This window comes from Pseudomonas sp. GW456-12-10-14-LB2, from assembly GCF_002884345.1.
Lineage (GTDB): Bacteria > Pseudomonadota > Gammaproteobacteria > Pseudomonadales > Pseudomonadaceae > Aquipseudomonas > Aquipseudomonas paraglycinae.
Genome location: NZ_POHV01000010.1, coordinates 1 through 115343 on the forward strand (window position 1 = coordinate 1; position 115343 = coordinate 115343).

91 protein-coding genes and 1 tRNA gene (1 of these 92 running past the window's edge) are annotated in these 115343 nt (G+C 60.4%); 47 read left to right on the forward strand and 45 right to left on the reverse strand.

Features of this window, described 5'->3' with window-relative positions:
* Nucleotides 1-76: 76 nt before the first annotated feature.
* The 6 genes from C1X29_RS08660 to C1X29_RS08680 all read right to left on the reverse strand — a co-directional run bounded on the left by C1X29_RS08660 (nucleotide 77) and on the right by C1X29_RS08680 (nucleotide 12297).
* Nucleotides 77-1405, reverse strand: a complete 1329-nt coding sequence (locus C1X29_RS08660; RefSeq protein WP_102717243.1) for a sigma-54 dependent transcriptional regulator — start codon at nucleotides 1403-1405, stop codon at nucleotides 77-79.
* Nucleotides 1405-3165 (reverse strand): ATP-binding protein, encoded by a 1761-nt coding sequence (locus tag C1X29_RS08665; RefSeq protein WP_102717244.1) that lies wholly within the window; start codon nucleotides 3163-3165, stop codon nucleotides 1405-1407. The genes C1X29_RS08660 and C1X29_RS08665 overlap by 1 nt, the downstream gene beginning before the upstream one ends.
* Nucleotides 3166-3408: 243 nt before the next feature.
* Entirely contained in the window at nucleotides 3409-6159 is a 2751-nt protein-coding gene (locus tag C1X29_RS08670) for an RHS repeat-associated core domain-containing protein (RefSeq protein ID WP_102717245.1), read from the reverse strand.
* Nucleotides 6156-7580, reverse strand: a complete 1425-nt coding sequence (locus tag C1X29_RS29780) for a hypothetical protein (protein WP_306461038.1) — start codon at nucleotides 7578-7580, stop codon at nucleotides 6156-6158. Before C1X29_RS29780 ends, C1X29_RS08670 begins: the two co-directional genes overlap by 4 nt.
* A gap of 17 nt (nucleotides 7581-7597) precedes the next feature.
* The gene (locus tag C1X29_RS08675) at nucleotides 7598-10609 is read right to left on the reverse strand and encodes a SpvB/TcaC N-terminal domain-containing protein (RefSeq protein WP_306461039.1); all 3012 of its coding nucleotides are present in this window, start codon (nucleotides 10607-10609) and stop codon (nucleotides 7598-7600) included.
* Between the two features lie 164 nt (nucleotides 10610-10773).
* The gene (locus C1X29_RS08680; protein ID WP_007960181.1) at nucleotides 10774-12297 is read right to left on the reverse strand and encodes a fumarate hydratase; all 1524 of its coding nucleotides are present in this window, start codon (nucleotides 12295-12297) and stop codon (nucleotides 10774-10776) included.
* 311 nt (nucleotides 12298-12608) lie between these two features.
* Between C1X29_RS08680 and C1X29_RS08685 the strand changes: the two genes are divergently transcribed.
* The 3 genes from C1X29_RS08685 to C1X29_RS08695 are packed head-to-tail and all read left to right on the forward strand — an operon-like array spanning nucleotide 12609 to nucleotide 15422.
* Nucleotides 12609-13715, forward strand: coding sequence for a diguanylate cyclase (locus C1X29_RS08685; RefSeq protein ID WP_085745233.1), 1107 nt, complete (start codon nucleotides 12609-12611; stop codon nucleotides 13713-13715).
* Entirely contained in the window at nucleotides 13708-14643 is a 936-nt protein-coding gene (locus tag C1X29_RS08690) for an iron-sulfur-binding ferredoxin reductase (protein ID WP_102717246.1), read from the forward strand. Before C1X29_RS08685 ends, C1X29_RS08690 begins: the two co-directional genes overlap by 8 nt.
* Nucleotides 14644-14672: 29 nt before the next feature.
* Nucleotides 14673-15422, forward strand: coding sequence for an enoyl-CoA hydratase-related protein (locus tag C1X29_RS08695; RefSeq protein ID WP_102717247.1), 750 nt, complete (start codon nucleotides 14673-14675; stop codon nucleotides 15420-15422).
* A 209-nt stretch (nucleotides 15423-15631) separates the two neighbouring features.
* Here C1X29_RS08695 and pyk read toward each other — a convergent pair whose 3' ends face one another.
* Nucleotides 15632-17083, reverse strand: coding sequence for a pyruvate kinase (gene pyk, locus C1X29_RS08700; RefSeq protein ID WP_007951250.1), 1452 nt, complete (start codon nucleotides 17081-17083; stop codon nucleotides 15632-15634).
* Between the two features lie 175 nt (nucleotides 17084-17258).
* Here pyk and C1X29_RS08705 point away from each other — a divergent pair, with 175 nt between their 5' ends.
* Entirely contained in the window at nucleotides 17259-17645 is a 387-nt protein-coding gene (locus C1X29_RS08705; RefSeq protein ID WP_011335675.1) for a tol-pal system YbgF family protein, read from the forward strand.
* 218 nt (nucleotides 17646-17863) lie between these two features.
* Complete coding sequence (locus C1X29_RS08710; RefSeq protein ID WP_102717248.1) at nucleotides 17864-18223, forward strand: PilZ domain-containing protein; 360 nt, start codon at nucleotides 17864-17866, stop codon at nucleotides 18221-18223.
* Nucleotides 18224-18268: 45 nt separating this feature from the next.
* Here the strand turns inward: C1X29_RS08710 and C1X29_RS08715 are convergent, their stop codons facing one another.
* The gene (locus C1X29_RS08715) at nucleotides 18269-18673 is read right to left on the reverse strand and encodes a DUF6124 family protein (protein WP_085745230.1); all 405 of its coding nucleotides are present in this window, start codon (nucleotides 18671-18673) and stop codon (nucleotides 18269-18271) included.
* 470 nt (nucleotides 18674-19143) lie between these two features.
* On the opposite strand from C1X29_RS08715, the gene C1X29_RS08720 reads away from it, so the two are divergent.
* The 4 genes from C1X29_RS08720 to C1X29_RS08735 all read left to right on the forward strand — a co-directional run bounded on the left by C1X29_RS08720 (nucleotide 19144) and on the right by C1X29_RS08735 (nucleotide 34550).
* Nucleotides 19144-22338, forward strand: a complete 3195-nt coding sequence (locus C1X29_RS08720; protein WP_102717249.1) for a hypothetical protein — start codon at nucleotides 19144-19146, stop codon at nucleotides 22336-22338.
* 135 nt (nucleotides 22339-22473) lie between these two features.
* Nucleotides 22474-26097: a Tc toxin subunit A gene (locus tag C1X29_RS08725; protein ID WP_158247899.1), complete on the forward strand. Its 3624-nt coding sequence runs from the start codon at nucleotides 22474-22476 to the stop codon at nucleotides 26095-26097.
* Nucleotides 26098-26109: 12 nt separating this feature from the next.
* A complete protein-coding gene (locus tag C1X29_RS08730; RefSeq protein ID WP_102717251.1) occupies nucleotides 26110-30216 on the forward strand; it encodes a neuraminidase-like domain-containing protein in 4107 nt (1368 codons plus the stop codon).
* Nucleotides 30213-34550: a hypothetical protein gene (locus tag C1X29_RS08735; RefSeq protein WP_102717252.1), complete on the forward strand. Its 4338-nt coding sequence runs from the start codon at nucleotides 30213-30215 to the stop codon at nucleotides 34548-34550. Before C1X29_RS08730 ends, C1X29_RS08735 begins: the two co-directional genes overlap by 4 nt.
* 8 nt (nucleotides 34551-34558) lie before the next feature.
* Here the strand turns inward: C1X29_RS08735 and C1X29_RS08740 are convergent, their stop codons facing one another.
* Genes C1X29_RS08740 through C1X29_RS08765 form a run of 6 tightly spaced genes read right to left on the reverse strand, consistent with a single transcriptional unit; the run spans nucleotide 34559 to nucleotide 41278 of the window.
* Nucleotides 34559-35890: a DUF58 domain-containing protein gene (locus tag C1X29_RS08740; protein ID WP_102717253.1), complete on the reverse strand. Its 1332-nt coding sequence runs from the start codon at nucleotides 35888-35890 to the stop codon at nucleotides 34559-34561.
* Nucleotides 35887-36888 (reverse strand): MoxR family ATPase, encoded by a 1002-nt coding sequence (locus C1X29_RS08745; protein ID WP_102717254.1) that lies wholly within the window; start codon nucleotides 36886-36888, stop codon nucleotides 35887-35889. The genes C1X29_RS08740 and C1X29_RS08745 overlap by 4 nt, the downstream gene beginning before the upstream one ends.
* Nucleotides 36885-38051: a DUF4350 domain-containing protein gene (locus C1X29_RS08750; RefSeq protein WP_102687240.1), complete on the reverse strand. Its 1167-nt coding sequence runs from the start codon at nucleotides 38049-38051 to the stop codon at nucleotides 36885-36887. The genes C1X29_RS08745 and C1X29_RS08750 overlap by 4 nt, the downstream gene beginning before the upstream one ends.
* Nucleotides 38048-39592, reverse strand: coding sequence for a DUF4129 domain-containing protein (locus C1X29_RS08755; RefSeq protein ID WP_102717255.1), 1545 nt, complete (start codon nucleotides 39590-39592; stop codon nucleotides 38048-38050). Before C1X29_RS08755 ends, C1X29_RS08750 begins: the two co-directional genes overlap by 4 nt.
* Complete coding sequence (locus C1X29_RS08760) at nucleotides 39579-40556, reverse strand: stage II sporulation protein M (protein ID WP_102717256.1); 978 nt, start codon at nucleotides 40554-40556, stop codon at nucleotides 39579-39581. The genes C1X29_RS08755 and C1X29_RS08760 overlap by 14 nt, the downstream gene beginning before the upstream one ends.
* Nucleotides 40553-41278: an RDD family protein gene (locus tag C1X29_RS08765; protein WP_102717257.1), complete on the reverse strand. Its 726-nt coding sequence runs from the start codon at nucleotides 41276-41278 to the stop codon at nucleotides 40553-40555. The genes C1X29_RS08760 and C1X29_RS08765 overlap by 4 nt, the downstream gene beginning before the upstream one ends.
* Nucleotides 41279-41458: 180 nt before the next feature.
* Between C1X29_RS08765 and sbcB the strand changes: the two genes are divergently transcribed.
* A complete protein-coding gene (gene sbcB / locus C1X29_RS08770) occupies nucleotides 41459-42889 on the forward strand; it encodes an exodeoxyribonuclease I (RefSeq protein WP_102687244.1) in 1431 nt (476 codons plus the stop codon).
* A 101-nt stretch (nucleotides 42890-42990) separates the two neighbouring features.
* Here sbcB and mvaT read toward each other — a convergent pair whose 3' ends face one another.
* Nucleotides 42991-43368 carry a histone-like nucleoid-structuring protein MvaT gene (mvaT, locus tag C1X29_RS08775; protein WP_007951234.1) on the reverse strand — a complete coding sequence of 126 codons (378 nt, stop codon included), beginning with the start codon at nucleotides 43366-43368 and terminating at the stop codon, nucleotides 42991-42993.
* Nucleotides 43369-43707: 339 nt separating this feature from the next.
* Here mvaT and purU point away from each other — a divergent pair, with 339 nt between their 5' ends.
* Both purU and C1X29_RS29395 read left to right on the forward strand, forming a co-directional pair.
* Nucleotides 43708-44556: a formyltetrahydrofolate deformylase gene (gene purU / locus C1X29_RS08785; RefSeq protein WP_102717259.1), complete on the forward strand. Its 849-nt coding sequence runs from the start codon at nucleotides 43708-43710 to the stop codon at nucleotides 44554-44556.
* Between the two features lie 133 nt (nucleotides 44557-44689).
* The gene (locus C1X29_RS29395; protein WP_164872161.1) at nucleotides 44690-44866 is read left to right on the forward strand and encodes a hypothetical protein; all 177 of its coding nucleotides are present in this window, start codon (nucleotides 44690-44692) and stop codon (nucleotides 44864-44866) included.
* On the opposite strand, the gene C1X29_RS08790 is transcribed toward C1X29_RS29395, so the two are convergent.
* The 4 genes from C1X29_RS08790 to C1X29_RS08805 all read right to left on the reverse strand — a co-directional run bounded on the left by C1X29_RS08790 (nucleotide 44850) and on the right by C1X29_RS08805 (nucleotide 49774).
* Entirely contained in the window at nucleotides 44850-45848 is a 999-nt protein-coding gene (locus C1X29_RS08790; protein WP_102717260.1) for a lysylphosphatidylglycerol synthase transmembrane domain-containing protein, read from the reverse strand. The genes C1X29_RS29395 and C1X29_RS08790 overlap by 17 nt on opposite strands.
* Nucleotides 45845-46621, reverse strand: a complete 777-nt coding sequence (locus C1X29_RS08795; protein ID WP_102717261.1) for a DUF2334 domain-containing protein — start codon at nucleotides 46619-46621, stop codon at nucleotides 45845-45847. The genes C1X29_RS08790 and C1X29_RS08795 overlap by 4 nt, the downstream gene beginning before the upstream one ends.
* A complete protein-coding gene (locus tag C1X29_RS08800) occupies nucleotides 46614-47726 on the reverse strand; it encodes a glycosyltransferase family 1 protein (RefSeq protein WP_085745215.1) in 1113 nt (370 codons plus the stop codon). The genes C1X29_RS08795 and C1X29_RS08800 overlap by 8 nt, the downstream gene beginning before the upstream one ends.
* A gap of 158 nt (nucleotides 47727-47884) precedes the next feature.
* A complete protein-coding gene (locus tag C1X29_RS08805) occupies nucleotides 47885-49774 on the reverse strand; it encodes a methyl-accepting chemotaxis protein (protein ID WP_102687245.1) in 1890 nt (629 codons plus the stop codon).
* A 188-nt stretch (nucleotides 49775-49962) separates the two neighbouring features.
* Here C1X29_RS08805 and C1X29_RS08810 point away from each other — a divergent pair, with 188 nt between their 5' ends.
* Nucleotides 49963-51450, forward strand: coding sequence for a helicase HerA-like domain-containing protein (locus tag C1X29_RS08810; RefSeq protein WP_102717299.1), 1488 nt, complete (start codon nucleotides 49963-49965; stop codon nucleotides 51448-51450).
* A gap of 10 nt (nucleotides 51451-51460) precedes the next feature.
* Here the strand turns inward: C1X29_RS08810 and C1X29_RS08815 are convergent, their stop codons facing one another.
* Complete coding sequence (locus C1X29_RS08815) at nucleotides 51461-51916, reverse strand: DUF721 domain-containing protein (RefSeq protein ID WP_007951226.1); 456 nt, start codon at nucleotides 51914-51916, stop codon at nucleotides 51461-51463.
* A gap of 307 nt (nucleotides 51917-52223) precedes the next feature.
* On the opposite strand from C1X29_RS08815, the gene secA reads away from it, so the two are divergent.
* From secA to C1X29_RS08835, 4 genes are all read left to right on the forward strand, one after another.
* Complete coding sequence (gene secA, locus C1X29_RS08820) at nucleotides 52224-54962, forward strand: preprotein translocase subunit SecA (protein ID WP_085745213.1); 2739 nt, start codon at nucleotides 52224-52226, stop codon at nucleotides 54960-54962.
* A gap of 122 nt (nucleotides 54963-55084) precedes the next feature.
* The gene (argJ, locus tag C1X29_RS08825; RefSeq protein ID WP_102687246.1) at nucleotides 55085-56302 is read left to right on the forward strand and encodes a bifunctional glutamate N-acetyltransferase/amino-acid acetyltransferase ArgJ; all 1218 of its coding nucleotides are present in this window, start codon (nucleotides 55085-55087) and stop codon (nucleotides 56300-56302) included.
* A 62-nt stretch (nucleotides 56303-56364) separates the two neighbouring features.
* On the forward strand, nucleotides 56365-56997 hold the full coding sequence (locus C1X29_RS08830; protein WP_102687247.1) for a glutathione S-transferase family protein: 633 nt from the start codon (nucleotides 56365-56367) through the stop codon (nucleotides 56995-56997).
* Nucleotides 56994-57938, forward strand: a complete 945-nt coding sequence (locus C1X29_RS08835) for a Nudix family hydrolase (protein ID WP_085745211.1) — start codon at nucleotides 56994-56996, stop codon at nucleotides 57936-57938. The genes C1X29_RS08830 and C1X29_RS08835 overlap by 4 nt, the downstream gene beginning before the upstream one ends.
* A 137-nt stretch (nucleotides 57939-58075) precedes the next feature.
* Here C1X29_RS08835 and C1X29_RS08840 read toward each other — a convergent pair whose 3' ends face one another.
* Genes C1X29_RS08840 through C1X29_RS08850 form a run of 3 tightly spaced genes read right to left on the reverse strand, consistent with a single transcriptional unit; the run spans nucleotide 58076 to nucleotide 61663 of the window.
* Nucleotides 58076-58660, reverse strand: coding sequence for a cob(I)yrinic acid a,c-diamide adenosyltransferase (locus tag C1X29_RS08840; RefSeq protein WP_102717262.1), 585 nt, complete (start codon nucleotides 58658-58660; stop codon nucleotides 58076-58078).
* Between the two features lie 3 nt (nucleotides 58661-58663).
* Nucleotides 58664-60700, reverse strand: a complete 2037-nt coding sequence (locus tag C1X29_RS08845; RefSeq protein ID WP_085745209.1) for a HAMP domain-containing sensor histidine kinase — start codon at nucleotides 60698-60700, stop codon at nucleotides 58664-58666.
* 45 nt (nucleotides 60701-60745) lie between these two features.
* A complete protein-coding gene (locus tag C1X29_RS08850) occupies nucleotides 60746-61663 on the reverse strand; it encodes a putative 2-dehydropantoate 2-reductase (RefSeq protein ID WP_102687250.1) in 918 nt (305 codons plus the stop codon).
* Between the two features lie 140 nt (nucleotides 61664-61803).
* On the opposite strand from C1X29_RS08850, the gene C1X29_RS08855 reads away from it, so the two are divergent.
* On the forward strand, nucleotides 61804-62289 hold the full coding sequence (locus C1X29_RS08855) for a YajQ family cyclic di-GMP-binding protein (RefSeq protein ID WP_007951218.1): 486 nt from the start codon (nucleotides 61804-61806) through the stop codon (nucleotides 62287-62289).
* Nucleotides 62290-62427: 138 nt separating this feature from the next.
* The gene (locus C1X29_RS08860) at nucleotides 62428-63267 is read left to right on the forward strand and encodes a mechanosensitive ion channel family protein (protein ID WP_007951217.1); all 840 of its coding nucleotides are present in this window, start codon (nucleotides 62428-62430) and stop codon (nucleotides 63265-63267) included.
* Between the two features lie 123 nt (nucleotides 63268-63390).
* Here the strand turns inward: C1X29_RS08860 and C1X29_RS08865 are convergent, their stop codons facing one another.
* Nucleotides 63391-64749: an OprD family porin gene (locus C1X29_RS08865; RefSeq protein WP_102717263.1), complete on the reverse strand. Its 1359-nt coding sequence runs from the start codon at nucleotides 64747-64749 to the stop codon at nucleotides 63391-63393.
* 75 nt (nucleotides 64750-64824) lie between these two features.
* Here C1X29_RS08865 and C1X29_RS29165 point away from each other — a divergent pair, with 75 nt between their 5' ends.
* From C1X29_RS29165 to C1X29_RS08875, 3 genes are all read left to right on the forward strand, one after another.
* Nucleotides 64825-65178, forward strand: a complete 354-nt coding sequence (locus C1X29_RS29165; RefSeq protein WP_134020340.1) for a hypothetical protein — start codon at nucleotides 64825-64827, stop codon at nucleotides 65176-65178.
* Between the two features lie 470 nt (nucleotides 65179-65648).
* Complete coding sequence (locus C1X29_RS08870; RefSeq protein WP_039766001.1) at nucleotides 65649-66074, forward strand: HIT domain-containing protein; 426 nt, start codon at nucleotides 65649-65651, stop codon at nucleotides 66072-66074.
* A gap of 3 nt (nucleotides 66075-66077) precedes the next feature.
* The gene (locus C1X29_RS08875; RefSeq protein WP_007951214.1) at nucleotides 66078-66284 is read left to right on the forward strand and encodes a SlyX family protein; all 207 of its coding nucleotides are present in this window, start codon (nucleotides 66078-66080) and stop codon (nucleotides 66282-66284) included.
* A 94-nt stretch (nucleotides 66285-66378) separates the two neighbouring features.
* On the opposite strand, the gene C1X29_RS29765 is transcribed toward C1X29_RS08875, so the two are convergent.
* On the reverse strand, nucleotides 66379-66981 hold the full coding sequence (locus C1X29_RS29765) for a cold-shock protein (protein ID WP_007951213.1): 603 nt from the start codon (nucleotides 66979-66981) through the stop codon (nucleotides 66379-66381).
* A 309-nt stretch (nucleotides 66982-67290) separates the two neighbouring features.
* Between C1X29_RS29765 and C1X29_RS08885 the strand changes: the two genes are divergently transcribed.
* From C1X29_RS08885 to nadA, 19 genes are all read left to right on the forward strand, one after another.
* On the forward strand, nucleotides 67291-67761 hold the full coding sequence (locus C1X29_RS08885) for a Dps family protein (protein ID WP_039766007.1): 471 nt from the start codon (nucleotides 67291-67293) through the stop codon (nucleotides 67759-67761).
* 245 nt (nucleotides 67762-68006) lie between these two features.
* Nucleotides 68007-68354, forward strand: coding sequence for a ribbon-helix-helix domain-containing protein (locus C1X29_RS08890; RefSeq protein ID WP_085745205.1), 348 nt, complete (start codon nucleotides 68007-68009; stop codon nucleotides 68352-68354).
* Between the two features lie 113 nt (nucleotides 68355-68467).
* On the forward strand, nucleotides 68468-68689 hold the full coding sequence (locus C1X29_RS08895) for an FmdB family zinc ribbon protein (RefSeq protein WP_007951210.1): 222 nt from the start codon (nucleotides 68468-68470) through the stop codon (nucleotides 68687-68689).
* Nucleotides 68690-68797: 108 nt separating this feature from the next.
* Complete coding sequence (gene aspS, locus C1X29_RS08900) at nucleotides 68798-70573, forward strand: aspartate--tRNA ligase (RefSeq protein ID WP_102717264.1); 1776 nt, start codon at nucleotides 68798-68800, stop codon at nucleotides 70571-70573.
* A gap of 124 nt (nucleotides 70574-70697) precedes the next feature.
* Nucleotides 70698-71444 (forward strand): YebC/PmpR family DNA-binding transcriptional regulator, encoded by a 747-nt coding sequence (locus C1X29_RS08905; RefSeq protein WP_085745204.1) that lies wholly within the window; start codon nucleotides 70698-70700, stop codon nucleotides 71442-71444.
* Nucleotides 71445-71544: 100 nt separating this feature from the next.
* On the forward strand, nucleotides 71545-72072 hold the full coding sequence (gene ruvC, locus C1X29_RS08910; protein ID WP_007951206.1) for a crossover junction endodeoxyribonuclease RuvC: 528 nt from the start codon (nucleotides 71545-71547) through the stop codon (nucleotides 72070-72072).
* A gap of 114 nt (nucleotides 72073-72186) precedes the next feature.
* A complete protein-coding gene (ruvA, locus tag C1X29_RS08915) occupies nucleotides 72187-72795 on the forward strand; it encodes a Holliday junction branch migration protein RuvA (protein WP_007951205.1) in 609 nt (202 codons plus the stop codon).
* Nucleotides 72796-73857 (forward strand): Holliday junction branch migration DNA helicase RuvB, encoded by a 1062-nt coding sequence (gene ruvB, locus C1X29_RS08920; protein ID WP_085745203.1) that lies wholly within the window; start codon nucleotides 72796-72798, stop codon nucleotides 73855-73857. It begins immediately after the preceding gene.
* A gap of 127 nt (nucleotides 73858-73984) precedes the next feature.
* The gene (gene ybgC / locus C1X29_RS08925; RefSeq protein WP_007951203.1) at nucleotides 73985-74452 is read left to right on the forward strand and encodes a tol-pal system-associated acyl-CoA thioesterase; all 468 of its coding nucleotides are present in this window, start codon (nucleotides 73985-73987) and stop codon (nucleotides 74450-74452) included.
* Complete coding sequence (gene tolQ / locus C1X29_RS08930; RefSeq protein WP_007912733.1) at nucleotides 74442-75137, forward strand: protein TolQ; 696 nt, start codon at nucleotides 74442-74444, stop codon at nucleotides 75135-75137. The genes ybgC and tolQ overlap by 11 nt, the downstream gene beginning before the upstream one ends.
* A gap of 23 nt (nucleotides 75138-75160) precedes the next feature.
* Nucleotides 75161-75613: a protein TolR gene (gene tolR / locus C1X29_RS08935; RefSeq protein WP_162130475.1), complete on the forward strand. Its 453-nt coding sequence runs from the start codon at nucleotides 75161-75163 to the stop codon at nucleotides 75611-75613.
* Nucleotides 75613-76692, forward strand: coding sequence for a cell envelope integrity protein TolA (gene tolA / locus C1X29_RS08940; RefSeq protein ID WP_011335641.1), 1080 nt, complete (start codon nucleotides 75613-75615; stop codon nucleotides 76690-76692). Before tolR ends, tolA begins: the two co-directional genes overlap by 1 nt.
* A 17-nt stretch (nucleotides 76693-76709) precedes the next feature.
* A complete protein-coding gene (gene tolB, locus C1X29_RS08945) occupies nucleotides 76710-77990 on the forward strand; it encodes a Tol-Pal system beta propeller repeat protein TolB (protein WP_162831782.1) in 1281 nt (426 codons plus the stop codon).
* A 52-nt stretch (nucleotides 77991-78042) separates the two neighbouring features.
* Entirely contained in the window at nucleotides 78043-78540 is a 498-nt protein-coding gene (gene pal / locus C1X29_RS08950; RefSeq protein WP_003178634.1) for a peptidoglycan-associated lipoprotein Pal, read from the forward strand.
* 6 nt (nucleotides 78541-78546) lie between these two features.
* The gene (ybgF, locus tag C1X29_RS08955) at nucleotides 78547-79386 is read left to right on the forward strand and encodes a tol-pal system protein YbgF (RefSeq protein WP_102717265.1); all 840 of its coding nucleotides are present in this window, start codon (nucleotides 78547-78549) and stop codon (nucleotides 79384-79386) included.
* A gap of 164 nt (nucleotides 79387-79550) precedes the next feature.
* Nucleotides 79551-80198: a 7-carboxy-7-deazaguanine synthase QueE gene (gene queE, locus C1X29_RS08960; RefSeq protein WP_007951198.1), complete on the forward strand. Its 648-nt coding sequence runs from the start codon at nucleotides 79551-79553 to the stop codon at nucleotides 80196-80198.
* Between the two features lies 1 nt (nucleotide 80199).
* Nucleotides 80200-80892 carry a 7-cyano-7-deazaguanine synthase QueC gene (queC, locus tag C1X29_RS08965; protein ID WP_102687254.1) on the forward strand — a complete coding sequence of 231 codons (693 nt, stop codon included), beginning with the start codon at nucleotides 80200-80202 and terminating at the stop codon, nucleotides 80890-80892.
* A gap of 63 nt (nucleotides 80893-80955) precedes the next feature.
* Nucleotides 80956-81031: transfer RNA gene (locus tag C1X29_RS08970), tRNA-Lys, on the forward strand.
* A gap of 270 nt (nucleotides 81032-81301) precedes the next feature.
* The gene (gene nadA / locus C1X29_RS08975) at nucleotides 81302-82360 is read left to right on the forward strand and encodes a quinolinate synthase NadA (RefSeq protein WP_039766022.1); all 1059 of its coding nucleotides are present in this window, start codon (nucleotides 81302-81304) and stop codon (nucleotides 82358-82360) included.
* Between the two features lie 58 nt (nucleotides 82361-82418).
* Here the strand turns inward: nadA and C1X29_RS08980 are convergent, their stop codons facing one another.
* The 12 genes from C1X29_RS08980 to arcD (C1X29_RS09035) all read right to left on the reverse strand — a co-directional run bounded on the left by C1X29_RS08980 (nucleotide 82419) and on the right by arcD (C1X29_RS09035) (nucleotide 96909).
* Nucleotides 82419-82907: an RDD family protein gene (locus tag C1X29_RS08980; RefSeq protein WP_102717266.1), complete on the reverse strand. Its 489-nt coding sequence runs from the start codon at nucleotides 82905-82907 to the stop codon at nucleotides 82419-82421.
* A 97-nt stretch (nucleotides 82908-83004) separates the two neighbouring features.
* Nucleotides 83005-83217: a cold-shock protein gene (locus C1X29_RS08985; RefSeq protein WP_007951194.1), complete on the reverse strand. Its 213-nt coding sequence runs from the start codon at nucleotides 83215-83217 to the stop codon at nucleotides 83005-83007.
* Between the two features lie 404 nt (nucleotides 83218-83621).
* On the reverse strand, nucleotides 83622-84746 hold the full coding sequence (gcvT, locus tag C1X29_RS08990) for a glycine cleavage system aminomethyltransferase GcvT (RefSeq protein WP_102717267.1): 1125 nt from the start codon (nucleotides 84744-84746) through the stop codon (nucleotides 83622-83624).
* A gap of 93 nt (nucleotides 84747-84839) precedes the next feature.
* The gene (locus tag C1X29_RS08995; protein ID WP_085606607.1) at nucleotides 84840-86216 is read right to left on the reverse strand and encodes an L-serine ammonia-lyase; all 1377 of its coding nucleotides are present in this window, start codon (nucleotides 86214-86216) and stop codon (nucleotides 84840-84842) included.
* A 75-nt stretch (nucleotides 86217-86291) separates the two neighbouring features.
* Complete coding sequence (gene gcvP / locus C1X29_RS09000) at nucleotides 86292-89144, reverse strand: aminomethyl-transferring glycine dehydrogenase (protein ID WP_102717268.1); 2853 nt, start codon at nucleotides 89142-89144, stop codon at nucleotides 86292-86294.
* 10 nt (nucleotides 89145-89154) lie between these two features.
* Nucleotides 89155-89538: a glycine cleavage system protein GcvH gene (gcvH, locus tag C1X29_RS09005; protein WP_074688335.1), complete on the reverse strand. Its 384-nt coding sequence runs from the start codon at nucleotides 89536-89538 to the stop codon at nucleotides 89155-89157.
* 306 nt (nucleotides 89539-89844) lie between these two features.
* On the reverse strand, nucleotides 89845-91353 hold the full coding sequence (locus tag C1X29_RS09010) for a sigma-54-dependent transcriptional regulator (protein WP_085745196.1): 1509 nt from the start codon (nucleotides 91351-91353) through the stop codon (nucleotides 89845-89847).
* Nucleotides 91354-91613: 260 nt separating this feature from the next.
* Nucleotides 91614-91976, reverse strand: coding sequence for a DUF5064 family protein (locus tag C1X29_RS09015; RefSeq protein WP_011335628.1), 363 nt, complete (start codon nucleotides 91974-91976; stop codon nucleotides 91614-91616).
* 62 nt (nucleotides 91977-92038) lie between these two features.
* Complete coding sequence (gene arcC / locus C1X29_RS09020; protein ID WP_007951187.1) at nucleotides 92039-92968, reverse strand: carbamate kinase; 930 nt, start codon at nucleotides 92966-92968, stop codon at nucleotides 92039-92041.
* A 142-nt stretch (nucleotides 92969-93110) separates the two neighbouring features.
* On the reverse strand, nucleotides 93111-94121 hold the full coding sequence (locus C1X29_RS09025) for an ornithine carbamoyltransferase (RefSeq protein ID WP_011335626.1): 1011 nt from the start codon (nucleotides 94119-94121) through the stop codon (nucleotides 93111-93113).
* Nucleotides 94122-94190: 69 nt separating this feature from the next.
* Nucleotides 94191-95447, reverse strand: a complete 1257-nt coding sequence (arcA, locus tag C1X29_RS09030; RefSeq protein ID WP_102717269.1) for an arginine deiminase — start codon at nucleotides 95445-95447, stop codon at nucleotides 94191-94193.
* Nucleotides 95448-95481: 34 nt separating this feature from the next.
* A complete protein-coding gene (gene arcD / locus C1X29_RS09035) occupies nucleotides 95482-96909 on the reverse strand; it encodes an arginine-ornithine antiporter (protein WP_085745194.1) in 1428 nt (475 codons plus the stop codon).
* A gap of 450 nt (nucleotides 96910-97359) precedes the next feature.
* Between arcD (C1X29_RS09035) and arcD (C1X29_RS09040) the strand changes: the two genes are divergently transcribed.
* Together arcD (C1X29_RS09040) and C1X29_RS09045 are read left to right on the forward strand one after the other, a co-directional pair.
* The gene (arcD, locus tag C1X29_RS09040; RefSeq protein ID WP_007951183.1) at nucleotides 97360-98787 is read left to right on the forward strand and encodes an arginine-ornithine antiporter; all 1428 of its coding nucleotides are present in this window, start codon (nucleotides 97360-97362) and stop codon (nucleotides 98785-98787) included.
* Complete coding sequence (locus C1X29_RS09045; RefSeq protein WP_102717270.1) at nucleotides 98784-99635, forward strand: DNA-3-methyladenine glycosylase; 852 nt, start codon at nucleotides 98784-98786, stop codon at nucleotides 99633-99635. Before arcD (C1X29_RS09040) ends, C1X29_RS09045 begins: the two co-directional genes overlap by 4 nt.
* Nucleotides 99636-99864: 229 nt before the next feature.
* Here C1X29_RS09045 and C1X29_RS09050 read toward each other — a convergent pair whose 3' ends face one another.
* From C1X29_RS09050 to gap, 8 genes are all read right to left on the reverse strand, one after another.
* The gene (locus C1X29_RS09050; protein ID WP_102717271.1) at nucleotides 99865-101214 is read right to left on the reverse strand and encodes a CoA transferase; all 1350 of its coding nucleotides are present in this window, start codon (nucleotides 101212-101214) and stop codon (nucleotides 99865-99867) included.
* 38 nt (nucleotides 101215-101252) lie between these two features.
* Nucleotides 101253-103391 carry a methyl-accepting chemotaxis protein gene (locus tag C1X29_RS09055; RefSeq protein ID WP_085745425.1) on the reverse strand — a complete coding sequence of 713 codons (2139 nt, stop codon included), beginning with the start codon at nucleotides 103389-103391 and terminating at the stop codon, nucleotides 101253-101255.
* 180 nt (nucleotides 103392-103571) lie between these two features.
* On the reverse strand, nucleotides 103572-103967 hold the full coding sequence (locus C1X29_RS09060) for a YbaN family protein (protein WP_085745191.1): 396 nt from the start codon (nucleotides 103965-103967) through the stop codon (nucleotides 103572-103574).
* Between the two features lie 169 nt (nucleotides 103968-104136).
* The gene (locus tag C1X29_RS09065; protein WP_085647314.1) at nucleotides 104137-104733 is read right to left on the reverse strand and encodes a biliverdin-producing heme oxygenase; all 597 of its coding nucleotides are present in this window, start codon (nucleotides 104731-104733) and stop codon (nucleotides 104137-104139) included.
* A gap of 111 nt (nucleotides 104734-104844) precedes the next feature.
* The gene (locus C1X29_RS09070; protein ID WP_102717272.1) at nucleotides 104845-107430 is read right to left on the reverse strand and encodes a TonB-dependent receptor; all 2586 of its coding nucleotides are present in this window, start codon (nucleotides 107428-107430) and stop codon (nucleotides 104845-104847) included.
* Between the two features lie 122 nt (nucleotides 107431-107552).
* Nucleotides 107553-108518 carry a FecR domain-containing protein gene (locus C1X29_RS09075; RefSeq protein WP_102717273.1) on the reverse strand — a complete coding sequence of 322 codons (966 nt, stop codon included), beginning with the start codon at nucleotides 108516-108518 and terminating at the stop codon, nucleotides 107553-107555.
* 123 nt (nucleotides 108519-108641) lie between these two features.
* Nucleotides 108642-109160: an RNA polymerase sigma factor gene (locus tag C1X29_RS09080; protein WP_007951175.1), complete on the reverse strand. Its 519-nt coding sequence runs from the start codon at nucleotides 109158-109160 to the stop codon at nucleotides 108642-108644.
* A gap of 119 nt (nucleotides 109161-109279) precedes the next feature.
* Nucleotides 109280-110281, reverse strand: coding sequence for a type I glyceraldehyde-3-phosphate dehydrogenase (gene gap, locus C1X29_RS09085; protein ID WP_085689348.1), 1002 nt, complete (start codon nucleotides 110279-110281; stop codon nucleotides 109280-109282).
* A 220-nt stretch (nucleotides 110282-110501) separates the two neighbouring features.
* Here gap and edd point away from each other — a divergent pair, with 220 nt between their 5' ends.
* From edd to C1X29_RS09105, 4 genes are all read left to right on the forward strand, one after another.
* Nucleotides 110502-112328: a phosphogluconate dehydratase gene (gene edd / locus C1X29_RS09090; RefSeq protein ID WP_085606582.1), complete on the forward strand. Its 1827-nt coding sequence runs from the start codon at nucleotides 110502-110504 to the stop codon at nucleotides 112326-112328.
* On the forward strand, nucleotides 112325-113281 hold the full coding sequence (locus C1X29_RS09095) for a glucokinase (RefSeq protein WP_102717274.1): 957 nt from the start codon (nucleotides 112325-112327) through the stop codon (nucleotides 113279-113281). Before edd ends, C1X29_RS09095 begins: the two co-directional genes overlap by 4 nt.
* Before the next feature lie 79 nt (nucleotides 113282-113360).
* The gene (locus C1X29_RS09100; RefSeq protein ID WP_085697149.1) at nucleotides 113361-114092 is read left to right on the forward strand and encodes a response regulator; all 732 of its coding nucleotides are present in this window, start codon (nucleotides 113361-113363) and stop codon (nucleotides 114090-114092) included.
* Nucleotides 114093-114123: 31 nt separating this feature from the next.
* Nucleotides 114124-115343, forward strand: the 5' portion of a protein-coding gene (locus tag C1X29_RS09105; protein ID WP_162803872.1) for an ATP-binding protein. Its footprint extends 208 nt past the window's final position; only the first 1220 of its 1428 coding nucleotides appear in the window; it begins with the start codon at nucleotides 114124-114126; its stop codon lies off the right edge, out of view.

The window sequence follows — 115343 nt, forward strand, 5'->3', positions numbered from 1 at the left end:
CCCTCGCCCCCCCCTGGGGGAGAGGGCTGGGGTGAGGGGGATGGATTTCAGCCACGCGAAAAATATCCAGCCGAACTCAATCAACCAAAAACATTTCCCGACTCAACCCATGCCGCTGCATCTTTTCATTGAAGGTGCGACGCGGCAGTTGCAGCTCCTCAAGCACCGCTTTCACATCCCCCTTGTGCCGGGTCAAAGCAGCCCGCAAACACTGCGCCTCAAACGCTTCCTGCTGCGCCGCCAGCGACTGCCCCGGATCAATCCCCTGCACCGGTTCATCCAGCCCCAGCACCTGACGCTCGGCAACGTTCGCCAACTCCCGCACATTGCCCGGCCAGTCATGACTCAGCAGATGGCTTAACTGCGCGCCACTGAGCGGCGGGAACGTGCGGCCCAAGCGCTGGGCGGCGCTCTGGGCGAAGGATTCGAACAACAGCGGAATGTCTTCCCGACGATCACGCAACGGCGGCAGTCGCAGCTCGGCGACGTTCAGGCGATACGCCAGGTCTTCACGAAAACGCCCGGCCCGCGCTTCATCCAGCAAATCGGGTTTGGTCGCCGCGACAATCCGCAGGTCCACCCGAATGCTCTGGTTCGACCCCAGCCGCTCCAGCTTCTGCTCTTGCAACACCCGCAGCAGTTTCACCTGCTGAGCCAAGGGCATGCTTTCGATTTCATCGAGAAACAGCGTGCCGCCGTCGGCGTATTCCAGCTTGCCGATGCGCTTGCCGGAGGCCCCGGTGAACGCGCCGCTCTCATGCCCGAACAACTCGGCTTCGAACAACTGCTCGGGGATCGCCGCGCAGTTCAGCGCAACGAACGGCTTGTCGGCGCGCGGGCCGAAGTCGTGCAGGCAACGGGCGACCAGTTCCTTGCCGCTGCCGGTCTCGCCACGGATCAGCACGTTGACCGGCAATGTTGCGAGGTCCAGCACCTGCCGGCGCAAGGTCTGCAAGCCACGGGACACACCGAGCAACGTCGCATCGAGTCTGGCGCGGTTGTCGGCCTGTTCGTGCAGGGCGCGGTTTTCCAGCACCAAGCGACGCTTGTCCAGCGCCCGGCGCAGGCTGCCGAGCAGGGTCTCGGGGCTGAAGGGTTTTTCCAGAAAATCGTAGGCGCCGTCGCGCATGGCTTCGACCGCCATCGGCACATCGCCGTGGCCGGTCAGCAGAATCACCGGCAGGTCGGCATCCCGGCGCTGCACTTCGGCCAGCAGTTCAAGACCGCTGAGGCCGGGCATGCGCACGTCGCTGACAATCACCCCGGCAAAATGCGCGGGCAGCGCCGCCAGGCATTCCTCGGCGCGGCTGAACAGCTGCACCTCGAACCCGGACAGGCTCAGCCACTGTTCGACGGCACTGCGAATACTGCTTTCGTCATCGACCACCATCACCGAGTTGAGCATCAGATATGCGCCTCCAGATCGATCGGCAAGGTCAGGCTGAACACTGCGCCATTGTCACCATTTTCGACGCACAGGCGCCCGCCGGATTCATGGACGATGGCGAAGGATACCGCCAGCCCCAGACCCAGCCCGTCACCCACCGGTTTGGTGGTGAAGAACGGATCGAACACCTGACCCAGATGTTCTTCGGCGATGCCGCCGCCGTTGTCGATGACGCTCAGGCGCCACAGTTGCTCGTCGGCTTCCAGGCGGATTTCCAGACGCTTGCAGGGTTTGCCCTGCATGGCATCGAGGGCATTGCGCAGCAGGTTGATCAGCACCTGCTCCAGACGGATCGCATCGCCACGCACCCAGGCCGGACGGGTCAGGTGCAGCACCAGACTGACCTGTTCATCGCGCAGACGCGTATCGAGCAATTGCAGGGCCTGATCGACCACCGTCGCCAGATCCAGCCGTTCGCGCAAACCGCTGGGGCTCTTGCGGGCGAAGGTTTTCAGGTGGCCGGTGAGGGCGGCCATGCGCGTGAGCATGTCATCCACCGGTTTGAGCGCCTTGTAGGCGTCATCGACCCGGCCATGATCTAGCAGCAGACGCAGGGTCGCCAGTTGCATGCGCTGGGCGGTCAACGGCTGATTGATTTCGTGGGCCAGCGCGGCGGACATCTGCCCCAGTGCCGCCAGTTTTGCCGACTGCACCAGACCGTCCTGGGCGGTGCGCAAATCCCGGGTGCGTTCCTCGACCAGTTGCTCAAGCTCTTCGCGGCTACGCTGGCGCATCTTCGCCAGGCGCCAGCGCTGATTGAGGAACAGCAGCAGGAACACCAGCGCCAGCCATACTCCGGCGGCGGCGAGCCCGGCATTGCGCTGATCCTCGAAAGATATTTGCGGGCGGCGCAGCAGATGCAGGGTCCAGCCTTCGGCGCTCAACGGCAGCGATTCCCACAGGTAATCCGCCGTGCCTTGCGGGCCTTCGACGCGGCGCAGATCACTGTTGTCATCGAAGCTGCGCAGCGCCAGATGCGTCAGCGGCACCAGCGACTGTTTGTCGTATTGGCGGGTGGACTTGATCTCGCGGTAATCGGCCGGGCTCAGCGGGTGCAGCAGGCGATAGCGCCAGCCGGGCTGGTTGGCGATGAAGATGATCCCGCGCGCATCGCTGACCAGCAGGGTGTCGCTGCCCTGGCTCCATTCGCGTTCGAGTTCGGGGAATTCGAGCTTGACCACCATCGCCCCGAGGAACTCGCCGTTGTCGCCGAGCACCGCGCTGGACAGGAAGTAACCGGGAATCCCGCTGGTCACGCCAACCGCGTAGAAACGCCCGGTGCCCTGGGTACGGGTCTGACTGAAATAGGGGCGAAAGCCGTAGTTGTGACCGACGTAACTGCTGGGCAGACGCCAGTTGCTGGCTGCCACCGCAAGGCCCGTGTGGTCGAGCAGTTCCAGCGTCGAGGACTGCGCCGCGCCGTTGATCTTTTCCAGTTTCAGGTTGAGCGCCGCTTGCTGTTCGGCGTCGACCGGGCCGGCCAGCGCCGCACGCAATTGCGGGTCCAGCGCCAGCACGGCTGGAAGGGCGCGATAGCGGTCGATCAGGGTATGCAGCGAGTTGGCGTACAGCGCCAGCTGTTGATTGGCCCGCGCGGCGTCTTCTTCCAGCGCCTGGCGCTCGGCGTGGCGGATCGCAAGCGTTGCAGCAAGGGCGGCACCGGCGATGATCAGCAGGGTATACAACGACAGACGCAGGGTACGGGAAGTCGGCAGCATGCTGGGGCAAACGGATGGCAGGACGGGCGGGCACGATAGCATGTCGCCGGGTGCTGGCAGTGTTATCACACTATAAAATCCGTGTGTTCACGGGCTGCCCTCTGTCTGGCCCGGTGGTGTCGAAGCGTGTTTGCCAGACTGCGGAGCATGTCAGTGATTTTCCCCTGATGACCCTGGGTGTCCATCATTGCCACTTGACCAGATTTTCACCTTTGCGTGCCCGGTTTGATCACCTGTCGGTTGTTAGTTGTTCTTCTGTTTGTGCGCGTTCCGCCTGCCATAGGTCTTGAGCATTTGCTTTCTGTCATCGACAACGTACAAGGCTTTTTCAGTGAGTGCGTGCAGATTATCGAGTCTGACTGATCTGGCTTGTTGAGTGCCGACTCTCCCTTGCCCCAGATCGAGTAGATGATCGACATCCGAGTTGTAGAACTCGTTGACCCCAAGCTCGCTGAAGGCTATTTGGCCGGCATTGGATACTCTGACAACTTTCTCACGCAATGCGTCGAGCGCATTCAGATGCGCGTCGATCTCTTGTGAAAACATGCCTTCTTCGGCCCTGCTTCCCTGTTCTGCCACTTTCGCGAGTTCTATTAATTCTCCGACGCCGTAGAGTTGTGATCCCCCGGTGGCGGAGATGGCATTGACCGAGGCTTCGATGGCGTCCTTTGGCTCAAAAGATCTGATGTGCATGAAAGCATCGAGGGGGCCACTTTCCACACCCCTCGCCTGTTGCGAGAGTGATTCAGCCGATATATCGGCTTTGCGGGGTATCAGAGGGTTGGAAACGTCCTGAAAGTTTGAAAAGGCCATATCGACCAGTTCAGCGGAACGATCAGCGGTGAAGTTGCCGATGGTCAGCCCCTTGAGTTCACCCACCATTGATGAATAAGGATCTCCTCCGGCTAATGTTTCCACCGCACTGAAGAGATCGTTTGTGGAGAACCAACTGGCAAGAACCTTCGAGACTTGTACGACAAATTTTGCAGTGGTGACGGTACGGAACCGACTCCGACTCGAAAGGTTGTCAATCTGTCGTTCGAGAACGTCCATTTGCCTGTTGGCTGCACTCAGGAAGTTCATCGAGTAGTCAGCCTGCCTTTTCAGCTCTGCAGGTGTCCTGGTCTGCCCGTTAGTGTCGACGTATGTCATCGGGTTGTTCCCGACAAATGCGTACCGGTTCAGCCCGTCCTCATCCCCGGCCGGGTCGCTGCTGACCCAGCGACACAACCACGGCGCGTAATACCGCGCGCCGTAGTAATAAAGCCCGGTGGCGTCTGCTTCCTCGCCTGAGTAGCGGATGAACTTGTAGTCCGCTTCGATCTGCGAGCGGGCTGCCATCGACGCGGTGCCGCCGAAGGCGTAGTAGCTTTCGCGGCTGATTATCTGCGCCCGTTGATCAATCTCCGTCACGCTCGATCCCAGGTGGTCGGAATGGGAATAACGCACCTGATCAACATCGATGCCCGGCGGCTTTCCGGCTACCCAGTGCAGGCAAGTCACCTCACCGATACCGGTTGCGACAGTGATCCGGTGCAATTCCTCACCGCTGCTTTTGGTGCGGATTTCCAGACTTCCCACGTAATGCACTTCATCCACGTGGCTGACTTTGCCGGTGTGGGTTTCGTGACGTTTGTAGACCCTGGTGCCCTGGCTGTATTGGTACAGCTCCTGATCCGATGGCCCGCTGTCATGTTCGACGAGGGTCAGCGATTGCAGTTGGTTGCGGCTGTTCCAGTCGAGCGGCTGGTCGGCCTGCAGATGCCTGAGATTGCCGGCAGGGTCGAACAGAGCGCCGAAATCAGGGACCGGGTCCCCCGTTTTCCAGCGCACACCGCGATTGCTCGCAGGGTCAATGAACATCTCGCGGGTGTAGGTGTTGCCGTCGCGAACGTGGGTCAATTTCTTCAGGTTGTTGCCATCGTCGTATTCGAAAGACTCGACGTAGTTGAGTCGGTCATTGGGATCGGTGGGTTGCGGCCGCCCGGGGTTGTCTGCGGGCGGGGCGTCGCTGTAACCAGTGGCGTGCTTCAGCCGGTACATCGAGTCATAGACAAATGCACGTTCACCGTCGACCCGCTGGTTGCGGAAAAACGTCGTTTTGTAGGTGGGAGCGACAATCCGGATGACGTTTCCTGCTGCGTCGTACTCATACTCGAAATCCTGAACCGCCGGTTCTGATGCCTTTTGCGCATATTGGCGAAGCAGGCATCCGTCGGCCTGCCGGTAGTGCCAGTGGCTGGTCACGCCGTTGCCGAGCCGTTGCTCGGTGATCTGGCCGGCAGCGTTGTAAGTCGCGCCGTTCAAAATATTCTGGAGGTTTTGTCCTCTGAGTTGCAGCTGCACTTGAATAAGCTGCCCGGCGATGTCGTAGGTCGATTGCTGTACATGCCCGCCGGCGTCGATGATTTGCAGCCGCGCACCGACGGCGCTGAAGCGCTGGCGGCTGGTGCAGATCTTGCCGTCCTTGAAGGTGCGGGTTTCTTCCAGTGACGGGCCGCTCATGGCGAAACTGTTGATTTGTAACGTGCCCGATGGATCGCTTAGCGCCGTCATCTGACCGCGCAGGTTGTGCGTCGGGTCGGCCAGGGCGTCGTCGTAGTTGAAGTTTTCGATGCCGGTTACCCCGTTTTCCGTGACGCTCCGCAGCCGCAGTTGCGGGTCGTAGCCCATCTCCCGGTGATTGTCGTTTGCATCCCAGCTTTGCAGTAGCTCGCTGCCGAGGCCCGGCAGGACAGTGTGTTCTCCGCCGTCGACGTTGTGGGTTCTGACCGCCATGCCATCGAGTCTGTGCACCGTTGTTGTATTGGGTGTGGACAGGCGCGGATCTCGCTGTGCAACCAGGTGGCCGGCCACGTCATATTGCAGTCGGTTGATGAGCGCTCGCACCTCTCCGCCGGCCACCGTGCGCAGATAGTCAACGTGCCTGACAGCCTCGCCACGGGGGCCGATTACCGACATCTTCGGTGTGAGATGGTGCACGCCGGTGTTCATGACTTGACCCGTTTTGCAGGTTTTGCCGGCGTGGTTTTCTTCGCCGGCCCGGCGGGCGCTGGTTCGTGGGTATCGTTGAAGTCGTAACTGAGTTTGAACCACGGATGCAGAAGCTCGAACGCCAGATCGCCCAAGGCATTGAGTGTCCGGACCGGACGCCCCAACGCGTCGTAGAACATTTGGTCGTGATAGCCGTGCTCACGCATGGCGCTGTCATTGATGCAGCGATGGGTGTTGAGGAAATAAGGGCGATAGGTCCGAATCGGTTCGCCCTTGTGGTTGTATTCGATGCGTCCCATGACCCGCCAGCGACGCGCGGCGGGCATTTCAATCGGCTTGCCGTCGGCGCCGGTCTCGAGGCCGTTATCGGACGTGGCCACAAAGGCATCGCCCGGCGGCACTAGCTGTTTGTTTTGCAGTTCCCGGCCGAATCCGTCGACGTAGCGAAGGGTCATCTGAATCTGTTGCAACGGGTCGGTGTGGTAGCGGTCGGCAACCAGGCTGAGGCTGTGAACCGGCTGCCTGAGGGCGGTCTGGATGATATTGAGCAGGGTCTGTTCGCTGGCAGTGCGTTTTTTCAGCCTGGTCAACCCGCGCAGGGCCGATGCGCGTATGTGCCCGTCGGGCAGGATCAGGCCGTTGGCGATCCATTGCTTTCTTTTGAGCCGCGCCGTTTTGATTGGGAGCAATGGCATCCAGCTGAACAGATCGGTGCGCACCACGCCGGCAGCGGACGCCAGCACGGTTTTCGGATTGGCGAGGGCAAACTCGACGCTCAGATCAGACTGAGGTGGATAAACGGACAGAGGTTCGAAACCGGCGCGCACGCCCCCTTCGGTTCCATGAGAACTGTGCGCGATGGGATGCCCCCCCGCTTCGTACAGCACTTCGTGAATATTCTCGTTGGGGTCGGTGACACTCCACGGCAGCAGTGTGTGCATGTCGTAGGTCACTGTCGTGACGCAGCCGTCCGGCGGTCTTATGGCAATGGTCAGCAGATGGTCTGCGTCCCGGGTGATGTGGGTTGCGCCATGGCTGGCGGTCGGTTGCACATCGGTGACGTGATAAAAACCGTTGGCATTGTCGTAAGTAAAGAAGCCGCTCCGTGCCGACCACAGGTTTTGCAGCAGATCCTGTGCCGGGTCTTCCGGGAAGAACAGCTTCATCGGGGCGTAGCCGATTTTTGCCAACTCGTCCCGAATGACAATTGGGACGTCGTCGTAGGCTGCCAGTGCTTTTTTGTCGAACACCGCCTGCTCGGTTGGTCCCGCCAATGGCGGATACAGAATCTCGCCGGCCGCCTCCAGATAGGTTTGTTGCGAGAGCGAGGTCAGCTCGCGGGCCGCTGTCCATTGCGCACTGTCTTTGTGTAGGACGACGTTTTCGAAACTGATTGCGTCCGCAGTCAATCCACCCGGCAATGCCCCCTTGGGCAACATCAGCGCATTGCCGCGCTGCGCAAGGGCAGATTGAGCAGCCAGTGGCCGTCAGTGATCAGGTGCGTGTGCTCGGCAAGGGTTTCCGCCAGATAGAAGTGCCGCTGTTGCTCATCGTGACTGTCCACCCAGGCGCGCCGCTGATCCTCTTGATCGAAGGGCGGTTCGTCTGTTTCGGTTCGACGGCGTGCGCAGGCAACCGTCAGGCTGTGAGTCAGTTGGCCGTATTCGTTCCACGCCAGATTGACCACGTGCTGACAGTTAGGGTCGTCCATGAAACGTTCGTATTGTTGGCTGCGGCTTTCCAGTTCCAGCACCAGCAGGCTGGATGGGCTTTCGTTGACGACCCGCACCCGATAGCGGGACTCGTTCAGAAAGAACAGGCGCGCAGGGGCAGGGTCGTCTGCCTGGCAGACTTCGGTGCGAAGCAGGCGACCCGCCAGGGCGTAGGCAATTTCGGGGTCGTCGGCCTTGCGGCGCTTGCGAATGCGCTCTTTGCGAAGTTTTGTGTCGTAGGCTGAAATGACAGTGGGGCACAGTGGCTGTATCTCATCGTCGAGGTCGCCAATATTGTTCAAAGTCAGATCGATACTTTTGCCGGTATGAAACCAGTGCGTCATCCGCATCGGCGCCGTATGGCCGCTCTCGGCCTTGCCCGATTCCAGTTCGCTGTCGATCTGACAGACCCGGCCGAAGCCGCGAAATTCGCGCTCGAGCCCGTCGTAGTAACCCTCGAAATACTCGTGGAACTGCATCAGGTAATTACCGGTAACTTCATCATCCTGACGCAACCATTCGAGCACCATCTGCGGGAACGGCAGATGGCAGACCGGGCGCCTGCGTGCGATCAGCTCCTGGCGTTTTTCATCCAGCCAGAACTGTGCGCTGCTGCGATAACTCAGGGTGGCGCTGTAGCCCATGTTGTTATTGCAGCCGGTAAGCAGGTACGGCCGCTCACTGACAAAGTGATACACCCAGTGCCGCGGTTTCATGTGTGGCACGGTCAGCAGCAGGCTGGCGCAGCCAATGCCTTGCAGATCGGCGAAGGTCACCTGGCAGAGGTTGTCATAGCGCACGCCTCTGGGCCATGGGACGCGTACCGGCGTCGCGGCCAGGCCATTGCCGCCCTGGTTGAGCCAGATTTCGAAATAATCCGAAGACAGGTAAATGAAGGCCGGGGCACCGGAGCCGTCCAGATCGGCGATACGCACCCGGTCGGCATCGAACTCGCCATAGTTGAACGGCAAGTCGCTCAACTTGAAACCTTCTGCGAACCGACCATGGCCGAGGCTGATCCAGCAACGGATTTCATCGTGGCGAATCCGGCATAGCTCCATTCCACTGGCGCCCATGTTGCTGAAGGTCACCAGTGCGCTTTTGTCATCGCTGAACAGCGGCAATCTGTCCGGGGCATGGGGTACATCCTGGCCGGGAGCGAAGCCCTTTTCCCTCAGGTTCGCATACACCCGCACGCTGTTCGGGCCGATGAGGGCCATCGAGTCCAGCCCGTCACCGCTAAAGTCGCCCATTCGCGCTGAATAATGGAAAAATTCCACAGGGAACTGGCTGAAAGGTTTGAACAATGACCAGTTTCGATCCGGGTTGAGCGTGTAATAACCGCTGCCACCGAGCTGCGCGACCACCCAGTCCAGACGTCCGTTGCCGGTAAGATCGGTGAGGATCTGCAGCACTGATTTACTGCTGTCGGCATTGGGGATCAATGGCAGCAAAGACCATGGGTCGTAGTTGATCTCGTCCGTCCCGGGTGTGCCGCGCAAGGGTTCGCGGTAGTACCAGGCGTTGTTGTACTGGCAAAGGAAACCGGGCAAACCTTCACCATAGAGATCGACGCAATGATAGGGCTGGCCGTTGTCGAGGCCGGGCATGCGATCAAGTGCAAGGAACGCCTGGGGCAGGGTGTTGAGCACAAGAGACTGATTGAAATACTCGATAGGAGGCGTGTGTTTGACCTGGCCGGCGGCGTCATAACTCATGTGATGCGCGGCTTTCAGCTGGCTGTATTGCTGCGGCGTGGTTTCGTATTCCAGCAACAGGCGATTGACCAGGGCAGGAGCGGGGCCGGTGTGGTTGAACAGCAGAAACTGCCGACACAGGCGCCGTGTGCCGACCTCGAAGCCGAATCGATGCATGCGAAATGGGTCGGAGCGTACTGTCCAGGCGTTTTCGTTGGCAGCCGTGTACGGTGGGATGTCGTCATAGCCAGCGACCCGTTCGCCGTAGTCGACGACCAGCCGGAACAGCCAGTCCAGCAGTTCTGGCTGCTCATTACCAAGGCAATACAGATCAGTGCTGGCGCTCTTGTTGCAGTAACAGACCTGACGCAAATAACGTTGGGCCTGGTAATCAAAACGAGCGTCGGCGACTTTGTCATCGGCCTTGTATTCGTAAAAGATGTTTTCTCCCACCGCGTTCCGGGTTTCCACCAGCAACCACGTGGCGATATTGCCTGGGTCTGCCGGGTCGTAGATGCGTGAGCCCGGGTTATTGCCATAGCAATCTTGCGAGCCGTCAGCGCGGAACACGATCCAGAAGGTATTGCCGTCGGCAGAGGTCCAGCGTTCGTAGCGGTCGAACGTACTTTCCAGGCGAGGGATGTAGCGCACCACGGAAAACTTGCGGGCGTTCTTGCCCTTGCCACGGGTGCGCCGGGTTGCCTTGATCTTGCCGCGGGTTGTCAGTTCGGGTCGCAGATCGGTGCCGTCCGCCTGCATGACGTCGTCGGGTGCGTATTTCGGTACGCCCTTGCTGGTCTTGCGGGAGATGACTGGCAGCGGCAAGTCCCAGCCGAGGCCGCACTTGCCGTTACCCGCGTTGCCGTCATAGACCAGTTGCAGGTCAGGATTGAGCGAGCGCGCAGCGATGATCGGCAACGTCAGTGAGTAAGACCGTTGCCCGGTCGCACCGATCTCCCCCCAACTGCGTCCATTGGTGGCAATGGACGCAGTTTTGGCAATGGAGGGCGGGGTGACGAGCGCATCTGCATCAGGAACCATAGCAACGCAACCAGTGAATGCCGAGATTGCACGCTAACAGAGCATTTTTCCTTCGACACCTGTCAGATCTGACAGGTGTCTTTGTCTGCACTTTATGGCAGGCGAAAAAAAAGGCCGGGCGGTCATTGCTGACCGCCCGGCCTTTTCACTGACGGATGAAGCGCTTACTGCACTTCAACCGCCAGGCTTTCGCTGATCTTCTGTTGCCAGATCGCAGGACCGGTGATGTGCACCGATTCACCTTTGCTGTCCACCGCGACGGTGACCGGCATGTCCTTGACCTCGAACTCGTAGATCGCTTCCATGCCCAGCTCGGCGAACGCCAGGACCTTGGACTTCTTGATCGCTTGCGCCACCAGGTAAGCGGCACCGCCGACGGCCATCAGGTACACGGCCTTGTTGTCCTTGATCGCGTCGATGGCGGTCGGGCCACGCTCGGACTTGCCGATCATGCCCAACAGGCCGGTCTGCTCGAGGATCTGACGGGTGAACTTGTCCATCCGCGTGGCGGTGGTCGGGCCAGCCGGGCCAACCACTTCGTCACCGACCGGATCAACCGGGCCGACGTAGTAGATGAAGCGACCTTTGAGGTCCACCGGCAGGGTTTCGCCCTTGTTCAACATCTCGACCATGCGCTTGTGCGCGGCGTCGCGACCGGTGAGCATCTTGCCGTTGAGCAGGACGGTTTCGCCCGGCTTCCAGCTCTGCACGTCTTCCGGGGTCAGGGTGTCGAGGTTGACGCGACGGGCCGACGGGCCGGCTTCCCAGACGATTTCCGGGTAGGCGTCCAGCGGTGGCGCTTCCAGCGAAGCAGGGCCGGAACCGTCGAGCACGAAGTGCGCGTGACGGGTGGCGGCGCAGTTCGGGATCATGCACACCGGCAAAGAGGCGGCGTGGGTCGGGTAATCCATGATCTTCACGTCGAGCACGGTGGTCAGGCCACCGAGGCCTTGGGCGCCGATGCCCAGCTGGTTGACCTTCTCGAACAGCTCCAGACGCATTTCTTCGATGCGGTTCTGTGGGCCACGGGCTTTGAGCTCGTGAATGTCGATGGATTCCATCAACACTTCTTTTGCCATGACGGCGGCTTTCTCGGCGGTGCCGCCGATGCCGATGCCCAGCATGCCCGGTGGGCACCAGCCGGCGCCCATGGTCGGAACGGTCTTCAGTACCCAGTCAACGATCGAGTCGGACGGGTTGAGCATGGCCATTTTCGACTTGTTCTCGGAACCGCCGCCCTTGGCCGCTACGTCCACTTCCACGGTGTTACCCGGAACGATGGAGTAGTGGATGACCGCCGGGGTGTTGTCCTTGGTGTTCTTACGCGCACCGGCCGGGTCGGCCAGGATCGAAGCACGCAGGACGTTTTCCGGCAGGTTGTAGGCGCGGCGCACGCCTTCGTTGATCATGTCGTCCAGGCTCATGGTCGCGCCATCCCAACGCACGTCCATGCCCACACGCACGAACACGGTCACGATGCCGGTGTCCTGGCAGATCGGCCGGTGGCCGGTGGCGCACATGCGCGAGTTGATCAGGATCTGCGCCATCGAGTCACGGGCCGCTGGCGATTCTTCGCGCAGGTAGGCTTCGTGCATCGCCTGGATGAAGTCCACGGGGTGGTAGTAGGAAATGAACTGCAGGGCGTCGGCAACGCTCTGAATCAGGTCGTCTTGCTTGATCACGGTCATGAGTCGCGCTCCTCTAAAAGACGGGAACATTCAATAAGGTGCCTGCGGCTTGGGTGCATCGGTCGGTCGCAGACACCTTTCAAGGCACGCCGGGGCTGCTGGCGCGACGCTAAAAAGGCGCGGCAGTATACCGCGCCTCGGTGGCGGGCACATCTGCCGGGAGTCATTCGTTGGTCGCATGGCTGCAGGTTTTTGACGCCAAATACCCGGCCCGAAAATCAATGGTCATTTATCGACTGGGCCACTAAAGTGGCAGCCGGTCTGTAGAGTAGGACACTCGGTCAGCCTCTTATCGCACGGTGAGTCAACGATTGACCCATAACGCCATTCAACGTCTTTTGCTCAAACGCTTCGCCCTCGCTGCAGCCACCTATGGATTGGCTTTGCTGCTGCTGTGGCTGGCGTATTTCACTGGTCATTACAATGACTCACTGGCCGGCGTCGCCGTCGGCAGCGCACTGGTGGTAATCAGTCAGGCGACCCTATTTGCCCTATTCTTTTCTGGCTGCAACCTGCGTTTTTCCGACCCGAGCCTGACGGAAGCACAAGTGCTGCTTGGCCTCGGCTGGCAGACGTGGCTGATTGCACATCTGGAGGAGGCTCGGGGCGAGTTTCTGGTCTTTTATGTGCTGATCCTGCTGTTCGGCCTGTTCCATCTTTCACAACGGGCGTTCGTGCGCTGCGCGATGCTGGTGTTCTTCAGCTTCTGCGCCATCACGCTGTGGGACGGTTATCACATGCGTCTTCACGATCCGGCGCTGTCCGCGTTGCAGGCGTGCATTCTGCTGATCGTGCTGGCGTGGCTGGTGATTTACGCGCGTTTCGTCCAGACGTCGCGCCAACGCATGCGTCAGCGCCGGTTCGCCTTGCAGGCGCATCAGGACACCCTGCGCGGGATGATGCGCCAGCTCGAAGACCTGGTGGCCACCGACGAATTGACCGGGCTGTTCAATCGCCGGCATTTCCTGCGCCTGGCCACCCGCGAGCTGAATGCGATGGAGGCCGACGTGGTGCATGGCCTGGCGCTGATCGACCTCGACCACTTCAAGCGCATCAACGATATTCACGGCCATGCCGCCGGCGATCAGGTGTTGCAAGCCTTCGCCGGGGTGGCCGGGGCCTGTCTGCGCGACGGCGATGTGCTGGCGCGTTATGGTGGTGAAGAATTCGTGGTGCTGCTGCCCGATTGCAACGCCGAGCGCCTGACCGCCTGTTGCGAACGGCTGCGCATCGCCTTCACCGACGTTGAACTGGTGGGCCTGAATGTGAAAAACCTGAGCCTGTCCGCCGGCATGACCCTGCTGGAACTGGGCGATGATCTGGACGATGCCTTGCAGCGTGCCGATCAGGCGCTCTACCGGGCCAAGCGTGACGGGCGCAACCGTTGCGCAGCCGCGTGGGAGAACGTCGATGCCTGAACTGCGGGTCGGTGAACGACAGTGGTCGGTGGCAGCGGGCAGCAACCTGCTCGATGCCCTCCTTCAGAACGGTGTGGCGGTGCCTTACAGCTGTCGCGCCGGCAGTTGCCATGCGTGTCTGGTGCAATGCGTGCAGGGCTTGCCCGCCGACAGTCGCCCCGATGCCTTGAGCGCCGAGCAGCGTGATCAGGGCTGGCGGCTGGCCTGTCAGTGCCAGGTGATCGAAGACTTGCAGGTGCATACTTTCGACCCCGTCACCGATGGTCGCTCGGCCACGGTCGAAGCGCTGGACTGGCTCGGCGACAGCGTGCTGCGATTGCGCCTGACACCCCAGCGGCCGTTGCGCTACAGCGCCGGCCAGCATCTGGTGCTATGGGCCGGCCACATTGCGCGTCCTTATTCGCTGGCGAGCCTGCCGGAAGAAGACCGCTTTCTCGAGTTCCACCTCGATTGCCGCCAGCCCGGCGAATTCAGCGATGCCGCGCGCCGCCTACAGATCGGCGACCCGATCCGCCTCGGCGAACTGCGCGGCGGTGCGTTGCATTACGACCCGGACTGGCATGACCGGCCGCTGTGGCTGCTTGCCGCCGGCACCGGCCTCGGCCCGTTGTTCGGTGTCTTGCGCGAAGCCTTGCGTCACGATCATCGGGGCGCCATCCGCGTCATTCATCTGGCCCATGATGCCGACGGGCATTACCTGGCCAAACCCCTTGAAGCACTGGCTGCGCAGCGGGAAAACCTCAGCGTCGAAGGGTGGACGGCGGCCGAGTTGCCGGGCGCTTTGGCGCAACTGCGCCTTGTTTCCCGACAAACCCTGGCCTTAGTCTGCGGCTCGACTGCCAGCGTCGACGCGTTTGCCAAGCGTCTGTTCCTGGCCGGACTGCCGCGCAATCAACTGCTGGCCGATGTCTTCCTGAGCCGTGGTTGAGCGCTGAATTCTCAGACGCGAGACCTGCCATGCCCGAAGCCATCCTGCTGCACCGCGAACGCGGTTTGCTGACCCTGCGCCTCAACCGCCCCGACAAGAAAAACGCCCTGACCCGCGCCATGTACAGCCAGTTGGGCGACGCGCTGAAACAGGCTGACAGCGATCCTGAAATCAACGCCGTGCTGATCACCGGCAGCGCCGAGTGCTTCACCGCCGGCAACGACATCGCCGACTTCATCCAGCAACCGCCGAGCGACCTCGACAGCCCGGTGTTTCACTTCATGCTCGAACTGCTCGAATGCCGCAAACCGGTAATTGCCGCCGTGGCCGGGGCGGCGGTGGGGATTGGCACGACGCTGTTGCTGCATTGCGATCTGGTGTACGTGGCGCGGGATGCGCGGTTGCGCATGCCGTTCGTCAACCTCGGTTTGTGCCCGGAGTTCGGTTCCAGCCTGATCCTGCCGCGCTTGCTCGGGCAGGCCAAGGCATCGGAGCTGTTGTTGCTGGGTGAAGGCTTCACCGGTGAGCAGGCGGCGCAATGGGGCATCGCAACCGAGGCGCTGGGCAGTGGCGAAGCCGCGTTGGCCAAGGCGCGGGAGATGGCGTTGCGGTTTGATGAGCTGCCGGCCGAGGCGGTGCGGATCAGCAAACAGTTGATGCGCGCGCCGGATCGCGAGTTGATTCGCAAGGTGATCGAGGAGGAGGGCGCGCTGTTCACCCAGCGGCTGAGGTCGCCGGAGGCGTTGGCGGTGTTGACCGGGTTCATCAAACGCCATTGAGATATCCGCCGACCGCCGCCGCACTCCGTGCACCGATCGTTCCCACGCTCTGCGTGGGAATGCAGCCCGGGACGCTCCGCGTCCCATGCCGAAGCGGACGCGGAGCGCCCATTGAGGCATTCCCACGCGGAGCGTGGGAACGATCAATCTGAAATGAAAAAGCCCCGCCATTCACATGGCGGGGCTTTTCGTTTTCAGCAACCGGTCACTCAGACCTGCGGGTCGCCCACGTGCAGGATCTTCATGCCGTTGGTGCCGCCGGTGGTGTGGTAGCTGTCGCCCTTGGTCAGGATGACCCAGTCGCCTTTCTCGACCACGCCGCGCTTGACCAGCTCGTCGATGGCTTTCTGGCTGACTTCGTTCGGGGCCAGCGAAGCCGGGTCGAACGGTACGGTGTACACGCCACGGAACATCGCAGCGCGGGCCTGGGCTTCGCGGTGCGGGGTGAAGCAGTAGATCGGCACCGACGAACGAATACGCGACATGATCAGCGGGGTGTAGCCGCTTTCGGTCAGCGCGATGATCGCCTTGACGCCCGGGAAGTGGTTGGCGGTGTACATGGTCGCCAGCGCGATGCTCTCGTCGCAGCGCTCGAATTCCTTGCCGATGCGGTGGCTGGAGGTCTTGCTGGTCGGGTGCTTTTCAGCGCCGACGCAGATGCGCGCCATCGCCTGCACGGCTTCCAGCGGATAAGCGCCGGCAGCGGATTCGGCAGACAGCATCACGGCGTCGGTGTAGTCGAGCACGGCGTTGGCCACGTCGGACACTTCGGCGCGGGTCGGCATCGGGTTCTGGATCATCGACTCCATCATCTGGGTCGCCACGATCACCGCTTTGTTGTGGCGGCGTGCGTGCAGAATGATTTTCTTCTGGATGCCCACCAGTTCGGCGTCGCCGATTTCCACACCCAGGTCGCCACGGGCAACCATCACGGCGTCGGAAGCCTTGATCAGGCCGTCGAGGGTTTCGTCGTCGGCCACGGCTTCGGCGCGTTCGATCTTCGCCACCAGCCAGGCGGTGCCGCCGGCTTCGTCGCGCAGTTGACGGGCGTAGTTCATGTCGGCAGCGTCACGCGGGAAGGACACGGCGAGGTAGTCGACTTCCATTTCAGCGGCGAGCTTGATGTCGGCCTTGTCTTTTTCAGTCAGGGCCGGAGCGGTCAGGCCACCACCGCGACGGTTGATGCCTTTGTGGTCAGACAGCGGGCCGCCGATGGTCACGACGCAGTTCAGCTCGGTCGCGGTGGCGGTTTCAACGCGCATGACCACGCGGCCGTCGTCGAGCAGCAGCTCGTCGCCCACGCCGCAGTCCTTGACCAGGTCCGGGTAGTCGATGCCGACCACCTGCTGGTTGCCTTCGGTCAGCGGATGGCTGGTGGAGAAGGTGAACTGGTCACCGATCTTCAGCTCGATGCGCTTGTTGGCGAATTTGGCGATACGGATTTTCGGGCCTTGCAGGTCACCCAGCAGGGCGACGAAGCGGCCGTGCTTGGCAGCGAGGTCACGCACCAGCTTCGCGCGAGCCTTGTGCTCGTCGGGGGTGCCGTGGGAGAAGTTCAGACGGGCGACGTCCAGGCCAGCCAGAATCAGCTGTTCGAGAACTTCCGGCGAGTTACTGGCCGGGCCAAGGGTAGCGACGATTTTGGTACGACGGACGGACATGCAAAGACTCCTCAAGTTCAAGCGCCAGCGAAGGCTACTATGCTCTTGGGGTGTAGTCATTGTTCGTTTGCACTACTTAATAGTTTCTTTATTGAACACGGCAACTTTGGGACAAACGCGCCTGAAGATTTCCGACCAGGGGTCGATACAGAGCACAAGACAGGAGAACCCCCCCATGCGATTCGTGCCCATTGCCGCCCTTGCCCTCAGCGTCCTCGCCGCTTCGGGCTGCACCCGTTGGTCGATGAACCATCATTTGAACAACGCCTACAGCGCCTACGACCGGGGCAACTGTGAGCAAGTGATGCTCGAACTGTCCAAGGTCGAACGCGCCAGCCGTGCCCGCCCTTACGTGTGGCCGGAAGTGTCGATGATGCGCGGCCAGTGCCTCGAGCGGCAGAAAATGTTCGTCGATGCGGCGCAGACCTATCAGTTCATCATCGCCTCGTACCCCAACAGCGAATACGCCTACCGCGCCCGCGCGCGTCTGGAAACCCTGCAGAGCCTGGGTCACTACCCGACTCGCAGCGCTGCCGCCGTGGTCCGTCCAACCCGGTTCTGATGGCGGTTGTCATACAAAAGCTGGCTGCTTGTATAGGGTGAGCTATAGTCGAATGAAACCGGTGCAGATCGAATTCTGTACCGGCGCAACACCTGCGACTGGCATGAGATGCACGTGGCGAGCGCCACACCGGGAGCGGGGAGAGCGAACCTGACGCACAGGTCCGTTCCGAAGCGAGAGTGCGGCTCTGTGATGGAGCCTTGCATGGCGAACTGAGTATGTTTACCGACCGTCGAATCGAACGGCATCAGCTGCCGTATTTTCTGCGAGTGTTCAACAGCGTCACCGACAAACCCATCGGCTTTCTGGGCAACGTGTCCGAAGACGGTTTGATGCTCATCAGCCAGTTGCCGATGATGATCGGTGCCGAGTTCAACCTGCGCCTGAAAATCCCCTTGGGCGAGGGTTGTCAGCAGGTTATCGACCTGACGACTTGTTGCCTGTGGTGCCACGAAGACGCGACCCCCCGACACTACGACGCCGGCTTCAGCCTGTACCGGACACCGCCCGAGTATGGGCAACTGGTCGAGGCGTTGAAGCAGTATTTCAGTTTTCAGCCGTTGCCGGCCTCGGCCTGAAAACAAAAAAGGGCCACAACCTGACGAAGGTTGTGGCCTTTTTTCTTATGCGGTTATCGCAATCGCCCGCTCGTTATCCAGCGTCTTCTCCACCAGCAACAACCCCAACTCACTCAACTGATAGATCGCCATCGCCAGATGCCGCGGCTTGTCGTCCAGGCTGTCGGCCAGGTCGAGCAGCAGGATGCTGACTGACGAAAAGGTTTCGTAGGTCTGGATGGCGATGGCTTCGGGGTTGATCTCGGGATCGACCTTGAACATCTGCATGCCGCGATCCACGGAATTGCGCGGTTTTTCGGGCGAGGGATTGAGGTAGAAATCCAGAGCCCGGTGAGCGGCGTCGTGGAGTTTCTTTGAATCGACGGAGGCGTAGGGGGAGACCGGATCGGGTTGATCGGACGGTTCTGTTGGGTCGGTGTCCAGTGGTGGATTTGGAGTTGCTTTGAACATAAACGTAAATCCTCTAGTGGGCCTGCCACCACCTCGCGACTAAACGAGGGGTGGCGGCTGAACGCAGGTTAGTCGACCGGGAGGAATTACGAAAAACCGGCGCGCCCGAGGGCGCCCTGCGTACAGCCACCATCGAGTGCGGGGATAGGGAGTACCCGACTTGATGACGCTTATACACCTTTCGTAATACCTGCCCGAGCGACTAAACCCGGCCGCTGATTGGCAGCGACACGGATCAAGTTACGGGGCAACGCCAAGGCGCACAAGCCGGCGGATTCTGAGTGATTTGTAGGCAATGGCACAAGCCGTCGTAGCCCGTTGTTACGACTTGCAGGACGCTGCCGAAGCGGGCTGTGGGAAGAGTTACCGTTTGTCGGGACTGTCAGATTTTACAGGTGTCGGCCATAACCGAATTGGCATTAATGAGAACGGTCAGCTCGTGTCCTATACATCCCGTCGAGGAGCAGGTTATGGAAGATCATGAAGAAGGCACCATTGAAAATGATGTTCCAGACACGAGCATTTCGACGTTGCCATCATTCATCCAGTCAGATGAAGTTTTGGAGGAACGACAAGAGATCAGAGCGTACAAAACCGTTGCAGGCACTGCCTATTGGTGCAGTTTGGAATTTTTCAGTGAATTTACTGCGGACGGTAGTCAATTCAAGTGCAGAACATCACGTTATAACGCCAAGGCTAATGGAGGGACAAAGGGCAACTTATATGTCAGAGCCAGCAGTCAGAACACATGGGATTTCACCTGGAATGATATAGGTAACCAAAACGGCCAGTGGAATACGCTGGAAGCTACCGGGTGGATTAATTCACCGAGCGGGAGCGCCACTGTTTACTTCAAATACATTTATGACAGATCTGGTGCCAGTGACGTAGAAATGGATGTGGACATCGTCCTCACCTTCAAGCCCGCCACGCCCGTCATTACAAGCCCCTCAGGGAATGTGGCAACGACTCCATTCACGGTTACCGGCACGCGAGGCATTCCTAACGCTGGAACTATCACCCTGCATAATGCCAATGGCGGTGCTCAACTCGCTACTGCGGTTATTGCGACCGATGGAGGGTGGACTGCCTCTGTCGCCTTTCCCCCCGGCCTTAAGACGCTGACTTTCTACGCCAAACAGACTATCCGGAATTCTGTTTCAGACGAGTCCAACCGTGTCACTGTGAATCTGGTGGTGGCTGCTGTCACCATTGACTCTCCAAAATCCGGTGACTCGCTGCGAGAGCGTCAACCGGTGATCAATGGCAAGGGCCATTCGGGAGCGACAATCAAGGTCTACGAGGCTGATAGTGGGGTGATTCTCTATGGATCTGGAACGGCCCAAGGCGGACAGTGGAGCATACGGCTGACCACACCGCTCCCCATCGGGCGGTTCACTTTTCATGTAAGCCAGGACTATGCCGGGGAAACGACATGGTCCGACAAGGTGCCTGTTTTCGTTTTGCCCGGATTGCCTGTCATTACCCAACCCGCCGCCCAATCAGAACAGAACCGTTCATTCACCGTCAGCGGCACCGGGGGCGAGGTCGGGGCCATCATGAGGATCCATCTCGATCTGAATGATGCGGTGGTTGGCACTCTTCAATCGGTAGCAGGGAATGACTGGAGTGTACCGGTCGTTATCCCGGCCAGTATCGCTCCCGGCGAAGTCCGCCTTACTGCCCAGCAGACTTTGGGAGTGCCTTCCGATCGAAGCGATTATCGGCCATTTAAAATAAAACCCCCGCAACCGAGCAAACTGACGGTACAGGTCGATGCCCAAGGCAAGGTGACCCTCGGAGGTGTCGGACATATCAGTGCGACGTTCTATCTCCACGTCGTGAACAACGGGACGCCTCTCCACTCCTTTACCGTGACAACGTCTCCCTGGTCGGTGTTCTTTCCCGATTGGTTGCCGGGTACTTCGCTGATCGGTGGCCGACAAAGTGTGCCCGACGGTGTAGGGCAGCCGATCTATTCGGACTGGATATCGGAGGGCACCGAGGTCGTGGTGCCTGTTCCTCGTCCAACATTGAGTGTGCGCGTCAGCCCGGACGGCATTCCTACGTTCTCCGGTACGGGCAGGAACTGGTCCGGTCAACCGGCCTCCAGAATCGAGGTCCGACTGGAAGGCGCCAGCTCCGCGATCGTGCCGATCGTCGACGTTCCCGAAGATACGACCTGGACCAGCACGGCAACAGCACGCTGGGCTCCTGGTACGTATCAGGTTACGGCCATTCAGTGGTTCACAACGCTGCAATCGGAAAGGGTTCAACCGCCTGTTTCGGTGGTCATCTCCGCCCCCCCTGCCTTTATCGAAAAAGTGACCCCGAACGGCTTGTTTGCAACGGTTGCTGGCCAATGCTGGCCGGGAGCGGTGCTGACGATCAAGTTCAGCGACGATACTACCCCCTATCCGGTTACGGATACGGACAAGAACGGGCAATGGGACTTCCAGCGCCCCACGGCGTTTCGCCCCGGCAGGCACACGGTCACGGTCACGCAGACTTTCGGCGGGCAAACCTCTAATCCGGTGTCCATGTCGTTCGATATAGCGGTGAGCGTACCGGTGATCACCCCACCACCCGGTGGGCAAACGGATCATTTGCCGGTATTGCACGGCACCGGCGGGATCGACGGCTTCACGATCAGCGTTTTCGATTTCGTGACCCTCGACCGGTTGGGAGAGACGCTCGCAACAGGGAATGCCTGGTCGGTACAGCTCACGGAACTCGACTACCTGACCCAAACCGTTTTCGCCATACAGGTGCTGGGTGACTTGCAATCGCTGCCCAGCACTTCGGTCGCTTTCAAAGTGGTTTTGTATGCGCCAAGGATCGACTTTCCAACAACAAGAACATCGGTCCCCCGTACATTCACGGTCGAAGGTTATGCCAGAGCAGGGAAAGGATTCGTCCGGACTGAGGTCGATGTGTATCTCGACGGCGTTCCCTTTCGTATTTATCCGCATTTTGGCGATGGATATTTCAAACAGAATTTCACACGGCCAGTGGGGCCATGCGTACTGAAAGCCAGGCAGTATTTCAAGGATCAGGAGTCGCCACTTAGCGAGGATGTGCAGGTCACGATCGTTCCCGACAAGGCATACATTGAAACGCCAGGTAGTGGTGAGGCTGTCGGACGTACTGCGGTGATCTGCGGGTTCGGATACGCAAGAGATACCGTCGTGGTTGCTTTGCCGGGTGGTGCGGAGCTGGGGCAGGCCAAGGTCCAGGAAAACGGGACATGGTTTTGCCGGATCGAAATCCCAGGGACCGGCACCGACCTTTCACTCGTCACCGAGCAGCGCAAGGGGGAGTTCCACTCCGGTTGGTCCGAGGCAAGACCCCTGCAGCGCCTTGCGCCCCCACCCTCATTCAACGAACCGTCGGAGGGCAAGTGGGAGGGAGCAACGCCCAGATTCGCAGGCGGTGCTCTGGCGGGTCCGAAGGTTGATGTGGTCGCCTGGTATGACTCCGAGGATAAACATGCCAAGTCTCTTGTGACCAACGGCGGACGTTGGGCCGGAATATCGGAGCGAAATCTGCCTGCTGGCCCGCAATGGGCCTGTGCCGTACAGGTCGTGGGTGGAAAACATTCCATGCCAGCGGACAGCAAGCGATTCGATGTCGCGCCGCCTGACGAACCGCCAAGTCAGGCTTAATCCGACCAAAGGTCAAGTCTACTGTCAGTTCTGACAGTAGACGCCACCCGCTCGATGACGCCAAATCCTTTGCAGGCACCATGCGAAAGGCGCCGTTCCTTTATTGGAAGTCGTTTCAGACCCAGGAGCATCCACATGTACCGCTCTCCCGCTCAGATCGCTCAGAAGATGTTCACTCAAGCGGTCGGTAAACCCAAGCGCTCGTCCACGACGGCTCTGACACGTTTTTTCAAGGCGGGGGGATCGGTTGCCGTACTGGCGCAGAAAGGCGTCGACGGGTTGATGCACGATTTTGGCCTGAACCGGCAGCAGGCCGGGGAGTTCCAGCAGCGCCTCAATGTGCTGTCGACCGTGGTATTGCGGCAGTTCATCGAACACCAGTTGACTGCCAGAGATGCCAGAGCTGTTGCGCGTTCGGGGCTCAATAACGGTCCGACTTACGCCTTGTTGTTCAAGCCGAACTTCGACGCGTTATGCCCGCCTGATGCGATCGAAGCCATTCACTCGCCTGCGGCGTATCTGACAGCCCTGTTGCATTGGGCATTGCATCGGCTGGGGGAAACCGATGGCAAGGACCTTCCGCTGGTTGGCCGGCGTACGGATCTCGAAAAACTGCTGATCGATGTCAAGGCCGTCCATGGTGCAGTGCCGTCGGTGGAAGTGATCAGCCACATCATGGAGCACTTCATCACCGCCACGCAGGGGCCCATTCAAAACCTCGATGAGGCGTTGAACCAGAAGGCCTTTCCTCGGGAACTGCCCTTTCACTGGCCTTGGGTTACGCTCGATCATGTACTGAAGGGACATGGCGAATCGGTGGGCAGCGTGGTGCGTCTGTGCGATTTGCAGTATCCGTGCTTTCTTCGTTCGGCACCATGGAGCGACAAGTCGGATGACGCCCTCGTTCAAGCTTCACGGTTGAGTCCATCACAGCGGACAATCCTGACCGAGGCGAGTCATTTTCCAGACGGGGGCGACGAGTTCTACCAGAAATACCTCGGTCTCAAGGGAATTTCGATTGGTAATCTGAGGCTCGTCCACGTTTTCAATGAAAGAACGAAGCTGGATACGCCGGCGCTTGAGGCATTGCTTTCGATTGAAGGTTTCACTCCCTTCCTGTCCGAAAATGCGCCGGGTGTCGTCACTGGCCCTGTTACAGGCAAGGACCATGGGTCTGTCTTTGTTCATGAGGCAAAGACCCCGTCCATTACCATTGTCAAAACGGACTCGGGCCTTCTCAATCGTTTCGAGAATATGGGGAGGCCCGACGAGCCCGACGAGCCCGACCATTCCGAGCGGGTTGATCGTGCCAATCGTATATTGCGACTGACTGACTGGTTGCGGTTGGCCAGTTACGAAACCGATCGACTGATCGTTGCGGCAATGCTCGCTGAAGTGCCCCCGCCGACCCCTTCTCGCTACTGGATCACAAGCAATACTCTGCGAGCTCTCGGGCTGTTCCAGGCACTGCGGGAGGTCTTTGGATGCACCGCAGAAGACTTCGCCGCCTTTATCGGGCCGCTTTGCGTTTTCGGGCGCGGCACGGAGCGTGCCCAATACGATCGAGTTTTCAACAGTGGTGCCACCGGTTCTCGTCCTTTGGTACTTGATGACCGATCCTTCCCGGTGATTCCCGTGACCGCTGCCGACCTGATTACGGTCAAGCAATTGTGCGCAGGCCTGGGTATTGATCTGGAAACCTATTTTTACCTCGCCAACCTGATTGCCGCCGCTCACGGCCTGGCTGAGCTCAAGTGCAGCTTGCCGATCGTGTCCGGTTTTTATCGCATGGTCAGGCTGCCCCGGTTACTGGGGATTACTCCGATCGAGGCGGTCCTGTTGTTGAATCTGACGGGAGGTCAGGTCTGGGTGAACGCACTGGCCGGCGTGCCGCAGATCAACAACCAACAATCAGCGGGTAAGCCGGACGTACTGAGTGTGATGCATGCCTTGATGGATGGCGTGCAATGGGCCCGGACCGCGCAGTTGCCGGTGCACTGGGTGGTGCAACAAGCAACAGCCTGGCCACCGAGCCGGCCCGATGAAAGACAACTCTCGTTGTTTGATCAATGGCGTCGGCAGGTCCCGGTGGCTCGGGTGACGGAAGATGTACTGAAAATGGCCGGTATCGAGCCCTTGTCGAACAATCGCCAGTGGCTGCGGGCGTTGAGGGCGTTGGTTGACGAACAGGGACTGATTCGTGATTTTGTTGAGTCAGCGGATCAGACCTACGAAGCCCACGCCCGGGAAATGACGGAGCGGGCCGTGTTGTTGGAGACGGGGAGCCTCGATACAGGTCTGGTGGCGCTGATTCTGGCGGTGGTGCTGCGTTGCCGCGCCAGTCAGAACAGTATGGTTCAGGAGGGGTTGGCTGCTTATAGCGGTCTGAAGCCGGATCTGGTTCTGCAGGTGCTTGGCTGGTCCGGCGCAAATGTGCATTTCGTATTGGCTCAGGTGCTCGGATTGCCGGAAGCCTCCAAGGACAGCGCTACTGTGCCGCGGCGGGAAGACCCGTCGAGCGATCCTGTTCTGCAGGTGTTGGCCGAGTTCTCGAGACGCAGCGCCGTGGTCGCGAGGCTGGAACTCAGCGGTGAATTTCTCACTCACTTCATCGCGACCGGGTATCGCGAATGGTTCGGTCTGCACTCGGTCGACGCATTCGACCTTTCAGCGTTGTATTACCTGACAGTCTACAAACGTGCCCTGGGCATGAGTGATCAGCCGGAAACGAGGCTGGTTGACTATCTGCGCCGCGTTAACACGCTGCCGGCCAACCTGAGCAATCACGGGCTTGAGCTGGTCCAGGAGCGAGCCGCGAAGTGGCTCGCCGAGCTGTTCAACTGGAGCGTGGATGAGGTGCGCATCTGCGCTGCCCATGTGAATCCGTCGAAAGGCCTGGTCGTGACCCTGCAACAGCTCGATGTGCTGACACGCATTCGCTTGTTTGCCCAAAAGACCGGTCAGAGTGCCAGGACACTCCTCGAGCTCGGGAAGCTGCCACCGGACAGCGAATATGCCGACTATGAGTACGTCGCAGACCTTGTCAGAGCCAGCCTGACGACCACGACCGAACCGAATTACGCTGACGACGTCATGGCCGTGGGGCTGGACGTGATCGTGCACTGGACGACGGTGCCCGACCCCGTCAGGTTGATCGCTAACAAACCGGACGAATTTGCCGAATTTACCGTAACGGTAAAGAACCGCGAAGGCCAGGCGCGATTGAACGTCAATGTTCATTGCGCCACCACGCTGGGCCGGTTTGAAACTTCAATGATCACCACCGACGTCAACGGCACGGCGACGGTGAAGTTTTTCCCGGACAGCCGGATGGGCAGCGTCACTCCCGTTTTCAGGCTGGATCTGGGTGAGGAGACGGCCGCACCGAGGATCGAAATCGGGCCGGATATGGCCACACTCCATTTGAGAGCCCAAAACCCTTTCCCCGTGCCCGACAGCACCGTGCTGATCGGAACGCCGGTGACCTACCGCGCCATTGTCCTGGACGACTACGACAACCCCATCGCAGGCGCCTCGGTGAGCTGGAAACTCGATCCGCTACCTCAGGGTGAGATCAAGACTGTGACTGACCGGCAAGGAGGCACCGAGGTGACATTCACCAGTGCCGAACCGCTTACCGTGAAGGTTAATGCGGCGGCTGAAAATTCGACGGCCGTTACGTTTCGCGATGTGAAGTTTGTCGAAGCCCTTCCCGCGCGCCGGCGAGTACCGGCGCCCCGCAAGCAACGCAAACAGTGACAGGAGATGGTGATGCTCAACAAAACTTCAGGTGAGCTGTCAGCCCTGCGTCGCAATGCGTTGATTGATTTCTGTCTTCACGCAAAACATGACAAGGCCAGTCATCCCTTTCCGATGAATACCCAATCGGCGGATGACCTCTGGGAATGGCTGCGCACCGATCCGCTGGACAGCGACGAAATTGAAACCTCGTGGGTGGCGGAGGCCAGGAGCTGTTTGCAGTCCTACCTTTTTGCGGTGTTGCAGAAATTTGAACCGGGGTACGACGGGCGGGAGTTCGATCCTGACCTTCTGCAAGAGTGGGATCTCGCCAGCAGTTACGGGTCGTGGTCGGCAAGTATGCTGCTGTTGTGCACACCTGAGGATTACATCACGCCTTATGTGCGCATCCGCAAAACCGGTTTGTTCAGGGCTCTTGAGAGTTATGTGAATCAGACCTCGATCACTGACGATTCGGTGCTCAAGGGCGCTCAGCGCTACCTGCGCAGCTTTGAAGAAACGTGCAATCTGAACGTCAAGACCGGTTATCTGGATGGGTCCAATCCGCTGGAGACGCATTATTACCTGGTGGGCAGGCAACGTGTTGCACCTTTTGGCTGGTTCTGGCGTGAAGCGAACATCAAACTCGCCTTCGACTCGCCATCGGTCAACCCGACTGACTGGCGAGAATGGAAATCTGCCGACATTCCCACCGATGACACTGTGCTGGATTGTCGGATGGTCTTTTGGGAAGGCCGGGCGTGCATGGTCTGGGTCCAATGGCGCCCGGGTGTTTTCGATAACGCGGGTCAACTGCAAAGCCTCCATGAGCTGGAAGTCATGGTGGCGTTCATCGCGCTGGACGACAGCTGGTCGCCACCCATTCGCTTGCATCTGCTGCAGACGGACAAGGACGTTTCGAAGGGTTGCCGGCTGGTCGCGGTAATTTTGCGCGACGAGATCGATACCTCGTATCCCAAGGGCAGGCTGGCGGTACATGTGACCAATGCCGAGCCCAAAGTCGGTACGTCGTCTGTGGTGTCTGTCGCTATCTATGAAACCCGTGACTCGCTGTTTCGCAAAGTGAAGGACGAAACGGCGGTCATGGATTACCTGGCCAATCAACTGTTTGTCGAGCGCCGTACGCTTCAGCAAAAGATGCAGCCGAAGCTGTTTCCGGCCGTTGACAGTGAGATCACCAAGCCCGGCACGCTGGCCGAGTACCTGGGGATCAAGGCTTATATCGTGCGTAACAGCGCTACTGAGCACTCGCTCTGGGTTCAGGGGCATTGTGCCCATGTCTCACGTGGCGGTGGCACGAACGTTGAGTTCACGCTGAAAGTCGAATTCACCACTGGTGGTGACCCGGACCCAGTTACTGCCAGTTACTCGAGTTCCGGTGGATGGGCAACGAAATGGCAGGAGATCAAGCGAACAGGGTTCAACAGCAGCACGCTCACCGTGAAACTGACAGGCGCCGCAGACTACGGTGAGCGAACCCTCGTCCTGACGGTCCCCGCCACGCTCGGTGATCATGGACCTCTACCGTACATCCATGACACCGATGCGCAGGGCGCCCAGTTTCTGGCCTTCAACCAACCGGCAAACGTTCTGAAGTTGAAATACGTCCGGCTCAATACGTTGATCGGTCACGAACTGGTGTTGCGCTCCAGTGTATCGATCGGCGTGTTGCTGGACTGGGCGACGCAGTTTCCGAAGGAGCCGCCTTTGCCCGAAAGCCAGGTCGAGCCGAACGGTCCGTTCGATGGTGCCAACGGTCTGTTTTTCTGGGAGCTGTTTTTTCACTTGCCACATCTGATTGCCGTCCGGCTGCGTGACGAGAACCGTTTTGAGGCGGCCCAGCGCTGGCTGCATTTCATATTCGAGCCGCAGTCGCCCGCTAAACCAGCGCAGGGTGATACCCCGGCAAGGCCGCAATACTGGCATTGCCGGCCTCTGGACGTGGAAAAGCCCGACATCTGCTATTGCTATGAAGTCTTCGCACCGGGGGATCCGGATGCCATCGCCTATTCATCGCCCTGGCATTACAAGGTCGTGATTTTCCTCGAGTATGTGAACAACCTCATCGCCTGGGGTGACTGGCTCTATCGCCAGATGACGCGGGACAGCCTGACGGCCGCCAAGCTGCAGTATGTCCGGGCCCGATCGCTGATGGGAGCCAGGCCGGATACCCGTAGCGTCAATCGCTGGGTTGCAAAGGAACTTGGTGAACTTGTGGGAGAGATGCAGACCCGACCGGCCCTCGCGGAATTTGAAACGACATTGCAGCTGCGAACAGAGGATTTACCGGTCAGGGCTGCGCGTACTCAGCATTTGGGTGTGTACGGCACGCGTTCTTTCAATATACCGGTCAGCCCGCGTTTGCTGACGTTCTTTGACCTGCCTGATCAGCGTATCGACAACATTCGCCATGGTCGGACAATCGACGGCAAGCTTGCATCCATCCCTCTTTTTACCGCCATGGATCCAAGTGAGTTGTTGAATCGCCTGGCAGCCGGTAAGGCGGGACCGGTGCGACCGATGGGTGGACAGTTGCGAGTTGCGGTCTATCGCTGGGACGTACTGTTCAATGCAGCGTTGCAGATGGTGCAGTACCTGCAGGAGCTGGGGAACGAAGTACAGCGTCTGCTTGAGCAGCAGGATCGTGTCCAGCAGGAGACGTTGCAGCAACGCCATTTGACTGAGCTTGGCGAATTCGCTCGTCGGGCACAGGAAGAATCCATAGCACGTGAGGTCGAGGGCCTTACGGCGTTGCAGCACAGCAGAACCATGGCCGAAGAGCGAGAGCTGCACTACGCCGATCTGTACGACAAGCACATTTCTCCCGATGAGTTCAAAGTCATGGAGCATGTTGAAGCCGCTTCGGGCCTCGCTTCTCTGGCCACTGGCTTTGAGATGGGGGCAGCGGTAATCCATGCGTTCCCCAAAATCTTTGGATTGTCCAATGGCAATCATGAGCCGGCTTATCTGGTCAGTGCCGTGGGATTTGGTTTTCGGATGGCCGCAGACGTGCAGCGCGCCAGTGCCGACAAGACGGCCACCTCCGAAAGCTATCGTCGTCGCCGAGAGGATTGGTGGTTGCTGCGTAAACAGGCCAATACTGAAAAGAATGCGATCAGTGCCCAGATTGCAGGTCAGGAACGGGCCATCAATGCAGCAAGGATCAATCTGGAACACACCCTTGCCGCGAATAGCCAGGCGCTCAGACTGTTCGAGTTCCTGCAGACCCGGGCGACCAATCTGGAGCTTTACCAGTGGTTGATGGGGCAACTGCAGACCTTGCACTTTCAGGCGTATGACGCCGCTGTTGCTCTGTGCCGGAGTGCCCAGACAGCCTTGCGGGCGGAAACCTGTGAGTTCGATGCCTATCAACTGAACACCGATGTCTGGAGCGACCAGCGGCGCGGCTTGACGGCTGGCGCGACATTGCAGGCCGGTTTGTTGCGAATGCGGTCGGAATATCTGCAACGCAATGAGCGACGCCAGGAGATCGTCAAGACCGTTTCGCTACAACGATTGTTCAATGATCCGGCGACCCGGCCAAAGGGTTTTGACAACTGGACTGATGCGCTGGACCACTTGCTGGCAACGGGCGCACTGGATTTCGAGCTGATCCAGCTACTGTTCGATCGCGACTACCACGATCATTACTGCCGCCAGATTTCTCGTGTCGAAGTCAGTCTGCCGGTGCTCACCGGGCCCTTCGAAAATGTGGTGGTGAAACTGATACAGGTCGGCAGCTATATCGCTACAAAACCGTCGATCGAGTCTTTGGAATATCTGCACTCCGGTGGAGGCGTTGCGCCTGTCGATGTGCTGATCAACCTGAGCAGTGGGCAGCAGGTTTCCCTGTCTACCGGGCTGGATGATACCGGTGTGGTTTCACTCAGAGCTGACGAAGGCATGACGCTGCCGTTCGAAAACACCGGTGTCGTTTCGCGCTGGCGGATCGAATTTCCCTGGCATTTGAACCAAAAGCCGATGCTGTTATCGCTGACCGATATCGTGATCAAGGTGTTTTACACCGCCAAGGTCGGGGATCTGGCTTTTTCCAGAAAAGTGCAGGAACTGGTGAACGAAGCTGAGCGCAAGGTCGAGGCCAAGGGGACTCAATCATGATCGAAATCGACATCGACACGGATCACAATTTCGTGATGAACGGCGACATGACTGAGGGCTATGACCACTGGGACGATGTGGCCAATCCGGGGGGCGTCGAAATCCGGAACGACGGTAACGTATCGTACATGGCGCTAACCCACCGCGCGGCGGTTCGGCAAAGGATGATCGTGCCGATCGGACAGCAGGCGGAGGTCCGTTATGGCCTGCGTCTTCTTTACGACACCACCTATTTGTCATCGCCCGGGCTAGTGGTTGTAAACAAGCGGGGGAGTGACGAAAAGTTCGAAATCGAATTGCCGGTGAAGACAGGGTTGCAGGATGTCGATCCTTTGGCGATTGATCTGACCGAGATGCGCAAGGATTTGCCGGACAGCCTGGATTTACAAGCGGGTGATGAGCTGGAGATTAATTTGAGCAGCCCGGCAAGGGGTGTGGGCGAACCCAGCTCTGTGGAAATTCGTCTGACCGGGATAGAGATAAAGCTGAATCTTCCGGAGTTGGGGGGGGTGGCCGTTCTCATTGATGGCAAACGTTTCGACGCGGGCAACGTTGTGCCGATCTGCCTGGGGGCTACCGGGGATCAACATCACAGGGTTTTGTTTAAGGTTGATCCGCAGAGTGTCTGGAAAAATCTCGAGGCCAGCCTGTGGATTGAAGATAACCCGCTGGAGGCCATTACCGCCGAGCCCGAGTTGGGAACATCTCAGCTCATCAGTCTGGACTGGCTGCTGGATTGTCCGCAGCCGTCAGGCAAAGAACCTTATGAGCTGGAGGCGAAGATTTACAGCAAATACTCGGCGCCAGCGTATCCGCTATTGGTTTCCTGGGGGCATCACCTCCTGGAGCTGTTCGTACTCAAACAGGCCGAGACGTACCCGGTCATCGAGTACAACCAATCGGTGGAGCTGCAGGTTCAGGTCAGATCCTTCTATACCCAGGCACCGGTAGCGAGTGAGGTGGTCTGGCGGGCAGAGGATAAGGCCGGGAAGGTTTTGCACCGGGCACCCACCGATGCTCAAGGTCGAGCGACCTATCTGTGCACGCCAACCGAGGATGGGGTGAGCAGGGTTATCGCCTCGGTTGCCAGCCCTTTGTCCGACGATGGCGAAGCGACGCATATCTTCGAAGTTCGGGCGTTTGCTATCGATCCGTTCAAAACCTTACAGGCTCGGTTCGATGGTGGGGCACCGGCCGTCTGGGGGGAGAAGACCCGCTATCCGGAACGCGGTGAGTCATTCCCTGTCAATCTGGATATTACTGCGGAGCATCCTCTGATTGCCGCCAACTTTTTCCTGATCTGGGCAAATGGTGATTCACAAGAGGACGTTGGAGCAACCGCTCAACCGAGCTTCGGGGCTCCTGCGCCTGTAGTTGACGGTACAGTCCTCTGGACAACGACCTTCGAGGACAAGCGCGACGGCCTGTTTGATTGGGTTCTCGGTTGTTCCAGGTTGCAGCATTTATCGCCAGGCAATGCCCTGTCGCTGGCTTACAACAGAGTCGAGATCGGCAAGACCTGGGGGCCGAACAAGTTGCCGAGGGTGGACGAAAGCGAAATCGTCACCTGCATGGTGAATGTGCAGAAGGGCGACAGACAGCCTGTCAGTAACGTAAAAGTCGAGTTTGAAACACCGAAGGGTACAGTCACATCCCTCACGGGCGTGGATGGCTGGGCAAGCGTGGATTACTTGCCCGCCAATGCCGGTGACCAGAATATCGTCGCGCGGGTACAGCGCCACGAAGACGCGCCAGTGGATGAACATTCATTCGCCGTCGAAGCTTTGCCCACCAGCGCATGGAAGGGGCAGGTCAACTTCTCTTTGGACGGGAAACCGATCGATCGACTGATTCAGGGTGTGGTCTGTCGGCGTGGCAGAGCGCACAAGCTGCGGATTGATCCCGTTGCGAACAGCAACTTTATCGGCAAGTCGATTGCTCTGCACTGGAATGCAAATACGCCCCCTTTACCGGAGTTTCAGCTGGACCCGCAAGTCGATGTTCCTCGGGTCATGACTATTTCCGGCCTTGAGTGGGACATCACCTCGGGCACCGATCTCAGCGGGTTCTCGACATTGGCGTTCAGCAGTTCCCATTTGCCGGAAAAGTGCGAGTTTCCCTTGCGGCTGCTGGCCGCCGATCTCGCCAGTGAGGTCCGGGCGATGCTTGATCATGTTTCAGCTGAACCGGGTAACGACAGGTTGTATCCCTGCCTGTGGACGTCTCACCAGTCGATGTATATGCCATATGGGATCAGCGCACTGCATGGGCTGCCTGTGAAAATGGCCATCACACCCTTGGCACCGGGAATGGAGGTCAACCCACCACTGACTGAGGATGTCGTCATGACGGCGGGTGGTGCGCGCAGGCAACTGGACTTCACCAACAGCACAGCCGATGTCGAGATGACTCAGACCGCTACCATCATGATCGATGGAGAGTCGCTGACGGCGCAGACTCAATTGAAGTTGGGCCATCACAAACTCAAGATTCTGGCCACGCGCGGTCCTGCCATTGATCCCGTCATGAGCAAGGGCGAGCGTGCCAGGGTCGAGTTTCGCTTGGGCTCGGCGTTCAATGATCAGCCGGTCAAGGGGGCAGAAATCTCGGTGCAGACCGGGAGTGCCGGGCCGGTTTCCTTACGGACAGATGCCGATGGCTGGGCGCGGCACGATGCACTGCCGAGTCAGGCCGGTATAAGCTTCATCACTGCTGTTGCTTCGAATCCTTACGATGGGTCAACGGCGGAAACCCGGACGCAGCTCACTGCCCTGGCAACGGATCCCTGGCTGGATCTGGATCTGGATCTGGATCTGGATCTGGATCCGGATGTTTCCGTGAGCGCTTCACAGCGGTATGTGTGGGCAGCCAACGCGTTGTTTCCGAGACGCGGTGAGGCCTTCGGTTTCCGGCTTTTTGCGAGGGATGGCAGCCCCTTGCTTGATCAAAAGTTAGCGCTGGGTCTGGTTAATCCCGGCCGGAGTGAGGTCGGGCTCGAATTCAATCGGGTGTTGGGTGAATTCCACACGCTGGATGAGCGGGGGCTGGATTTTGAGCTCAAGGATGGAGATGTGAAGGACGCCAGTGTGTCTTTGCAGTTGGCTGCCTTTCGCTTGCTGGAACGTTCTCCTGTTCAGCCCCTGTCTTTGGGAAGTCGAGCCCTTGTCGCCCGGATTACCTCGACCAGTAGTGTTCTTGAGGTCGTTGATTGGGGAGCAACAGTGAACGCTGAAGTCACCGTAACCCATGTGTTGACCGGAAAGGCCATGAGAGGTTTACCGATCCGGTGGGAGTTGTCGGAGCAGGAGTCTCGGGTGACTTCCACCAACTATCGGGGGGTTGCGCAGATCAGCTTTGTTCCCGAAGTCGCGGGTCCAGGTATCGTCACCGCTTCTGTTGCCGGTGGCGCTGATTCGGCTTCAGTCGACTTTCGTTATTCAATGAACGAACCGTGCCAGATTGAAGATTTGGTCGTTGATGTGTCGAGCGGAAATCCCGGGCAAAAAGTGTCGGCGCATGTTTTCGTGGTTTCGGCTCTTAGCAAGAAGGCGCTGTCAGGGATCGAGGTGGGCTGGCGGCAGGGTGAACAAATATTGCCTTCGACATTCACTGATGCTCAAGGCAAGGCAACGATCGAGTTCTGGAGGGTGCCCGGTGAAACCCGATTGATCGCTTCGGTTCGAAGCGGTCTGGCCGGTAACAATGTGAAGTCGCTGATACTGTCAGCCCCGCCGGATGAGTTGGTCGTTGCAGAGCTGGCCAGTGACAAAACCAGATTTTGGCTGGGTGAGACCATGACAGCACAGGCCCGAGTGCGCTATGAGCGACACGGGGGAGTTGCACCAGGCGTACCGGTGGTTTGGCGTTTCCCGACTTCGCAGTCGCGCACCTCCATGACCAATGAAAATGGACTGGCAATGATGCAAGAGATGCCTGCGCAAATTGGTTTGCATCAGTTGGCTGCCTATGTCCAGGAGACATCTGGCGGATCCGGGACTTTGAATTATGAGGTTCTTGATCCGCTTGATTCTCCTAACCATGCAGATATCGAGTCTGTGACAGCTTCGATCAGTCCGGTGCTCGTTAACACGTACACCACAATGACCGCGCTGATTGTGGCAACGCGGTCCCGCCAGCCTATGGCGAACAGGAAAGTCTTCGTTTCCAGAAATGGACAGCCAAGCCAGGAATCAAGCACCGACAATCAGGGCAAGTACTCGCACTCCTGGTCGCCGACTTCAACCTCTGAGCAGGTTTCTCTTCGGGTCACCCTGGAAAACCCCGGCGGTACTTCGGTTAGCAAGGGGGTGACTGTGCCTGTTGTGGACCGTTGATCCGGAAGTCACAAGGCCTCGCCTTTTTTCCAGGCCAGATATCGGGCCACCAACTCGGCGCCCAGTTCGGTGGGCCGGGCATTGATGATCGGTAGTCCATGAGTCCTCAACTGCTCATGGAGTCTTGCCGTGCCGTTCAAGTAATCCACCGTTGCACAATAGGCCAGCGCTTCCGTCAGCGATTGAACCGGAGTCAGCCGCACGTGTTCGAGCCTTTCTTCGTACAGGCTGGCGATGAGTACGCGGTGTTGCCTGCCCAGTTGTGTCATGGCAGTCAGCAGCTCTTCATCAACCTCATCCCGCACATTAGTCACCAACACCACCAGCGCCCGACGCTTCTGCCTGGCCAACAACTGATCCACCGCCGCCGGATAATCCGCCGAACGTCGCGTGCTATCCAGATCATAAACACCGTTGAGCAACACCTTGAGCTGCCCCGTACCTTTGACCGGTGCAATAAACCGAGGCTGATCGCTGGCGAAGGTGGACAAGCCCACCGCATCCCCCTGCCGCAGCGCCACATAACTCAACAGCAGACACGCATTCAACGCATGATCGAAATGCGACAGCTCGCCGTCCTGACTGCGCATCTGTCGCCCGCAGTCGAGCATAAAAATGATCTGTTGATCCCGTTCGTCTTCGTATTCCCGGGCAATCGGTGTGCGGTGGCGGGCGGTGGCTTTCCAGTCGATCTGGCGCAGGCTGTCGCCTTCGCGAAATTCTCGCAGTTGATGGAATTCCATCCCTTGGCCACGGCGTTGGCGCTGGCGTACGCCGAGCTGGCTGAGCCAGTTGTCGACCGCCAGCAATTGGCCGCCGTAGAGACGGGCGAAGTCGGGGTAGACGCGGGTGTGGTCGGTGATGTTCAGCAGGCGTTTGCCGGACCACAGGCCGAAGGGGCTCGGCAAGTTGAGTTCGCAGGTTTCGAAAGTGAAGTGGCCACGTTTGAGTGGGCGCAGGCGGTAGCCGATCAGGCTGCGCTGGCCGGGTTGCAGCTCGGTGGAGAGCGGCAGGTTTTCATGGCTGAGGCCGTCGGGTACGTGGTCGAAGAGTTGAATGGCCAGTGGTGGGTCGAGGTCGTGTTCGACTTCCAGCCGGATTTCGCTCCAGCGACCGAGGGCCAGGCTGCCGGGCATCTGTCGTTGCACGCGGGGCGAGGGCAGGCGCTTGAGGCGCAGCGCGTCGAGCAGGCTCAGCGCAAACAGCGCCAGCAACAATCCCCAGTTGATCGACAGCAGGCTCGATGGCACCTCGACGTCCAGCGCCTGCAACGCGCCCAGCACAATGCCGATGACCAGCAGGATCGCCAGCCAGATCAACAGCAGGCGCGAGGGTTTCACAGGCGCGGCGCCGGTACTTGGTCGAGCAGTTGCTGAAGGACTTGATCGACTTGCAGCCCTTCGATGTCCAGCTCCGGTGCAAGGCGTACGCGATGGCGCAACACCGCCAGTGCGCAGCCCTTGATGTCGTCGGGAATCACGAATTCACCGCCGCGCAACAGGGCTCGGGCGCGGGCGCAGCGCACCAGTGCAATGGAGGCACGTGGCCCGGCGCCGAGGGTCAGCCCCGGCCAGGTGCGGGTGCTGCGGGCGAGGCGCACGGCGTAATCGAGTACCTGCTCGTCCATCGGCAGATCGCTGGCGATGCGCTGCAGGGCTTGCACGTCCTTGGCCTGCAACACGGTGCGCAGCGGTTGCACGTCGAGCATATCGGCGCGGGTCGAGCGGCTGACCTGACGCACCATGTCCAGCTCCTGATCGGCGTCGGGATAGTCCATGCGCACCTTGAGCATGAAACGGTCGAGTTCGGCCTCCGGCAGCGGGTAAGTGCCTTCCTGTTCGATCGGGTTCTGCGTGGCGAGCACCATGAACGGCTGGGCGATCGGCAGGGCCCGGCCTTCGAGAGTGACCTGACGTTCCTGCATCGCTTCGAGCAGGGCGGCTTGCGTCTTGGCCGGGGCGCGGTTGATCTCGTCGGCCAGCAGCAGGTTGGTGAACAACGGGCCTTTGCGCAGTTTGAACTGCTCGGTCTGCAGGTCGTAGACCGCGTGGCCGGTGACGTCGCTGGGCATCAGATCCGGGGTGAACTGGATACGTGCAAACTCGCCGCCGAAGCACTTCGCGAGGGCGCGTACCAACAGGGTTTTGCCGAGGCCGGGAACGCCTTCGAGCAGCACGTGACCGCCGGCGATCAGCGCGGTCAGCACGTCGTCGATCACCGGGTTCTGGCCGATCAGCGCCTTCTGCAATTCACCGCGCACCGCTTGCGCCAACTGGCTCGCGCGCTGGCGTTGCTGGGCCGCGTGGCCGGGCGAGCCGGGTTCGATGTGTTCGGTCATAGCGTGTTCCTCAAGGCTTGCAGGTGGGCGACCTGACGGCAGAATTCGGCGCTGGACATACGCCGCTTCGGTGCCGGGCTCAGGGCCTGGCTGATGGCACGGGTCGGCTGGCGGGTCAGGCGCGACAGCACCAGCCATTGTTCGGCGACGTTCAGTTGGTCGAAACCGGGATGACGATGGCGGGCGCGGCGCAGGACGTCCTGCTGCAACGCTTGCAGCAAGGTCTGTTGACCGTTGTGACGCAGGATGAAATCGGCACTGGCGCGCAGGTGTTCCATCAACTGCCGGCGACCACTCGGAGCCGGCGCTTGCAACGGTCCGTGACGCACGCCGACATGCCACAGCCACAGGCCGATCAGCGCCAACAGGGCGACGATGGCTTGCGGGAAATAGCGCCAGAGCAGGGTCAACAGACCGTCGTGTTCGGTGTTGTACAACAAGGTCACGGCGGTGTCGGCGCTGAGGTACCAGAGCAGCCAGGCATTGTCGTGCTGTGCAATCGCCGGGGTTTTCCACAGGTCGGCATCGGTGACCACGGTGATCGTGCCGAGGCCGAAAGCCAGTTGCATCATGTGCGTGGCTTTCGCGCTGTTGGCCCAGGCCTGGGCGAGGTTTTTCGGGTCGTCGAGGTGGAACGCGGTGTCGAACCCGGCATAGGCGGGCGCGTCTTCGTCTTCCAGATAGAGCTTGGTCAGGTTGGGGTAAGGATCTTCGGCGGCATCCGGTGGCGTGCCCTTGAGATCCTTGGTGAAGGATTGATGCAGTTGCACGCGGTCGAGCAGCAGGTCGTTGCTCTGTCCGGTCTTCTCATCCCAGATCGATTCGGCGACGAACACCAGCCTTCCGCCGGCCCGGGCCCAGTTCAGAACCTGATCGACCTGGCGCGGGGTCATTTTCGAGCGGTCGTTGAACATCAGCAGCGTGTGCTGGCGCGGGTCGATGTCGGGCAACACGGCGAGGCTTTCGGCATGACTGACGTCGATTCCGCGTTCACGCAGAAACATCTCCGCCGCCAGATAGGGATTGGCTTGTGCGGCGGGGGACGGGCCGTGATCGACCTCGGCCTGGTAAGGCGTGGCTTTGAGGTACAGATAAATGCCCAGCGCACCGAGCAGGGCGACGATCAGCGCGCCACCCAAAAGCCAGAGCGTGCGCCGGCTCAACGGGCAACTCCGTGGCCGAACAGGGTGCGCCAGCCATCACACAATTCCTGTTGCAGATGCGCCGCCGGTACGCGGTGCCCGTAGGCCATGTTCTGCCAGTGGCCGGTGAGATGACGGCTATAAGTGAGCAGGTCCGGTCGCTGCAATTGTTCGATCCGGGCCAGCACTTCGTTTTCGGTGTCGGCGGGTTTGAGGGTCAGGTTGAAGTCGTGCAATAGATGACTGAGCAGTGCCCGGTACAGCAGACCCAGTGCCGCACGCGGTTCGGTTTGCCAGAGTTGCTCCGCGTGGCTGGCGATGTCATCGGGCAGGCTTTCCTTTTGCAGATCCAGACCGAAGGCCTGTTGCGGCAAGGGCCTTTTGATCTGTTCGGGCAGGCGCGGACGGCGGCCGACGAACGCTTGCAGAAAATCCCGATAACGCCAGACCAGCCAGCCAAGCCCGGCGATAACTGCGCCCCACAGCACGACTTCGATCGCCTTGGCCAGACCGTCGAGGTGTCGGCCGTCCAGCCAGTCGAGCAGAGTTTTCAACCATTGCGGTGCCTCGCCTTCCTTGGGTTTTTGGGCAGTAGCGGGATCTTCGCCGAAGCGATAACGGGTGACGGTTTCCTTGTTCTTGAACGGCGGTTGTTCGAGCAAGGCCTTGATGCTGTTGCGGGACGCCTCGCTGGTCAAAGGCTGGTTCAAGAGGCGCGGTGCATCCGGAGCAGTGGCGGGGTCGGCAGCCCAGGCTGAGGGCAACACCGGCAACAGCAGACACGCCACCAGCAGCAAGCCGATCACGCTGCTGTTCAAACGCTGGCGCAAGCGGCGGAACACCAGTTCGATGTCCCAGGCTTCGAGGACGGTGCGGCGGTTCAGATACAGGCTGAACCCGCAGGCGACATACACCGGCTCCCAGATCACCAGGATCAGCGCATAGAACGCATTGGTCAGATGCTCCAGCCAGCGCCATTCGTAGTCGGCCGCGAAGATCAGGCTTTGCCAGTCCCAATCGGTTTCGACCTGTTGCGGCAGCAGCAGGTAGAACAACACCATCAGGCCGATCCACAGCGCCGTTTCCAGATGCACGCCGATGATCGTCAGCCACTGCGCGGCGCCGGCATTGCGTTGCAGCAACACCTGCAAACGCTGCTGGCGGGCCGAGCCGTCGAGGCCTTCGAGTTGCAGCACGGGCAGCAGGAAGCTGCGGCTCAGGCTGAAGCGGCGCCAGGTCAGGCTGGCGAGGAGTTGCGGCTTGAGCAGGCGCGGCCATTGGCGCAAGGCCTGTTTCAAGGTGGGTGTTTCGCCGAACAGTGCCTTGGACAGGATGTACAGCGGCAAGCGTTCGTAGGCCGGTTTCAGCCACCAGAAGATGAACACGGCGAGTGACGGCGAATCCCACAGCAACAGGCTGAGCACCGCGAACAGCGGCAGGGTGACGATGGCCCAACTGGTCATCAGCAGGCGCCGATGTTGCTGGCTCATGAGCACGCCCAGATCCATGGCTTCCCAGGTGGTGCGCGGACGGATCGCCACGGTCGCATCACTCAGGCGCATGACGGGTCCTTCCGGCGAATAGCAGATAGAGCGCCACGCAGAGCCAGAGCCCGGCGCCGACCAGGTATTTGGTCTGCGGCGAAACCCCGGTGCGCGACGACCAGTAGGCTTCGATAAACGCGGCGATCAACAGAAACAGCATCACGCCACAGATCAGCAGGATGCTCTGGCGCGCCGCGATCTGCAGGGCCTCGATTCGTGTCAGGCGTCCCGGCGCGATCAACGCCCAGCCCAGTTTCAGTCCTGCCGCACCGGCCAGGGCGATGGCGCTGAGTTCGAAAGCACCGTGCCCGATCACGAACGACCAGAAGGTCTGGCCGAAGCCGATCTCGCTGAGATGGCCGGCCACCGCGCCGATGATCAGCCCGTTGTAGAACAGGAAAAACGCACTGCCCACCCCCAGCAGCAAACCGCTGGCGAAGGTCTGAAAGGCGATGCCGATGTTGTGCATGATGTAGTAACCGAACATCACCCAGTCTTCGCTCGCCGCGCGCTCGGCCGAACGCCCGAGATGGCCGGCGGCGGGGTCGTACATGCTCTGCATCTCGCGCACCTGATCGGCGGGGATCAGGTTGTAGACCAGCTCCGGAAACAGGAAAACCAGCAAACCGAAACCGGCCAGGCTGCCGAAGAACAACAGGGCGGCGGCCAGCACGAAGCGCCATTCGGCGCGCACCAGCCGTGGAAATCCGGCCAGGATGAAACCCAGCACGTTAGCGCCGAGCTGACTGCGATGCCGATAAAGCTGTTGATGGCCGCGCAGCACTTGCTGTTGCAGCGAGTCGACCAGAAAACTGCTGTAGCCACGTTCCTGCGCCAGCGCCAAGTGCTGGCAGAGTCGGCGATAAGCCTTGGGAAATTCCGCTACCTGCGAAGTGTCCTTGCCGCGTTCCAGACGTTCGAGAGCGAGGGTGAAACGCTCCCATTCGGCCTTGTGGCGGGATTCGAAAAGGCTTTGCTTCATGTCGGACCCAACAGGCCGCGAGCGATGCCGTTGAGTTCAACGACGGCTTTCGGCGCGCTGATATGCAGCGGCTGAGCGAGCAATGCGGCGAGTTCGTTGACCCGCGCCGTCGACAGTTCGCCCTGGCGCTCGGCGAAGGCGAGCAGGGCGCGTTGTTCAGTCAGGGTCAGCGGGATCGGTGAGCAGCGGGGTTCGGCATCGGGCAATTGCGGACGTTTGAGCGGGCGTTCGCTGTAGATCACCTGCGTGCCGGCAGCGATGTCGCCCAGGCGTTTGAAGGTCGGGTGTTGCAGGCAACTGATCGCACCGAGGAAATAGCCGAACGGCATCAGGTCGACAAAACGCAGCAGGTTGCGCAGCAGCGAGGCCGACCAGCCGACCGGCGTGCCGTCGTCGTGCACCACCCGCAGGCCCATCCATTGCTTGCCCGGCGAGCGGCCCTGACGCAGCACCTCGAACAACACCATGTACCACCAGCTCACCACGAACAGCAGCAGTGAGCCGAGGCCGATGCCTAGTTTGCCGAGCAACGCCAGCACCATGAGCAGCAGACCCAGGATCAGCCCGCGCAAACCCAGATCGAGGGTGAACGCCACGGCACGCACCATCAGGCCGGCGGGGCGCAGCGGCAGGTCGATGCCTTCCGGCGTTTCGACCTGGTGCCGCGTGTCCAGTGGCGGGGCCAGCGGTGCTTTCCTTGGCGGTGCTGTGGTCTCGAGCATGGGCTACCTGATGTTGCCGGATCGGGATGCAAGTGCGTTCGATGCTAGCAGTCTCTCGGGGGGGAACGACATAACTATGTCATACACATCGTTCAACCAAAGGTGACTGAATGATGCGGCGCTGGCCGCGACCGCAGTCGAACGCCTAGACTTTGCTGATCTTCAGTTCAGGAACCGCCCGTGACTTCCATTTTCTGGTACGACTACGAAACCACCGGCATCAATCCCCGATGCGACCGCCCGTTGCAGGTGGCCGGGATCCGCACCGACCACGAACTCAACGAAATCGACGCGCCGGTCAATCTCTACTGCCAGCCCAGCGAAGACATCCTGCCGCACCCGGCGGCGTGCGCAATCACCGGCATCACTCCGAGTCGTCTCGCCGAGCAAGGTTTGAGCGAAGCCGACTTCATGACCCGGGTTCACGCTCAGCTCGCGGCTCCCGGCACCTGCGGCGCTGGGTACAACACCCTGCGCTTCGACGACGAGATGACCCGCTACAGTCTGTACCGCAACTTTTTCGATCCCTATGCCCGTGAATGGCAGGGCGGCAACAGTCGCTGGGACCTGATCGATGTGGTGCGCGCTGCCTATGCGTTACGCCCGGATGGCTTGGTCTGGCCGACCGATGACGAAGGCAAGGTGACGCTCAAGCTCGAACGTCTGACCGCCGCCAACAACATCGATCACGGCAATGCTCACGAAGCCTTGTCGGACGTACGCGCCACCATTGCCCTGGCCCGGTTGATCCGCGAGAAGCAGCCGAAGTTGTATGACTGGCTGTTCCAGTTGCGCAGCAAACAGAAGGTCATGGACCAGATTCGATTGTTGCAACCGATGGTGCACATCTCCGGTCGTTTCTCCGCTGCGCGCAGTTATGTCGGCGTGGTGCTGCCACTGGCCTGGCATCCGCGCAACAAGAATGCGCTGATTGTCTGTGATCTGCATCTGGACCCGCAGGGCCTGCTCGACCTGGATGCCGAAACATTGCGCCAGCGCCTGTATACCCGGCGTGACGATCTGGCCGAAGGCGAGTTGCCGGTGCCGCTCAAGCTGATTCACATCAACAAGTGCCCGGTGGTGGCTCCGTTGTCGGTGCTGAGGGCTGAAGATCAGCAGCGTCTGGGTCTGGACATGGCGTTGTATCAGGCGCGTGCATTGCGACTAAGTGACGCACAACAAGTTTGGAAAGATAAAGTCTCGGCGATTTATGCCAGCGAAGATTTCACCTCGAGTGAAGATCCCGAACAACAGTTGTACGACGGATTTATCGGTGATCGCGATCGTCGTTTATGTGAGCAAGTGAGGACGACCGATCCTGCTCAATTGGCGCGAGAGCAATGGCCGTTCGATGATGAACGTTTGCCTGAATTGTTGTTTCGATATCGAGCACGTAACTTTCCCGATACGTTGAATTTCGAAGAGCAAGAACGCTGGAAAATCTTTTGCCGGCAACGCTTGTCCGCGCCGGAGTGGGGCGCCCCTAATACCTTGCAATCTTTTGCCGAGGCCATGGAGCAATGGCTGCTTAGTGCTGCGCCGATGCAGGCCGAGGTGTTGGTTGAATGGCAGAACTATGTCCAGGCATTGCGCAAACGTTTGGATCTTTGAAATCGAACATGTCCGGCGCTTGAATGCCGGGCATAAAAAAACGCCAGCATTCGCTGGCGTTTTTTTGTGTCACAGAAGCGCTCTGCGACAAGGGTTGCGGCTTAGCCCAGCAGGGTAGCCCAGCCTTCAACCACGTCACCGCCCCACTTGGCTTTCCACTCTTTCAGAGTTTTGTGGTTGCCACCTTTGGTTTCGATGACTTCGCCGTTGTGCGGGTTTTTGTATTGTTTAACTTTGCGAGCACGCTTGGTGCCGGTAGTTTTGGCTGCGCCGCCACGTGGTGCTTTGGTTTTGGACTCTGGATCCAGCAGCGCGATGATGTCGCGCAGGGATTTGGAATATTCGCCCATCAGTGTGCGCAGTTTGCCTTCGAATTCCAGCTCGGCTTGCAGTTTGTCGTCTTGCGACAGGTTCTTCAAACGGGCTTGCAGCTCTTTGATAGCTTCTTCGGTGGCGCGATATTCGTTGATCAAGGACATGATTACTACCTTATGTGGGAGTGCGCGATGGCAGGGGACAGTGCGGCAATAATAGTCAGGCTGTTTCATCAAGTAAACATTTAACCGGGGTTTTTATTTGAATTAGTTACGTTGAAAAGCCGTGAATTGAATGTTCAGTTAAATAATGTGATGGAGTCTTCACAGATATTCACACAAGCCTGTTCATGCATGGCTATTACTGCGCCATCATTCTGGCGTTTGCGCGCGTCAAAAAAGCTGCGGCGGGATGCCGTGAGGCTTCGAGGGTCATCAATACTGCAGTTTTCCCGCGCAGTCGCTAGAATGGCCGCCTTTGCGAAGTTCTGGAGTTTCCCCCTCATGCGCACTTTTCGGCTGGTGATTTCTTGCCCGGACCGCGTTGGCATCGTTGCCAAAGTCAGTAACTTTCTGGCGGCCCACAATGGCTGGATCACCGAAGCGAGCCACCACTCGGATAACCAGGTCGGCTGGTTCTTCATGCGTCACGAAATCCGTGCCGATTCCCTGCCTTTCGGTATCGAGGTGTTGCGCGAGAAGTTTGCACCGATCGCCGAAGAGTTCTCGATGGACTGGCGCATCACCGACACCGAGCAGAAAAAACGCGTGGTGCTGATGGCCAGCCGCGAATCCCACTGCCTGGCTGACCTGCTGCACCGCTGGCACAGCGACGAGCTGGATTGCGAGATTTCCTGCGTGATTTCCAACCACGACGACCTGCGCAGCATGGTCGAGTGGCACGGCATTCCTTATTACCACGTGCCGGTCAATCCGCAGGACAAGCAACCGGCCTTCGACGAAGTGTCGCGCCTGGTCAAGCAGCACGATGCCGAAGTGGTGGTGCTGGCGCGCTACATGCAGATCCTGCCGCCGGACATGTGCCGCGAATACGCGCATAAGGTCATCAACATTCACCACAGCTTCCTGCCGTCGTTCGTCGGTGCCAAGCCGTACCACCAGGCTTCGATGCGCGGCGTGAAGCTGATCGGTGCGACCTGCCACTACGTGACCGAAGAGCTGGACGCCGGCCCGATCATCGAGCAGGACGTGGTACGTGTCAGCCACAGCGACAGCATCGACGATATGGTGCGTTTCGGCCGTGACGTCGAGAAGATGGTGCTGGCTCGTGGCTTGCGCTATCACCTGGAAGACCGCGTGCTGGTGCACGGCAACAAGACCGTGGTGTTCTGATTCAGGATCGTTCCCACGCTCTGCGTGGGAATGCCTCTTCAGACGCTCCGCGTCTGCTTTGGGACGCAGGGCGTCCCGGGCTGCGTTCCCACGCAGAGCGTGGGAACGATCCACGGACCTTGAGGACATACCGATGAGCGATCCACTGGACAAAGCCACTTCCAAGGCGCCCGCCACCCTCGGCGAGGGCTGCCTCAGCCGCTATGACCCGGATGACCTGAGCCCGGAGGATGGCACGGAGTTTCCTGGCGCTGCCGAACTGTGGGAACAACTCAAGGACGAAGAGGATGACCTCAGGAAGCCTGTCTGACGCTCAGCAGTTTTTTCAGCAACGGCCGGCCCAGCATCAATAGAAACACCGGGCCACCGACCAGCAGATAGAAGTAATACGTCACCACCCGCCAGATCAGGATCGCCGCCGCCGCGGTCGATTTGCCGACCATCGGCGCCAACAGCGCCGCCGAGGTCAATTCCGCTGCACCGGCACCGCCCGGCAACAGGCTGAATTGCCCCGCACCCAGCGAAAGCATCTGGATCAGAAACGTCCAGGCCCACTGCACATCCGTCCCCAGCCCGCGCAACGCCAGATACAGCACGCTATAGCGCAGCGACCAATGCACGCAGGTCAGGACGAACACCTTGATCAATGTCTGCCACGGTAATTTCAGCGCATCGGTGAAAGCGGCAAGAAAGTGCAGCAACTGCCGTGCCCAGCGCCGTCGGGTACGCGGTTCGACGTTCATCCCGGCCAGCAGGCGCCCGCTCAGGCGAATCAAGCGACGGTGATAACGCGCGACCAGCACGCAACTGAACAGGCCGCCGGTCAACGACAGGGCACTGACGATCAGCAGCCATTCCATACGGTCGCTGAGATGCTGGAACAGCGCGTAGATCAGAATTCCGCTCAGGGCGCAGAGAAAGAACAGCAGATCGCTCAACTGATCCATCGCAAACACGGCGCTGCCCCGGGCCGGACGCACGCCGCTGCGCGCCAGCAGCGCCATGATCGTCAACGGTCCTCCGCTGCCGCCGGGTGTGGCGCACCAGGCAAATTCGGCGGCCATCACCACCCCGAGGCTTTTGAGGGGTGTGACCCGGTCACGCTGATCGCCGAGCAACAGCCGCAGGCGCAATGTGTTGATGCCCCAGCACAGCAGAACCATGGCGAACATGATCAACAGCCAGTGCAGCGGAAACGCCTGCAGGCGCCCCCAGGTCTCGCCGCCCCCGAGCAGGACGGGCACCGCCACGGCTACCAGCAGGCCGATCAGCAACAGAATGCCGCGACTCAAGCGGCACGCTCGGCTTGAGTGCGCTGGCGCGTCAGCCAGTCGATTTTGGTCATGGGCACGCGTCCGTCCGCCAGCAGTCGTTCAAGGGTGCGCCACCAGTAATCCCGGCAAAAGCGGTGGCGCATGTCCACCGGATGCAAGCCTAGACGAATCACTGGCGCCTGGCGCCAGCGCTGCTCTCGCTGTTCGCTGATGACCTTCGACATGCCGCGACGCCAGGCGCTGCGTGCGCTCCAGACCAGTCCCGGGGCCTCGACCGCGGTGAAATCCGGCAAGTGATAAAGATGCTGCGGATCGCTGGTGTAGCGCAGCGGCAATTCGCGCAATGCCTGGCGCGTGCCGTCGCTCATCAGCCAGGCCGGGGCGACGAAACCGTGCAGCGGCCAGTCGTGGCGCCGAAACAGATCGATGCCCGGGCGCAGGCGGGCGAGGGCGGCTTCCCGGGACAACTGGTAGAACTCGCCTTCATGGGTGTAGACCCGGCGCATGAACCAGTCGCGCGCCGTGCGCGGGCCGGGCTCGGTGTCTTCATGAAAATGGCCGTGCAGGGCCAGTTCATCGCCGCGTGCGACGCGCTCGTCGAGCCTTCGACAGAACGCTGGATGTGCTTCAAGTGCATCGCGTCGATGGAAATCCGGAACCACCAGCCACGTCATCGGGACGTTGCCCAACCGGTCAACGGCTTCGACGAACGCTCGATAATCGGCCCACGTGGAGGGCGCCACGTCATGCAGCACCAGCATTACCGCCGGGCGCTCGTGAAATTCAGCCATTGGCCACCCGAGGAACCGAATCGCCGAGTACCGCGTGGTAATGGCTCAGCAGGCTGTCGACCACCGTGTCCCAGGCGTAATGCCGTTCGACATGTTGGCGTGCCTGCTGGCCGAGTACGCCAGTCCCGCGACTGAACAGTTCGCGCACGGCATTGGCCATGGCTTGCGCACTGTTCGGCGCGCAGAGCAGGCCGCAGGATTCGCTGACGATTTCTTCGAACGCTCCGGCCGCCACCGCCACCACCGGAATGCCGCAGGCCATGGCCTCCAGAATCACCAGACCGAAGGTTTCCTGATCGCCGGCGTGGATCAGCGCGTCGGCACTGGCCATCAGCCGTGCGACCTGCGCGGCCGGGCAGAACCGGTCGATCACGCTGACATTGTCCGGGACGGAAGCCGGCATCGACGAGCCGACCAGCAACAGGTGATAACGCGGGCCCAGGCGTTTCATGCAATCGAGCAGCACCGGCAGGTTTTTCTCCTTGGAACCGCGACCGGCGAAGATCAGCAGACGCGTGTCCTCGGCGATCCCCAGTTCGCTGCGCAACCCGGCGTCGCGGGCATCCGGGTGGAAGGTGTGCAGATCAACGCCCAGCGGTTGCACGAAGACGTTGCGCACGCCCAACCCGCTGAGCTTGTCGGCCATCACCTGGCTGGGTGCCAGCACCCGGTCGAAATTGCCGTACAACTTGCGCACATACGCGTCGACATTCGGCGTGACCCAGTGGCCCATGCGGTTGCCCACCAGCAGCGGCAGATCCGAGTGATAGAAGCCGATCACTGGCACATCGAGTTGTCGACGCGCATCGAGCGCAGCCCATGCGGTGAGGTACGGATCACCAACTTCGATCAGATCAGGCTGCAGATCCTGCAGGACGTTTCGCCAAGGAGCCAGGCGCAGGGGAAAGCGATAGCCCTTGCCGAAGGGCAGGGCGGGGGCGGGAACCGTGTAGACGCCATCGCGTTCGCCCAAGTGCGCGCCGGGAATCAGCAGGCTGTGGCGGATGCCGGGCTTGACTCCCAGCCGGCGGTGCTTGGCATCCAGATAGGTGCGCACGCCACCGCTGGCCGGGGCGTAGAACATGGTGATGTCGGCGATATGCACGGTGAACGTCCCTCCGCGTTGATCTCCCTTGGTTGACCTTTATCAAGAATAGATGTTCGGTCGGGGTTTCGCGGTGGGGTGCAAGGCCGGTTTCGGAGGGATTGTCGGTCGTCTTCGTCGGACAGTTGTGAACGACGAAGACGACCGGCAGAGCGGCTTTAAATGCGGAAGCTGCCAACCAGTTGCTTCAATCGCGAAGCCTGCTGCTCCAGATCCGAGCAAGCCCGCAACGTCGCCTGCAGGTTTTCGACACCTTCCTGGTTCAGCGTATTGATCTCGGTGATATCCACGTTGATCGACTCGACCACAGCCGTCTGTTCCTCGGTTGCGGTAGCCACCGACTGGTTCATCCCGTCGATTTCACCAATGCGCTGGGTCACGCTGTTCAGGCGTTCGCCGGCGAGGTTGGCGATGTCCACGCTGTCCTGGCTGTGGCGCTGGCTGTCGCTCATGGTACTCACGGATTCGCGGGCGCCGACTTGCAGCTCCTCGATCATGGTTTGTACCTGTTGCGCCGATTCCTGGGTGCGGTGGGCGAGGTTGCGCACCTCGTCCGCCACCACCGCAAAGCCGCGACCGGCTTCACCGGCACGTGCCGCTTCGATGGCCGCGTTGAGCGCCAGCAGGTTGGTCTGCTGGGAAATGCTGGTGATCACCTCCAGGATCTGGCCGATGTTCACGGTCTTGCTGTTCAGCGATTCGATATTGCTGCTCGATGCGCTGAGCATGCTCGAAAGCTGATTCATGGCCTTGATGCTGCGCTCCACCACTTGCTGGCCGTCTTCAGCCAGGCCGCGGGCGTCGCTGGCCTGGGTCGAGGCCTGGGCGGCATTGCGGGCGATTTCCTGGGCGGCGGCGCCGAGCTGGTTGATCGCCGCAGCCACGCTGTTGGTGCGCGAGGCTTGCTGGTCGGAGTTGTACATCGACGAGTTCGAGGCCGCGACCACCCGCAGGGCGACTTCGTTGACCTGGCCGGTGGCCGATGACACTTCGCGAATCGAGCCGTGAATACGCTCGACGAAACGGTTGAACGCGGTGCCGAGCACGCCGAATTCGTCCTGATTCTGAATGGTCAGACGTTTGGTCAGGTCGCCTTCGCCGTCGGCGATGTCTTCCATGGCACGAGTCATCACGTGCAGCGGCTGGATCAGGATACGGATCAGCATGCCGAGCAGGGCAATGATGATCGCCACCGCAATCACGGTCGCGATCACGGCCGAAGCGCGGAATTCGCTGAGCATCGAGAAAGCTTTGTCTTTGTCCACCGACAGGCCGATGTACCAGTTCACCGACGGCAGGCCCTTGATCGGGGTGAAGTTGACGATGCGGGTCTTGCCGTCGACGGTGACTTCACTGAAGTCACTGCTGATGCGCGGGGTGTCCTGCGGATAGGCTTCCTTCAGTGACTTCATCACCAGGGCCTTGTCCGGGTGCACCAGGATCTTGCCGTCGGCGCTGACCAGGAACGCGTAGCCCATGCCGGAGAAGTCCCGGGCGCTGAGGGTGTTGATCAGGGTTTGCAGGCTCAGGTCGCCGCCCACCACGCCCACGCTCTGACCGGCCTTTTTCGCGGCGGTGGCGATGGAAATGATGGTCTGGCCGGTGGCGGCGTCGATGTACGGTTCGGTCAGGGTCGAGGTGCTGCTGCTTTCCGCACCTTTATACCAAGGACGAACACGTGGATCGAAACCGTCCGGCATCTTCGCATCCGGGCGGATGGTGAAGTGCCCGGTAGCATCGCCGAGGTAAGACGCCATGAAGGTCGACGTCAGGGCTTTCTGTTCCAGCAGGCTGGCGACGGCGGCAGGATCGGGGTTGATGGCGATGTTCTGGGCCGCGTTCTCGATCAGCAGGATGCGCCCGCTGAGCCAGGTCTGGATATTGTCGGCTGTGACCTCGCCCATCTCGTTGAGGTAATTGTCCAGGTCCTCGCGGATCGCATTGCGTTGCAACCAGTCGTTGTACAGCGTGAACGAGGCGAAGGCGGCAATGACGATGAGGGCGGCGGCAAGCAGGATTTTATGGCTGAAACGCAGATTTTTGTTCATGGCTTGGGGTTCCGCTAAGGTCTTATTATTCAGGGCGTGCTTCTATAGATACTCGCCAGGTGGGCTTGATGGGTACAAGCAGGTATTTCCGCTTCTCCTTAGGGAAATCTCCGATGCGGATGTCAGTCGCATCTGTCACCTTTAGCTATCGGCCATGCTCGATCAAAGATTAACCATTGGGTGACCAAATGCCTGAATCTTCGCAACTTGTAATCGGCGCTGACCTCGCCGGGCAACCGATCGCCCAGGCCATGCGCCTGGCCAACCGTCACGGACTGGTGGCCGGCGCAACCGGTACCGGCAAAACCGTCACCCTGCAGCGTCTGGCCGAGGCGTTCAGCGACGCCGGGGTCGCGGTGTTCGCCGCCGACGTCAAGGGCGACCTGTGCGGCCTCGGTGCTGCCGGCAACCCTCAGGGCAAGATTGCCGAGCGCATCGCCGGCATGCCGTGGCTCAAGCACACGCCTCAGGCGTATCCCGTGACCTTGTGGGACATTCACGGTCAGTCCGGTCATCCGTTGCGCACTACGTTGAGTGAAATGGGCCCGCTGCTGATCGGCGCCTTACTGGAACTGACCGACAGCCAGCAGTCGGCGCTGTACGCCGCTTTCAAGGTGGCGGATCGCGAAGGCCTGTTGCTGCTGGATCTCAAGGACCTGAAGGCGCTGCTCAATCACCTCAAGGACAATCCGCAGCTGTTGGGCGAAGACGCCGCGCTGTTCACCACCGGCTCCAGCCAGGCGCTGTTGCGGCGTCTGGCCACGCTGGAGCAGCAGGGCGCCGAGGCGTTGTTCGGCGAACCGGCGCTGCAACTGGAAGACATTCTGCAACCGACCGCCGATGGTCGCGGACGCATTCATTTGCTGGACGCCAGTCGTCTGGTGCATGAGGCGCCGAAGGTCTACGCGACCTTCCTTTTGTGGCTGCTGGCCGAGCTGTTCGAGCAACTGCCGGAGCGCGGCGATGCCGACAAACCGCTGCTGGCGCTGTTTTTCGATGAGGCGCATTTGCTTTTCGGCGACACGCCCAAGGCGTTGCAGGAACGCTTGGAGCAAGTGGTGCGGCTGATCCGTTCCAAAGGTGTGGGTGTGTATTTCGTCACTCAGTCGCCGGGCGATCTGCCGGACGATGTGCTGGCGCAACTGGGACTGCGGATCCAGCACGGCCTGCGCGCGTTCACCGCCAAGGAACAGAAATCCCTGCGGGCGGTGGCGGACGGCTTCCGGCCGAATCCGGCGTTCGACACCTTGTCGGTGCTCACCGAACTCGGGATTGGCGAGGCTCTGGTCGGCACCTTGCAGGAGAAGGGCACGCCGGAAATGGTCCAGCGAGTGCTGGTAGCGCCGCCGCAATCGCGGATCGGGCCGTTGACCGAGACCGAGCGCACGGTGCTGATTGCCGGTTCGCCGTTCAAGGGCCGTTATGACAAGCCGATCGATCGCGAGTCGGCCTATGAAATCCTGATGGGGCGCAAGGGGCTGGCACCCGAGGCTGAAGCGGCGCCGGGCAAACCGGCCGCTGAAGAGCCGAGTCTGGCGGACAAGGCCGGAGAATTCCTCGGCACGGCGGCGGGACAGGCGCTCAAGTCGGCGATGCGCCAAGCAGCGAATTCGCTGGGTAAACAGTTGGTGCGCGGTCTGATGGGTTCATTGCTCGGCGGCAGCAAACGCCGCTGATCAACAAGGCTCAGGTTTTGGGTTTGGCGTGGGCGGCCAGTCGTTCCAGTGCCGCTCGCAGATTCGGATCGCTGATCCCGTCGGCGGTGGCCTGGATGGTCGCCGCCGCATCCGTTGACAGGTCGATCGTCGGCCCGCTCGCTTCGCGCTGGATGGTCGGTGGCCGTACGGCGAACTTGATTCGCGTCAGATTGGCGAACTCGTCGAACATCTGCAGTTGCCGTTGCAGGCGCTTCTGTTGATAGCGCAGGCGCGTGGCCCAATGGCCGTCGGTGACGATCAGCAACAGTTCGCCTTCGCGCCACTTGGCTACGTGGCAGTGTTCACGGGCGGCAGGTTGCAGCTGGCTTTCGAGCAGACGTTGCAGATGGGCCAGGCGCTGGGCATGACCGAGGATGGCTTTCAGCGGTCTGGCTTCGCGTAGCAGAACGGCGGGCGCTCTGGCTGTGAGAGGGCGAAATGCCATGATCTAGGACCTGAAGTGACAGAGGCGCCATGGTAGCAGATGGCAGCCATTTCACTCGCCCATTGCTTTTGTCCCTGCTTTGCCCATTAAATCAACGACTAACTTCTTCGCTGTACGGCTTGAAGTTGAGCAAAACGCCCCTATTTTAAGTGAGCCCCGTCAAAGCGCAGTGCCAGCATCGTGGAATATCCCCACTTTCCTCACCACCGTTTCCGGGTAGAATGCTCGTTCGCATGCGGCCATGAGGGCTGCACGGGCGACTCACGGGGCCGCCCTCCATCCCTTTAGTGTGGAAGATCCTGCCGATATGTTTGCGCCTTTGTTAAAGAAACTTTTTGGAAGCAAGAACGAGCGTGAAATCAAACGCATGCTCAAGACGGTGCAGCTCGTCAATGCCTTCGAAGAGAAGATGGTCGCCCTCTCGGACGATCAACTGCGCGCCAAGACCGCAGAGTTCAAGGACCGCATTGCCAAGGGGGAGACCCTCGACAAGCTGTTGCCCGAAGCCTTCGCGGTCGCCCGTGAAGCCGGCAAGCGTGTCATGGGCATGCGCCACTTTGACGTCCAGCTGATCGGTGGCATGACCCTGCACGAAGGCAAGATCGCCGAAATGCGCACCGGTGAGGGCAAGACGCTGGTGGGTACTCTGGGCGTTTACCTCAACGCGCTGTCCGGCAAGGGCGTGCACGTTGTGACCGTGAACGATTACCTGGCCCGCCGCGACGCCAACTGGATGCGTCCGCTGTATGAATTCCTCGGTCTGAGCGTCGGCATCGTGACGCCGTTCCAGCCGCCGGAAGAGAAGCGCGCCGCCTACGCCGCCGACATCACCTACGGCACCAACAACGAATTCGGGTTCGACTACCTGCGCGACAACATGGCGTTCAGCATGGAAGAGAAATTCCAGCGCGAACTCAACTTTGCCGTGATCGACGAAGTCGACTCCATCCTCATTGACGAAGCGCGTACCCCGCTGATCATTTCCGGTCAGGCCGAGGACAGCTCCAAGCTGTACATCGAGATCAACAAGCTGATCCCGAAACTCAAGCTGCACGTCGAAGAAGTCGAAGGCGAAGTCACCCAGGAAGGCCATTTCACCGTCGACGAGAAGACCCGTCAGGTCGAACTCAACGAAGCCGGTCACCAGTTCATCGAAGAGCAACTCGCCAGTGTTGGCCTGCTGGCTGAAGGCGAGAGCCTGTACTCGGCGCATAATCTGGGTCTGCTGACTCACGTTTACGCCGGCCTGCGTGCGCACAAGCTGTTCAACCGCAATGTCGAATACATCGTGCAAGACGGCCAGGTCGTGCTGGTCGACGAGCACACCGGTCGCACCATGCCGGGTCGTCGTCTGTCCGAAGGCTTGCACCAGGCCATCGAAGCCAAGGAAAACCTGAATATCCAGGCCGAAAGCCAGACTCTGGCATCGACCACGTTCCAGAACTACTTCCGTCTATACACCAAGCTGTCCGGCATGACCGGTACCGCTGATACCGAAGCATTCGAATTCCACCAGATCTATGGTCTGGACGTTATGGTCATTCCGCCGAACAAACCGTTGGCCCGTAAGGACTACAACGACCTGGTGTTCCTGACCGCCGAAGAGAAATATGCGGCGATCGTCAACGACATCAAGGAAAGCATGGCTGCCGGTCGTCCGGTACTGGTGGGTACTGCGACCATCGAAACCTCCGAGCACATGTCCGCATTGCTCGTGAAGGAAGGCATCGAACACAAGGTTCTGAACGCCAAGTTCCACGAAAAAGAAGCTGAAATCATCGCGCAGGCCGGTCGTCCGGGCGCCCTGACCATCGCTACCAACATGGCCGGTCGTGGTACCGACATCCTTTTGGGCGGCAACTGGGAAGTTGAAGTCGCGTCGCTGGAAAACCCGACCCCTGAGCAGATCGCCCAGATCAAGGCCGACTGGCAGAAGCGTCACCAGCAAGTGCTGGAGTCCGGCGGTCTGCAGGTGATCGCGTCCGAGCGTCACGAATCCCGTCGTATCGATAACCAGCTGCGTGGCCGTGCCGGCCGTCAGGGCGATGCCGGTTCCAGCCGCTTCTACCTGTCGCTGGAAGACAGCCTGATGCGCATCTTCGCCTCTGACCGGGTGAAGAACTTCATGAAAGCCCTGGGGATGCAGCCTGGCGAGGCCATCGAGCACCGTATGGTGACCAACGCCATCGAGAAGGCGCAGCGCAAGGTTGAAGGCCGCAACTTCGACATCCGCAAGCAACTGCTCGAGTTCGACGACGTCAACAACGAACAGCGTAAAGTGATCTATCACATGCGTAACACGTTGCTGGCCGCGGACAACATCGGCGAAACCATCGCTGATTTCCGTCAGGACGTCCTGAACGCCACCGTCAGCGCGCACATTCCGCCGCAATCGCTGCCAGAGCAGTGGGACGTGGCCGGTCTGGAAGCGTCGATCGCCAGCGATTTCGGCGTGAAGCTGCCGATCCAGCAATGGCTCGACGAAGACGATCACCTGTACGAAGAAACCCTGCGCGAGAAGCTGATGAACGAGCTGATCGCCGCGTACAACGAAAAAGAAGACCAGGCGGGCGCCGAAGCCCTGCGTTCGTTCGAGAAGCAGATCGTGCTGCGCGTTCTGGACGACCTGTGGAAAGACCACCTGTCGACCATGGATCACCTGCGTCACGGCATCCACCTGCGTGGTTATGCGCAGAAGAACCCGAAGCAGGAATACAAGCGCGAGTCCTTCACGCTGTTCTCCGAGCTGCTGGATTCGATCAAGCGCGACTCGATCCGTGTGCTGTCGCACGTTCAGGTTCGCCGCGAAGATCCGGCCGAAGAAGAACAACGCCTGCGTCAGGAAGCCGAAGCACTGGCCGCCCGCATGCAGTTCGAACACGCCGAGGCTCCTGGCCTGGAAGCGCAACCGGAACTGGTCGGTGAAGAGGTCGATGTGGCCCTCGCCACCGCCCCGGTGCGCAACGAGCAGAAGCTGGGCCGCAACGAACTGTGCTACTGCGGTTCGGGCAAGAAATTCAAGCATTGCCACGGGCAGATCCAGTAAAACCCGTTTCAATTGCTGAAATACCCGCGCCGCGACCGGCACCAGCCGTCGCGGCGTTTTGCCATTTACACCACCGTCACTACGCTTGGCGGTGCTGACATCATTGAGTAAGGAGCGCATTCATGGCTGTTGGTCTTGGTCCTTTGCCAACGTTGCACCCGGTTGCCGGTTTTGAACTCGGTATCGCTTCGGCCGGCATCAAGCGCCCGGGGCGCAAGGATGTCGTCGTGATGCGTTGCGCCGAAGGCTCCACCGTGGCGGGCGTGTTCACGTTGAACGCTTTCTGTGCAGCGCCGGTGATCCTGGCCAAGAAACGCGTGCAGAACCCGGTGCGCTACCTGTTGACCAACACCGGTAATGCCAACGCCGGCACCGGCGAGCCAGGCCTGGCTGCTGCCGAGCGCACCACCGCCAAACTGGCTGAACTGACCAGCGTCGATGCCAGCCAGATCCTGCCTTACTCCACCGGCGTGATCGGCGAGCCGCTGCCGGTCGAGAAGATCGAAGGCGCCTTGCAGGCCGCGCTGGACGATCTGTCGGAAAACAACTGGGAAGCGGCCGCCACCGGCATCATGACCACCGACACGCTGCCAAAAGGCGCCAGCCGCCAGTTCCAGCATGACGGCGTGACCATCACCGTCACCGGCATCAGCAAAGGCGCGGGCATGATCCGTCCGAACATGGCGACCATGCTCGGTTACATCGCCACCGACGCCAAAGTCTCCCGCGACGTGTTGCAAAACCTGATGCTGGACGGTGCCAACAAGTCGTTCAACCGCATCACCATCGACGGCGACACCTCGACCAACGACTGCTGCATGCTGATCGCCACCGGCAAGGCTGCGCTGCCGGAAATCACCCGTGCCGAAGGCGAGCTGTTCGCCAAGCTGAAACAGGCCGTGTTCGAGGTGTGCATGGACGTGGCCCAGGCCATCGTGCGTGACGGCGAAGGCGCGACCAAGTTCGTGACCGTTGAAGTCAACGGCGGCGGCAATCACCAGGAATGCCTGGACGTCGGCTACACCGTGGCCCACTCGCCGCTGATCAAGACTGCACTGTTCGCCTCCGACCCGAACTGGGGCCGCATCCTCGCCGCCGTCGGCCGTGCCGGCGTGCCGGATCTGGACGTGAGCAAGATCGACGTGTTTCTCGGTGACGTGTGCATCGCCAGCCGTGGCGCCCGCGCCGCGACCTACACCGAAGCCCAGGGCTCGGCGGTGATGCAGCAGGAAGAAATCACCATCCGTATCGAATTGGGTCGCGGCGATTGCAGCGAAACCATCTGGACCACCGACCTGTCCCACGAGTACGTGAAGATCAACGCCGAATACCGCACCTGATCCCTGCCGAAGAGGGAGGTCTGCGGACCTCCTTTTCTTCTGTCCCATGAAAGGACCCGAACATGAGCCTTCACCTGATCATCGGCGACAAACTGCTTTCCTCCTGGTCCCTGCGCGCGGCACTGGCGCTTGAACTGACCGGCGCGCCCTACACCGAAGAATTGGTCAAACTCGGCAAGCCCGACACCCGCGAGCGGCTGCTGGCGCACTCGCCGACCGCCAAGGTGCCGCTGCTGAAAACCGCCCGTGGCACCGTCGCCGATTCTCTGGCGATTGCCGAATACCTGGCCGAGCAGTTTCCTTCCGAACAACTCTGGCCGACCGATATCTTCGCCCGAGCCCAGGCGCGATCCGCCTGCGCGCAGATGCACAGCGGCTTCTTCGCCATGCGCAACCACATGCCGTTCAACCTGAGCCACGACGCGCCGCTCAACCCGGTGCCGCCGGAAGTGAAGGTCGATGTCGAGCGCATGCTCGCGCTGTGGGCCGAATGCCGCGCCGTCGCGACCGAGCCTGGGCCTTACCTGTTTGGTCGGGTGTCGCTGGCCGATGCGTTCTTCGCACCGATTGCCGTGCGCCTGCGCACCTATCAGGTGAAGTTGTCGGCCGATGATGAAGCCTATGTTGAAACCGTCTACCAGTGGCCGGCCTTCAAGGCCTGGCAAAAGGCAGGACTGGAGGAATTGCAGTCGTGAAACGTGTACACGTCGCCGCCGCCGTCATTCGTGACGGCAGCGGCAAGATTCTGATCGCCCGGCGTGCCGATACCCAGCATCAGGGCGGCCTCTGGGAATTTCCCGGTGGCAAGGTCGAAGCCGATGAGTCGGTGCAAACAGCATTGGCCCGCGAGCTGCACGAAGAGTTGGGCATTGTCGTCGGCGCCGCGCGGCCGCTGATCAAGGTGCGCCACGATTACCCGGACAAACAGGTGTTGCTGGATGTCTGGGAAGTCTCGAGCTTTACCGGCGAACCCCATGGTGCCGAAGGCCAGCCATTGGCCTGGGTTTCGGCCAAGGAGCTGACGGATTACGAATTCCCGGCGGCCAACCAGCCGATCGTCGCGGCCGCGCGTCTGCCCGCCGAATACCTGATCACCCCGGAAGACCTGGAAACCCCGGCCTTGCTGCGCGGCATCCAGAAGGCAATCGCCGGTGGCATCAAGCTGATCCAGCTGCGTGCGCCCAATGGTTATGACCCGAAATACCGCGACCTTGCGGTAGACGCGGTCGGACTGTGCGCCGGCAAGGCGCAGTTGATGATCAAGGGCCCGTTCGAGTGGCTGGGCGATTTCCCGGCCGCGGGCTGGCACATCACTTCGGCGCAGTTGCGCAAGTACGCGGCCGCGGGGCGTCCGCTGCCGGCGGAGCGCTGGTTGGCGGCGTCCTGCCACAACGCTGAAGAACTGGCGCTGGCCGAGCAGATGGGCGTGGATTTCGTCACCCTGTCGCCGGTGCAGCCGACCCTGACTCACCCGGATGCACAGCCGTTGGGCTGGGAGCAGGCTTCGACGCTGATCGAAGGCTTCAGCAAACCGGTGTTTCTGTTGGGCGGAGTCGGCCCGGCGGAGCGCGAGAAAGCGTGGAATGCCGGGGCTCAGGGTGTGGCGGGGATTCGGGCGTTCTGGCCACAGGCCTGATTTTGTATTGAGGCTGACGTCCCCTTCGCGAGCAAGCCCGCTCCCACAGTTGAGTGCATTCCAACAGGAAGAACTCGATCAACTGTGGGAGCGGGCTTGCTCCGGGCGGCGTTCCGACGAAGGCGTCCTGACAGTCGCTACTGATCTGAAGGTTTCGCCGCCGGTTGCCACAGAATCTCGGCAACACCCTGGCGCCGGGCGATCAGCCTGGCCGCCACAAACAACAGATCCGACAAGCGATTGATGTACGCCAGGCCAACCCCGGCCAACGGCTCGATCGCATTCAAATGCTGGCAACGCCGCTCGGCACTGCGCGCCAGGCTGCGACAGACATGGGCCTGGGCAATCAGTATCGAACCGCCCGGCAGAATGAAGTTCTCCAGCGGCCCCAATTCCTCGTTCCACAGATCGATCGCGGCTTCCAGCCGTTCGATTTCTGCTGCGTTCAATGCCTGATATTCCGGCATCGCCAGTTCACCGCCAAGGTCGAACAGCCGATGTTGGCAGGGCGCCAACACGTCGATCAGCTCATTCAGCCCGGGGCAGGTTTCGCGCTCGGCGATCAATCCGGCCAGCAGCACGCCGACCTGACTGTTCAGCGTATCGACCTCGCCAATGGCCTCGATGCGCGGGTGATCCTTGGGCACCCGGCGGCCGTCGCCGAGTCCGGTTTCGCCCTTGTCGCCGGTGCGGGTGTAGATCTTCGACAAGCGAAAGCCCATGGTTTACCTCGGTAGTTGATTGGTTTCGGCGGCGATGGGCGCCGGTTGCGCCAGTGGCAGGCGCAGGGTGAAGCAGGTGCCTTGCCCCGGCGCCGACTGCACTTCCATCTGCCCTTTGTGGTTGTTGGTGATGATGAAGTACGACACCGACAGGCCGAGGCCCGTACCCTGGCCGATTTCCTTGGTGGTGAAGAATGGCTCGAAGGTGCGCTTGCGCACGTTCTCGCTCATGCCGATGCCGTTGTCCTCGACCTGAATCTCGGCCCAGGGCGGATTGAGCCGGGTGCGCAAGGTGATTCGCCCCGGCTCGCTGTCATCTTCGCGCTGGTGGATCGCCTGCGCGGCGTTCTTCAACAGGTTGAGCAGCACCTGTTCGAGTTCGTTGGCGGTGCCGGGCACCGGGCCCAGCGCCGGGTCGAACTGGCGAATGATCGCCTGACCCTTGAAGTCGAAGCCGATGGCCAGGTCAAAGTCGTTACCGGCGATTTCCACCGCTTGATCGATCAGCGCCGGCAGGTCGCACGGTGCCATCTGGCGGTTGCTGCGGCGACTGAAACTGAGCATGTGGGTGACGATCTTCGCCGCCCGGGCGCCGGCCTGCTGGATGCCGTCAAGCAGTTGCGGGACTTCCCGACCTTGCAGATAACGGTTCACGGTATCGAGTTCGATGCCCAGTTGTTCGGCCTGTTCGAGGTTCTTCGGCAGGTCTGGTGACAGGCGTCGGCGGATGTTCTGCACGTTGTGCAGGATCGCCCCCAGCGGGTTGTTGATCTCGTGAGCCATGCCGGCGGCAAGGCCACCCACGGACAGCATTTTCTCCGACTGCACCATCATTTCTTCCAGCGACAGGCGCTGGGTAATGTCGTCGATCCGGATCACCACGCCGCGCCCGGCGCCGCCCATCAATGGGTAGAAGGTGAGGGCGTAGTGCTTGGGCTCGTCGTCCTTGAACCACGTCACCCGCTCGATTTTCGCCACCGTGTGTTGTTCGACGGTCTGCTTGAGTTGCGGCAGAAACGGCTTGAGCGGCTCGAAGGCGAGGAAGATCGGCTGGTTCAGCGCTTCGTCAAGCCGTGTACCGGAAAGGGCGCTGGCCTCCTGGTTCCACTGCGTCACGTAGAGCTGTTCGTCGAGGGCGATCAGCGCCGAGGGCATGGAGTCGATGATGCTGTTGAGGTAGTTCTGGAACCCGGTGAGTTTTTTCTCGATCTTGCTGCGCACCTGGACTTCCAGCTCCAGCTTGCGGTTGGTGTGGCGGGTTTCTTCAGCCAGACCTTGGGCCTGATCGTAAGCTGCTTGCGAGTCATCGCGGGCACGCTTGAGTTGCTGCTCCCGGGCCTCGATGCGCGAAAGCATGGTGTTAAATGCTTCGGCGAGGCTGCCGATTTCGTCATGGTTGCCCCGGGAGGCGCGCAGGGCGTAGTTCTCCTCGCGGGTCACCTGGCGGGACAGTTCTTCCAGCTGATGGATCGGCCGGGTGATCAGACGCTTGATCTGCCGGGCGATGACCAGCCACAGCAGCACACTGAAAATCAGGATCCCCAGACTGGCCGTGAGCGTGCCGGTGTAGAACGCGACTGGCAGTTCGCTGCTGGCCACCAACAGCAGGTGGCCCGGTGCAGTGCCGGGGCGGGGCAGGGTGATGAGTTGGTTGCTGCGAAACTCGGTCAGTTGCCAGGCTTCGATGTGCCGGTAGCGTTCCGGCAGTTTGAGTTTGTCGCCGTGTTGCAGTTGCGCCAGACGTTCGCCTTTGCCGTCATATAAAGCGGCGGCACGCAGCGGGGAATAGCTGTCGAGCTCCTTGAGCAGGCGCTCGGCGCTTTGCGGCGACTGCAAGGCTTCGGCCACCAGACTCGGGTTGGACACCAGCCGGCCGATGGTCTGCAACGCCTGGGGCGCCATGCTTTCCTGGGAAATGTAATAGGCGGCGCTGATAAAGGTCAGGTTGGCGACCAGCAATACGGTGGTCAACAGCACCAGCAGGGCGGCCAGCAGTTTCTGGCCGACCGGCAGGTTTTCAAGACGCTGGCGCAATGGCATCAGGTTTATCGCAGCAAAGGAACAAGTGGCCAGCGTAGCCGCTGCTCAGTCGACGGGCAATCCGAGACTGTGCAGATGGGCAGTCAGGCGCTGCTGCAACTGCTTGAGATGCGGCAGGTTCAACTGATGACGCTCTGCAACCTTGCAGGCATGCCCAAGCAAATAGCTGATCTCGGTGCGGCGTTTGCTGGCCACGTCCTGATACATGGACGAGAAATTCGCCGCCGTGGCCTGGATCACCCGCTCCACTTCCTGTTGCAGGTTGTCCGCCGCCGCCGGTTGCCCGCAGCGTTCGAGCAGCTCGGTCAGTTCGCCGCACAGCGTGGCGACTTCGCAGTGATGTTGCTGCAAGCCGCCGTTGCGGGAGTCGTGCAGCACCGTCAGCGGATTGATCGCACAGTTGAGCGCCAGTTTGCGCCACAGGCGGGTGAGGATGTCGGCGCTCCATTCATGGGGGATTTTTGCCGCCTCAAGATCGTCCAGCCAGATCGGCGCGACAGGATGACCGGCGTCGCCGAGCCAGGTGTAGCCGTGGCCGGCGAATACCACGCGCCAGTCGCCGTCGCGAAACGCGCCTTCGGTGCTGGAGGCGCTGATGCAGCGGGCCTGCGGGACTCGCGCGGCGACTGCTTCCTGGCTGCCGAGGCCGTTCTGCAAAAGAATCAGTTCGGCGTCCGGTGCCAGGCGATGGGCAAGCCCGGCCACGGCCGCTTCGGCGTCGTAGGCTTTGCAGGCCACCAGCAGGCGACGGATGGGGCCGGGACTGTCCGGGGTTTCGCCGGGGATCGCGTAATGGCTGGCCACGCCCTGTTCGACGAGGGTCAGGCCGCCCGCCGTTGCATAGTCGTGCAGGCGGTCGAGGTCGCGCAGGATCAGCCGGACCGGCAATCCGGCCCGGGCCAGACGTGTGGCCCAGAGCGTGCCCAGACTTCCGGCGCCGAGGACATGCCAGGGGGTGGACATCAGTTTTTCACTCGGTAAGGTACAGGCATGCAAGGCTCGCCGTGTCGGTGGGAAAAGACCCGTTATAATGAGCCCGATTTTAACCGCAAGCCAAGCGCGCCGCGTCCCGTACGAGCGCGCCTTTTTATTGGAGAGATTACATGCCGTCGTTCGACGTGGTATCCGAACTGGACAAACACGAACTCACCAACGCGGTCGAGAACGCCGTGAAGGAACTCGATCGTCGTTATGACCTGAAAGGCAAGGGCAGCTTTGAATTCAAGGAAAAGGACCTGACCGTCCACCTGACCGCTGAAGCCGATTTCCAGCTGGAAGCGATGATCGAGATCCTCAAGCTGGCCCTGGTCAAGCGCAAGATCGACGTGCAGTGCCTTGAAGTCAAAGATTCCTTCGCCTCGGGCAAGCTGATGAAGCAGGACGCCGTCCTCAAGGAAGGCATCGACAAGGAACTGGCGAAGAAGATCGTCGGCCACATCAAGGAAGCCAAGCTCAAGGTACAGGCCGCCATTCAGGGCGAGCAGGTGCGTGTGACCGGCAAGAAGCGTGACGACCTGCAGGAAGCCATCGCGGCCCTGCGTGCCAAGGAATTCGGCATGCCACTGCAGTTCAACAACTTCCGCGACTAAGCTTTTCGGTCGGGAACCTCTCGGCGTTTAAAGCGTCCGAGGCCCAAGCAACGGCAGAAACGATTGAGCCCTTTACGGCCCGGTCTTTCTGCCGCTGGTTTTTTACAGCCCGGGAAGCCGGCAATCAGGAGATAAAAGATGGATTTGAATGCTGAGGTGGACAACCTGGTCAAGGCGTCCCAGGCGTGGATTCCGATGATCATGGAATACGGCAGCCGTGTGTTGCTGGCGGTGATTACCCTGGCCATCGGCTGGTGGCTGATCAACAAGGTCACGCAAAAGCTCGGCGGCCTGCTGGCCCTGCGCAATGCCGACCTGGCCCTGCAAGGTTTCATCAGCAGCCTGGCCAACATCATTCTCAAGGTACTGCTGATTGTCAGCGTGGCATCGATGATCGGCGTCGAGACCACCTCGTTCGTCGCGGCGATCGGTGCGGCCGGCCTAGCCATCGGTCTGGCGTTGCAGGGCAGCCTGGCGAACTTCGCCGGCGGCGTGCTGATTCTGCTGTTCCGTCCGTTCCGCATCGGTGACTGGATCGAAGCCCAGGGTGTGGCGGGTACTGTCGACAGCATCCAGATCTTCCACACCGTGCTGCGCACCGGTGACAACAAGACCATCATCGTGCCGAACGGCAACCTGTCGAACGGCATCATCACCAACACCAACCGTCAGCCGACCCGCAAGGTTGTGTTCGACGTAGGTGTGGATTACGAAGCCGATCTGCAAAAGGCCCGTCAGGTGCTGCTGGATCTGGCCAAGGATGATCGTGTTCTGCAGGATCCGGCACCTCAGGCTGTTATTTCGACACTGGGTGACAGTTCGATCACTGTTTCTCTGCGCGTCTGGGTTAAAACCGCGGATTACTGGGATGTGATGTTCATGTTTAACGAACAGTCCCGTGATCGTTTAAAGACTGCAGGCATTGATATTCCTTTTCCGCAACGAGTGATTCGTGTGGTTCAGGAATCGGCGGTGTAATGATAGGTTGCTAATTAATTGCCTGACTTATCGGTCAGGCATCTATTACAAGTGACAGGCAATAAAAAAGGCCCATCCGAAGATGGGCCTTTTTGTTTTGTTACCGCAACTAACTCGGTGCGATTACAAAAGCGACAGCGGGTAGTCGACGATCAGACGGAACTCTTTCACGTCGCCTTCACCTTCGTCGGCGTTAGCGAAGTGCCAGGCTTGACGAAGACGGAAGGACAGGTCTTTGGCCGGGCCGGACTGAACAACGTACTTGGCTTCGAAGTTGGTTTCGTTGTGCTTGCCGTCTTCACCGTACATACCGGCGTAAGTGCTGTTTGCTGGAGTTTTGGTACCGTCGATGTCCCAACCTTTCACGTAACGGGTCATGAAGCTCAGACCTGGAACGCCGTACTCGGCCATTTTCAAGTCATAACGGATCTGGGCAGATTTCTCGTTAGGAGCGTTGAAGTCGGAGTACTGGATGGAGTTGGCGAGGAAAATCGAGTCGCCGCCGCGGTTGTTCTTGCCCACACCGATGTAGTCGAACGGGGTATCGCCGTTAACCTTTTGGAAGGCCAGGGTGATGGTGTGTGCTTTCAGGAACGAGAGAGCAGTAGCCAGCGAGAACGTTGTGTTGCTGATGTCGCCCGCGTTCGCTTTACCGGTATCGGTGGTGCGGTAGATGTTGAAGTCGGTGTTCAGCGACGTGTCACCACCGAACGGGGTGGTGAGGTTCACGTTGGCGTAGTACTGGTTCCAAATGTCTTCCAGCTTGGAGCCATACAACGATGCGGAAAGATTTTCGGTGATGCCGTACTTGCCACCGAAATAGTCGATCGACTTGGCTGCAACACCACTGCCACCATTCGCGTAGGTTGCATACAGATCGCCGCGGCTATCGTTTTTGTCCTGGCTGGAAGCCGAGTAGAAGTGACCGGCTTCGAGATCAAGGTCTTTGACTTCGCTGCTCTGCAGTTGGAAGCCGGTAGCCACTTGAGGAAGGATACGGGAACCGCCAATAGCGAACACTGGAGAGGTGCTCGGGCTCATTTCGCCGAATTTCAGCTCGGTTTTGGAGACGCGGAATTTAACAGCAGCGCCGGCTTTACCCTGGCTGTCGTTTACGTCGCGGCTACCATTGGCGTTGCGGGTGTCGCTACGGCTCATGTTGCCCGAACCGCTGGTGCCATCACCGCCGTCCAGTTTAATGGCCAGGTAACCGAATGCATCAACGCCGACACCAACAGTGCCTTGGGTGTAACCGGAACTGAAGTTGCCCCAGATACCTTGGGTCCAGTCTTTCACGTCCGGGGCACGGTCTTTGTTGTCACGGTTGAAGTAATAGTTGCGAATCAGCAAATCAGCTTTCGCGTCTTCAACAAAGCCTTTCGCTTCAGCCTGGTCACTTACAAACGGTGCGGCTGTAGCCACTTGAGTACTGGCTGCTGCTGCAACTGCCAGTGCGATCATGCTCCACTTCATCACGCGCATCGTGATTTGCTCCTTTGGTTTTAGAAGAGTACTGCCGTCCCACCTGTTTTATTATCTGGGCGGCTCTTTCTTTTTGTGTCGGCGCAAACTTATATCACGCCGACCATGTTGGCGATACTTGCGAATCCAACCTTTCAGCTTCTTTACGAGCGTGTCGCAAACGGCTTGGTAGATGTCGCAAATTTACAGTCCAAATGCAATGGGACTGACAACTTCAGCGCTGTTTTACAGGGCTTGAGCATCGGTAAAAAAGAGTCCCTTGGCAAAACGCTTGAATCTCCATCGGGCAACCCTGCCACTGTTTTTATGGGGCTCAAGGCATCCACTTCTTGTGGTGCGCTTATAGTCCATATGGGTATGAATGCAACAAGCGTGCACAAACCGCTGAATTGTTCCGGTTTTTTTCAAGGTGCGCGTCTGACGCTGTAAAAACCTCATAAAACCGGGGGCTTCGAGGGCCTTTCAAACAGGCTTGACGCCGTCCTTCGCATGGTGTTGCTCCCTGAAAGTCGCAGCGCGACAACCAAAAACGTTACCGGTTCACCCCGTCGGTGAGTATTCGGCGGATGCCCGACGCACTGAGCGTAGACGCACTGTGCGGTTTTGGTGCAAAAAAATTCAAAGGCTGTACTGAATTCATACAGTTGGGTCGCTGGATGAACGTAAACGCTGAGGTGTGCGCCGGTCATTTTGCTCGATTTATTCGCATTTCCGGTTCTGTCCTGGTGCACGCGAGGCATAAATGTCACATTCCGGGGCGTGGAGGAATTCTTGTGGCAACGCTGTTCGCCGTGAAGGTCACTCCAATCGCAGGTATGCTGCCGTCCAGTCGCTTGGCGCGCTGCTTTCACAGCGGGGCGCTAAGCTGAAAACAGGTCATTTCGCCGGGAGTGCGCGCAGTGTTTGCTTTAGATCCACGACTTCAACAGGACACGCTGACTATCGGCGATTTCCCGCTTTGCCGACTGCTGTTGTCCAACGACGCCAACTACCCGTGGTTCATCCTGGTGCCTCGCCGCGACGATATCAGCGAGTTGTTTCAGTTGGATGTCGCCGACCAGCAGCGCCTGTGGCAGGAAACCACGGCCCTGGCCGAGGTGCTCAAGGATTCCTTCGACGCCGACAAGATGAATGTCGCGACCCTGGGTAATGTGGTCAGCCAACTGCATATGCATGTGATCGTGCGTAAGCGGGACGATGCGGCCTGGCCGGCGCCGGTCTGGGGCAAGCATCCCGCCAGGCCTTACAGTGCCGAGCAAGTGGCCGCGATCCGCGAGCGCCTGCGTCTGGTGCTGGACGAAGATTTCACCTTTCTGGAGGGCTGAGTGATGAGCCTCGAACAACGTGTTACCGAGCTGGAAAGTCGCTTGGCGTTTCAGGACGACACCATTCAGGCATTGAACGATGTGCTGGTGGAGCAGCAGCGAGTGGTCGAGCGTCTGCAATTGCAGATGGCAGCGGTACTCAAGCGCCAGGAAGAGATGGTGGGCCAGTTCGGTTCTTTCGAAGAAGACGCACCGCCGCCACACTATTGAGAAGTGCGCGGGCGTGCTCCCGTTAAAAACGCATTCATTAAAAAACCGCGAACAGCCTGGCTGTTCGCGGTTTTTTTATTGCGGGAGACTTGGATCAGCGACGCGGCAGGGCGGCGATCACGTCCTCGGCCTGCAGGCCCTTGTCACGGTTCATCACCGAGAACTCCACGCGCTGGCCTTCGACCAGAACGCGGTGGCCTTCGCCACGGATGGCGCGAAAGTGCACGAAAATATCATCGCCGGAATCCCGGGAGATAAAGCCGAAGCCCTTGGAGGTATTGAACCACTTGACGGTGCCGGTATCGCGGTTGCTCATGTCGTAGCTTTGCGCGGCGGCGGCCGGGGAGGATTTGTAGAAGCTGACGGCCAGGTGCAGAACCACGGCGACCAGTGCGATCACCAGGCTGAACAGCACGGCTGGCTGGCCGGCGATGACAGGCATCGGCGCGATCAGGGTCAGTGTTTGCAGGACAACGGTCAGGACCAGCAGGGCGCTGACCAGATTTTGCAGATGCTGGCGCGGACCTTTGTTCCAGTAAGGGATAACTGGTGCAAGGATCAGGTTCAGCAGGCCGAAAAAGGCCAGGTAAAGTGCATCGGGTTGTTGCAGGTAAGGTACCGCTTCGGACTTCAGGCTGGGTATGAAGGACAGCAGCAAGGCTGCTGCGCCCATTAGCAGGTGGACGATTTTCAACATTTTTATTGACTCACGTTATGACGGCTCACAAGGAAGAGCTGAAGGCGCACGGTTCGCTTCGGAACAATAAGAGGCGTTGGACACGTGCACGGCATCAGCCTATGCGCAGGCCCGGAAAACGGGGCGTAGCGACACACTGCCTATTTAACAGCAAAGCCTGCGGCTACTCAAATCACGCCGGCCAGCGGCAACGCGTGGGACGATTTGTCGCCTCTATCGGGTCGATACGGGGGCTGCGGGGTGGGGGTGGCCTTGCTACAGTGAACCGACACCTGCTGGATGAATTTCAATCGCCGTTAGGGGGTAAGCATGGCAATCGATATCGGTATCAGTGAAGAAGACCGCAAATCCATCGTCGAAGGGCTCTCGCGCCTGCTGTCCGACACATACGTGCTGTATCTGAAGACTCACAACTTCCACTGGAACGTCACCGGGCCGATGTTCCGGACCCTGCATCTGATGTTCGAGGAGCAATACAACGAACTGGCACTGGCGGTCGACTCGATCGCCGAACGCATCCGGGCGCTGGGTTTCCCAGCGCCGGGCGCCTATGCGACTTATGCACGTCTTTCCTCCATTAAAGAAGAGGTGGGCGTGCCGAGTGCCGAGGACATGATCAAGCAGCTGGTCGAAGGTCAGGAAGCAGTCACCCGCACGGCGCGGGGGATTTTCCCTTTGCTGGATAAAGTCAGCGATGAGCCAACCGCCGACCTGCTGACCCAGCGCATGCAGGTTCACGAGAAAACCGCGTGGATGTTGCGCGCACTGCTCGAGGCTTGATGAAGGGAAGCGCATGGACATCCATGGTTCGTGCGCTGTTCTCTTGTTCCCCCGGAAATTTCACTCACGACGGTAGGAAACAAGGAAGACACCCCACCGCTCCATGATCCTCCGTATCGCGTTGGCTTATCCTACGTGGATGGTCAAAAAGTCATCTGGATCTGCCTTTGCACCTGCGCTTTTAATGAGATCTCAGGATTTCGCCTTGATCACAGGCGCAGAAATGACAAAGGAGTGTCAGCAATATGGAAGGTGGAGACAGGCGAGGCGACATTGCTGTCGTTTTACAGCAGGACAAGTTCGAGGAGCCGTTTCTCGGCGGGTTCGACATGGAGCTGATCCGGCCGTTGTCCCGATCGGTACGCTTGAACGGGTTCGCGACCTGCATGCGGCTGGAGCAGGTTTACTGGAACATCCTGGGCCGGATGGCCGAGGACAATTGCTGTTCGGTCGGCACGCTGTTGTCCCGTGTCGATCGTGAAGTTCACCTGCGCCATGGCGGGGTGAAAAACTTCAGCGGTCTGATACGGGTGGTGTGTGTGGTGCATGGTCTACGGGATTCTCCGGGGATGCACGGCGCGGGATGTCACTGACGAGACGGCCTGTGCAGTCTTCCGGCTGCACAGGCCGCATTTAATGGATATAATCCCGCTCTTTCGCCGCACAGCCCTGCGCGTGCTGGCAATCTGATTGCCGAGACAACCCCATGCCGATGTACGATTACCAATGTGCTTCCTGTGGTCATCAGTTGGAAGCCATTCAAAAGATCAGCGACGCACCACTGGTCGATTGTCCTGCCTGCCAGGCGCCGGAACTCAAGAAGCAGCTGTCGATGCCGGGCTTTCGCCTCAGCGGCAGCGGCTGGTACGAAACCGATTTCAAGACCGGCGCGAAGAAGAATCTGGCCGGTGGCGACAAATCTGACTAGGGTTCAAACCCAGGTCGAACGACACGCGCGAGTTTCCACTAGTTGCACAGTGCTTGAGTGCAGCGGGATCTCCACCGAATTTCGAATTACGAGAAGCGAACCACTACCATGATGCGCAGCCATTATTGCGGCCAACTGAACGAAAGCCTGGAAGGCCAGGAAATTACCCTTTGCGGATGGGTTCACCGTCGTCGCGACCACGGCGGGGTGATTTTCCTCGATATCCGTGATCGTGACGGTCTGGCCCAGGTAGTGTTCGATCCGGATCGCGCCGAGAGCTTCGCCGCCGCCGATCGCGTGCGCAGCGAATACGTCGTGAAGATCACCGGCAAGGTGCGTCTGCGTCCGGCCGGTGCCACCAACGCCAACATGGCGTCGGGCATGATCGAAGTGCTGGGCTACGAACTCGAAGTGCTGAACGAGTCGGAAACCCCGCCGTTCCCGCTGAACGAGTTCTCCGACGTTGGCGAAGAAACCCGTCTGCGCTATCGCTTCCTGGACCTGCGTCGTCCGGAAATGGCCGAGAAGCTGCGTCTGCGTTCGCGCATGACCACCAGCATCCGTCGCTACCTGGACGAGAACGGCTTCCTCGACGTCGAAACGCCGATCCTGACCCGTGCCACGCCGGAAGGCGCGCGCGACTACCTCGTGCCGAGCCGTACCCACGCCGGTTCGTTCTTCGCGCTGCCGCAATCGCCACAGCTGTTCAAGCAACTGCTGATGGTTGCCGGCTTCGACCGCTACTACCAGATCGCCAAGTGCTTCCGCGACGAAGACCTGCGTGCCGACCGTCAGCCTGAGTTCACTCAGATCGACATCGAGACCAGCTTCCTCGACGAAAAAGACATCATGGGCCTGACCGAAGGCATGATCCGCAACCTGTTCAAGGAAGTGCTGGATCTGGAATTCGGTGAATTCCCGCACATGACGTTCGAAGAAGCCATGCGCCGTTACGGTTCCGACAAGCCGGACCTGCGTAACCCGCTGGAGCTGGTCGACGTGGCCGATCAGCTGAAAGAAGTTGATTTCAAGGTCTTCAGCGGCCCTGCCAACGATCCGAAATGCCGTATCGCCGCACTGCGCGTACCAGGCGGGGCGAGCATGCCGCGCAAGCAGATCGACGACTACACCAAGTTCGTCGGCATCTACGGTGCCAAGGGCCTGGCGTACATCAAGGTCAACGAGCGTGCTGCCGGTGTTGACGGTCTGCAATCGCCGATCGTGAAGAACATCCCGGAAGCCAACCTGAACGTGATCCTCGATCGCGTTGGCGCAGTCGACGGTGACATCGTGTTCTTCGGCGCCGACAAGGCCAAGATCGTCAGCGAAGCCCTGGGCGCGCTGCGTATCAAGCTCGGTCACGACCTGAAGCTGCTGACCTGCGAATGGGCGCCGATGTGGGTCGTCGACTTCCCGATGTTCGAATCGAACGACGACGGCAGCTTCTCGGCGCTGCACCACCCGTTCACCGCGCCGAAGTGCTCGCCGGAAGAGCTGGAAGCCAACCCGGCCGGCGCTCTGTCCCGTGCCTACGACATGGTGCTGAACGGCACCGAGCTGGGCGGCGGTTCGATCCGTATCCACCGTAAAGAGATGCAACAGGCGGTGTTCCGTCTGCTGGGCATCAACGAAGCGGAACAGGAAGAGAAGTTCGGCTTCCTGCTCGACGCCCTGAAATACGGCGCGCCGCCGCACGGTGGTCTGGCCTTCGGTCTGGACCGTCTGGTGATGCTGATGACCGGCGCCCAGTCGATCCGTGAAGTGATCGCCTTCCCGAAAACCCAGAGTGCTGCCGACGTGATGACGCAGGCGCCGGGTGTCGTGGATGCGAAGGCATTGCGCGAATTGCACATTCGTTTGCGCGAAACGCCAAAGGCCGAGTAAGACGGGCCTGAAGGCGCATCTTCGGATGCGCCTTTTTTCTTTCTGCAGTGATTGAAAACAAGATTTTTTTGCTGGCCGATGCACTTGCATGGCGGGCATTGTTCAAGAGAATTCGGAGCGAGTTATGGCAGGTCATTCCAAGTGGGCGAACATCAAGCACCGCAAAGAACGCCAGGATGCCAAGAGAGGCAAGATCTTCACCAAGTGGATCCGCGAGCTGACCGTGGCGGCCCGTCAGGGCGGCGGTGATCCGGGCTCCAACCCGCGTCTGCGTCTGGCACTGGACAAGGCACTGGGCGCCAACATGAGCCGCGACATCATCGACCGTGCCGTGGCCCGTGGCGCCGGCGCGACCGAAGCCGACAACGTTGAAGAGCTGACCTACGAAGGTTACGGCCCGGGCGGCGTGGCGGTGATGGTCGAGTGCATGACCGACAACCGCAACCGCACCGCAGCGGCCGTGCGTCATGCGTTCAGCAAGTGTGGTGGCAACCTCGGTACCGACGGTTCGGTAGCCTATCTGTTCGAACGCAAGGGTCAGATCAGCTTTGCCCCGGGCGTCGACGAAGACGCACTGACGGAAGCGGCGCTGGAAGCCGATGCCGACGACGTGGTCAGCCACGAAGACGGCTCGATCGACGTGTTCACCTCGTTCACCGGTTTCTACGCGGTGCGCAATGCCCTGGAGGCCGCAGGCTTCAAGGGTGATGACGCGGAAATCGTCATGCAGCCGACCACCAGTGCCGAACTGGATCTGGAGGGCGCGGAGAAGGTGCTCAAGCTGATCGACATGCTGGAAGACCTGGACGACGTGCAGAACGTCTACTCCAACGCGGACATTCCGGAAGACGTGGCCGCTCAGCTCGGTTGAGAGCGACTACGATTCAATGTGGGAGATTCCGGGTTTGAGGCTTTCCCTCAACCCGGAATCTCCCACATTTGTTTTTGTGTTTTTTCGAACCAGCAGGCTTATGACTTTAATTCTTGGTATCGACCCCGGTTCGCGCATTACCGGTTACGGCATTGTTCGCGATACCGGACGCGGCGGCTGCATCTATGTCGCCTCGGGTTGTATCCGCACCGGTGCCGGCGAGCTGCATGAGCGGTTGCAGATCGTCTATCGCGGCGTGCGGGAAATCATCCAGACCTATGGCCCGGTCACTATGGGCATCGAAAAGGTGTTCATGGCGAAAAACGCCGATTCGGCGCTGAAGCTCGGGCAGGCCCGTGGGGCCGCTATCGTTGCCGGCGCCGAAGAAAGCCTGGAAATCGCCGAGTACACGGCCACCCAGGTCAAGCAGGCTGTGGTGGGAACTGGCGCTGCCAATAAAGAGCAGGTGCAGATGATGGTCATGCACATGCTCAAGCTGACCAGCAAACCGCAAATCGACGCTTCAGATGCCCTGGCGATTGCCATTTGTCACGCCCACACCCGCTCCAGTCTGTTGCCGCACGGCTTGGGAACGGCACGCAGTCGTGGCGGGCGCCTGCGTCTCTGATAGCATCAGCAGTCAATTTCACGGAATGTGGATTTCGCGCCTGGGTCGTCGGCCGTCAATCCATGTTCTGTCGGTCGCCAGCCCACGGCTGGCCAACGCTCAAGGATCTGAAACGTGATTGGACGCTTGCGCGGCACTCTGGCTGAGAAACAGCCGCCGCACCTGATTCTGGATGTAAACGGCCTCGGGTATGAGCTGGAAGTGCCCATGACCACCCTTTATCGTCTGCCGTCGGTCGGTGAACCGCTGACCTTGCACACCCATTTGGTCGTACGCGAAGACGCGCAGTTACTCTATGGTTTTGCCGGCAAGCGTGAGCGAGACTTTTTTCGCGAGTTGATCCGTCTCAATGGTGTGGGGCCGAAACTGGCCCTGGCCTTGATGTCGAGTCTGGAAGTCGACGAGCTGATCCGCTGCGTGCAGTCCCAGGACACCTCGGCGTTGACCAAGGTGCCGGGCGTGGGCAAGAAAACTGCCGAGCGTCTTCTGGTCGAACTCAAGGATCGCTTCAAGGCCTGGGAAACCTCGCCGGCCATGTTCGCATTGGTGCCGAACCAGCCGGACGGCCCGGCGCCGGTCAACACCGCCGAGAACGATGCGGTCAGCGCGCTGATTTCCCTGGGCTACAAGCCACAGGAAGCGAGCAAGGCGATTTCCGCGATCAAAGAGAAAGGCCTGAGCAGCGAAGACATGATTCGACGCGCCCTGAAGGGAATGATTTAAGTGATTGAAGCTGATCGTCTGATCGCCGCCACGCACAGTCCGCGTGAGCGCGAAGAAGTCCAGGATCGGGCGATACGTCCCGTCAGCCTGGCCGAATACATCGGCCAGCCGACCGTTCGCGAGCAGATGGAACTGTTTATCCAGGCCGCCCGTGGCCGTAGCGAATCCCTCGACCACACCCTGATCTTCGGTCCGCCGGGGTTGGGTAAAACCACGCTGGCCAACATCATCGCCCAGGAAATGGGCGTGTCGATCAAGAGCACTTCCGGCCCGGTGCTGGAACGTCCGGGGGATCTGGCGGCGCTCTTGACCAATCTTGAGCCGCACGACGTGCTGTTCATCGATGAAATCCATCGCCTCTCGCCGATCGTCGAAGAAGTGCTGTACCCAGCGATGGAAGACTTCCAGCTCGACATCATGATCGGTGAAGGGCCGGCGGCGCGTTCGATCAAGCTCGATCTGCCGCCGTTCACTCTGGTCGGTGCGACCACGCGGGCGGGCATGCTGACCAACCCGTTGCGCGACCGTTTCGGTATCGTCCAGCGTCTCGAGTTCTACAGCACCGCAGACCTGGCAACGATTGTCAGCCGTTCGGCGAGCATCCTCGGCCTGCCGCTGGATCCGGAAGGGTCGTTCGAGATTGCCCGCCGCGCCCGTGGTACGCCGCGGATCGCCAACCGACTGTTGCGCCGGGTGCGGGATTTCGCCGAAGTCCGCGCCAAGGGCCACATCACCAAGGCTGTCGCGGATCTGGCGCTGAACCTGCTGGATGTCGACGAACATGGCTTCGATCATCAGGACCGGCGTCTGCTGTTGACCATGATCGAGAAATTCGACGGTGGTCCGGTGGGCATCGACAGTCTGGCGGCAGCGATCAGCGAAGAACGGCACACCATTGAAGACGTGCTGGAGCCATATCTGATTCAGCAGGGTTACATCATGCGGACGCCGCGGGGCAGGGTGGTTACTCGTCACGCGTACCTGCATTTTGGTTTAAACATTCCGACACGAATGGGCGAGATGCCCGTGGTAGACGAGTTTCTCGATGCCGTGGACGATTAATACACATTTATTGTCGATTTATTCAGCGTTTGTACTGTCTCAGGACGGTACTTTTGCGGTAAAGCCTTCGAACAATGAAAAACAGTTGCCTGGCCGGATTGGCAACCCGAGGAGTAAGCACTAGAGTATGCGCGCGCAAAACGGGCTTGAGCCGTTCGCACATCGTTGTCGCGTTTATTACGAGGACACCGATGCGGGCGGCATCGTGTATTACGTTAATTACCTCAAGTTTATGGAACGGGCTCGAACCGAGCGGCTCCGGGAGCTGGGCTTTGCCCAGTCGGCGCTGGCAGGGGAGGACCTGTTGTTCGTCGTGCATTCCAGCGAAGCGCGTTATCACGCGCCGGCGCGACTGGACGACGAGCTTCTGGTAAGCGCTGATGTAATCGAATTGAACCGTGCCAGCCTGCGCTTTCGACAGCAGGTCAGGCGGGCAACGGATAATGTGCTGCTCTGCGAAGGGCAGTTTCTGGTGGCCTGTGTGCGCACTAACAGTTTGAAACCCCGGGCCCTTCCCGAAGACCTGCGTGCGGCCTTTGCCGACGCGGTCGGCACGGGTACACACTCAAAGCAGGAGATAAAGCGTGGAAGCTAACGTCGTCGACCATTCCTCCATGTGGAGCCTGGTCAGCAATGCCAGCATCGTGGTGCAGTTGGTAATGTTGACCCTGGTAGCCGCATCGGTGACCTCATGGATCATGATCTTTCAGCGCAGCAACCTGCTGCGCGCCGGTCGACGTGCCCTGGAGAGCTTCGAAGAGCGCTTCTGGTCGGGTATCGACCTGTCCAAACTCTACCGTCAGGCCGGCAGCAACCCGGATCCGGATTCGGGTGTCGAGCAGATCTTCCGTGCCGGCTTCAAGGAGTTCTCCCGTCTGCGTCAGCAGCCAGGTGTCGACCCTGAAGCGGTAATGGAAGGTGTGGCCCGTGCCATGCGCGTCGCCATCTCCCGTGAAGAAGAAAAGCTCGAGCAGAGCCTGCCGTTCCTCGCCACCGTCGGTTCCGTCAGCCCGTACATCGGTCTGTTCGGTACCGTCTGGGGCATCATGAACTCCTTCCGTGGTCTGGCCAGCGCCCAACAGGCAACCCTGGCCACCGTGGCACCGGGCATCGCCGAAGCCCTGATCGCCACCGCGATCGGTCTGTTCGCCGCGATCCCGGCCGTTATCGCTTACAACCGTTTCTCTGCCCGCAGCGAAACCTTGCTGAGCCGCTACTACACCTTCGCCGATGAATTCCAGGCGATCCTGCACCGCAAAGTGCACACCAGCGAAGAATAAGCAGGTATTTCCCGATGGCTTTAATCACTCGAGCCCGACACAAGCGCAAGCCGGTCGCCGAGATGAACGTAGTGCCTTACATCGACGTGATGCTGGTGCTGCTGGTCATCTTCATGGTGACTGCGCCGATGCTCAATCAGGGCGTGAAAGTGGATCTGCCCAAGGTTTCCAGCGAAGCCTTGCCGCAGGACAACAACACCCAGGTGCTGACCATTTCGATCAAGTCGGACAAGACCTACTACTGGAACCTTGGCAGCGAAGTCGACACCGAGAAGCAGCAGGACCGGGCCATGACCCTGCCACAGATGACCGACGCGGTGACCAAGATCATTCGCGCCGGCACTGAAGGCGGCAAGCGTACCCAGGTCTTCATCCGTGGCGACAAGTCCGTCGATTATGGCTCCGTCATGGGCGCCATGGGCGGGTTGCAGAAAGCCGGGGTCGGTAACGTTGGCTTGATCACCGAGGCGCCCTGATGCAGCAACAGCGAGAGCCGTCCGCCTCGGAAAGCTACTTCTGGCCTAGTGTCTGGGCGATTGGCTTGCACGTGCTGGTGTTCGGCATGCTGTTCGTCAGTTTCGCCCTGACCCCGGAGCTGCCGCCGGCCAAGCCGATTGTCCAGGCGACCCTGTACCAGCTGAAATCGAAAAGTCAGGCAACCACCCAGACCAATCAGAAGATTGCGGGTGAGGCGAAGAAATCCGCCGCACGCCAGACCGAAGTCGAGCAGATGGAGCAGAAAAAGGTCGAGCAGGAAGCGGTGAAGGCTGCGGAACAAAAGAAAGAAGAAGCGGCTCAAAAGGCCGAGGAAGCCAAGAAGGCCGATGAGGCGAAGAAAGCGGACGAGGCGAAGAAGGCTGATGAAGCCAAGAAAGCCGACGACGCGAAGAAAGCCGCCGAAGCCAAGAAGGCAGAAGAGAAACAATTGGCTGATATAGCCAAGAAGAAAGCCGAAGAAGAAGCCAAGAAGGCTGCTGAAGAAGAGGCCAAGAAAGCGGCCGCTGAAGAAGCCAAGAAGAAGATCGTCGAAGACGCGAAGAAGAAAGCCGCCGAAGACGCCAAGAAGAAAGCTGAAGCTGAAGAGGCGAAGAAGAAAGTCGCCGAAGACGCGAAGAAGAAAGCTGCTGCCGATGCTGCGAAGAAGAAAGCGCAGGACGCGGCACGTAAATCCGCCGAAGACAAAAAGGCTCAGGCCCTGGCAGATTTGCTTTCGGACACGCCGCAGCGCCAGCAGGCCTTGGCCGATGAGCAGGGCGATGAAGTCGCGGGCAGTTTCGATGACCTGATTCGTGCGCGGGCAGCGGAAGGCTGGGCACGTCCACCTTCGGCACGCAAAGGCATGACGGTTGTGCTGCAGATCGGCATGTTGCCGGACGGTACGGTGACTTCGGTCAGCGTGGCCAAGTCCAGTGGCGACGGTCCGTTCGATGCGTCGGCAGTGGCAGCGGTCAAGAATATTGGACGTTTGACGGAAATGCAGGGAATGAAGCCGAGCGATTTCGCTCCGTATCGTTCATTCAAGATGACATTCACACCTGAGGATCTAGCCTTGTGAGAAACCTTCTTCGAGGAATGCTGGTCGTGATCTGCTGCATGGCAGGGATCGCGATGGCGGATGAAAAGAACATTCTGGTCACCAGCGGCAGCGATCGGGCAACTCCGATCGCCGTCGTACCGTTCGGTTTCCAGGGCGGTGCCGTCCTGCCGGATGACATGGCTGAAATCATTGGTAACGATTTGCGCAACTCGGGCTATTACTCGCCGATTCCAAAGCAAAACATGATCAGCCAGCCAAGCCAGCCGAGCGAAATCATCTTCCGTGACTGGAAGGCGGTGGGCGCGCAATACATGATGGTCGGCAGCATCGCGCCGGCCGGTGGCCGTCTGCAGGTGCAGTGGGCTCTGTTCAACGTCGCCACCGAGCAGAAAGTGGCTGACGGCAGTGTGTCCGGTACCACCGAACAACTGCGTGACATGGCTCACTTCATCTCCGATCAGTCGTTCGAAAAGCTGACCGGTATTAAAGGTGCATTCTCGACTCGCCTGCTGTACGTCACAGCCGAGCGTTTCTCCGAGAAGAACACCCGTTACACCCTGCAGCGCTCGGACTATGACGGCGCCCGCGCCGTGACCCTGCTGCAATCGCGCGAGCCGATCCTGTCGCCGCGTTTTGCACCGGACGGCAAGCGTATCGCCTACGTGTCGTTCGAACAGAAGCGTCCGCGCATCTTCATGCAGAACATCGACACCGGTCGCCGCGAGCAGATCACCAACTTCGAAGGCCTGAATGGCGCGCCAGCCTGGTCGCCGGACGGCAATCGCCTGGCGTTCGTGCTGTCGAAAGATGGTAACCCGGACATCTACGTGATGAACCTGGGTTCGCGTCAGATCACCCGTGTGACCGCAGGTCCTGGCATCAACACCGAACCGTACTGGGGCAAGGATGGTTCGACCATCTACTTCACCTCCGACCGTGGTGGCAAGCCGCAGATCTACAAGACCAGTGCCGGTGGCGGTGGTGCCGAGCGTGTGACGTTCGTGGGCAACTACAACGCCAACCCCAAGCTTTCGGCGGATGAAAAGACCCTGGTGATGATCCATCGTCAGGACGGTTTCACCAATTTCAAAGTGGCGGCCCAGGATTTGCAGCGCGGAAGTGTAAAAATCCTCACTGATAGCACTCTGGACGAGTCGCCTACTGTTGCGCCCAACGGCACCATGGTAATCTACGCCACCCGCCAGCAGGGCCGGGGAGTCTTGATGCTCGTGTCCATTAATGGACGCGTGAGGCTCCCGCTTCCTACCGCTCAAGGCGAAGTCAGAGAACCGTCCTGGTCCCCTTACCTGAACTGACGCGGCGCTTTACGTTTTACTTAACACACTGGGGTTCATTAGGAGTTTCACGATGGAAATGCTGAAGTTTGGTAAATTTGCTGCGCTGGCTCTGGCCATGGCTGTAGCTGTAGGTTGCTCGTCCAAAGGCGGCGACAACGCCGGTGAAGGCGCTGTTGATCCAAACGCTGGTTACGGCGCAAACACTGGTGCAGTTGACGGTTCCCTGAGCGAAGAAGCTGCTCTGCGCGCAATCACCACCTTCTACTTCGAATACGACAGCTCGGACCTGAAGCCAGAAGCCATGCGCGCTCTGGACGTTCACGCCAAAGACCTGAAAGCAAACGGCGCTCGCGTTGTTCTGGAAGGCAACACCGACGAACGTGGTACTCGTGAGTACAACATGGCACTGGGCGAGCGTCGTGCGAAAGCCGTTCAGCGCTACCTGGTACTGCAAGGTGTTTCCCCAGCTCAGCTGGAACTGGTTTCCTACGGCGAAGAGCGTCCAGTTGCTACCGGCAACGACGAGCAGTCCTGGGCTCAAAACCGTCGCGTCGAACTGCGTAAGTAATTCGATATGCGAACGTGCCGTCGTGCTGTAACTGTTCTGGCTCTCAGCCTCGCGCCGCTTGCGGCATGGGCTGCGGTTCCTGTGGTCGATGACAACTCCGGTTATAACAATAGCGGGAGCAGTTATCCGCCTGCAGGTTACGGTACGAACGGCGCCTATGCCGGGGGAGCGGCTTCGGCCCCTGCCTCGGCAAACGGCATGCTGTTCAACCAACTGCAACAAATGCAGGATCAGATATCGCGCCAGCAAGGCGTGATCGAAGAACTGCAGAACCAAGTTTCGCGCATGAAGCAGGAATCCCTGGAGCGATACCAGGATCTTGATCGGCGCATAGGATCCGGCGTTGCACCTGCCGCGACTCCCGAGAATTCTTCTGCCGGTGGCGATGCAAGTGCTGCTGCCGGTGCCGCCGCTGGAGCCGGGGCCGCTGCGGCCGCCCAGGCACCTGCCGCAGGTAGCGAACCGGCTGATCCGGCCAAGGAAAAGCTGTATTACGATGCAGCTTTCGACCTGATCAAGGCCAAGGATTTCGACAAGGCCAGCCAGGCGTTTGCCGCTTTCCTGCGTAAATACCCGAACAGCCAATACGCGGGCAACGCCCAGTACTGGTTGGGTGAAGTGAACCTGGCCAAAGGCGATCTGCAAGGTGCAGGTCAGGCTTTCGCCAAGGTGTCGCAGCTGTATCCCAAGCACGCCAAAGTGCCGGATTCGCTGTACAAGCTGGCTGACGTAGAACGGCGCCTCGGTCATACCGACAAGGTCAAAGGCATTCTGCAGCAGGTGGTGGCCCAGTATCCGGGTACCTCCGCCGCTCAATTGGCCCAGCGCGATCTGCAACGCATGTAACAGCTTTGACCCGTTTGGAAGAAACCCGCGCTTGTCGCGGGTTTTTTCGTTAGAATTCACGCCCTTTTATGAAACACGCTTCTGGTGATCTACGCGTTGGCGGGGTTGCCTGAAGTGCCTGACGGAGGCGGACAGCCTGTTTAGCTGTTACGCCCGTGGCGACTATGCAAGACACATTGAGAATCACCGAAGTTTTCTACTCGTTGCAGGGGGAAACGCGGACTGCCGGGCTGCCCACAGTTTTTGTGCGCCTGACCGGTTGCCCATTGCGTTGCCAATACTGTGACAGCGCCTACGCGTTCAGCGGCGGCACGATCCGTACCCTCGACGACATCCTCGAGCAAGTGGCCGGCTTTCGCCCGCGCTACGTCTGCGTCACTGGCGGTGAGCCGCTGGCACAACCCAATGCCATCCCTTTGCTCAAGCAGTTGTGCGATGCCGGCTACGAAGTCTCGCTGGAAACCAGCGGTGCCCTCGATATTTCGGCGGTCGATCCGCGAGTCAGTCGGGTGGTCGACCTGAAGACGCCTGACTCCAAAGAAGCCCATCGCAACCGTTACGAGAACATCGAACTGCTGACGCCCAACGATCAGGTGAAGTTTGTCATCTGCTCGAGGGAGGACTACGACTGGGCGGTATCGAAGCTGATCCAGTACGGTCTTGAGCGACGTGCGGGTGAAGTGCTGTTTTCTCCAAGTCACCACGACCTGAACGCTCGGGATCTGGCGGACTGGGTGGTGGCGGATAACCTGCCAGTGCGCCTGCAACTGCAGCTGCATAAATATCTATGGAATGATGAGCCGGGGCGCTGAGATGACTGAACAACTGAACACTAGCCAGAAACGTGCGGTAATCCTGCTGTCGGGTGGTCTGGATTCCGCCACTGTCGTGGCCATGGCCCGCGCTGAAGGCTACGCCTGTTACACCATGAGTTTCGATTACGGTCAGCGTTCTCACGCTGAACTGAATGCCGCTGCTCGCGTTGCCCGCGATCTGGGTGTGGTCGAGCACAAGGTGATCGGCCTGAACCTGAACGGTATGGGCGGTTCGGCCCTGACCGACACCAGCATCGATATCCCGGAAGAGCTGGGCGAAGGCATCCCGGTGACTTACGTGCCGGCGCGCAACACGGTTTTCCTGTCGCTGGCTCTGGGCTGGGCTGAAGTGCTCGGCGCCCGTGACATCTTTATCGGCGTCAACGCGGTGGACTACTCCGGTTACCCGGATTGCCGTCCGGAGTTCATCGAGTCGTTCGAGCGCATGGCCAATCTGGCAACCAAGGCTGGCGTCGAAGGCAATGGTTTCCGCATCCAGGCACCGCTGCAGAACCTGAGCAAGGCGCAGATCGTCCAGGCGGGCGTGAAGCTTGGCGTTGATTACGGGCTGACTGTTTCCTGCTATCAGGCCGACGATGACGGCCGCGCTTGCGGTAAATGCGACAGCTGCCGACTGCGTGCAGAAGGCTTCGCGGCGGCCGGAATCAGCGACCCGACACCTTATTTTTGATTTTTTTCAAATTAGGTGTTGAATAGTCCTTAAAAATCAGTATTATACGCGCCACCACACAGCGGGTCGTTAGCTCAGTTGGTAGAGCAGTTGGCTTTTAACCAATTGGTCGTAGGTTCGAATCCCACACGACCCACCATATTTGGCGGTTTAGAAAATCCGGAAGGCCCACGAAAGTGAGGATTTCCGGGTTTTTTTTGCCTGCGATTCGGGCATCCCTCCCTTCGTTTCTTCCCGCCGTGACGCAGGTCAGAATCATCTTTTGTATCAACGGGATATTCTGTAGCCTTGCGCAGCTTCAATGCTGTCCGTGCCTGATAATACTCACTCTCCCGGCGGTACCCTCAAGCGGTCCGGAGCCGGGTGTATACTCGACTTTCGCGCGAATGCGCCTGCAGGTCTTGCGAACATGACGCAGATTTCCGAACGCCTTCTGGTACAAGCCCACCTCGACGCCAAGCAGCCCAAGCCGCTGACGGCCGAGGAAGAGGCTTATTACCGTTCCGCCATCGCCGCCGAGCTCAAGGCTCAGGACGCGGTGCTGGTTGCCCACTTTTATTGCGATCCGATCATCCAGGCCCTCGCCGAAGAAACCGGCGGTTGCGTGTCCGATTCCCTGGAAATGGCTCGCTTCGGCAACGCCCATCCGGCCAAGACCGTGGTGGTCGCCGGCGTGAAATTCATGGGCGAGACCGCGAAGATTCTCAACCCTGAAAAGCGCGTGCTGATGCCGACCCTGGAAGCGACCTGCTCGCTGGATCTGGGTTGTCCGGTGGACGAGTTCTCGGCGTTCTGCGATCAGCATCCGGAGCGCACCGTGGTGGTTTATGCCAACACCTCGGCCGCGGTCAAAGCCCGCGCCGACTGGGTAGTGACCTCCAGTTGCGCACTGGAAATCGTCGAGAGCCTGATGGACAACGGCGAAACCATTATCTGGGGCCCGGACAAGCATCTGGGCACCTACATTCAGCGTCAGACCGGCGCCGACATGCTGCTTTGGGACGGTGCCTGCATCGTCCACGAAGAGTTCAAGTCCAAGCAACTGGAAGACATGAAAGCGCTGTACCCGGACGCCGCCATTCTGGTGCACCCGGAGTCGCCGACCTCGGTGATCGAACTGGCGGACGCCGTCGGCTCCACCAGTCAGTTGATTGCTGCCGCGCAATCGCTGCCGAACAAGACCCTGATCGTCGCCACCGATCGCGGCATCTTCTACAAGATGCAGCAGCTGTGCCCGGACAAGGTCTTCATCGAAGCGCCAACCGCCGGTAACGGCGCGGCGTGTCGCAGTTGCGCACATTGCCCGTGGATGGCCATGAACACCCTTGAACGCACGCTCAAGTGCCTGAAGGAGGGCTCGAACGAGATCTTCGTCGACCCGGCTCTCATTCCTCAGGCGATCCGCCCGCTCAAGCGCATGCTCGATTTCACTCAGGCCGCGCGCATGAAACTGGCCGGCAACGCCTGACCTTGCGACGCAAACAAAAACGCCCCGATTGGATCGGGGCGTTTTTGCATCTGGACGATTACTTGGTTTTCTTCGGAATTCGCACGAGCTTCGTGTCGGAGTAGATGTCATGCCAGGCGCGTTTCTGTTTGTCGAACAGCGACCAGAAGAACCCCAGGCCCAGGCACAGCCACGACGCAATCGACACCATGAATCGCAGCAACGCCTGCCACAGGCTGATCGCGGTGCCATCGGCGTTCTGCACGCGAATGCCCCAGACCTGCATGCCCAGGGTCTGTCCGGCGTGAGTCCAGAACTTGGCGAAGAAGCCGAACAACACCAACAGCAGCACCGTGGAGTACAGTGGATCGCCGTCCAGTTGCCCGGCGTCGGTCAGAACCCGCAGACGCTCTTCACCGATGATCGCGGCCTGAATCATCTTGTAGACGCCACCGGTCACGATCAGCAGGGCGGTGCACAGCAGAAAGTCATAGAACATCGCTGCCAGACGACGGCCCAGGCCGACGGCGGGGAAATCGCCCTGGGGAGTGAGCAGGTGTTTCGACATGGCAGCCTCTGGACGGAAAGTGAAGCGCCATTTTACGGATTTGCGCCCACAAAAAAGCCCCTGATATCAATATCAGGGGCTTTTTCGTTACAGAAAATCAGGCTTCTGCGATGACTTCGTCAGCTTGCATGCCTTTCTGGCCTTGCACTGCAACGAAGGTCACTTTCTGGCCTTCTTTCAGGCTCTTGAAGCCGTTGCCCTGAATGGCGCGGAAATGCACGAACAGATCCGGACCGCTTTCTGGAGTGATAAAACCAAAACCTTTCTCGTCGTTAAACCACTTGACGGTACCGCTCTGACGTGTGGACATTTCTTATTTCCTTTGACGCATAAATTGATGACAGTCTCCTTCTCGTGAAAGAGTACTGGGGCTGGTTGCAGGAGAGTAAGAAGACGTCGAACGGGATGTAGCTAACTTGTAGGCTACTGCCCAGGTCACGATTCCAAGCTGACCCATGCAAACACAGTGGACAAACTCTACGCCAACTACGGGAGAAAAAACAAGCCCCGCGAAGGCCCCGGTTTTCCTGCGCTTGCTGGCACTTAGTCGGTCCACTAGTCCGGCTTATTCGATTGGCTTGTTCAATTGTTTTCGAACGTTATAAGCCAAGTTCATATTCGAATCGAATGTAAACGGAGTGCACTGTTTTATGGCGATCGCGTTACACATTAGTGCACGCATAACGCAATCGCGTTACTTATAGAAACAGTCAATCAACCGCGATAGTAGCGTTGTGGAACAAATGGCATTTTGCTTACAAGCAATGGCACCTTTTTCCCACGAACAATCGCCCAAACTGGCGTGTCGAGTGCGACGTAGGCGCTGTCCAGGTAACCCATGGCCAGCGGGCCGCCCAGAGTCGGGCCGAAACCGCCGCTGCACACGCTGCCGACGATCTCGCCCGCTTCGTTGACGATTTCTGCACCTTCACGGACCGGCGTACGCTCTTGCGGCAACAGGCCGACGCGTTTGTGCTGAACGCCGTTCTGCTGTTGAGCGAAGACCTGTTCTGCACCCGGGAAACTACCGGCACGTGCACCATCGGCACGCCGAGGCTTGGAGATTGCCCACAGCAGGCTGGCTTCGATCGGGGTGGTCTCGGTGTTCATGTCGTGGCCGTACAGGCACAGGCCGGCTTCCAGGCGCAGCGAGTCACGGGCGCCGAGGCCGATGGCGGCGACTTCAGGTTCGGCGAGCAGGGCGCGGGCGAGTTTTTCTGCGTCGGCTGCCGGAACCGAGATTTCGAAACCGTCTTCACCGGTGTAGCCCGAACGGCTGACAAAGCAGTCAACGCCCAGCAGCTTCACGCGGGTGAATTGCATGAAAGTCATTTTCGCCACTTCCGGCGCCAGGCGCGCCAGCACGGTCACGGCGGCCGGGCCTTGCAGGGCGAGCAGGGCGCGTTCTTCGAACAGTTGCTCGATCTTGCACTGGTCGCCGATGTGTTTTTGCAGATGGGCCAGGTCCTGGTCCTTGCACGCGGCGTTGACCACCAGGAACAACTCGTCGTTGCCGAGGTTGGCGACCATCAGGTCATCGAGAATGCCGCCGGTTTCGTTGGTGAACATCGCGTAGCGCTGCATGCCCACCGGCAGGTCGATGATGTCCACCGGCACCAGGGTTTCCAGGGCTTTGGCGGCATTGGCGCCGGTCAGGCGGATCTGGCCCATGTGCGAGACATCGAACAGCCCGGCCTGCTCACGGGTGTGCTGGTGTTCTTTCATCACGCCCAGCGGGTATTGCACCGGCATGTCGTAGCCGGCGAACGGGACCATGCGGGCGCCGAGTTCGATGTGCAGAGCGTGCAGCGGGGTTTTCGACAGTTGTTCGGTGGACATGCGTGACTCCTTGATTCACACCAACCCTCTCCCGGAGGGAGAGGGGGCCAGTTTTGTGTTCTCTCCCAAAGGGAGAGCGAGTTTATGGCGCGATCAGCACTCGATAATGTTGACCGCCAGACCGCCACGGGCGGTCTCCTTGTATTTGCTTTTCATGTCGGCACCGGTCTGGCGCATGGTGCGGATGACCTTGTCGAGGGAGACGAAGTGCTGCCCGTCTCCGCGCATGGCCATGCGCACGGCGTTGATCGCCTTGACCGAACCCATGGCGTTGCGCTCGATGCACGGCACCTGCACCAGCCCGCCAATCGGGTCACAGGTCAGGCCGAGGTTGTGTTCCATGCCGATTTCAGCGGCGTTTTCGACTTGTTGCACGCTGCCGCCAAGGACTTCGCACAACGCGCCGGCCGCCATCGAACAGGCCACGCCGACCTCGCCCTGACAACCGACTTCGGCACCGGAGATCGAGGCGTTTTCCTTGTACAGAATGCCGATGGCCGCGGCGGTGAGCAGGAAGCGCACCACGCCGTCATCGTTCGCACCGGGAATGAAGCGCATGTAGTAATGCAGCACCGCAGGGATGATCCCCGCTGCGCCATTGGTTGGTGCCGTGACCACGCGCCCGCCGTTGGCGTTTTCTTCGTTGACGGCGAGGGCGTAGAGGTTGACCCAGTCCAGCACCGACAGCGGATCACGCAGCGACGATTCCGGGTTCTTGCACAGTTGCCGGTGCAACGCCGCCGCCCGCCGCTTGACCTTGAGCCCACCCGGCAGGATGCCTTCGTTGCGACAGCCGGCGGCCACGCAGTCCTGCATCACTTGCCAGATTTTCAGCAGGCCGGCGCGGGTTTCCGCTTCCGGGCGCCAGGCGCTTTCGTTGGTCAGCATCACCTGACTGATCGACAGCCCGTAGGTGGCGCAGTGACCGAGCAAGTCCTTGGCACTTTTGAACGGGAAGGTCAGCGGGGTGGCGTCTTCGACGATCCGGTCGGCGCCGGCCGCGTCTTCGTCGACCACAAACCCACCGCCGACCGAGTAGTACTCGCGGCTGCGGATCTGCAATCCCGCCGCATCGAAGGCGCGGAAGATCATGCCGTTGGGGTGATAGGCCAACGGCTTGCGGATCATTGCCAGGTGTTCTTTCTCGTTGAACGCAATGCTGTGTTCACCGAGCAGGTTTAAACGCCCGTTGCCACGGATCTCCGAGAGACGGGCGGCGACGGTTTCAGTATCCACGGTGTCCGGATGTTCACCTTCCAGGCCCAGCAGCACGGCCTTGTCGCTGCCGTGACCCTTGCCAGTGGCGCCGAGGGATCCGTACAACTCGACCCTGACGCTGGTGGTGGCCGACAACAGGTTTTCCCGACGCAGGCCTTCGACGAAGCGCGCAGCTGCGCGCATCGGGCCGACGGTGTGGGAGCTGGAGGGGCCGATGCCAATCTTGAACAGGTCGAACACGCTTAACGACATGGTTGTTCTCCGGTTTCTTGTTATAGGCACATCAGGCACGCATGAAAGGGGCGGGCGAACCCGCCCCCTTACAGGTCAAGCGTAGCTTTCGATCGACGGGCAGGCGCAGACCAGGTTGCGGTCGCCGAACACGTTGTCGACGCGACCGACCGGCGGCCAGTATTTGCCTTCGATCAACGACGCCACCGGGTACACCGCCTGTTCGCGGCTGTACGGGTGAGTCCACTCGCCAACCAGTTCCGCTGCGGTGTGCGGAGCGTTCTTCAGCGGGTTGTCGTCCTTGTCCAGCGTGCCGTTTTCCACTGCGCGGATTTCTTCGCGGATGCGGATCATGGCGTCGCAGAAGCGGTCCAGTTCTTCCTTGGATTCGCTTTCGGTCGGCTCAATCATCAACGTGCCGGCCACCGGGAACGACATGGTCGGGGCGTGGAAGCCGAAGTCGATCAGACGCTTGGCGACGTCATCGACGCTGATGCCGCTGCTGTCTTTCAGTGGGCGCAGATCGAGGATGCACTCGTGCGCCACCAGACCGTTGCTGCCGGTGTACAGCACTGGGTAGTGCTCTTCCAGGCGACGGGAAATGTAGTTGGCATTGAGGATCGCCAGCTGCGAAGCGCGCTTGAGACCGGCACCACCCATCATGCGAATGTACATCCAGGTGATCGGCAGAATGCTCGCGCTGCCGAACGGTGCTGCACAGACCGCGCCTTCCTTGCGCTCCATGTGGCCGTGGCCCGGCAGGAACGGAGTCAGGTGCGATTTCACGCCGATCGGGCCGACGCCCGGGCCGCCACCGCCGTGCGGAATGCAGAAAGTCTTGTGCAGGTTCAGGTGCGAGACGTCGCCGCCGAACTTGCCCGGTGCGCAGAGGCCGACCATCGCGTTCATGTTGGCGCCGTCGATGTACACCTGGCCGCCGTTGTCATGAATGATGCCGCAGATTTCGCGGATGCCTTCTTCGAACACGCCGTGGGTCGACGGGTAGGTGATCATCAGCGCCGCGAGGTGTTCACGGTGCTCGATGGCCTTGGCGCGCAGGTCTTCGATGTCCACGTTGCCACGGGCGTCGCACGCGGTCACGACCACGCGCATGCCGGCCATGTTGGCGGTCGCCGGGTTGGTGCCGTGGGCGGACGACGGGATCAGGCAGATGTCGCGACGGTCTTCGCCACGGCTCTGGTGATAGGCGCGAATCGCCAGCAGACCTGCGTACTCACCCTGGGAACCAGCGTTCGGTTGCAGCGAGATCGAGTCGTAACCGGTGGCGGCGCAGAGCATCGCTTCCAGTTCGTCGGTCAGTTGCTGGTAACCGGCGCTTTGCTCGGCCGGGGCGAACGGGTGCAGGGCGCCGAATTCGGCCCAAGTCACCGGGATCATTTCGCTGGCAGCGTTGAGTTTCATGGTGCACGAACCCAGCGGGATCATGGTGCGGTCCAGTGCCAGATCCTTGTCCGCCAGTTTGCGCAGGTAGCGCATCAGCTCGGTTTCCGAGTGATAACGGTTGAACACCGGGTGGCTCAGGATCGGCGACTGACGAACCAGCGCGGCAGGAATGGTGCTTTGCGCGGCAGCGGCGAGAGCAGCGAAATCAGGCAAAGCCTTGCCGTCGGCGAACAGGTTCCACAGGGTTTCGATATCCGCCAGGGTGGTGGTTTCGTCGACCGACAGACCCAGACGCTGGGCATCGATCACCCGCAGGTTGATCTGTTGAGCGCGAGCCTTGTCATGCAGCGCGGCAGTTTGCGCGCCGGTGGCCAGGGTCAGGGTGTCGAAGAAGCTGGCTTGCTCGACGGTCACGCCCAGTGCGCTCAGGCCCTTGGCCAGGATCGCAGTCAGGTGATGCACGCGGTTGGCGATCTGGGTCAGGCCTTTCGGGCCGTGATACACGGCGTACATGCTGGCGATGTTGGCCAGCAGCACTTGCGCGGTGCAGATGTTCGACGTGGCTTTCTCGCGGCGGATGTGTTGCTCGCGGGTCTGCATCGCCAGACGCAGGGCCGGCTTGCCGAAGCGGTCAACCGAAACACCGACCAGACGGCCGGGCATGTCGCGCTTGAACGCATCTTTGGTGGAGAAGTAAGCCGCGTGCGGGCCACCAAAGCCCAGCGGAACGCCGAAACGCTGGGCGCTGCCGATCGCCACGTCGGCGCCGAACTCGCCCGGCGGGGTCAGCAGGGTCAGGGCCAGCAGGTCAGCGGCCACGGCGACCAGTGCGTTGGCAGCGTGGAAGCGTTCGGTCAGTTCGCGGTAGTCGAACACATCACCGTTGCTGGCCGGGTATTGCAGCAGCGCACCGAAGAACGGCGTCACGTCGGTCAGTTCGCGTTCATCGCCCACGACCACGTCGATGCCCAGCGGCTCGGCACGGGTGCGCAGTACGTCGAGGGTTTGCGGGTGGCTGTGGATCGAGGCGAAGAATTGGTGGCTGCCCTTGTTCTTGCTCAGGCGTTTGCAGAAGGTCATGGCTTCGGCAGCGGCGGTGGCTTCGTCGAGCAGGGATGCGTTGGCGATCGGCAGGCCGGTGAGGTCGCTGATCAGGGTCTGGAAGTTCAGCAGCGCTTCGAGACGGCCTTGGGAAATTTCTGGCTGGTACGGGGTGTAAGCGGTGTACCAGGCCGGGTTTTCCAGCAGGTTGCGCAGGATCGGCGACGGCGTGTGGCAGTTGTAGTAGCCCTGGCCGATGTAGGTCTTGAACAGTTGGTTCTTGCCGGCGATGCCTTTGATCATCGCCAGGGCATCGGCTTCGCTCAGGCCGTCGTCGAGGCCTAGCACGCTGGTGCCCTTGATGCTTTCCGGGATGACGCTGGCGCTCAGGGCTTCGAGCGAATCGAAGCCGAGGCTGTTGAGCATGGCTTGCTCGTCACCGGCGCGCGGGCCGATGTGACGGGCGATGAATTCGTTGGCGGTGCCGAGATTTACTTGGGTCATGTCAGGTTCCTCAGGCTTCGGCTTGGGCTTTGATCAGGCGGTCGTAGGCGTCTTGATCCAGCAGCTTGGCGACGGCCGAAGCGTCGGCTGGCTTGAAGCGGAAGAACCAGCCTTCGCCCAGCGGATCTTCGTTGACCAGCTCAGGGCTGTCTTCCAGGGCCGGGTTGGTGGCCAGGACTTCACCGTCCAGTGGCATGTAAACGCCGCTGGCGGCTTTTACCGATTCCACGGTGGCGGCTTCGGCGCCTTTGTCGTACGCCTGCAATTCAGGCAGTTGCACGAACACCACGTCGCCCAGGGCGTTCTGCGCGAAAGCGGTGATGCCAACGGTGACAGAACCATCGGCTTCGGCGCGCAGCCATTCGTGATCTTCAGTAAAACGCAACTCGCTCATGGAATCTCCTAGGGGCCAGACTCGTCTGGTGGACGCGGTGGAATACTCGGGCGGCAATGCCCTGATTTTATGAGCGGTTACTTAGCAAGAACGCGGCCAACATAAAAATATCGTTATAAATCAATGGCTTGATCGATTTGTGAGCAAGCGCGATCACGTTGGCTGTAGCGAAATCGCTACAGCGTGAGGCGAAGAAAAAAGCTGAACCGGATCAAAGCCTTGCACAGCGGTGATCGAAGGAGGGTGTAGCGATATCGTTCCGCTGTAGCGCTTTCAGTACAGATGGAGGTCGTTTTTGGCGCGGTCTCAGGCTTTGTCCGGAATCCCGTACTTGCGCAGCCGATGGGCAATTGCGGTGTGCGAGGTTTGCAGGCGGCTGGCCAGTTGGCGGGTCGAGGGATAGCTGACGTAGAGTTTTTCCAGCAGCGATTTCTCGAAGGCTTCGACGGCTTCTTCGAGGCTGTCGACGTCGGTGTCGGTCTGGCGTGCCACCGAGGTGCCGGCGATGTCGAGGTCGCCGATGTCCACCAGGCTGCTTTCGCAGATCGCAGCGGCGCGGAAGATCACGTTCTGCAATTGCCGCACGTTGCCCGGCCAGCGGTTGCCGAGCAGCGCCGGGTAGGTGCCCGGTGCGAGGCGGCAGACCGGGCGCTGGATCTGCGCGCAGGCCTGCTGCATGAAATAGCGCGCCAGCAACAGAATGTCCTGACCGCGTTCGCGCAACGGCGGCACTTCAACGTTGAGCACGTTGAGGCGGTAGAACAGGTCTTCGCGGAACAGGCCTTCGCTGACCATTTTTTCCAGGTCGCGGTGGGTCGCGCTGAGGATCCGCACGTTGACCTTTACCTCACGATCGCCGCCGACCCGACGGAAGCTGCCGTCATTGAGAAAACGCAGCAGTTTGGCCTGCAAGTACGGCGACATCTCGCCGATCTCGTCGAGGAACACCGTGCCCTGGTTGGCCAGTTCCATCAGCCCCGGTTTGCCGCCGCGTTGTGCGCCGGTAAAGGCGCCGGGGGCGTAGCCGAACAGTTCGCTCTCGGCGAGGTTCTCCGGCAGGGCCGCGCAGTTCAGTGCGAGGAATGGCGCGCTGTGCCGGGCGCTGATGGCGTGGCAGGCGCGGGCCACCAGTTCTTTGCCGGTGCCGGTTTCGCCCTGGATCAGCAGCGGCGCATCGAGGGCCGCGACGCGCTGGGCGCGGGCCTTGAGGGTGCGGATTGGCGGCGATTCACCGAGCAGCGCATCGAAACCTTCGGCGTGATCGTGATGCAGCGCCGAGAGTTGTTCGCCGATGCGGTTCGGCTGATACAGGGTCAGCAGGGCGCCGGCGTCGGTGATCGGTGTGGCATCCAGCAACAGGGTCTGGCCATTGACGGTGATTTCCCGCAGCGGCAGGCGGAAGCCTTGTTCGAGCAGGGTTTCGAGCAGGCCCGGATCGTTGAACAGTTCCGAGACGCTTTCGCCCGCCGGCTCGCGGCCGTACAAGGCGATCAGCGCCGGGTTGGCCAGCAGCACCTTGCCGGCGCTGTCCAGCGCCAGTACCGGGTCGGTCATTGCCGCGAGCAACGCGTCGAGCTGCAAGTGCCGACGCTGGCCGGGGAGGATGTCGACCACGGTTACTGCTTCTACACCACGCACGCGAAACAGCGCATCTTTCAGTTCTTCGAGCACTTGCGGGCTCAAGGTCGGGGCGTCGATGTAGACGTTGGGCGGGATCATCTCCACCGCATCCAGATTGAGATTGCGCCCGCCGAGGATAGCCAGGACTTCCTGGGTGATGCCGACGCGGTCGATGAAGCTGACGTGGATACGCATGGGGCGGTTCTGGGTTCTGGAGTGCGGAGGGGGGCAAGTATGCCTTAAATCAAAAGCACCCTCACCCCAGCCCTCCCGAAGCGTCGGACCGCCCGGAGGGAGAGGGAGCTGACCGAGGTGTCTGAGGTTTGACATCGACCTGAAAGAACCAGTCGATTATGGATTCGGTAAAGCAGGTTCAGGTCGGCGTAACTCTGAAATATCCCCGGATCAGTCCCCTCTCCCTCCGGGAGAGGGTTAGGGTGAGGGGCTTTTGGGGGTTACTCGAAATGCTCGGGATTGACCGGATCCCCGGATTTCATATTCAACTTCATGCGGATGTCTTCAAACATCAGGTCGTAATGCTTGTGCACCGAGCCGATCTGGCTGTGGCTCTTGGGGATCCCGTACTTTTCGGCGATCTGCGTCACGTTACGAGCGAAGTTATAAGCTTCCTCCTTGGGCAGAAAGAACGGTTCGTTGACCTCTTTGCCCTGCATGCTGCCATGCAGGGTGAACTGTATCCCTTTGCCTTTCTGGGGATCGGTGAACACTTCATAGTCGAGGTGCACGTTGTAATTGACGTCGTCGTCAGTCAACGCATGCCGCTCAATATGCAAATGACCGGGTTCGAACTGGGCCATGGGTTTCTCCTTTCAAGGCATGGGAGAAGGGCAGACATGAAGTCTGCCCCCGGAGTTTCTTTTTATCGGTAGGTGATGCCCGGCGCTGCCGTGCTGACCCGCGTACCGGCGGTGCCCTGGACGATGGCTTCGATGTCCGAGAGCGAACCGATCACCGCGACCTTGCCAGTATGGCGTGCAAATTCACAGGCTGCCTGCACCTTCGGCCCCATGGAGCCGGCGGCGAAGCCCAGGCGTTCGAGTTCGTCCGGGTGGGCCTGGGCGATGGCTTTCTCGGTGGGTTTCTTGAAGTCGATGTACGCCGCGTTGACGTCGGTGGCGATCACCAGCAAGTCCGCCTCCAGCTGTTCGGCCAGCAGCGCCGAGCACAGGTCCTTGTCGATCACCGCTTCGATGCCTTGCAGCTTGCCGTGAGCGCCATACATGGTCGGGATGCCGCCACCACCGGCGCAGATCACGATGCTGCCCTTGTCCAGCAGCCACTTGATCGGGCGGATTTCAAAGATGCGTTTCGGCCGCGGGCTGGCCACCACACGGCGGAACTTGTCGCCGTCCGGGGCGATGGCCCAGCCTTTTTCAGCGGCGAGTTTTTCTGCTTCGGCCTTCTCGTAGACCGGGCCGATCGGTTTGGTCGGATTCTTGAAAGCCGGGTCGTTGGCATCGACTTCGACCTGGGTGAGCAGGGTGGCGAACGGGACTTCGAAGTCCAGCAGGTTGCCCAGTTCCTGTTCGATGATATAGCCGATCATGCCTTCGGTTTCGGCACCGAGCACGTCCAGCGGGTAAGGGGTGACGGAAGTGTAGGCCGCCGCCTGCAACGACAGCAGGCCGACTTGCGGACCATTGCCGTGGGCGATGACCAGTTGGTTGCCGGGATGGATCTTGGCGATTTGCTCGGTGGCGATGCGGATGTTGGCGCGCTGGTTGTCAGCGGTCATCGGCTCACCACGGCGGAGCAGGGCGTTACCGCCCAGAGCTACGACGATACGCATGGTGCATGTCCTTTTCGTGTTGATCGTTCCCACGCTCCCGCGTGGGAATGCATCCCGTGACGCTCTGCGTCACAGCGGACGCAGAGCGTCCGGGGGCGGCGTTACCACGCGGAGCGTGGGAACGATCAGTGCCAAAGCCGGGTTACAGGTCTGCCAAAGTCGACACCAGAATCGCCTTGATGGTGTGCATGCGGTTTTCCGCTTGCTCGAAGGCGATGCAGGCCGGCGACTCGAACACGTCGTCGGTCACTTCGATGCCGTTTTTCAGGTGCGGATACTGTTCGGCGATCTGTTTGCCGACCTTGGTATCGCTGTTGTGGAACGCCGGCAGGCAGTGCATGAACTTGGTGCGCGGGTTGCCGGTGGCTTTCATCAGCTCGGCGTTGACCTGATACGGCAGCAGTTGCTGGATACGCTCGGCCCAGGCTTCCACCGGTTCACCCATCGATACCCAGACGTCGGTGTGGATGAAGTCCACGCCTTTGACCGCCGCTTTCGGATCTTCGGTCAGGGTGATGCGGGCGCCGCTTTCCTCTGCGTATTTTTTGCAGCGATCGACCAGATCATCGTGCGGCCACAGGGCTTTCGGCGCGCAGATGCGCACGTCCATGCCGAGTTTGGCGCCGATCAGCAGCAGCGAGTTGCCCATATTGTTGCGCGCGTCGCCCAGGTAGGCGTAGCTGATCTCGTGGATCGGCTTGTCGGCGTGCTCACGCATGGTCAGCACGTCGGCAATCATCTGGGTCGGGTGATATTCATCGGTCAGGCCGTTGAACACCGGCACGCCGGCGAACTTGGCCAGCTCTTCGACGATTTCCTGCTTGAAGCCACGGTACTCGATGGCGTCGTACATGCGACCCAGCACGCGGGCTGTGTCCTTCATGCTTTCCTTGTGGCCGATTTGCGAGGAGTTCGGGTCGATGTAGGTGACGTTGGCGCCCTGGTCATAAGCGGCGACTTCGAACGCGCAGCGGGTGCGGGTCGAGGTTTTTTCGAAGATCAGGGCGATGTTGTTGCCCTTCAGGTGTTGCTGCTCGGTGCCGGTGTACTTGGCGCGCTTGAGGTCGCGGGACAGGTCGAGCAGGTAGCGCAGCTCACGTGGGGTGTGGTGTTCCAGGCTGAGCAGATTACGGTTGTGAATGTTGAACGCCATGATGATTCTCCTTGGATTCGGTAATCGGCCCGGCCGCTACGGGATAGGTGCGGCCGGGGAGATGGTCGTTTAGTAATCGATAGGGTCGCGGATGATCGGGCAAGTCATGCAGTGGCCGCCGCCGCGGCCACGACCGAGTTCGCCGGCGCTGATGGTGATGACCTCCACGCCCGCCTTGCGAAGCAGGGTGTTGGTGTAGGTGTTGCGGTCGTAGCCGATGACCACGCCCGGCTCCACGGCCACCACGTTGTTGCCGTCATCCCATTGCTCGCGTTCGGCGGCGAAGCTGTTGCCGCCGGTTTCGACGACGCGCAGTTTCGGCAGGTTGAGGGCTTTGGCCACGACGTCGAGGAAGGTGCCTTCTTCGCGACGGATGTCGATGCCGCCCTGTTTGCTTTCGTCAGGGCGCAGGGTGAAGGCTACGATCTGGTTGACCACTTCCGGGAAGATCGTGACGAGGTCGCGGTCGCAGAAGCTGAACACGGTATCCAGGTGCATCGCCGCTCGAGACTTCGGCAGGCCAGCGACGATGACTTTTTCCACGGCCTTGTTCTTGAACAGGTTCAGTGCCAGTTGGCCGATGGCCTGACGGGATGAACGCTCGCCCATACCGATCAGCACCACGCCGTTGCCGATTGGCATGACGTCGCCGCCTTCGAGGGTCGAGCTGCCGTGATCTTTGTCCGGATCGCCGTACCAGATCTCGAACTCGGCGTTGGTGAACTGCGGATGGAATTTGTAGATGGCGGTGGTCAGCAGCGTTTCCTGACGACGCGCCGGCCAGTACATCGGGTTCAGCGTCACGCCACCGTAAATCCAGCAGGTGGTGTCGCGGGTGAACTGGGTGTTCGGCAGCGGCGGCAGAATGAAACTGGAGTGGCCGAGGAAGTCGCGGAACATCTGGATGGTCTTGCCACCGAAGCTGTCCGGCAGGTCGTCGGCGGACACGCCGCCAATCAGGAATTCGGCGATGTGTCGCGGCTCCAGGCTTTTCAGCCAGGATTTGACTTCGTTGATCAGGCCCAGGCCCACCGAATCGGCGGTGACCTTGCGCTCGAGGATCCAGTCCAGCGCTTCGGGGATGGCGACGATGTCGGTCAGCAGGTTGTGCATTTCCAGCACGTCGATCCCGCGCTCACGCATCTTGGTCACGAAGTCGAAGTGGTCGCGCTTGGCTTGAGCGACCCACAGCACGTCATCGAACAGCAGTTCATCGCAGTTGTTCGGGGTCAGCCGCTGATGGGCCAGACCTGGGGAGCAAACCATGACTTTGCGCAGTTTGCCGGCTTCGGAATGGACGCCGTACTTAGCTTTTTCCGTGGTCATTTCAGTGATCCTCCAGAGTGAAAACGTTGAGCAATTACAGAGTCAGGAAGCCGTCATACAGTCCGTAGGCTGCCACCAGGGCGCCCACGACCACTGCGGCGAAAATCAGCTTCTCGACGTTGGTGAAAACCGGTTGTTTGAGTTCGAGCTTGGCCTTGGCGAACAGGATCGCGCCGGGCGCATAGAGCAGGGCCGACAGCAGCAGGTACTTCACGCCGCCGGCGTAGAGCAGCCACACCGCGTAGATCAGGGCGATGGCGCCGATGATCAGGTCCTTGCGCCGTTCGGCCGCGAAGCCTTCGTAGCTTTCGCCGCGCACCGCCAGCAGCAGGGCGTAGGCCGCCGACCACAGGTACGGCACCAGAATCATCGAAGTGGCGAGGTAGATCAGCGACAGGTAAGTGCTGGCCGAGAACAGGGTGATGATCAGGAACAGCTGCACCATCGCGTTGGTCAGCCACAGGGCGTTGACCGGCACGTGGTTGGCGTTCTCCTTGCGCAGGAACTCCGGCATGGTGTGGTCCTTGGCGGCGGCGAACATGATCTCCGCACACAGCAGCACCCACGACAGCAACGCCCCCAGCAGCGAGATGATCAGACCGACGCTGATCAGCACCGCGCCCCAGTGACCGACCACGTGCTCCAGCACGGCGGCCATCGACGGGTTCTGCAGTTTGGCCAGTTCCGGCTGAGTCATGATGCCCAGCGACAGCACGTTCACCAGCACCAGGAACAGCAGCACGGTGATGAAACCGATCACGGTGGCTTTACCCACGTCCGAACGTTTTTCCGCCCGGGCCGAGAAGATGCTCGCGCCTTCGATGCCGATGAACACCCACACGGTGACCAGCATCATGTTGCGCACCTGGTTCATCACGCTGCCCAGATCCGGGTTTTTCACGCCCCAGATGTCAGCGGTAAAGATGTCCAGTTTGAAGGCGAAGATCGCGATCAGCACGAACAGCAGCAGCGGCACGACCTTGGCGACAGTGGTCACGAGGTTGATGAACGCCGCTTCCTTGATCCCGCGCAGCACCAGAAAGTGCACGCCCCACAGCAGGACAGAGGCGCCGATCACGGCAGCAACGGTGTTGCCTTCCCCAAAAACCGGAAAGAAGTAGCCGAGGGTGCTGAACAGCAGAACGAAGTAACCGACGTTGCCCAGCCAGGCGCTGATCCAGTAACCCCAGGCCGAAGAGAAACCCATGTAATCGCCGAAACCGGCCTTGGCGTAGGCGTAGACACCGCCGTCCAGGTCAGGCTTGCGATTGGCGAGGGTTTGAAAGACGAAAGCGAGGGTGAGCATGCCGACTGCGGTGATGGCCCAGCCAATCAGGACCGCGCCGACGTCGGCACTGGCGGCCATGTTTTGTGGCAAAGAGAATATCCCGCCACCGATCATTGAACCGACTACCAATGCAACCAGTGCACCTAGTCGTAGTTTTCCGGGAGCTTCAGACATTGCATGACTCCATTGCAGGAGAGAAGAGTTCACAGCGTAGTTCTGTTGGCTTTTCAAACAGCTGACTTAGATCAGTGCATGGTCACATTCCATTGTTAATGAATGACTTATGAAACGTCTGAAGGCATAAAGCTATTGTCTGGAAGGCCCGTCCTAGAGGCGTTTTGTCAAAAGTGGTTAAGAATGGATCCTATTACTTTCGAATTATCACGCTAGTTCCTTTTCAGGTTTTGGCAAATTTTTCACCGCTGTTTTCAGTACAGAATTGATTTATTAGGATTCGCGCACAAAACTGTCTGAGCGTGCTACGGCGTTAGCGCCAATGGCTATATATAAAGGGCGCAAGTTGGCGTTATTCAATAAACGTCATTACGCTTTATCCATTTAGTTAAAAGCCGGTTGCATAACGGTTTCGCGGCATTCGCCGCTCTGGAACTTGGAGACGCTGGAATGTCGCAACCGACGCAAAAGCTGCGCCTTGGCGCACTGATCGCCCTGGTGGTGGGTTCGATGATTGGCGGGGGGATATTTTCCCTGCCGCAGAACATGGCGGCCCGGGCCGATGCCGGGGCCATCCTGATCGGCTGGGGCATCACGGCGATCGGCATGCTCACCCTGGCCTTCGTGTTCCAGACCCTGGCCAACCGCAAACCGGAACTGGACTCCGGCGTGTATGCCTACGCCAAGGCCGGGTTTGGCGACTACATGGGCTTTTCTTCGGCGTGGGGTTACTGGATCAGCGCCTGGCTGGGTAACGTCGGGTATTTCGTGTTGCTGTTCAGCACCCTCGGCTACTTCTTTCCGGTGTTCGGTCAGGGCAACACGCCGATTGCCATCGGCTGCGCTTCGGTGTTGCTGTGGGCCGTGCACTTTCTGGTGATGCGCGGGATCAAGGAAGCAGCGCTGATCAATCAGTTGACCACCGTGGCCAAGATCATTCCGCTGATCATGTTCGTGGTCATCGCCGCCGTGGCCTTCAAGGCGGACGTGTTTACCCGCGACATCTGGGGCCGCAGCAACCCGAATTTCGGCGGCGTGATGGATCAGGTGCGCAACATGATGCTGGTCACCGTGTTCGTGTTCATCGGTATCGAAGGCGCCAGCGTTTACTCGGCGCGGGCGGAGAAACGCTCGGATGTGGGCCGCGCCACGGTGATCGGTTTTATCGGTGTGCTGGCGCTGTTGGTGCTGGTCAACGTGTTGTCGCTGGGGATCATGAGTCAGCCGGAACTGGCGACCTTGCAGAACCCTTCGCTGGCCGCCGTACTGGAACACATTGTCGGGCCATGGGGTGCGCTGCTGATCAGCGTGGGCCTGGCCATTTCGTTGCTCGGTGCGTTGCTGTCGTGGGCGCTGTTGTGCGCGGAGATCCTGTTCGCCACCGCCAAGGACAACACGATGCCGGCGTTCCTGAAAAAGGAAAACGCCAACCATGTGCCGGTCAATGCTTTGTGGCTGACCAACGTGATGATCCAGATTTTCCTGCTGATCACGCTGTTTTCCGCCGGCACTTACACCAGCCTGATTTACCTCGCCTCGTCGATGATTCTGGTGCCGTATCTGTGGTCGGCAGCCTATGCCGTGTTGCTCAGCGGACGGGGAGAAACCTATGAACATGCCTCCGCCGAACGCACCAAGGATCTGCTGATCGGCGGCATCGCGCTGTGTTACGCGGTGTGGCTGTTGTATGCCGGCGGGGTGAAATACCTGCTGCTGTCGGCGCTGCTGTATGCGCCGGGGGTGATCCTGTTCGCCAAGGCCAAACATGAGCAGGGCGAGCCGCTGTTCACCACGCTCGAGAAGGGGATTTTCACCTGCGTGATCGCCGGGGCCGGGCTCGCGGCGTATGGGTTGTACAGCGGCGTGTTGTCCCTGTGAGATTGCGGCTCGACTATCAGGGATCCTGCGACTGGCCGGCGATGCTCGGGTTTCTCGCGGCCCGCGCAGTGGTCGGGATGGAGACGGTGGCCGATGGCGTGTATTCGCGCAGCATCGGGTTGAACGGGCTTCACGGTACGGTTTCGGTCCGGCCCGGCGACGGTGATGCGCTGGAGGTGGAGCTGGATTTCCCGGATCCGTCGGCGGTTCCCGAGATTGTTGCGCGTTTGCGACGGATGTTTGATCTGGATGCGGATCTACCCACGATGCAGCGGCATCTGGGGGTAGATCCGCTGCTGGCGCGGCTGATCGCCGAACGGCCGGGGTTGCGAGTGCCGGGGGCGTGGGATGGTCTGGAACTGGCGTTTCGCGCGGTGCTGGGGCAGCAGATCACCGTGGTGGCGGCGATTCGGCTGGCGGGGAAACTGGTGGCGCAGTATGGCGAGCCTTTACGTTCTTCAGTGCCGGGCCTGACCCACGTCTTTCCTCAGGCAAAGGTTTTGGCAAACGCTGATCTGGCGGCGCTGGGCATGCCGAAAAGTCGCGGGCGGACCTTGTCCGGGGTGGCGCAGGCGTCATTGGACGATCCGCTGCTGTTTGCCTCCGGGACGGCGCGGTTGCTGGCGCTGCACGGGATTGGCGACTGGACGGCGCAGTACATTGCCCTGCGCCAGTTGCGGGACATGGACGGGTTTCCGACTGGCGATGTGGGGTTGCTGCGGGCGCTGGAAGTGCTGGAGGGGGAACGGGTGACGGCGCGGGAGTTGTCTGTTCGGGCTGAAGCCTGGCGGCCGTTTCGGGGGTATGCGGCGCAGGTGTTGTGGACATCCTTGAGTCGCTTTGACTGAATTTTTCGTATCCGTCTTGAAACCGCTGCCCTCACCCCAGCCCTCTCCCGGAGGGAGAGGGAGCCGATTGGGGATATTTGAGAAGTACACCGACTTGAACGTTCTGCATCGAATCCAAAATCGACTCGATCTCTCAGGTCGATGCATGGCGCCAGGCAACTCGGTCGGCTCCCTCTCCCCCCGGGAGAGGGCTGGGGTGAGGGCAGCAGTCTCAAACCATGCACAAACCTTAAATCCACTGCGGACGATGCGACCCCAACTCAGTTGCCGGCAAAACCCACTGCAGAGGCGTCCCGCTAATCTTCAGCGGGGCTTGAAGCCGATGCGCCGGCCCCCACGGTGTCTGCTCCACCAGCGAGCTTTGATCCTGTGGATTTTCCGGACGCAACGTTTCGTCCGTCCCAGCCCCACGCTCAACCAACAACTTCGCCGTCCGCGCCAGCGACAACCGTGCCGATCCACCTCGACCAGTGCGTAACCGTTCAGCCAGCAACCGAATCACACTCGCCGCCATCAGATACCCCGTCGCATGATCCAGCGCCTGCACCGGCAGCGGTGTCGGTTTGTCCGCTTGCTTCCAGCGCTGTCCGGCCTCGGCAATCCCGCTGCTCATCTGCACCAGACTGTCGAAGCCCCGACGGTTCTGCCACGGGCCGCTCCAGCCGTAGGCGTTGAGGCAGACATCGATCAGCCCCGGCGCCAGTTGCCGGCGGCGTTCGACGCCGAAGCCGAGATGTTCAAGGGCGTCGGCGCGATAGCCGTGCAGCAGAATGTCGGCGTCCTTGAGCAGGCTTTCGAACACTGCGCGATCTGCCGGAGCATGCAGATCCAGTCGCGCACAGCGTTTGCCCAGGGTCACTTCCGGCACCACGCCGGGTTCGTTCCAGGTCGGCGGGTCGATGCGCAGCACGTTGGCGCCGAGCCCTGCAAGAAAGCGGCTGGCGGTCGGGCCGGCCAGTACGCGAGTCAGGTCGAGCACCTTGAGCCCGGCCAATGGCCGCGCCACCGAGCCTTGCCAGGGTTGATGACTTACGTCTTTCTCATCACTGAAATGCACCAAGGGTTCGGCATTCACCGCCAGCCCTTGCGGATGTTTCTGCCACTGTTCCCAACTGCGCATTTCAGCCGCACAACCCTTGGACTCGACCACCGCTCGCTCCAGATCGGCACTGGCCCACTGCGCGACTTTCGCCGCCATTGCCGCGCGGTCGGCACAGGCACCGAGCACGCGTTCAGCGGCGGCGCGGTGATGCGGGGCGTTGGTGTGCAGGCGGATCCAGCCGTCTCGGGTTGCGTAGTCGCCGGCCACCGGATCCCACAGCGGCGGCACTTCCCAGCCGATCGGTCGCAGCGACGTGGCGAACCAGAACGAGGCGAGGCGGCGGTCGACTTCTACAGTGGGCAAGTCGCCGGTTTGCTGCTGAAGGAGTTCGGCGACAGCTTGCCCGGCAGCGGCAATGCTCGCGCAGGCAAGGTCGGTGACGGCAAACGCCGAGGGCAGGGCGCCCTCGGCGGTGAATGGAATCGGCGTGCGGGGCAAGCCGAGTGCGGCTTGAATGGACGTGAGCAGATCAGTCATCGAAGGCCCTCCGGAAGAGGGCCTGATCATAGATCAAATCAGACGCGGAACTGATCCATCAATTTCATCTGCTGGCTGGCCAGGGCGTTGAGCTGGCTGCTGATCGCCGCCGATTCGGTGGCCTGTTCGGTCAGGGTTTCGGTGACGGTACGGATCGCCGAGACGTTGCGGTTGACCTCTTCGGCCACGGCGCTTTGCTGTTCGGCGGCGCTGGCGATCTGCAGGTTCATGTCGCTGATCACGGTAACCGCGTCGCTGATCTTGCCGAGGGCGTCCACGGCCTGGCGGATCTGCCCGGCGTTGTTGTGAGCCTGGGTCTGGCTCGAGTGCATGGTCGCGACCACGCCACGGGTGCCGGTCTGGATGCGCTCGATCACCACGCGGATTTCTTCGACCGAATCCTGGGTGCGCTTGGCGAGGTTACGGACTTCATCTGCCACCACCGCAAAACCACGACCGCTTTCACCGGCACGGGCCGCTTCGATCGCGGCGTTCAGCGCCAGCAGGTTGGTCTGCTCGGCAATGCTGCGGATCACTTCCAGCACCGAACCGATCTGCTCGCTGTTGACTGCCAGCTCTTCGACTTCGGTCACGGCTTTGCTGACTTCATCGGCCAGTTGGTTGATGTCGCGGGTGCTGCGCTCGATGATCGACATCCCGTCCTTGGCCGACTGATCGGCGCCTTTCGCCGCGTTGGCCGCATTCGACGCGCTGTTCGCCACGTCGTGAGCGGTGGCGCTCATTTCGTTGGAGGCGGTCGCTACCTGATCGATCTCGCGGAACTGCACCTGCATGCCTTCGCTGGTCTGGCGGGCGATTTCCGACGACTGATCGGCGGTGCCACGGGCCTCGGTGATGCTCTGTTTGATCTGGGCGATGGTCGGTTGCAGCTTGTCGAGGAAGCGGTTGAACCAGTTCACCAGTTCGCCCAGTTCATCTTTCTTGGTGTAGTTCAGGCGCTGGGTCAGATCACCTTCACCGCTGGCGATGTTCTTCAGCATTTCGGCGACGCTGTTGATCGGACGGGTCACGCCGGAGGCGGTGAGCCAGATCAGCAGCAGACCGATCAGGCCGGCGATCACGGCCACCGCCAATGCGGTAATCGTGCCGGTTTGCTGCGCGTCGTCGAGCACTGCCTGGAGCTTGACCGAGTCGGCCAGCAGCACTTGTTTCGGCAGGTCGATGACCACGCCCCAGGCCTTGGAGTCGGCAATCGGGTTGACCGGATACACGGCGCGGATCAGGTCGCCCCGCTCGAGAATCTTCGGTGTGCCGGCACTCAGCAGTTGCAGCACGTCCTTGCCCTCGGCGCCGAGGGTGTCGCCGATGCTCTTGCCGACCTTGCCGGCATCAGCGCTGTAAGCACCGAGCACGCCGCTGCCGGAGACGATCAGCATGTGCCCGGCGCTGTTGAACAGGTCACGCTGAGAGTCCACGGCCGCCGCTTGCAGGGCGTCGAGGGCGATGTCGACACCGACCACGCCGATGGCCTTGCCGTCCACCAGCAGGGGCACGGAAATGGTGGTCATGAGCATTTCCTTGCCGCCCACGGTGTCGGCGTAAGGATCAAGCAGGCAGGTACGTTTGTTGTCGCGAGGGCAGGTGTACCAGCTGTTGTAAGGCGTGCCGCTGACGCTGAGGGTGGTCTTGTTCATGTCGTCTTCGACCATGATCGTGTTCAGCGACGGACCCGCAGCACGGCTCCAGTAACTGGCGAAACGTCCCGCCTCGTTGGACTGGCGCGCGGCATCGTTGGCGAATTCGCTGTCCTTGCCGTCCAGTCCGTTGGGTTCGAACGCCAGCCAGATGCCAAGCACCTTGCTGTTGCGCTCGAAGGCGGTTTTCAGGCTCTGGTTCAACTCTTCACGCAGGGCGCCGGCGTCCAGCGAACGCTTGGCGGCCATCACTCGCATGTCCTTGATCTGGTCGGCCAGGGCGGTGATCACCAACAGGCTCTCGCCGAAGGTTTTCTGCACCCGCACCGCTTGCTCGGCAGCCTTGGCCTGCAACAGGTCCTGCACGCTGGCGGTGAGCATCTTGCTGCTGGAAGCACTGACCAGTTCGTCGTTCTGGTTGGTCTGGTAAATGTTGATGCCAACGATCAGCGCGACCACACCGAGCAGGCAGAGGCCGGAGAGCAAGACGATTTTCAGGCGAATGGACAGAGAGTCGAACATGGGACGTTCTCGCGAATGGATGAGCTGTTGGCTAAGAGGCAGGAAGGTGCCCGGTTCGCCAAATCCATTCAGCGCCATTCAATGCTCATCGGCGCGAGGCGGGTACGCATGAGTTGCAAGCCGACGAACGGTCACGGCTAAACGTTTGCGCGAGTAAATGCCCTGAAAACAAGAGAAAAATCAGAAAATCTTCGGCAGCGCTTCCGGTCGCGACCAGATCCACAGGTTGCCCATCGTCATCCCGGCAATCGCCAGATAGATCGGCCAGCCGTGATCGAGCATCACCAGCATCAGCGTGGCGCACAGCAACATGCTGACGGTGGCGCTGACCTTGGCTTTGCGGGCGATGATCTTGCCGTTGCGCCAGTTACTCAGGATCGGCCCGAACAGCCGATGGTTTTCCAGCCAGGCACTCAGGCGCGGCGAACTGCGGGTCGCGGCCCAGGCGGCGAGCAGGATGAACTCGGTGGTCGGCAGGCCGGGCACGACGATGGCGATCAGACCGATGCCGAGGCTGACATAGGCGAGCAGACCGAACAGCAGGCGGGCGAGTCGGGAGGAGGCGGGTTGGGGCATGGGCTCAGCGAGAGGCTAATGTGACAGGGTGGGAATCTTACAGACTTACGCAATTCCTTGTGGGAGCTGGCTTGCCAGCGATAGCGTCCGGTCAGTCGACAGGGATGTTGTCTGACACGCCGTCATCGCTGGCAAGCCAGCTCCCACAGGTTTTACGGTGTGGCTGGGATCAGGCCGGTTCGGCTTCTGTGGCGTAAGCCTGTTCCAGCAGCACGGTAAAGCGGTTGAACGCGTCAATCGCGCCTTGCTCCACTTCGGCTTCCTCTTCAGCGCTGAATTGCAGCGAATCGAGGGTACGCACAAAGCTCTTCCAGCCTTCGGCGCGACCACCCTCAGGCTCGCCCAGATGACGGGCGCCAAAGGTTTCGCTCAGGTCCAGTGCAACGGCGCGTTTGATCAGGAACGCAGCACCGAGCTTGGAACCCTCGGACACGAAAATCCAGCCCAGGGCGCGGGCCTTGCTCGGGTTTTTCACCGCGCCGGCGACTGGCGCAGGCACTTCGGTGTCAAGGTCGGCGAGGTCGGCCCTGGCCGCTTCGGCGCGGCAGCGGGCCGGCAGGTCAGGGACGATGGCGGTCAGTTCGGCATCGTTGTACAGCGACACCAGTTCCGACTGGAACAGGTACTGCGCGACCACGAAACGGGCGAAGTTGGCGCGGGTCTCGAACGGCGCGTGGGCCTTGACCAGCGCATCGAGCTTGCTGTGCGGCTCGTGGGTGATCTGGTTCAGGCGTTGCGAACGCAGGGCTTTTTCCGGGGTGCTCATGAGATGTCCTTGAAAAGAAGAGGCGCTTGATAACGAGACGTACGGGCAAGCGCCGGACAGTAAAAAAACCTCACGGCGCGGCAATGCATGCGCGCCGTGAGGTCATCCGGATCAAATATCCCAGACCAGGTTGATCGCGAAGTTGCGACCCGGCTGGGTCAGGCGATCGAGGTTGGCCGGTTGTGTCACCGAGGCTTCGCCGACGCTGTCGTAACCGCGCACGTCATCCCACAGCCAGTATTTCTTGTCGGTCAGGTTGTAGATGCCGCCGCTGACGGTGACGTCGTCGGTGACCTTGTAATAACCGGCCAGATCGAGAATGCCGAAGCCCGGCGACTTGAATTGACTGCTGACACCGTCCGGCGATTTGAAGTTGCTGTCGTCGACGCGATCCTTCTTCTTGACCACGGTCCAGCTCAGCAGGCCGCCGTAGTTGTCCTGGTCATAACCGAGGCCGAACACGCCGGTCAGCGGGTTGACGCTGTTCAACGGCTCGCCGTTGTCGTTGTTGCGTCCATAGGCGTAGGAGATCGAACCCTGGGTGTACAAGCCTTGCGGCGCGCCGAAGGAATCCAGGTTCAGACGACCTTTGACTTCGGCACCCTTGATGGTGGCGTGCTTGATGTTGCTGGACTGGAACGTCAGCTCGCTGTAGCCCGGGGTGACGGCGTCTTCGTTGATGAAGTCGCGGTACTTGTTATAGAACACCGCCACGTCGAATGAGCCTTGCTCGAAGTTGCCGCGCAGGCCGGTTTCATAGCTTTTGCTTTTTTCCGGTTCCAGGTCCGGATTCGGCGCCACGTTGTAGCCGGTGGTGCTGTTCTCGAAGCGGCCGTAAAGCGCTTTCGCGGTTGGTGTGCGGAAGCCTTCGGCGTACTGACCGTACCAGGTGTAGTTGTCGGTCAGGGCGTAGGTCAGGCCGAATTTCGGCGAGACTTTATGCCAGGTCTTGTTCTCGTCGCTGACCGTGCCGTTGCCGTCGGCGGCCACGGTGTTGAGGAATTCCTGGGTGATGTGCGGCTTGAGCTGCGTGTAGTCGTAGCGCAGGCCCGGCAGGAAGGTCCAGTTGTTCCAGCTGATCTGATCCTGGGCGAACAGGCTGTAGGTGTTGATGGTCGGGTCCGGGAAGTCGCTGGATTTTTTCAGCACGTCAGCCGCGCTGGTGGCGCCGATGGCGGTGCAGCCGCGACCGACCGCCAGGCATGTGCCGTCGCCGCTGCGCGAGCCGGTAACTTTCTGCTGCTTGATGGTGGTGCCGTAAGTCAGCACATGATCGGTGGCGCCGATGCTGAAGGCCTTGTCCAGTTGCGCGTCGAAGACCCACTGTTTCTCTTCGTAGATCGTGTCGCGGGTGCGCAGCACTTTGCGGGTGATCGGGTAATAGAACTCGTCTGTGCTCTGGTCGGTCTTGGCGGTCTGGTGGTTGAGGCTCCACTTCACGTTGTCCGCCAGCAGGCTGTCGAGCCCGAAGCTGTGCTCCAGGCCAAAACGCTCGCGGGTGATGGTGTCGTTGCCGGTGCGCCACTGGTACATGCCGCCGGGCAGCACGCTGTTCGGGATCGTCGGGGCGCCGTTGAAGTATGGGCCACCGTAGGCGCTTTTCTGATCGGTGTCGCGATCATCCTTGTACTTTTCGTAGGTCAGGCCCAGGCGCGAACCTTCGTTGTAGTTCCAGCCGATCTTGGCCAGCACGTTGGTGGCTTTCACGTCTTCCGGGTTGGCGGCGGTGCGCTCAAGACCGGTGCCGTTGTTGCTGCCGTAGGAGTCGGTTTCATGACCGTCGCGCTGGCTGTAGTGCAGCAAACCGTCGAACTGGTCGGCGCGACCGGCGACGGTGGCGGATTTCAGCCAGCTCTCGTCGGCGGAGCTGTAGCCGGTTTTCAGGCGGGCACCGACGTCCTTGCCGGGCTTGATGATGTCGTCCGGGTCGAGGGTGTAGTAGCTCACGGCGCCGCCGATGGCGTTGCTGCCGTACAGCACCGAGGCCGGGCCACGGAGGATCTCGACGCGTTTGACGATTTCCGGGTCCACGTAATTGCGCTGGGTCTTGGCGTAAGGGCCGTTGAAGAAACCGTCAGGCACTTCGACGCCGTCGACCTGAGTCAGAATGCGGTCGCCGTCGATGCCGCGAATGTTGTAGCCGCTGATCCCGCCACGCTGGCCGGCGCCGCCGACGGACACACCCGGCTCGTAGCGCACCAGATCCTTGATGGTGTTGACGTTATTGCGGTCCAGATCCTGACGAGTCTGCACGGTGACGGTGGCCGGCACGCTGTTGATCGACTGTTCCTGACGGGTGGCGCTGATGGTCACCTGATCCAGGTTAAGCGCGCCGCTGCTGGCGCGTTTTTCCAGCACGACGTTGTTGTTGCTCAGTTTGCGGAAGCTCAGGTTGGTCCCCACCAACAGGCGCTCCAGGGCTTTTTCCGGTGGCAGCGAACCGCGCACGCCCGGCGACGACACGTCTTGACCCAATTCCGCCGGCAAACCGACCTGCCAGCCGGTGACGGCGGTGAACGCATTGAGCGCCGACACCAGCGGCTGTTGGGCAATGGCGAACGAGTAATCGCCCATGTTGCGCGTCGGCTGTTCGGTGGCGGCCATCAGCGGCGCGGTGCCGGCCATCAGGATGGCAGCGGTCAGCAGCGACAGCACGCGGGAAGGGGAAGAAGTCTGGCGGGTAAGGCGAGAGGACATCGATAGCGCTCCGTGTCGCACGAATCTTTATAGGTGCTGATTGATCTCGCGAGATGCGAATCAATTGCATTGGCTATAACGAGACGAACGAGCTTCGACTATCGAGTAAAAATAATTCTCATTTAGTTCAAGATCACCAGCGCCGGGAATTCCCGAAGCTTGGCCGAGGTGATATGAGCGAGCGAACGCACCACGTCCAGCGGCTGGTCGAGACGGTAATTGCCGGTGACGGCGACGTCGGCCAACTGATCGTTGGTGTTGATGATGAAGCCCGGGTAGTAGCGGCGCAGTTCGGCCAGCACCTGGTTAAGCGGGCAGTTTTCGAAGATCAGCCGACCCTGCACCCAGGCCAGATCGGTGGCGGCGTCGACCTTGGCCGGACGGTCGAAACCGTTCGGGCCGATGCGGATGCTTTCCCCGGCGGACAGCCGCACACGGGCATCGTCACGGGTCGCCCGCAGATCGACATCGCCGCGCTGCACCCGCACCTGCGCCACGCCGTCCAGATAACGCACGGCGAACGCGGTGTCGCGCACGCTTGCCTTCACCGGCCCGGCGTCGATTTCCAGCGGCTGGCTGCGGCTGGCCGGGATCTCGAAAAACGCTTCGCCCTGATACAGCCGCGCGACTCGCTGCTGATCGTTGATCGTGCTGGAGAACGCGGAATTGGTGTTGAGCAGGACTTTCGAGCCGTCCTCAAGCTGCAGGCGCTGACGCTCGCCGACTACGGTCAGGTGATCGGCCTGCAGACGCATCGGAAGGTTGCTGAAACTGAACAGCCCGAGCAGCAGCACCGCGGCGGTGGCCAGCGGTTTCCAGTGCGGACGCAGGCGAGTGAGGACGGTGACTTTCTTCGGTTTGGCCGCGAGGTTTTGCGCGCACTGAGCGATCTGCGGGCCGTCCCAGATTGCCTGAGCCTTGGCGAACGCCTCGGCATTCAACGGATCGGCCGCCAGCCAGGCATGGAATTGCCGGGTCTGCTCCTCGTCCGGACTGCCGAGCACGATGAGCCAGTCCAGAGCCTGGTCCATTGCGCTGGCGGCGTCCTGCGCCGATGAAGGCGAAGGGGAGCGGTGGATGTCCGTCACGGTGTTTCCTCGGCAGTGTCTGTGCACGGCTGTTTTTTTAGTGAAGCGTAAAAGTCGGGCAAGGGTAACAAAGCCCGATGATCAGTGCAGTCGATCCTGTCGAATACCGACAAGGCTTGCAGATCAGTCGCCGTTCAGGCGCTCGGCGACACCGATGCAGATGGTCATGATCAGTTTGAGTTCTTTCTGCACCGTGCTGAGGGATACGCTCAGTTCTTCGGCGATTTCCTGATAGCTGTGCCCGTGCAGGCGGCTGAGGATGAAGATTTGCTGTTGGCGGGGGCTGAGTTCACCGAGGCTCACGTTCAGGCGCTCCAGCAATTGTTCGGCGTGGGCGGCGTCTTCGGCGCTGCTGGCGGGGGCGGCGACGCTGTGCACCACGTCCTGCGGCACGTCGTCGACCATGGTCCGCGAATGAATCTTGCGCGCACGCAAATGATCCAGTGCCAGGTTGCGCGCGGTCTGGAAGACAAAGGGTTCAAGGTGATCGATGGCCCGTTCGCTCAGCGCCCGGGTGACGCGCAGGTAAGTTTCCTGCAACAGGTCTTCGGCGGTGCTGTGGTTGTTGACCATCCGTTCCAGCGTCCGCAGCAGCGAGGTGCGCTGGGCGAGGAAGACGTGGTTGAAGTGTGATTGACTCACGGGAAGACCTGATCCATTTCGAGCGAATGATAATGCTTATCATCCGCCCGAGTGGTCAAGTGTTGATTTGTCAAAGGTTGATAAAGCTTTTGCCCGCTCTCGAAGCGATGGCAGCGGTTTTATTCCGCGTTGCACAGCGCCAGGCAGTTATCGAGCATACGGTTGGAGAAGCCCCACTCGTTGTCATACCAGGCCAAGACTTTCAGAAGTTTGCCGCTGGCTTTGGTGTGGTTGGCGTCGAAGATCGACGACAGCGGGTTGTGGTTGAAGTCGCTCGAGACCAGCGGCAGGGTGTTGTAGCCGAGGATCTTCGAATGCTGGCTCGCCGCTTTCATCAGTGCATTGACCTCATCGGCCGAGGCTTCGCGCTTCAGCTGCACGGTCAGGTCCACCAGCGACACATTGATCACCGGCACACGCACGGCCATGCCGGTCAGCTTGCCCGCCAGTTCCGGCAGCACCAGGCCCACGGCTTCGGCGGCGCCGGTCTTGCTCGGGATCATGTTCTGGGTGGCGGAGCGGGCGCGGTACGGGTCGGTGTGGTAGACGTCGGTCAGGTTCTGGTCGTTGGTGTAGGCGTGAATCGTGGTCATCAGACCACTTTCGATGCCCAGTTCGCGGTGCAGCACCTGAGCCACGGGGGCCAGGCAGTTGGTGGTGCACGACGCGTTGGAAATGATCTGGTGCGACTGGCGCAGAATGTCGTGGTTCACACCGTAAACGACGGTGGCATCGGCGCCTTTGGCCGGGGCCGAGATAATCACTTTGCGTGCGCCGGCGGTAATATGCGCGGCGGCTTTGGCCCGGTCGGTGAAAAGACCGGTGCATTCGAATACCACATCAATCTTTTCCGCAGCCCAGGGCAGGTCGGCCGGGTTGCGGATGGCGCTGACCGAAATGCGGTCGCCATTGACGGTCAGGCTCTCGTTGTCATGAGCCACTTCGGCGTCGAATGTGCCATGAACGGTGTCGTACTTGAGCAGATGCGCATTAATCGCGCTGTCGCCCAGATCGTTGATGGCGACGATCTGCAAATCCTGACGATAGCCTTGGGTATACAGTGCGCGCAGGACATTACGGCCGATGCGGCCAAAACCATTGATTGCGATTCGAAGAGTCATTGAACAGCGCCGCCGTCGTTTTGTTGTTGGAATTACAAGATTATTCGCATAAAAATAGAAAACAAGCCTTTTTAGTGGCAATATTTTGTTTTATCTACAACGAGTGACCTGAATCAACTGGTCCGAATGATCAAGAAAACCGTTCGTCATCCCACGCGAACGGGCTTTTGATCAGCATAGACAATCAGGTCGCCACATCCGTTAGCCTGGAGTTCTACACATGCATCCCCGCGTTCTTGAGGTCACCGAACGGCTTATCGCCCGCAGCCGCGCCACGCGTCAGGCTTACCTTGCGCTGATTCGCGGCGCTGCAACTGACGGGCCGATGCGCGGCAAACTGCAATGCGCCAACTTCGCCCATGGCGTGGCCGGGTGTGGCAGCGAAGACAAGCACAGCCTGCGGATGATGAACTCGGCGAACATCGCAATTGTTTCGTCATATAACGACATGCTCTCGGCGCACCAGCCGTACGAAGTCTTCCCGGAACAAATCAAGAACGCCCTGCGCGAAATCGGCTCGGTCGGCCAGTTCGCCGGCGGCACGCCTGCCATGTGCGACGGCGTGACCCAGGGCGAGCCGGGCATGGAGCTGAGCCTGCCGAGCCGCGAAGTGATCGCGATGTCGACGGCGGTGGCGCTGTCCCACAACATGTTCGACGGCGCGCTGATGCTCGGCATCTGCGACAAGATCGTGCCAGGCCTGATGATGGGCTCCCTGCGTTTCGGTCACCTGCCGACGATTTTCGTCCCGGGCGGGCCGATGGTCTCGGGAATTTCCAACAAGGAAAAAGCCGACGTGCGGCAGAAGTACGCCGAAGGCAAGGCGACCCGTGAAGAGCTGCTGGAATCGGAAATGAAGTCCTACCACAGCCCCGGCACCTGCACCTTCTACGGCACTGCCAACACCAACCAGTTGCTGATGGAAGTCATGGGTCTGCACCTGCCGGGCGCGTCGTTCGTCAACCCGAACACGCCGCTGCGTGACGCCCTGACCCGCGAAGCCGCGCATCAGGTCACCCGCCTGACCAAACAGAACGGCAACTTCATGCCGATCGGCGAAATTGTCGACGAGAAGGCGCTGGTCAACTCGATCGTCGCGCTGCACGCCACCGGCGGTTCGACCAACCACACCCTGCACATGCCGGCCATCGCCATGGCGGCGGGCATTCAACTGACCTGGCAGGACATGGCCGACCTCTCCGAAGTCGTGCCGACCCTGAGCCACGTCTATCCGAACGGCAAGGCCGACATCAACCACTTCCAGGCGGCGGGCGGCATGTCGTTCCTGATTCGCGAACTGCTCGAAGCCGGCCTGCTGCACGAAGACGTCAACACCGTGCTCGGCCACGGCCTGAGTCAGTACACCAAGGAACCGTTCCTCGATAACGGCAAGCTGGTGTGGCGCGAAGGCCCGACCGACAGCCTCGACGAAAACATCCTGCGCCCGGTGGCCCGTGCGTTCTCGGCAGAGGGCGGCTTGCGCGTGATGGAAGGCAACCTCGGTCGTGGCGTGATGAAAGTGTCCGCCGTCGCGCTGGAAAACCAGATCGTCGAAGCACCGGCCATGGTGTTCCAGGATCAGCAGGATCTGGCCGACGCCTTCAAGGCCGGTCTGCTGGAGAAGGATTTTGTCGCGGTGATGCGCTTCCAGGGCCCGCGCTCCAACGGCATGCCTGAGCTGCACAAGATGACACCGTTCCTCGGTGTGCTGCAGGATCGCGGCTTCAAGGTTGCACTGGTGACGGACGGGCGCATGTCCGGCGCGTCGGGGAAAATCCCGGCGGCGATTCACGTCAGCCCTGAAGCTTATGTCGGCGGTGCTTTGGCGCGCGTGCAAGAGGGCGATATCATCCGCGTCGATGGCGTCAAAGGCACCTTGGAACTCAAGGTGGACGCCGCCGAATTCGCAGCGCGCGAACCCGCCAAAGGCCTGTTGGGCAACAACATCGGCAGCGGTCGCGAGCTGTTTGGCTTCATGCGTTTGGCCTTCAGCTCGGCGGAGCAGGGCGCCAGCGCCTTCACTTCTGCCCTGGAGACGCTTAATTGAAACTGGCTTTGGTCGGTGACATCGGAGGCACCAACGCGCGGTTCGCGTTGTGGAAAGATCAGCAGCTCGAATCGGTTCAGGTGCTGGCCACGGCCGACCATGCCAGCCCGGAGGAGGCGATCAGCCTCTACCTGAGCGGGCTCGGTCTGGCGCCGGGTGCCATCGGTTCGGTGTGCCTGTCGGTGGCGGGGCCGGTGAGCGGCGATGAATTCAAGTTCACCAACAACCACTGGCGCCTGAGCCGCAAGGCGTTCTGCCAGACCTTGCAGGTCGAGCAGTTGTTGCTGGTCAACGACTTTTCGGCCATGGCATTGGGCATGACCCGTTTACAGCCCGGCGAATTTCGCGTGGTCTGCGAGGGCGAGCCTGAGCCATTGCGCCCGGCAGTGGTGATCGGCCCGGGCACTGGCCTGGGCGTCGGCACCTTGCTTGATTTGGGCGAAGGGCGGTTTGCCGCGTTGCCGGGGGAGGGCGGCCACGTCGATCTGCCGCTGAGCAGTCCGCGTGAAACCCAGCTCTGGCAGCACATCTACAACGAGATCGGCCACGTCAGCGCGGAAACCGCGTTGAGCGGCGGCGGCTTGCCGCGGGTCTACCGGGCGATCTGCGCGGTGGATGGTCATGAACCGAAACTCGATACGCCGGAAGCCATCACTGCGGCAGGTCTTGCAGGCGACCCGATCGCCCTGGAAGTGCTGGAGCAGTTCTGCTGCTGGCTCGGTCGCGTGGCCGGCAACAACGTGCTGACCACTGGCGGCCGTGGCGGGGTGTACATCGTGGGCGGCGTGATTCCGCGTTTCGCCGATTTCTTCCTCGAAAGCGGTTTCGCCCGCAGCTTCGCCGACAAGGGCTGCATGAGCGATTACTTCAAGGGGATTCCGGTGTGGCTGGTGACCGCGCCGTATTCCGGGCTCGTCGGTGCAGGAGTGGCGCTCGAACAATCCGGTAAATGATCATTCCCACGCCGAGCGTGGGAACCCTCGACACATCAGGCATAATCCGCCCAATTCCAACAACAAGGATGCCTTCGAAGTGAGCTCAGTCAACAAGTCGATTTTGTTGGTCGATGACGACCAGGAGATACGCGAGTTGCTGGAAACCTACCTGACCCGCGCGGGTTTTCAGGTACGGGCCACGGCGGATGGCGCCGGTTTTCGTCAGGCGCTGAACGAAGCACCGAGCGATCTGGTGATCCTCGATGTGATGCTGCCCGATGAAGACGGCTTCAGCCTGTGCCGCTGGGTGCGCCAGCATCCGCGTCAGGCCCAGGTGCCGATCATCATGCTTACCGCCAGTTCCGACGAAGCCGACCGGGTCATCGGTCTGGAGCTAGGCGCCGACGACTACCTCGGCAAACCTTTCAGCCCCCGCGAACTGCAAGCCCGGATCAAGGCCCTGCTGCGTCGCGCCCAATTCGGTCAGGAACGCGGCGGCAGTGAAGTGCTGGCGTTCGATGAGTGGCGACTGGACATGGTCAGCCATCGGCTGTTTCACACCGACGGCGAGGAAGTGATTCTGTCCGGCGCCGACTTCGCTCTGCTGAAACTGTTCCTCGATCATCCCCAGGAAATCCTCGACCGCGACACCATCGGCAACGCCACCCGTGGCCGCGACCTGATGCCCCTCGATCGCATCGTCGACATGGCCGTCAGTCGTTTGCGCCAACGCCTGCGCGACACCGAAAAACCGCCGCGCCTGATCCGCACCGTGCGTGGCAGCGGCTACCAGCTGGCAGCCAATGTGGTTGCCGGCAATGGTCACTGAGTTCCTGCGCACCACCGCGCGCAAAGTGCCGATGCCGCGCTCGCTGCTCGGCCGGATGCTGTTGCTGACGTTGCTCGCGGTGTTGTTCGCCCAGACCCTGTCCAGCGTGATCTGGGTTTCCCAATTGCGCGCGACCCAGCTCGAAGGCCTGGTCACCAGCGCCCGCAGCCTCGCCCATTCGATGACCGCCAGCGTCAGTTATTTCCGTTCGTTGCCGGTGGCCTATCGGCCGCTGGTGCTCGACCAATTGCGCAGCATGGGCGGCACGCGTTTTGTGGTGACGCTCAATGACAAACCGTTGGGCATGGAAGTGCTGCCGGTGACGCCGCGCAAGGCCGCGGTACTGAAAGCGGTGGATGAAGTGCTGCGGCAGTCGCTGGGCCAGGACACCGACATTCTGGTGACCTTCGTCAGCCCCGATGACTTACGGATCTTCAACGCCGGGTTGAAACTCGATGAGTTGCCGCGCTCCTGGGCGCATTACGCGTTGACCCTGGAACCGGTGAATCCGCCGGTGCTGGTGACCCAGATTCAGTTGGCGCCGGGTGAATGGCTGTACATCGCCTCGCTGTTGCCCGAGCCCTACACCAGTCTGGAAGAGCAGGGCCTGCCGACTCAGCAGGTGTGGTTCATCGTCTTCACCAGCGGTTTTCTGTTGTTGTTCATCGGCCTGCTGGTGCACTGGCAGAGTCGGCCACTCAAGCGTCTGGCGCGGGCCGCGCGGGATTTGTCGCTGGGCGCCGACGTCGAGCCGGTGGCCGAGGGCGGCGGCAGCGAAGTGGTCGAAGTGGGCCGCGCCTTCAACACCATGCGCGAACGCATCAGCCGTTACCTCACCGAGCGCAGTCAGCTGTTCAGCGCGATTTCCCATGACCTGCGTACACCGATCACCCGCCTGCGGCTGCGGGTCGAACTGCTGGAAGACGAAACGCTGCAAACCAAGTTCGGCCGCGATCTGGACGAGCTGGAGCTGCTGGTCAAAGGCGCGCTGCAATGCGTGAAGGACACCGACATCCACGAAAACATCGAGCCGGTGGATCTGAACCATGTGCTCGACTGTCTGGTGGAACCGTATCTGGCGCCCAACGGCAACGGTCGCGTGACCCAGCAGGGACGGGCGTTGGCGGCTTATCCGGGCAAGCCATTGGCGCTCAAGCGCTGCATCGGCAACCTGATCGACAACGCGTTGAAGTACGGCCAGAACGCGCACTTGCACATCGATGACGACGAAAGCGCATTCGTGCTGCATGT

What these genes read in the sequence shown, in the direction of transcription:
- C1X29_RS08660 (WP_102717243.1), bottom strand. Translation starts at nt 1,405, where the DNA reads ATGCTCAACTCGGTGATGGTGGTCGATGACGAAAGCAGTATTCGCAGT.
- C1X29_RS08665 (WP_102717244.1), bottom strand. Translation starts at nt 3,165, where the DNA reads ATGCTGCCGACTTCCCGTACCCTGCGTCTGTCGTTGTATACCCTGCTG.
- C1X29_RS08670 (WP_102717245.1), bottom strand. Translation starts at nt 6,159, where the DNA reads ATGAACACCGGCGTGCACCATCTCACACCGAAGATGTCGGTAATCGGC.
- C1X29_RS08675 (WP_306461039.1), bottom strand. Translation starts at nt 10,609, where the DNA reads ATGGTTCCTGATGCAGATGCGCTCGTCACCCCGCCCTCCATTGCCAAA.
- C1X29_RS08680 (WP_007960181.1), bottom strand. Translation starts at nt 12,297, where the DNA reads ATGACCGTGATCAAGCAAGACGACCTGATTCAGAGCGTTGCCGACGCC.
- C1X29_RS08690 (WP_102717246.1), top strand. Translation starts at nt 13,708, where the DNA reads ATGCCTGAACTGCGGGTCGGTGAACGACAGTGGTCGGTGGCAGCGGGC.
- C1X29_RS08695 (WP_102717247.1), top strand. Translation starts at nt 14,673, where the DNA reads ATGCCCGAAGCCATCCTGCTGCACCGCGAACGCGGTTTGCTGACCCTG.
- pyk (WP_007951250.1), bottom strand. Translation starts at nt 17,083, where the DNA reads ATGTCCGTCCGTCGTACCAAAATCGTCGCTACCCTTGGCCCGGCCAGT.
- C1X29_RS08705 (WP_011335675.1), top strand. Translation starts at nt 17,259, where the DNA reads ATGCGATTCGTGCCCATTGCCGCCCTTGCCCTCAGCGTCCTCGCCGCT.
- C1X29_RS08710 (WP_102717248.1), top strand. Translation starts at nt 17,864, where the DNA reads ATGTTTACCGACCGTCGAATCGAACGGCATCAGCTGCCGTATTTTCTG.
- C1X29_RS08715 (WP_085745230.1), bottom strand. Translation starts at nt 18,673, where the DNA reads ATGTTCAAAGCAACTCCAAATCCACCACTGGACACCGACCCAACAGAA.
- C1X29_RS08720 (WP_102717249.1), top strand. Translation starts at nt 19,144, where the DNA reads ATGGAAGATCATGAAGAAGGCACCATTGAAAATGATGTTCCAGACACG.
- C1X29_RS08725 (WP_158247899.1), top strand. Translation starts at nt 22,474, where the DNA reads ATGTACCGCTCTCCCGCTCAGATCGCTCAGAAGATGTTCACTCAAGCG.
- C1X29_RS08730 (WP_102717251.1), top strand. Translation starts at nt 26,110, where the DNA reads ATGCTCAACAAAACTTCAGGTGAGCTGTCAGCCCTGCGTCGCAATGCG.
- C1X29_RS08735 (WP_102717252.1), top strand. Translation starts at nt 30,213, where the DNA reads ATGATCGAAATCGACATCGACACGGATCACAATTTCGTGATGAACGGC.
- C1X29_RS08745 (WP_102717254.1), bottom strand. Translation starts at nt 36,888, where the DNA reads ATGACCGAACACATCGAACCCGGCTCGCCCGGCCACGCGGCCCAGCAA.
- C1X29_RS08755 (WP_102717255.1), bottom strand. Translation starts at nt 39,592, where the DNA reads ATGCGCCTGAGTGATGCGACCGTGGCGATCCGTCCGCGCACCACCTGG.
- C1X29_RS08760 (WP_102717256.1), bottom strand. Translation starts at nt 40,556, where the DNA reads ATGAAGCAAAGCCTTTTCGAATCCCGCCACAAGGCCGAATGGGAGCGT.
- C1X29_RS08765 (WP_102717257.1), bottom strand. Translation starts at nt 41,278, where the DNA reads ATGCTCGAGACCACAGCACCGCCAAGGAAAGCACCGCTGGCCCCGCCA.
- mvaT (WP_007951234.1), bottom strand. Translation starts at nt 43,368, where the DNA reads ATGTCCTTGATCAACGAATATCGCGCCACCGAAGAAGCTATCAAAGAG.
- purU (WP_102717259.1), top strand. Translation starts at nt 43,708, where the DNA reads ATGCGCACTTTTCGGCTGGTGATTTCTTGCCCGGACCGCGTTGGCATC.
- C1X29_RS29395 (WP_164872161.1), top strand. Translation starts at nt 44,690, where the DNA reads ATGAGCGATCCACTGGACAAAGCCACTTCCAAGGCGCCCGCCACCCTC.
- C1X29_RS08795 (WP_102717261.1), bottom strand. Translation starts at nt 46,621, where the DNA reads ATGGCTGAATTTCACGAGCGCCCGGCGGTAATGCTGGTGCTGCATGAC.
- C1X29_RS08805 (WP_102687245.1), bottom strand. Translation starts at nt 49,774, where the DNA reads ATGAACAAAAATCTGCGTTTCAGCCATAAAATCCTGCTTGCCGCCGCC.
- C1X29_RS08810 (WP_102717299.1), top strand. Translation starts at nt 49,963, where the DNA reads ATGCCTGAATCTTCGCAACTTGTAATCGGCGCTGACCTCGCCGGGCAA.
- C1X29_RS08815 (WP_007951226.1), bottom strand. Translation starts at nt 51,916, where the DNA reads ATGGCATTTCGCCCTCTCACAGCCAGAGCGCCCGCCGTTCTGCTACGC.
- secA (WP_085745213.1), top strand. Translation starts at nt 52,224, where the DNA reads ATGTTTGCGCCTTTGTTAAAGAAACTTTTTGGAAGCAAGAACGAGCGT.
- argJ (WP_102687246.1), top strand. Translation starts at nt 55,085, where the DNA reads ATGGCTGTTGGTCTTGGTCCTTTGCCAACGTTGCACCCGGTTGCCGGT.
- C1X29_RS08830 (WP_102687247.1), top strand. Translation starts at nt 56,365, where the DNA reads ATGAGCCTTCACCTGATCATCGGCGACAAACTGCTTTCCTCCTGGTCC.
- C1X29_RS08840 (WP_102717262.1), bottom strand. Translation starts at nt 58,660, where the DNA reads ATGGGCTTTCGCTTGTCGAAGATCTACACCCGCACCGGCGACAAGGGC.
- C1X29_RS08845 (WP_085745209.1), bottom strand. Translation starts at nt 60,700, where the DNA reads ATGCCATTGCGCCAGCGTCTTGAAAACCTGCCGGTCGGCCAGAAACTG.
- C1X29_RS08850 (WP_102687250.1), bottom strand. Translation starts at nt 61,663, where the DNA reads ATGTCCACCCCCTGGCATGTCCTCGGCGCCGGAAGTCTGGGCACGCTC.
- C1X29_RS08855 (WP_007951218.1), top strand. Translation starts at nt 61,804, where the DNA reads ATGCCGTCGTTCGACGTGGTATCCGAACTGGACAAACACGAACTCACC.
- C1X29_RS08860 (WP_007951217.1), top strand. Translation starts at nt 62,428, where the DNA reads ATGGATTTGAATGCTGAGGTGGACAACCTGGTCAAGGCGTCCCAGGCG.
- C1X29_RS08865 (WP_102717263.1), bottom strand. Translation starts at nt 64,749, where the DNA reads ATGCGCGTGATGAAGTGGAGCATGATCGCACTGGCAGTTGCAGCAGCA.
- C1X29_RS08875 (WP_007951214.1), top strand. Translation starts at nt 66,078, where the DNA reads ATGAGCCTCGAACAACGTGTTACCGAGCTGGAAAGTCGCTTGGCGTTT.
- C1X29_RS29765 (WP_007951213.1), bottom strand. Translation starts at nt 66,981, where the DNA reads ATGTTGAAAATCGTCCACCTGCTAATGGGCGCAGCAGCCTTGCTGCTG.
- C1X29_RS08885 (WP_039766007.1), top strand. Translation starts at nt 67,291, where the DNA reads ATGGCAATCGATATCGGTATCAGTGAAGAAGACCGCAAATCCATCGTC.
- C1X29_RS08890 (WP_085745205.1), top strand. Translation starts at nt 68,007, where the DNA reads ATGGAAGGTGGAGACAGGCGAGGCGACATTGCTGTCGTTTTACAGCAG.
- C1X29_RS08895 (WP_007951210.1), top strand. Translation starts at nt 68,468, where the DNA reads ATGCCGATGTACGATTACCAATGTGCTTCCTGTGGTCATCAGTTGGAA.
- aspS (WP_102717264.1), top strand. Translation starts at nt 68,798, where the DNA reads ATGATGCGCAGCCATTATTGCGGCCAACTGAACGAAAGCCTGGAAGGC.
- C1X29_RS08905 (WP_085745204.1), top strand. Translation starts at nt 70,698, where the DNA reads ATGGCAGGTCATTCCAAGTGGGCGAACATCAAGCACCGCAAAGAACGC.
- ruvC (WP_007951206.1), top strand. Translation starts at nt 71,545, where the DNA reads ATGACTTTAATTCTTGGTATCGACCCCGGTTCGCGCATTACCGGTTAC.
- ybgC (WP_007951203.1), top strand. Translation starts at nt 73,985, where the DNA reads ATGCGCGCGCAAAACGGGCTTGAGCCGTTCGCACATCGTTGTCGCGTT.
- tolA (WP_011335641.1), top strand. Translation starts at nt 75,613, where the DNA reads ATGCAGCAACAGCGAGAGCCGTCCGCCTCGGAAAGCTACTTCTGGCCT.
- tolB (WP_162831782.1), top strand. Translation starts at nt 76,710, where the DNA reads ATGCTGGTCGTGATCTGCTGCATGGCAGGGATCGCGATGGCGGATGAA.
- pal (WP_003178634.1), top strand. Translation starts at nt 78,043, where the DNA reads ATGGAAATGCTGAAGTTTGGTAAATTTGCTGCGCTGGCTCTGGCCATG.
- ybgF (WP_102717265.1), top strand. Translation starts at nt 78,547, where the DNA reads ATGCGAACGTGCCGTCGTGCTGTAACTGTTCTGGCTCTCAGCCTCGCG.
- queE (WP_007951198.1), top strand. Translation starts at nt 79,551, where the DNA reads ATGCAAGACACATTGAGAATCACCGAAGTTTTCTACTCGTTGCAGGGG.
- queC (WP_102687254.1), top strand. Translation starts at nt 80,200, where the DNA reads ATGACTGAACAACTGAACACTAGCCAGAAACGTGCGGTAATCCTGCTG.
- nadA (WP_039766022.1), top strand. Translation starts at nt 81,302, where the DNA reads ATGACGCAGATTTCCGAACGCCTTCTGGTACAAGCCCACCTCGACGCC.
- C1X29_RS08980 (WP_102717266.1), bottom strand. Translation starts at nt 82,907, where the DNA reads ATGTCGAAACACCTGCTCACTCCCCAGGGCGATTTCCCCGCCGTCGGC.
- C1X29_RS08985 (WP_007951194.1), bottom strand. Translation starts at nt 83,217, where the DNA reads ATGTCCACACGTCAGAGCGGTACCGTCAAGTGGTTTAACGACGAGAAA.
- gcvT (WP_102717267.1), bottom strand. Translation starts at nt 84,746, where the DNA reads ATGTCCACCGAACAACTGTCGAAAACCCCGCTGCACGCTCTGCACATC.
- C1X29_RS08995 (WP_085606607.1), bottom strand. Translation starts at nt 86,216, where the DNA reads ATGTCGTTAAGCGTGTTCGACCTGTTCAAGATTGGCATCGGCCCCTCC.
- gcvP (WP_102717268.1), bottom strand. Translation starts at nt 89,144, where the DNA reads ATGACCCAAGTAAATCTCGGCACCGCCAACGAATTCATCGCCCGTCAC.
- gcvH (WP_074688335.1), bottom strand. Translation starts at nt 89,538, where the DNA reads ATGAGCGAGTTGCGTTTTACTGAAGATCACGAATGGCTGCGCGCCGAA.
- C1X29_RS09010 (WP_085745196.1), bottom strand. Translation starts at nt 91,353, where the DNA reads ATGCGTATCCACGTCAGCTTCATCGACCGCGTCGGCATCACCCAGGAA.
- C1X29_RS09015 (WP_011335628.1), bottom strand. Translation starts at nt 91,976, where the DNA reads ATGGCCCAGTTCGAACCCGGTCATTTGCATATTGAGCGGCATGCGTTG.
- arcC (WP_007951187.1), bottom strand. Translation starts at nt 92,968, where the DNA reads ATGCGTATCGTCGTAGCTCTGGGCGGTAACGCCCTGCTCCGCCGTGGT.
- C1X29_RS09025 (WP_011335626.1), bottom strand. Translation starts at nt 94,121, where the DNA reads ATGGCGTTCAACATTCACAACCGTAATCTGCTCAGCCTGGAACACCAC.
- arcA (WP_102717269.1), bottom strand. Translation starts at nt 95,447, where the DNA reads ATGACCACGGAAAAAGCTAAGTACGGCGTCCATTCCGAAGCCGGCAAA.
- arcD (WP_085745194.1), bottom strand. Translation starts at nt 96,909, where the DNA reads ATGTCTGAAGCTCCCGGAAAACTACGACTAGGTGCACTGGTTGCATTG.
- arcD (WP_007951183.1), top strand. Translation starts at nt 97,360, where the DNA reads ATGTCGCAACCGACGCAAAAGCTGCGCCTTGGCGCACTGATCGCCCTG.
- C1X29_RS09050 (WP_102717271.1), bottom strand. Translation starts at nt 101,214, where the DNA reads ATGACTGATCTGCTCACGTCCATTCAAGCCGCACTCGGCTTGCCCCGC.
- C1X29_RS09055 (WP_085745425.1), bottom strand. Translation starts at nt 103,391, where the DNA reads ATGTTCGACTCTCTGTCCATTCGCCTGAAAATCGTCTTGCTCTCCGGC.
- C1X29_RS09060 (WP_085745191.1), bottom strand. Translation starts at nt 103,967, where the DNA reads ATGCCCCAACCCGCCTCCTCCCGACTCGCCCGCCTGCTGTTCGGTCTG.
- C1X29_RS09065 (WP_085647314.1), bottom strand. Translation starts at nt 104,733, where the DNA reads ATGAGCACCCCGGAAAAAGCCCTGCGTTCGCAACGCCTGAACCAGATC.
- C1X29_RS09070 (WP_102717272.1), bottom strand. Translation starts at nt 107,430, where the DNA reads ATGTCCTCTCGCCTTACCCGCCAGACTTCTTCCCCTTCCCGCGTGCTG.
- gap (WP_085689348.1), bottom strand. Translation starts at nt 110,281, where the DNA reads ATGACTCTTCGAATCGCAATCAATGGTTTTGGCCGCATCGGCCGTAAT.
- edd (WP_085606582.1), top strand. Translation starts at nt 110,502, where the DNA reads ATGCATCCCCGCGTTCTTGAGGTCACCGAACGGCTTATCGCCCGCAGC.